Genomic DNA, 115,343 nt, shown 5'->3' with positions numbered 1-115,343 from the left:
GGGAAAGTCGATGCTCGCCTTTGCCTGCATCGCCGAAGCCCAGCGCATGGGTATGTCCGCAATACTCGTTGCCGACGACCAGGTGCTGGTCTCGACACAGGCTGGAGCCGTGATGGCCACCTGCCCTGCACCGATAGCCGGTTTGATCGAGTTGCGCGGCACTGGCATCGTGCAAGTGCCGCACGTCGCAAGCGCCGTCATGCACTATGCCATCCTGCCGGGAAGCGTGTCCGGAGAGAAACGACTGCCGCCCGAGGACGAGCGAATGACTATTGTCGACGATATAGATCTGCCGGTCATTCGGTTGCTGGCTAATACTCCGGTACCGTTGGCGGCATTGCTGGCAAAGGCGCCGGATATCGGACGATAATGCCTGCGAAATCGGCAAATCCCGCCTGAAAAGTCGTATTTTTGTCTTGCACTTCGACTTTTCATCGCCAAGATGTGCCCCCACGGTGGACGCGATTGCTGCATTGCGATATTGGGCCCACCGTTTGCATACGCCACTAGGAGCAGTAATATCATGATCGGACTTGTGCTTGTCACTCATGGCAAGCTGGCTGAAGAGTTTCGTCATGCGGTCGAACACGTCGTCGGTCCTCAGAAATTCATCGAAACGGTCTGTATCGGTCCCGAAGACGACATGGATCAGCGACGGCAAGATATTCTGGAAGCAGTGTCCCGCGCCGACGACGGCCACGGAGTCGTCATCCTGACAGACATGTTCGGCGGTACTCCCTCCAACCTGGCAATATCAGTTATGAGCAGTGGCCACACCGAGGTCATCGCCGGTATGAATCTGCCGATGCTGATCAAGCTTGCAGGCGTGCGTGGCGAGAACAACATGGAAAAGGCGCTCGTCGAGGCCTCTGAAGCTGGACGGAAATACATCAACGTCGCGAGCCGCGTCCTTAGCGGCAAATAGTGAGCACACCGCGCCCCATGACGGCACTGTCCCGAGAAATTCTGATCATCAACAAGCGCGGACTGCACGCACGCGCTTCGGCAAAGTTCGTTCAACTCGTCGAGAATTTCGATGCTGCTATCACCGTTTCGAAAGACGGGATGACGGTCGGTGGGACTTCGATCATGGGATTGATGATGCTGGCGGCGAGTCCTGGTTCAAGCGTCCTTGTTTCGGCAAGCGGCAACCAAGCAGCACAGGCGCTTGATGCGCTTGACGAGCTGATCCAGAACCGGTTCGGTGAGGAAATGTGAGCTCCCTTCGGCTCATATAAACATATAAAGACTTCTTTATATCATTATTGCCTTCGCCATAGAAGCCTGCTAAACGGCCAGCATAGCCGCGCATGCCGCGTGGACGCTATCCGGCGCATACACGTGCGCTTTCGAATTTTGAGCCGCTTTTCAGCCTGGAGAACCCAATGAGCACTGAAAAAGATTATGTCGTCGCCGACATCGGCCTCGCGGACTTCGGCCGCAAGGAAATTACGATCGCAGAAACCGAGATGCCGGGCCTGATGGCCTGCCGCGCAGAATTCGGCGAAGCAAAGCCGCTGAAGGGCGCGCGCATAACCGGCTCGCTGCACATGACGATCCAGACGGCCGTTCTCATCGAAACGCTCGTTGCACTTGGCGCCGAAGTCCGCTGGGCTTCGTGCAACATCTTCTCGACGCAGGATCACGCCGCCGCGGCCATCGCCGCGTCCGGCGTTCCGGTTTTTGCCATCAAGGGCGAGTCGCTGGAAGACTACTGGGTTTACACCGACAAGATCTTCCAGTGGGCTGATGGCGGTCTTTCCAACATGATCCTCGATGACGGCGGCGACGCCACCATGTACATCCTGCTCGGCGCCCGCGCCGAAGCCGGCGAGGACGTGCTCTCCAAGCCGCATTCCGAAGAAGAAGAAATCCTTTTCGCACAGATCAAGAAGCGTCTTGCCGCTTCGCCGGGCTGGTTCACCAAGCAGCGCGACGCGATCAAGGGCGTAACCGAAGAAACCACGACCGGCGTGAGCCGTCTGTACCAGTTGAGCCAGAAGGGCCTCCTTCCCTTCCCGGCGATCAACGTCAACGACTCGGTAACCAAGTCGAAGTTCGACAACAAGTACGGCTGCAAGGAATCACTGGTCGACGGCATCCGCCGTGGCACGGACGTCATGATGGCCGGCAAGGTCGCTGTCGTCTGCGGATATGGTGACGTTGGCAAGGGCTCGGCCGCTTCGCTTCAGGGTGCTGGTGCCCGCGTCAAGGTGACGGAAGTCGATCCGATCTGCGCGCTTCAAGCTGCCATGGACGGTTTCGAAGTCGTCACGCTGGAAGACGTCGTGTCTTCCGCCGACATCTTCATCACCACGACAGGCAACAAGGACGTCATTCGCATCGACCACATGCGTCAGATGAAGGACATGGCGATCGTCGGCAACATCGGCCACTTCGACAACGAAATCGAAGTTGCAGCGCTGCGTAACCTGAAGTGGACCAACATCAAGCCGCAGGTCGACCTGATCGAGTTTCCGAAGGGCAACCGCATCATCCTGCTCTCGGAAGGCCGCCTGCTCAACCTCGGCAACGCGACTGGCCATCCGTCCTTCGTCATGTCGGCTTCGTTCACCAACCAGACGCTGGCGCAGATCGAGCTGTTCACCAAGACCGGTCAGTACCAGAACCAGGTCTACATCCTGCCGAAGCACCTCGACGAGAAGGTTGCACGCCTGCATCTCGACAAGCTCGGCGTGAAGCTGACGCAGCTTTCCGAAGAACAGGCCGCCTATATCGGCGTCACGCCGCAGGGTCCGTTCAAGGCAGACCACTACAGATATTAATCGCCAGATCAATATCCACAACATCTAGAGGGCTCCGCATTGACAAATGCGGCGCCCTTATTTTTTGACACACATCTTCCCGCCGATTCCCTTCCGAAGTATTGTTTTAACACTCGATTCGTGGCCACGGACGTGTCCGTTTGCTTCGAAAATGGGATGTCTTGTCGTGATGCGGCACATTAAAGGACGGAGACATACCGCGCATGTCGGAAATGATGCACAGCCTGGTGGAACAGGCGGAGGATGGCGCTCACGCTGACTCCTGCCCGCTTTATCCAGGTGAACGGAAACCTGTCGGCAACTCAAAGACCATCGCCGAGAAGCCAGGAATACTGGCTCGTGTCGCACGGATTTTTGCTGCGGGCACCGCAATCGCATCGGTTGCGCCGCCGGTTTTCGCACAGGTCGAAGCTGAGGCTGTCGCATCTGCGCATCTTTTCACATCGTCGCAGGTGGTCGGTCTCTCGGTCGTGATCGGTGTGATCTCCGCCGCGCTGCTTTCAACCCTCTGGGTTGTACGTCAGCGCGGCAACCTCGAAAGCGAGAGCCGCGAAATCCGCTCGGCACTCTCGGACGCACAACAACGCATCTCGCAATATCAGGCGCTGATCGCCGACAAGAATCGCCGCATCGTTATCTGGGATGGCAATGAGCGCCCTGAGCTTATTGGTCAGCTGCCGGCGGAAACCGGCGCGCCACAAGACAGCGAATTCCTTGCTTTTGGGCTGTGGCTCAAGTCGCGCTCCGCATCCGAGCTCGAGCGCGCGATCGATCGCCTGCGCGGCTCAGCTCATAGCTTCGACATGGTCGTTGAAACCCATCGCGAGGAAATTCTTGAAGCACAGGGGCGGGTTTCCGGCGGTCGCGCATTTGTCCGGTTCGTGGCGCTGAACAATCTCCGAGCCGAGCTTGCCGAGCTTAAGATCGAGCGGGACAGACTGCTGTCGTCCATCTCGGCGTTTCAGAGCATGCTCGATGCAATCGATCTGCCGGCATGGCAGCGTGATAGCGAAGGCCGGCTGACCTGGGTCAACCATGCCTACGGCGAAGCCGTCGAAGCAACCACGCCGGCGCAAGCGATCGGTGAGGGCCGGGAATTTCTGACGACCGTTGCCCGCGAGCGAATCCGCGCTGCCGCCACCACCGAGTCGCCTTTCCACGACAAGATTTCGACCGTAGTGCGCGGCAACCGCACTTTCTTCGATGTTGTCGATGTCAAAGTCCCAAGCGGCTCAGCCGGCATAGCCGTCGATGTTTCCGGCATCGAAGCCGTTCGCGCGGAGCTCGAGCGAACATTGAAGAGCCACGCCGAGACCCTTGATCATCTCGCGACCCCAGTGGCGATCTTCGGCGGCGACCGGCGGCTGCAGTTCTACAATCAGGCGTTCGTCTCGCTCTGGGAGCTCGATATCACTTTCCTCGAGAGCCGGCCCGACAACGCCGAACTGCTGGAGCGGCTACGAGCTGCGAAAAAGCTGCCGGATCAGCTGAACTGGAAATCCTGGAAGGAAGCCGCGCTTTCGGTCTACCGCGCGCTCGATACCCAATCGGACCTTTGGCACTTGCCGAACGGCCAGACGCTGCGGGTTTTCGCAACAGCGCATCCGCAGGGCGGCGCCACCTGGGTGTTCGAGAACCTGACCGAGCAGGTCGATCTTGAGACACGCTACAACACGCTTCTCAAGGTTCAAGGCGAGACGATCGACCATCTCTCGGAGGGTGTTGCCGTCTTTGGGCCAGACGGACGCATTCGCCTCTCGAATCCCGCCTTCCGTGCGCTCTGGGGAATCACCGAGGCTGAGGCGAAGCCCGGCACGCATATCCGCGCCCTTGGCGATGCATGCTCTCAATCCTATGACCGTCCAGACGGATGGAAGACCTTCGCCGAGTTGATCACCAGCTTTGACGACGAGCGCCGCTCCAGCCAGGGAACGCTCGAGTTGTTCTCGGGTCTCGTGCTTGACTACGCTGTCATTCCGTTGCCGAATGCACAGACGATGTTGACCTTCGTCAACATGACCGACAGCGTTCGCGCCGAGCGCGCGTTGACGGAAAAGAACGAAGCGCTACGCAAGGCGGACGAACTCAAGAACGACTTCGTCCAGCATGTCTCCTACGAACTGCGCTCGCCACTGACCAACATCATCGGCTTCACCGATCTGCTGCGCACGCCCGGACTCGGACCACTGAACGACCGGCAGGCAGAGTATATCGATCACATTTCGACCTCGTCTTCCGTCCTTCTGACGCTGGTCAACGATATCCTCGATCTTGCCACAGTCGACGCCGGGATCATGCACCTGAATTACTCGCCGATCGATCTCGGCGACCTGCTCGACGACGTATCGATGCAGATTGCTGACAGGCTGCAGGAAAGCGGCGTGACGCTTAAGATTACCGCCCCGGCGCATCTGGGCTCGATCATTGCTGACCCGCAAAGACTGAAGCAGATCCTCGTAAAGCTGCTTTCCAACGCCGCCAACTTCTCTCCGGAAGGCTCATCAATCGCGCTGGAATGCCGGCGCGACGGGACAGATTTTGTCTTCTCCGTCAGCGATCGTGGCCCAGGTATTTCGCAGGACATGATCGCCAACGTGTTCGACCGATTCGCCACCGGTGCAAAGAGTGGCAAGAGGGGCGGCGCAGGACTCGGGCTCTCGATCGTCGACAGCTTCGTCAGTCTCCACCACGGGACGGTCACCATCGACAGTCAACCAGGCAAGGGCACGATCGTGACCTGCCGGATTCCTTCGATCGATCTCCCGACGTCCGTCGCAGCCGAATGATGACTCCTGTCATTTCCCTCTTCCTAAAGGATGAGGCGGAAACAACCCGCTTTGGGGAGGATCTTGCGCTGGCACTGAGGCAAGGTGATTGCCTTGCGCTTTCGGGTGACCTCGGCGCCGGAAAATCTTCACTTGCCCGCGCGTTTCTGCGCGCGATGGCTGATGACGACGATCTTGAGGTGCCAAGCCCCACCTTCACCCTGGTGCAAAGCTATAACCTGCGCATACCAGTCGCGCATTTCGATCTCTACCGCCTCGGAGATCCGGCCGAACTGACCGAACTTGGCTTCGACGAGGCTCTCCAGGACGGCATCTGTCTGGTGGAGTGGCCAGAGATGGCGAGCGACGAGCTGCCGGCAGACCGGATTGCACTGAAGCTGGAGCACGAGGGCCAAGGTCGGCAGGTGACCATTGCGGCGCCGGACAAGCAGGCTGCCCGAATCCGTCGCGTCCTCGCGATCCGCGATTTCCTCGATGCCGCGGGATATCCCTTTGCGAAACGTCGTTTCCTTACCGGTGATGCATCTCTCCGCGCCTACGAGGCCGTTTATCCCGGTGATGGAAAGCGCCGCATTCTGATGGATTGGCCGCCGCTGCCGGAAGGGCCCCCGGTTCTGGACGGCAAGCCATATCCGAAGGTCGCGCATCTTGCAGAGAATGCCTATCCCTTTGTCGCCATTGCAAATGCGCTCCGGCAGGAGGGCTTTGCAGCACCGGAGGTCTACCGGGTCGACTACGACCAAGGCATTCTGCTGCTGGAGGACCTTGGCGTCGACGGCGTTCTGGACGTGCAGGGCCTGCCTATGGCCGATCGTTACCGGGCAAGCGTCGCCTGCCTGGCGCATCTCCACTCGCTGGCGATCCCGCAGGACATCCGCGTGACGGATAGCCATGTCCACCACATCCCGGATTTCGACCGAACGGCGATGAAGATGGAAGTGCGCCTCGTTCTCGACTGGCATCTCCCCTGGAAGCGTGGGGGTACTGCTGCCAGTGACGCGGAGCGCGATGAATACCTCGCCATCTGGGATGGTCTGATCGACGAATTGGAGACCTCCGAAAAAGGGCTTCTCCTTCGTGATTTTCACTCACCGAATATCATCTGGCGAGAGAATGAGGCGGGGATTGCACGCGTCGGACTGATCGATTTCCAAGATGCGATGATCGGCCCCACTGCCTACGACCTCGCGTCGATCGCGCAGGACGCGCGCGTCACGATCGCAGCCGATCTCTTCCAGCAATTGATGGACGACTATCTGACGCTACGCAGAGCACAAGGCGGCTTCGACGAGGCTCGCTTCCTGAAGAGTTGGGCCATCATGTCGGCACAACGCAACTGCAAGCTTGCCGGGCTATGGGTTCGCCTGATGCAAAGGGACGGAAAGCCGGGCTATATGAAGCATATGCCGCGCACGCTCGCCTATCTTTCCGTTGCGTTAGAACACGAAGCGCTTGCCCCCTTGCGCGACTGGCTCGTAAGGGCTGGAATAGTGCCAAGCGAATCATAATTTCTCGGATCAAATGAGCATCAAGCAAGCCATGGTCCTTGCTGCAGGTCTTGGAACCCGCATGCGGCCAATCACCGACACCATCCCGAAACCGCTCGTGAAGATCGACGGTAAGGCGATGATTGATTACGCGCTGGATTCGCTTGCGGAGGCCGGCGTGGAACGTGTCGTGGTCAATGTTCATCACCACGCCGACCAGATGCTGGCCCACCTGGCTTCCTACAAAGACCTCGAGATCATTGTTTCCGACGAACGCGAGAAACTGATGAACAACGGCGGCGGGCTTGCAAAGGGGCTGAAGCTGCTTGCGCCCGGCAAGGTGTTCGTTACGAATGCCGACCTTTTCTGGATCGGAGAGCGTCTGGGCGTTCCAAGCAATCTGACACGCTTAGCCGGATTCTTCCAGCCACAAAGTATGGACATGGCCATGCTCTGTGTAAAGTTGGAAGATACCACCGGGCATAACGGCAAGAACGATTTCAATATGGCCGGGGATGGCCGGTTGACGCGCTTTGCCGAATCCGGCCCCGGCCCGGTCGTCTATGCCGGCGCGATCGCCATGGACACATCGTTCCTCGATGACGCTCCGACCGAGCCATTCAACCTCAATCTCTATTTCGACAAGGCGATCTCCCGGGGACGGCTTTACGGCACAGTGCTCGAAGGACACTGGCTTACGGTCGGCACGCCCGAGGCGATCGGTGAAGCGGAGGAAACGATCCGGCGATACCGGACGTTTGCATGACCGATGGTCGAGCAGCACCGGCCGAGGGTTTTGACCATCCCAGCAGGGCTTCCCTTCCTGAAGACCCTTGCCGAAAGCCTCTGTGACGGCAGGCTGACGCGCCGTTTCAGGTATGATCCCGACGACCCTCTGTCGCTTTCAAAGATGACCATCTATCTGCCGACGAGGCGCGCTGCACGCGTGCTCCGCTCCGAGTTCGTCGACCTTCTTGGCGGCCGATCGGCAATTTTGCCGGTCATCCGGCCGCTTGGCGAAACAGACGACGACAGCGGGTATTTCGATGAAGCCCTGCCGGCGACTTTGGATCTCGCGCAGCCGCTATCGAACACCGCCCGTCTGCTCGAGCTCGCACGCCTCATCCTTGCCTGGCGAAACAAACTGCCGGAGATCGTCCGCAGCATCCATTCCGATTCGCCACTCGTCGCGCCCGCGAGCCCTGCCGATGCCATTTGGCTTGCGCGCAATCTTGCGGAATTAATCGACGCCATCGAGACCGAAGATCGGGATTGGAGCGAACTGTCTTGCCTGAACGCGAAAGACTATGCGCTCTGGTGGCAGCTGACCGCCGAATTCCTGCAGATCGCCAGTGCTTTTTGGCCCGAAAGATTGAACGAGCTCGGCAAGTCGTCTCCCGCGAGGCACCGCAACGCTATCCTTCGTGCGGAAGCAAATCGCTTTGCGACAGTCCCCCCGATGGGACCCATCATCATTGCTGGATCGACGGGCTCGGTGCCTGCGACAGCCGACCTGATTGCGGCGGTGGCCAGTCTTCAGGATGGCGTCATCGTGCTGCCGGGTCTCGACCTCGGCATGTCCAAAAGGCATTGGCGATTGGTGGCGCCGGAAGATCGGAAAGATCAGCTGGCGGATCCGGCAAGCCGCAGCCACTCGCAATATGGCCTCGCTCAACTGCTGAAGCGACTGAACCTTACTCGCGACGACGTGATGCCGCTGGCGGAGCCAGCCGAGGACTTGCGGCAGCGCAGTGAAATCCTCTCGCATGCGCTCTCGCCGGCCGAAGCCACCAGTGATTGGGGCACGTGGAAGGCGGGCCTGTCCGATACGGCCATTTCTTCGGCATTCGCGGACGTCTCGCTGATCGAAGCGGGCAATGAACGAGAGGAGGCCACTGCCATCGCCATCGCGCTCCGCCTGGCGCTCGAACGCCCCGGCAAGGACGGCGAGAGCCGCGCGGCATTGATCACACCTGATCGAAATCTGGCGCGCCGCGTAACCACGGAATTGTCACGCTTCGGCATCGTTGCCGACGATTCCGCTGGCACCCCCCTGTCAGCGACACCGCAGGGAACATTGCTGCAACTGCTGCTCGAGGCAACGCTTCGCCCGGGCGATCCTGTCGCCATCGTGGGCTTGCTCAAGCATCCGCTGGCACACTTCGGGCTGGAGCGCAGCGCGCTTGTCCAGGCGGTAACGGCACTTGAGCTTCTGGCGCTGCGCGGTGGCGTCGCCGACGTCGACATCGCCGCACTGGAGCCGCTTCTCGAGCAACAGTTGTTGGAGCAGGCTTTGGATCGCCATGCGCCGCAATGGCGCAAAGCGCTCCCCGCCGATGCCATCGACCGTGCGCGGGAGCTTGCCCGCCGGGTTGCCGCGGCCACCGAACCGCTGGCATCCGCGCTTGTCAGAAGCCTGCCCGAAGAACGTGGCCTGACGACCAGCTTCGCGCTTTCCGACTGGGCAAGACGCACCGGGCGCGCGCTGGAGGCGGTAGCGAGCGACGAGCGTGGCGACCTTGCCGGGCTATGGTCGGGCGAGGCCGGTGACACGCTGGCCTCAATACTCGGCGAAGTCATCGAAACCGAAGGGCAGATCGACGCCAACGGTCCGCAGTGGATCGATATCGTCACGGCACTCTTGGCGGGACAGGCGGCAAAACCACGGGCGCTGAGCCATCCAAGACTGTTCATCTTCGGCACGCTGGAAGCGCGCCTCCAGAGTGTGGACACGCTCATCCTTGGAGGGCTGAACGAAGGATCGTGGCCGGGTCAGACGTCCAACAATCCCTTCGTCTCCCGCACGATGAAGACGGAGATTGGCCTGGAGCCACCGGAGCGGCGAATCGGCCAACTGGCTCACGATTTTGAAATGGCGAATGGGACGCGTCATCTCATCTACTCGCGCGCCCTCAGACAAGGTTCGACGCCGACGGTCGCGTCGCGCTGGCTGCAACGACTGCTTGCCTTGGGCGGTAAGGCGTTCGAAGCCGAACTCAAAAGCCGCGGTGACAGCTTTGTGCACTGGGCAAACCTGGTTGACCAAGGCGACCGACAGGCGCCCGCGCAGCGTCCAAGTCCGACGCCGCCGCGGGAGATGCAGCCGAAGTCGTACTCGTTCAGTGAAGTCGGGCGCTTGCGCCGCGACCCTTATGCGATCTATGCGCGCCGCGTTCTGCGGCTTGATCCCGTCGCGCCGTTCAACCGAGATCCTGGCGCCGCAGAGCGCGGAACGCTCTATCACAAGATCATCGACCGCTTCGTACGCGAAGGCCACGTCGCCGGAACACGCGCAGCGGAAACGGCGATGGAGATTATTCTGACCGAGCTTTTCGATACGGAGCAGCTCCCCGCGCACATTGATGCAGTTTGGCGTCCGCGTTTCCGGGAAGTTGCCCGCTCGTTTCTTGAGTGGGAGGCGGAGCGACAGCCAGGCATTCGAAGAACGCTGACAGAGGTGCGTGGCGGTGTCGAGTTGGAGCCCATCAATATCCGGCTCAGCGGCGTCGCCGACCGGATCGATATCACAGGAACAGGCACTGCGGACATCATCGATTACAAGACTGGGCATAATCCCTCGCCGGCTCAGGCACGTGCACTTCTCGATCCCCAGTTGGCGCTTGAGGCGGCCGCGCTCAACGCCGGCGCCTTCCGGGATGTGGGTAGTCTGGTTCCACAGGATCTTCTCTATGTGCGTTTGCGGCCGGGAAATCGATTCGACGTCGATAAGGTCAACAACGAGACATCGGCCAGGAGCGACAAGGCGAAGTCGGCGATGGATCTGGCCGCGGACTCGATCGACCAATTAGTAAAGTTCGTGTCGCTTCTACAGTCGGGCGAGAAGGGCTTCACCTCGCGGCTCGTGCCGGCACAACAGTTTGACTTCGGTGGCGACTACGATCACCTGGCACGCGTGTCCGAATGGTCAGCTGCCGAAAGCGAAGAGGCAACCGGCGATGAATGACGAACCATCATTGCCCGAGGACGACGATCCCCTCGCCTGGACGAGTTGGACGACGATCCAGCAATCGATTGCATCCGATCCGCAACGCTCCGCCTGGGTTTCGGCGAACGCCGGCTCCGGAAAGACTCACGTTCTGACGCAGCGCGTCATTCGGCTGCTGCTTGCCGGAGCGCGGCCGTCGGCAATCCTCTGCCTCACCTATACAAAGGCAGCGGCCTCGGAAATGTCGAACCGCGTCTTCGAGCGGCTCGCAGAGTGGGCCGTTCTGCCGGACGACGAGCTTGAAGAGCGGATCGCGCGGATCGAGGGCAAGGCGCCGGATGCCCTGAAGCGTGCGGAAGCAAGGCGGCTTTTTGCCAAAGCGCTCGAGACACCAGGCGGCCTGAAGATCCAGACCATTCACGCATTTTGCGAGGCCTTGCTGCATCAGTTTCCACTGGAAGCCAACGTGGCCGGGCACTTTTCGGTGCTCGATGATCGCGCAGCCGCAACGCTCTTGGCGGATGCACGGCGATCCCTCCTCACCGCGACGACACCAGGGGATGATTCGGCGCTCGCCGAGGCCTTTGGCTATGTCCTCAATCTCGGCGATGAATCGGGGCTGGAAAATCTGCTGGAAGAGATCATTGCCAATCGCAACGCGATCCAGACCTTTACGCGAGATGCAGAACGCAAAGGCGGTCTCGATGCCGTGCTGCGCAAGAAGCTTCGCCTTTCCGCCAATGACACGACAACTGGAATCGCCGAGGAATACTGGCCGCTTCCGGGCCTGCGCGGCAGTGTACTCGACCTGTATTTGGATGTTGCCGGCCAGAAGGGTGGCGCCAAGGCGCAGGATATCGCAGCCGGCTTAAGGTCGGCAGCACGCGAGCGCGAACCGACACGCCGCGCTTCGCTGCTGGAGAAGATCTTCCTGACTGGCAAGGGAGAACCGAAGGCGGATTCGCAGTTTGTCGTGAAGGCGATGTTGAACGAAGCGCCCGAACTCGTTGATGCTCTGGCAACGGCGCGAGCGCACGTCGTGTTGTGCCGAGATCGGTTGAAAACGGCGCGTATGTACGAGGCAACGCGCGCGGCGCTGATCCTCGCAGACCGTCTCAACAAGGATTATGACGACCTCAAGAAACAGCGCAGCCAACTCGATTTCGAGGATCTGATAACGCGGACCGCCGAGCTCTTGAACAAGAGCGATGTCGGCCCGTGGATCCACTACAAGCTCGACCAGGGCATCGATCATATTCTCGTCGACGAAGCGCAGGATACGAGCCCGATCCAGTGGAGCGTCATCCAATCGCTGGCCGAAGACTTCTTTTCAGGCGAAAGCGCCCGCAATGCGGTGCGAACCCTGTTTGCCGTTGGCGATGAAAAGCAATCCATCTACTCGTTCCAGGGCGCTCGTCCCGAGCGCTTCTCGGAGGAAAGCCAGCAGACGCGCCGGCGCGTCTCCCAAAGCGGACTCGCCTTCTCGACGGTCCGGCTTCCGCTCTCGTTCCGATCGACCTCGGATGTCCTCGCCGCCGTCGACCATATCTTCACGCCGGCCGAAAATGCTCGTGGGCTGAGCGCGACGGGCGAGCCGGTGGTTCATCGTTCCAACCGCATCGGCCACCCCGGCGCAGTCGACCTCTGGGAGATGGTCGCGCCTGAGGTGGCGATCAAGGAAGAAGACTGGACCGCACCTTTTGATGCGACGCCGGAGAGTGCCCCGCCATCCATTCTCGCGCGTCGCATCGCTCATGCGATTGGCAATCTGGTGGGTAGGGAAACCATTGTCGAGAAGGGCAAAGAGAGGCTGATCGAGGCCGGCGATATCCTCGTCCTCGTGCGCAAGCGCGACGCTTTCGTCAACGCATTGACACGTGCGCTGAAGCGGCGTGGCGACATACCGGTTGCCGGCGCCGATCGCCTGCGCCTGACAAGCCACATCGCAGTTCAGGACCTCGTGGCGCTCGGCCGCTTCCTGCTACTGCCCGAAGATGACCTTTCCCTGGCCGCGCTCATGAAGAGCCCGCTTCTCGATCTGAGCGAAGAGGACGTGTTTGCAGTTGCCGCGCTTCGTTCGGAGGGCGAGAGTGCGTGGGTGCATGTGCAGAAGTTCGCCGCCGACGGCAGTGCGCGCTTCGAGACGGCGGTCTCGCGCCTCAAGCTTTTCCTGGATGAATCCAAGAGCCTGTCGGTCCACGACTTCTATGCGCGCGTTCTCGGATGCCACGGCGGGCGACGACAATTCCTTGCCCGGCTTGGAACCGAGGTGAGCGATATTCTCGATGAATTCTTGACGTTCGCGCTCGATCACGAAAGTTCGGGCCTGCCCGGTCTGCAATCCTTCATATCGACGCTTGAGATCGAAGCGCCAGAGGTAAAACGCGAGCAGGACAAGGGTCGCAACGAGGTCCGGATCATGACCGTGCACGCATCAAAGGGCCTTGAGGCACCGATCGTGTTCCTTGTCGATGGTGGATCCAAAGCCTTCACGCACTCGCACATGCCTAAACTTCGGCTGCTGGAGCAGGAGCAGGGCGAACCGCCCATGCCAGCCTGGGTTCCGCTCGGCGATCTCAGCAACTCCCTCACCCAGGCCGACGCGACGCGCATACAGGCGTTGGCGGAACAGGAATACCGGCGCCTGCTCTACGTTGCGATGACCCGAGCTGCCGACCGGCTCACCGTCTGCGGCTATAGGGGCGTCCGGCCCAACACCGACACCTGGCATGCGATGATTTCCGCCGCGATGACAGACAGCCACCCGCACGTGTCGGCAGCGACATTTTCTGGACCGGACGGTAGCTGGGCTGGTATCGAATGGCGGGTTCCGCGAGTCGAGCGGAGCTTTGAACGGCTGGGACGCATCGAACAGACCGCCAGACAAGAGTCCATCCCGGCGGGCCTCGACAGGCCGCTGCCGTCGCGCAAGCAACTGCCTCGCCCGCTGAGCCCATCCGGTGTGGGAACGATCGTTGATGATGGGGCAGACGATCTCCTAGTCGCCTCCCCGCTTTTTGCTGAAAAAGCCAAGCCCGATCGCTCCCTGCAGAAGGGACGGCTTCTCCACCGTATGCTGCAGATGCTGCCGGACGTGCCGCATAGCGAGCAGGCGGATGCGGCCATGCGCTACGCCAGACGCGCCGCGTCTCGCTGGCCGGAGGCCGAGCGACAGCAACTGGTCGATTCAGTATTGAGACTGTTGCGTGACCCTAGCCTTGAGCCGGTGTTCTCTACCCATGCGCAGGCGGAAGTCTCGGTCATGGGCACGCTGGCGATCGGCGGAGTGGATCACGCCGTCTCGGGCCGCGTCGATCGGATGGCTGTGTTCGACGATCGCGTCGTCGTACTCGACTACAAGACCAATCGCGTCCCGCCGCAGACCGCAGAGACGATCTCTTTTGCCCACAAGGCGCAGCTCGCCATCTATCGAGAGATCCTGGCGCCGCTCTATCCTGGCAAGCGCATCGATTGCGTGCTCGTCTACACCGAAAACGGTTCCGTTCACACGCTGACGCCGGATGCTCTGGCGTCGGCGCTTGCGCAACTCGAGACAAAGTGAAATACCGGACATTGAAATTCCCGCACCGCACGCTCACATGTGCTTCAACAGGAATCCCTAAAGGAGCAGCCTATGGCTACCGTAAAAGTCGATATCAACAACTTCCAGTCGGAAGTTCTGGAATCCGCAGAACCCGTCGTCGTCGATTTCTGGGCTGAATGGTGCGGCCCGTGCAAGATGATCGCCCCCAGCCTCGAGGAACTCGCCGTCGAGTTTCAGGGCAAGGTGAAGGTCGCCAAGCTCAACATCGATGAGAACCCGGAACTTGCCGCTCAGTTTGGCGTCCGTTCCATTCCGACGCTTGCCATGTTCAAGGCCGGCGAAGTTGCTGACATCAAGGTTGGCGCTGCCCCAAAGACCGCTCTTTCGAGCTGGATCTCCAGCGCCGCCTAATTTGTCCATAAACAGAAGAAGAAGCCCGGCATTTGACCGGGCTTTTTTTATTTCGGGGGTGTGCCGTTGTCAGCAAGAACATCGCCGACGAGATAGAGAGAACCGCCGATCAGGATGCGCGGCGGATGGGCCTGTTCGAAAGCGCCTTCTTTGATTGCCTCCAACGCGTCGCTGACGGTCGACATCGGTTCCGCGACGAGGCCGGCATCATAGGCGGCATTCGCGAGGATAACCGGATCGATCATCGCGTCGCTGCCACGAATCGGCACGCAATAGACCTTCTCCGCCAAGCCCTTGAAAGCCTTGAAATAGCCCACCGGATCCTTGGTGTTGATCATGCCGATGATCAGAAAGAGCGGCCGCGGCTGCTTTTCCTCGAAATTCGCCATTGCTTCGGCGATGACTTCGCCGGCGCCGGGATTGTGGCCGCCATCGACCCAGATTTCCGCCTTTGCCGGAGCATTGGCCATCAGGTGTCCGTCGCCCAGACGCTGAAGACGACCAGGCCATTCGACCGACAGCAGCGCCTTTTCCATCATCGTTTCGGTGACCGTGAAGCCGGCAGCCTTGACAGCGCGGATCGCCGCAGCGGCATTGGCATACTGGTGGCGGCCGGGAAGCCGCGGCAGCGGAAGATCCGCGAGACCGAACTCATCCTGGTAGACGAGCCGCCCATACTCCTCGTGCGCCATGTAGTCCTGACCAAAGACGGCCGTCGGGCAGTTTAGCCGTTCGGCGGTCGACATCAGCACGTCGAGCGCGGCATCATATTCCTGCTTGCCGATGACAACGGGATGCCCGCGTTTCATGATGCCGGCCTTCTCCGCCGCGATCAGCTCAACGCGATCACCAAGGTAAGGCTGATGGTCTAGCGAGATCGGCATGATGACCGAAACGGCGGGATCGGAGATGACGTTCGTCGCATCGAACCGGCCGCCGAGGCCAACCTCGATAATGGCGGCATCAGCCGGATGCTCTGAAAACAAAATGAAGGTGACAGCCGTCAGGATCTCGAAAACAGTGATCTTCTGTCCATCATTGGCAGCCGCGACACGTCGCACGGCCTCGGCAAAAACGGCATCATCCACCAACTGCCCGCGACCGCCTGTGACACCGATCCTATAGCGTTCGTGCCAGTTTACGAGATGCGGAGAAGTATGGACATGGGCGCTGTAGCCGCCAGCTTCCAGCAGGGCGCGGCTAAAGGCCGTCACCGAGCCCTTGCCGTTCGTGCCAGCCACATGAATGACGGGCGGCAGCTTCTTCTGCGGATCACCAAGAACGGAAAGCAGGCGGGTAATACGGTCCAGGGACAGATCAAAGCCCTTGGGATGCAATCCCATGAGCTTATCGATTTCCTGCGCTGCTTCGCTCACTACGGCTTGGCCCCTTGGTATCATCGCGCGACCCGCCTAATTGGATCAGGCGCTCGCGGCTATCGCGAGCGTCCCGCTTTCCTTGTTGAGGTTTGCCGCAGGCTTCTTGGTCAGGATTTTCAGGACACGCGCCAGCGTATCCGGAATATCGTGGCGCTTGACCACCATATCGACCATGCCGTGTTCCAGCAGGTATTCCGACGTCTGGAAGCCTTCCGGTAGCTTTTCGCGGATCGTCTGCTCAATGACGCGCTTGCCGGCAAAGCAGATTTCCGCGCCAGGCTCTGCAAGATGCAGATCGCCGAGCATCGCATAAGACGCTGTAACACCACCCGTGGTCGGGTTTGTCAGAACGACGATGTAGGGAAGTCCCGCTTCCTTCAGCATGTCGACGGCAACCGTCGTGCGCGGCAGCTGCATGAGCGACAGGATACCTTCCTGCATGCGAGCCCCGCCCGAAGCAGGGAACATGACCAGCGGGCATTTTTCGGCGATGGCGCGCTCGAATGCCTTCACGATTGCCTCACCGGCCGCAATGCCGAGCGAACCGCCCATGAAGTTGAACTCATGAACAACAGCCACGAGCTTCAGGCCACGAACCTTGCCGACACCGGAAACGATCGTGTCTTCCTGCTCGGTCTTGATGCGGCTGTCCTTCAGGCGATCCGTATATTTCTTGGAATCGCGAAACTTCAGCGGGTCCTGCGCGACCTTCGGCTGGACAAGCGCTTCATAGGCACCGTCATCGAAAAGATCGGCAAGGCGAGCCTTAGCCGGCATCTTCATGTGATAGCCGGAGGCCGGAATGACCCACTTATTGTCTTCCAGATCCTTGTGGAAGACCATCTCACCCGTTTCCGGGCACTTGATCCAGAGGTTCTCCGGCACTTCGCGGCGGCCCAGCATGGAATTGATGCGGGGGCGGACGTAGTTGGTGATCCAGTTCAAGTCGAAAACTCCTGATTGACTCTTGCCAATGTGGGGAAACTATTCGGCAGCAACAAGGCGCGCCGAACGTGTACCCGTTGACAGTCCACGAACAAGCGTGGCGACGGCCTGGACGGTATCGGCGGTCGCCTTCCCATCCTTGGTGAGGCTCGTTGCCACCTGATTGACGATTGCGGTGCCGACAACGACGCCATCGGCCGAGCTGCCGATGACCTTTGCATGGTCGGCGGTCTTGACGCCGAAGCCGACGCAAACCGGCAGATTGGTATGCTGCTTGATGCGCTTGACGGCACCCGATACGAGCGAGGGATCCGGTAGCGCCGACCCGGTGATACCGTTCATCGAGACGTAGTAGACGAAACCGGACGTGTTCCGCAGAACGGTCAGCAAACGCTTCTCGTCGGTCGTCGGTGTTGCCAGACGAATAAAATTGATCCCCTTCTTGAGGGCGGGGATGCAGAGTTCGTCATCCATTTCAGGCGGAAGATCGACGACGATCAGGCCATCGATACCGGCCGCCAGCGCGTCATCCAGGAACTTCTCCACGCCATAGATGTAGATCGGGTTGTAGTATCCCATCATCACGATCGGCGTCGCGTCATCGGTCTTGCGGAAATCGGCGGCGAGCTGCAGCGTCTTCTTCAGCGTCTGGCCACTCTTGAGCGCGCGCTGGCCAGCCATCTGGATCGCCGGGCCGTCGGCCATCGGATCGGAGAAAGGCATTCCGAGCTCGATGACATCGGAACCCGCCTCCGGCAGCGCCTTCATGATGCCGAGCGAGGTTTCGTAGTCCGGATCACCGCCCATGAAATAGGTAACGAGTGCCGGCCGGCCTTCCGCCTTCAGATCGGCGAAGCGTTTGTCCATACGTGCGGTCATGACTTACTCACCCATTCCCAGAATCTTGCCGACAGTGAAGATGTCTTTGTCGCCGCGGCCGGAGAGGTTCATCAGGATGATCTCGTCCTTGCCCATCTTCGGGGCGCGCTTGATGACTTCGGCCAGTGCGTGCGACGGCTCCAGCGCCGGAATAATGCCTTCGAGGCGGGTGAGCGTCTGGAAGGCTTCAAGCGCCTCGTGGTCCATGATCGGGACGTATTCGACGCGACCGATGTCGTTCAGGTAGGAATGCTCAGGGCCGATGCCGGGGTAATCGAGACCAGCGGAAATCGAGTGGCCTTCCTTGATCTGGCCGTCGCCGTCCTGCAGCAGGTAGGTTCGGTTGCCGTGAAGAACACCGGGCGAACCCGCGGTGATCGAGGCGCAATGCTCGTCGCCACTCAGGCCCTTGCCGCCAGCTTCGACGCCGACAATCTTGACGCTTTCGTCATCAAGGAACGGATGGAAGATGCCGATCGCGTTCGAACCGCCGCCGACGGCAGCGATGACGAGATCCGGCAGGCGTCCTTCGGCTTCCAGGATTTGCTGACGAGCTTCCGTGCCGATGACGGCCTGGAAATCGCGGACCATTTCCGGATAGGGATGCGGGCCGGCGGCCGTCCCGATCAGGTAGTAGGTGTCGTCGACGTTGGTGACCCAGTCGCGCAGCGCCTCGTTCATGGCATCCTTCAGCGTGCCGTGGCCGGCAGTCACCGGCTTTACTTCAGCACCGAGGAGCTTCATTCGGAACACGTTCGGCGCCTGACGCTCGACGTCGGTTGCGCCCATGTAAACGACGCAGGGAAGGCCGAAACGGGCAGCGACGGTTGCGGAGGCAACACCATGCTGGCCGGCGCCGGTTTCGGCGATGATCCTCGTCTTGCCCATACGCTTGGCAAGCAGGATCTGGCCAATGCAGTTGTTGATCTTGTGCGAGCCGGTGTGGTTCAGCTCTTCGCGCTTGAAGTAGATCTTCGCGCCGCCGAGCTCAGCCGTCAGACGCTCAGCGAAATAGAGCGGGCTCGGGCGGCCAATATAATGGGTGCCAAGCTGCTTCAGCTCTGCCTGAAATTCCGGATCGTCCTTTGCCTTGTTCCACTCGTCCTGCAGGTCGAGGATCAAAGGCATCAGCGTCTCGGCGACGAAACGGCCGCCGTAAATGCCGAAACGGCCATCTTCGTCAGGGCCGGAACGGAAGGAATTCGGTTTTGGCGTCTGGTTCACTCTCAACTCCCTGAGGCCGTTTCGGGCTGACAGGCCCATTCGACCGCATCGAAAAACTCATCGATCATTGCCACGTCCTTGACGCCCGGCACGCTTTCGACACCGGAGGACGCATCGATCCCGGGCGCCTTTGTTATGGCGAGCGCCTCGGCAATGTTAGCTTTGTTCAAGCCACCGGAAAGCATGTAATCCACTCTGTCGTCAAGCCAAGAGAGCAGGCTCCAATCGAAGGAAACCCCGTTGCCGCCGGGTAAATCCGATCCCTTCGGAGGCTTGGCATCGAAGAGGAAACGATCGGCAATGCCGATATAGGCCTCCACTCGCTTCAGATCATCGGCCGTCCGCACGGAGAAAGCCTTCATGACCGGCAGCCCATACACCGCCTTGATGGTCAAAACGCGCTCCGGGCTCTCGTCGCCATGCAATTGAAGAATATCGGGCTTCAAGAGTGCCACGATCTCATCGAGGTCGTCGTTGCTTGGATTGACGGTGACAGCAACGATCTTGGCTTTGCCGCGCGCCGGCTCCGCCAGCTTGCCCGCGATATCGGGCTCGACATAACGCGGGCTCTTTTCAAAGAAGATGAAGCCGATATGAGTGGCACCCCGCGCCAGGGCGCGATCGATCGTTTCGGCCGTCTTCAGCCCACAGATTTTGATATCCGGTTTCATGGCAGCGGAGTGACACGAAAAGCGCTTGGAGTCGAGCCAAATCGCGACAAAAGCTGAATTTTGCGAGGCTTTGGTCAGTCGAATTCGATGGCGTGAAGCTGGCTGCCATGGCGCTTCAACCAGGCCTTCGCCTCTTCCATGTGCGGACAGAGCTTCGTGCAGAGCGCCCAGAAGCGCGGTCCATGGTTCATCTCCCTGAGATGGGCCACTTCATGGGCCGCCAGATAGTCGACGACGGACGGCGGCGCCATGACGATGCGCCAGGAAAAGCTCAAATTTCCCTCCGACGAACAGGACCCCCAGCGGCTGCGGGTATCCTTCATGGAAATCGACCTGATCGGTGCGCTGATCGAACGGGCATGCAGCGTTGCCAGCCGTTCTAGGTCCGCCCTCGCCTCCTTTTTCAGGAAGGTTGCTATGCGGCGTCCGAGATGCTCGGGCATGCCACTGACCTTCAAGACAGGCTTGCCATCGACCACAATCGCTTCCGTCAGTCCGCGAAGGCTGCCCGTGTGATGAATATGGTGCGACACGCCACGAAAGAGGATGATGCCTCCGTCATGCAAGCCGGAGTCCGCTGAGAACTTGGCAAGCTTGGTGAGCAACCAACCCTGATGACGGTCCAGAAACGCGTTCACCTCACGCTGAGCCAGTCCGCTCGGGATCGTCATCTTCAGAGCACGACCACCGGGTTCGATGCGCAACGTGATACGGGTCGCCCGCTCGTGCTGCTTGATCGTCAACGGCATCAGGCGGCCAGCCACATCGAGCGTCCGGGTCTCGGGCGGAGCGGGCTTCCGGGCACTGCGACGTGGCTTTGCAAGGAGCGGGAACATGGGAATTTTCTATATGATTCGCGGGAATTCTTTGCAAAGAAAAGCCGGCATCATCGATGCCGGTTCAAGTTTCAGTGCTGAACAGTGCTGGAATTAGGGAGTCTGGTATTCTGCTACCGGCCCGTTGTCGTCACGCTTGGCGTTCTTACGATCGCGCATGAAGCGGTCAAACTCTTCCTGGTCCTTGGCGCGGCGCAGCTCGCGTACGTAAGAATCGAATTCCTCACGCATCTCATCAAGCTTGCGGCGTTCCTCTTCCAGCCGGTCGAGCTCGGCCTTGCGCCAATCATCGAAAGCGACATTGCCCGTCGAGAAATGCGGGCGATAGCGGCCATGCGAACGTCGGCAGCCGGCAAAGAATCCATCGGCGGCGCTGTTGGCGTCGCGCTTGAAACCGCGCAGACGCTCCCCGAAGATGATGTAGGCGAGCATGGCGAGACCCAGAGGCCAGAAAACCACGAAGCCGAGGATCATCAGGGCAATGGTAGCCGGAGTCCAATCCGGGCGAAGCAATGCTGACTGGTTCATCGTGCGGTGTCCTCGCATTTTCCGCGTCCGGCGAGATACCGAACGCTGGAATCGATGTGGTTACACCCCTGGCCCGCTTCAAGGCGAGGCGTGTCCAAATCGGACAACGCATTGAAATGAAATCACTAATTCAGGCGACCCTAAATTAACTGGATTTTCCGCCCTTGATAACCCTCTTTACGACAGGCTTTCCTGTCCGCGCGTGTTCCTTCACGAAGTTGACGATGCGCGGCGCGATTTCCCTGCGGAAGCGAGAGCCGTTGAAGACGCCGTAGTGGCCGACATCGGGCTGCAGATAGTGCATGCGCATATTTTCGGGAATGTTGACACAGATCGTCTGCGCGGCCCTTGTCTGGCCGACGCCGGAGATATCGTCGTTCTCCCCTTCTACCGTGAGAAGTGCCACGTTGCGGATCGCAGTAGGATCGACGAGCTTGCCACGGTGGAGGAGTTCGCCCTTCGGCAGGGAGTGCTTGATGAACACCTGGTCGACCGTCTGAAGGTAAAACTCTGCCGTCAAATCCATGACGGCGAGATATTCGTCGTAGAAGTCACGGTGCTTTTCGGCCGGCTCGCCATCGTTCTTCACAAGGTGCATGAAGAATTCCTTGTGCGCTATCACGTGCCGATCGAGGTTCATCGACATGAAGCCGGACAATTGCAGGAAGCCGGGGTAGACCGGGCGCATGAAGCCCGGCTGCGGCCAAGGCACGTTCATGATGACATTATCCGCAAACCACTCCAGCGACCGTTCCTTGGCAAGCTGGTTGACAGCTGTCGGATTGATGCGTGTGTCGATCGGCCCGCCCATCAGGGTCATCGAGGAAGGCGAGAACGGGTCGTTCTCCGCTTCCATCACGGCAGCGGCCGCGAGGACCGGCACGGAAGGCTGACAGACCGCAATCACATGCGTATCCGGACCGAGGAAGCGCAGCATCTCGATGACATAGTCGACGTAGTCGTCAAAATCGAAGGTGCCTTCCGTCATCGGCACCATACGGGCATCTATCCAGTCCGTGATGTAGATGTCGGCGCTTGGCAGCAGCGCTTCGACCGTACCACGCAGCAGCGTCGCATAGTGACCGGACATGGGCGCCACGATAAGTATGCGGGGATCGGGTGCATGACCGCTTGGAACGTTGCGCGCGAAATGGAGCAGATTGCAGAAGGCCCGCGACCATACGATCTCTTCCCGCACCGCAACCTTTCGGTCGCCAATGACGGTATCGGTCAGATCAAACGAAGGCTTGCCGTAGCGACGGGTCGTACGCTCGAACATTTCGAGACTTGCCGCCACCGTACGCCCCCAGGGCGTCTGCGAAATTGGATTGAACGGATTGGCATAGACCATGCGCATGATATCGGCGAAAGCACGATATGGCGCCAATGCAGCATGGTTCAATTCATAAAGCTGATAAAACATGAGATGCGCCACCTTTCTCTAATCTGGAAGACGACGCCGATTGAAAAGGGCACGGGATTCCTTCCAACGACGTGCTGGCACCTTAACGCAGATTAACAGGTTTTTGTTGCGCAGCAACATTGCCATCCGCACCGCAAAAAGAAATGCCGAGGAAATCTCCCCCGGCATGATGGTGCGCTCGAATGTTTAATGATCGCAGAACGGACCTCAGCGATCGGCCAGGAAGGTCTGCTTTTGCGTGCCCAAACCTTCGATACCGAGCTCCACGACATCGCCAGCCTTGAGGAAACGCGGCGGCTTCATGCCCATGCCGACGCCCGGGGGCGTGCCCGTCGAGATCACGTCGCCCGGATGCAGTGACATGAACTGGCTGAGGTAGGACACCACAAAGGCTACGCCATAAACCATCGTTTTCGACGAGCCGTTCTGCATGGTTTCGCCATTAACCTTCAGCCACATGCCGAGGTTTTGCGGGTCGGCGATCTCGTCCTTGGTCACGAGCCAGGGGCCGATCGGACCGAACGTGTCGCAGGACTTTCCCTTGGTCCACTGGCCGGCGCGCTCGGTCTGGAAGGCACGCTCCGAGACGTCGTGGGAAACGCAGTAGCCGGCAACATAATCAAGCGCGTCGGCTTCGCTGACATACTTCGCTGTCTTACCGATGACGACACCGAGTTCCACTTCCCAATCGGTCTTCTCCGAGCCGCGAGGGATAAAGACATTGTCGTTCGGGCCCACGATCGCCGATGTCGCCTTCATGAAGATGACGGGCTCCGGCGGCACGGTAGCTCCGGTTTCGGCAGCGTGATCGGAGAAATTGAGGCCGATGCAGATGAACTTTCCGGTGCCGGCAACACAGGCGCCAATGCGACCCGGTGCAAGTTCGGGCAGGCCCTTCGGATCGACAGCCTTCAGCTTAGCCAGGCCCTCAGGTGAGATCGCATCGCCGCCAATGTCCGAAACGTGCGCCGACAGATCGCGGATCTTGCCATCGGAATCGAGTATCGCCGGCTTTTCGCGACCAACCTCTCCAACACGCATAAGCTTCATGACATTTCCTCCTCAGCAAGATCGACGCTTTATTGATCACCTATGAACGAGATATTCACCGGTGTCATTATGGCTTTTTGCCGAAGCGGTACGCTCCTTCAGAAAATTTCGCCCAGATCGGGTCCTGCCGGTACGATTCTCGTCGGGTTGAGGCTTTCGATCGAATAGTAGCCGCGCTTGATATGGTCGAAATTGACCGTTTCGGCGATACCCGGCCAGTCGAGCATCCGCCGGCAGAAGCGGCGAAGATTGGCGTAGTCGGAAAGACGCCGCAGATTGCATTTGAACAGCCCGTGATAGGCGACATCGAAGCGCGCCAGCGTCACAAATAGGCGAATGTCGCTCTCGGTCGGGTGATCGGCAAACAAGAAGGGCCGAGCGCCGAGCTCTTTCTCCACCCAGTCGAGGCACTCGAATACGCCGGCAAACGCTTCCTCATAGGCAAGCTGTGTGGTGGCAAAGCCTGCACGGTAGACGCCGTTGTTGAGGCTCGAATAGATCCGCTCGTTGAAAGCATCGATCTCAGGACGATGAGCAATGGGATAAAGATCAATCGGATTGCGAGCAAGATCGTCGAAACCGTCATTCATCATCCGCAGGATGTCAGATGACTCGTTGTTGACGATCGTCTGCAACTGTTTGTCCCAGAGCACGGGCACTGTCGCGCGCCCGGTAAAATCCGGCGCTGCGCTGGTATAGATCTCATGCATATAGGTTGCGCCCTGGATATGGTCCTGCGTTGCCCCCTGATAATCGCCGAACCGCCAGCCCTGCTTCGTCAATGCGGGCTCGACGATGGAAACCGAGATGGCCGATTCGAGCCCCTTCAGCTTTCTGCCGATCAGTGTTCGCGACGCCCAAGGGCAGATGTAGGCGACGTAGAGGTGGTAGCGCCCCGTCTCGGCTTTAAAGCCGCCTTCTCCCGTGGGGCCTGCAGCACCGTCCCGCGTTACCCAATTGCGGAAGCTAGACGTCTGGCGAACAAAGCCGCCCTTCTCATCCTTCGCCTGTACCGGCTGCCAATCTTCCGTCCATTTGCCATTTACGAGCAAGACGCTTTCCTCTGATTGCTGATTTTGGGCAAACTTAGCGTGCTTTTACGCGAGCGGGAGGCCACCATTGTTGAAACAGATTGTCCACCGACCGCGGAGCAAAGCTCGCTTGCCAAGTCGATTGGATGGGGCCTAAGACAGGCGAGATGGAGCTTGATATGCCTGTTTCAACATCTACGGTCGCTACCACACACGCCAGCAAATATCTTCAGCAACTCTGCAAGCACTGGGGCCACAAGTTTGCCGTGGAATTCACGGCAGAGCATGGTCGCGTGCCCTTCAGTGACACCGCGGAGGTGACGTTTGTGGCCGATGCGGCTGCGCTTCATGTGACGCTATCGGTCGCCGAGCTGTCACAGCTTGAGCGATATGAGACTGTCGTCGCCGACCATTTGAAGCGATTTGCTTTCCGTGAAGAGCTCCAGATTACTTGGAATGCCTGACAAACCACACTCGGAAGAGCCATGACAAAGAGCAACAATCGCGAATCCCAATACCCAATCAATCCGTTGTTCCTGGAGCGGTGGTCGCCGCGTGCTTTTACCGGCGAAGTGATCGATGAAACAGAGCTTCTGACGATCCTGGACGCCGCGCATTGGGCACCGTCATCCGCCAACCAACAGCCCTGGCGATTCATTTATGCGCTCAATGGCTCCGAGGATTGGGACAAATTCGTCGGGCTCCTCGTCGAATCCAATCAGGAGTGGGCAAAGAATGCTTCGGCCCTGATCTACGTTGTCTCAAGGGGGTTCAACGGCGATTTCTCCGAAGGAAGGACGAGCTACACGCATTCGTTCGACGCCGGTACCGCTTGGGGGTATCTCGCGCTTCAGGCTCGGCTTTCGGGTTTCTACGCCCACGGCATGGGCGGTATCAAGCACGAGGAGATCCAAAAAACCTTTTCGGTTCCCGAGGGCTATCGGGTCGAGGCAGGCATCGCGGTCGGGCGCCTTGCTGACAAGAGCGTGCTTTCGGAGCGGAATCAGGAACGGGAAGTCCCGAGCCAGCGCAAACCTCTTTCGGAGGTGGCGTTTCGAGGCAAGTTCATCGCGAACTAGTCCTTGCGACAAGGCCCACGCGTCGAAGCGTGGGGCCTTGAAGACACGCATCTCGTGTTGCGTAGCTTAAATATCGAGGTTTGCAACGCTCAGTGCGTTGTCCTGGATGAACTCCCGGCGGGGCTCGACTTCGTCACCCATCAGGCGAGCGAACAGGCCATCAGCGTCCGTCGCGTCCGCGACCTTGACCTGCAGCAGGGAGCGAACATTCGGATCGAGCGTCGTTTCCCAGAGCTGTTCGGCATTCATCTCGCCAAGACCCTTATAACGCTGCATCGTCAAGCCCTTGCGGCCGCTTGCAAAAATCACGTCCAACAGCGCCCGTGGGCCGGAAATCTCCACGTCGCCGTCGCGTCGGGAGAGTGACGGAGGTATCTGATAGATCTCCTTCAGGCGAGCCGATAGCTGGTCGAGAAGCCGCGCGTCCTGGGAACCGATCAACGCCATATCGAGCACGACGACTTCCTTCACGCCGCGAACCATGCGCTCAAGCTTGAGGCCGCCTTCGCTGGTCAGGCCACCTTCCCAACCGCGTTCGGTCTCCTCAGCAATCAGGTCGAGGCGTCTGGCAACGTCACCGGCGAGCTGTTCTGCCCTCGAGCGGTCGCTGACGGCTTCCGCATTGAGAGCACCGGCAATCGCTGCCTGTTCGACGGCAGCGCGATTGTAGCGTGAGTGCAGATTGTCGAGGAGCGCGCGAAGGCGCAGTGCATCGCTGATCACCTCGCCAAGGTCCTGGCCGGTTCGCACTTCGCCGCTCCCGAGCTTCAAGGCAGCGTCTTCCAAACCCTGACCGATCAGGTAATCCTCAAGGGCCTTCTCGTTCTTCACGTACTGGATCGATTTGCCGCGCGAGACCTTATAAAGCGGCGGCTGGGCGATATAAAGATGACCGCGCTCGATCAATTCAGGCATCTGACGGAAGAAGAAGGTCAACAGCAGCGTACGAATGTGCGCGCCGTCGACGTCAGCGTCGGTCATGATGATGATCTTGTGGTAGCGCAGCTTTTCGGCATTGAACTCATCCTTGCCGATGCCTGTGCCGAGAGCGGTAATCAGCGTGCCGATTTCCTGGCTGGACAGCATCTTGTCGAAACGAGCGCGTTCGACGTTGAGGATCTTGCCGCGCAGCGGCAGGATCGCCTGGTTCTCGCGCGACCGGCCCTGCTTGGCCGAACCGCCTGCCGAGTCGCCCTCGACGAGGAAGACTTCAGATTTGGCAGGATCGCGCTCCGAGCAATCGGCGAGCTTACCGGGCAGAGAGGCAATGTCGAGAGCGCCCTTGCGGCGGGTCAGTTCGCGCGCCTTGCGGGCAGCTTCGCGCGCCGCTGCAGCTTCAACCACCTTGCCGACCAAAACCTTGGCTTCCGTCGGATGCTCTTCCAGCCACGTGCTTAGTGCTTCGCTGACGAGGTTCTCGACAACGGGGCGAACCTCGGAAGAAACAAGCTTGTCCTTGGTCTGCGACGAAAACTTCGGATCCGGCACCTTGACGGAAAGAACGGCGGTCAAGCCTTCGCGGCAATCGTCACCGGTCAGCGTCACCTTTTCCTTCTTCGTGATGCCAGACGTATCGGCGTAGGAGGTGATCTGACGGGTCAGCGCGGCGCGGAAGCCAGCCATGTGCGTGCCGCCGTCGCGCTGCGGAATGTTGTTCGTGAAGCAAAGGACGTTCTCGTGGTAGCTGTCATTCCACCACATCGCGACTTCGACGGTAATACCGTCCTTCTCGCCGCGGATCGCCACCGGCTTGTCGACGAGCGGCTTCTTGGCACGGTCGAGATAGGAGACGAAGGCTTCCAGGCCACCGTCATAGATCATCTCTTCCTGCCTGACATCCGAATGACGCTTGTCGCTGAGCAGGATGCGAACGCCCGAGTTCAAGAACGCGAGCTCGCGAAGGCGATGCTCCAGCGTGCCGTAATCGAATTCGGTCATCGTGAAGGTTTCGGAACTCGGCATGAAGCTGACTTCCGTGCCGGTTTCATTGCCAGCGTCGCCTATCACCTTCAACGGCGCATCGGCTACGCCGTGCGTGAAGCTCATCTCGTGAATCTTGCCTTGACGGCGGATCTTCAGCCTCAGCCAGACGGACAGCGCATTGACAACGGAAACGCCAACACCGTGCAGACCACCGGAAACCTTGTAGGAGTTCTGGTCGAACTTACCGCCGGCATGCAGCTGCGTCATGATGACTTCTGCCGCCGAAACGCCCTCACCGCTATGGATGTCCGTCGGGATGCCGCGGCCGTTGTCGGTGACGGTGACCGAGCCATCGGGATTGAGCGTTACCGTCACGATATCGGCGTGGCCTGCGAGCGCTTCATCGATCGCGTTGTCGACGACTTCGTAGACCATGTGATGAAGACCCGAGCCGTCGTCGGTGTCACCGATATACATACCCGGGCGTTTGCGCACTGCATCGAGGCCCTTCAGAACCTTGATCGAGTCTGCGCCATATTCGGTGCTAACGCCGTTTTCCGTCGTGGGTATATCGGTCATACTTTTCGAGAATTTCCCTGTTGTCGGGGCAGAGGGGAGACTTGCGAATCACCTGCCTTTTACATGCCAGAATATAGGGTTTTGATCCAAGTTCCCAATGCCAGCACGCTCAAACTGGCTATAAATCAGGGGATTATGACCGTTTTCCGTCCGCTTTTCCGCCGTTTTCGAGAATGCTCCTCAGTTCGCCAAGCGTCGTTTGGTCAAGATCGCGTATACGCCCCGCAAGAAGGTTCGCAAATGCGGTATGTTCGGCCGATAATCCCGACGTATCCACGACCACGCGGGGGTCCGAGGAGCGGGCCAAAAGGAAGAGTTCTTCCGCCTCATCCCAGATAATGTTGAAGTAGCCGGCGATACGCTGCAGCAAATCGAACGTCGGCAAACCGCGTCGTCCGTGTTCGAGTGCCGACAGATAGGCTGGGGACACATTGAGAGCCGCCGCCATCTGTTTTTGCGAGACGCCCTTGCGTTCGCGTAACTTACGGACAGCCTCACCGAACGGCGTCACGATCTCTCTCCGTGGCGGCGTGACAACCGGATGTAGAGGGCGCCCTCGCCGCCGTGATGGTGGGCTGCCGTTTCATAAGACGAGATGAAATACCGAAACTCCGGCTTCGAGAACCACATCGGGACGGCGCGCTTCAGAGCACCTTCGCTGCCGAGTGAACTGCCCTTACCGGTAATCACGAGGACATGTCTCATCCCTCGCTCGTGGGCTCGCATCAGGAATTCGAGAAGCAATATATGAGCTTCGCTTTGGACCAGCCCATGCAGGTCGATTCGAGCTTCCAATGGCAGTCGGCCTTTGGCGATCTTGCGCTTAACCGGCCTTTCAAGCGGGTGGTGGACACCGGACCGTGTTTTAGGAGCTACCGGAGTAGCCGGCTCGGCCTCACCTTCGGAAGGTTGCTTCGGGCTTGCTGCGGTCTGTTTTTCAACCTCTGCCTCTGTCAGAAACGCGTCGAGTTCGGCCAGTTCATCCTTCTTGCCGGGCATTGGGCGTGTGCTCCGCGCGACCTTGCCCCAAAGTATCCTTTCGTCGGTGTTGAGCTTCCGATCTCGTGCCATCAAGCGAACCTCGCTGCGGCTGCATTGGGAAGCAGGACGACGAAGTCGGCATCATGGCGCACCGTTCCAGCGAGCTCTCCTGCCTGATCCCCCGATCCGGTGAAAATATCACCCCTCGCCGGCCCGACGATGGCGGAGCCGGTGTCGAGAGCAAGCATTAATCGCGCGAACGGCTTGCCTCCATCGAGATCGACGAGATCTTCGGAGCGAATGAAAAACGGGAAGCCAAAAGTGTGAATGAGCCGATCGACGGCCAGCGAACGTCCGGCAATCAGCGGTACTTTTGCCGCAGCAACAGGGCCGGCGTCCAGATCTGCTGCCGGGACCTCACGGAAGAAAATGTAGGAGCGATTGTGCCACAGAATCTCGTCCACCTGATGCGGATGGGCGCCGAGCCACCGTCGAATGGTCTGCATTGAAATCTCGGATCGTTCGATTTCTCCGCGCTCGATGAGTAGTTTGCCGATCGCCGAGAAGGGATGTCCCGCCTTCCCGGCATAGGTGATACGTCCGATGCTCCCGTCAGGGTAGCGCAGGCGCGCGGCACCTTGAACATGGACGAAGAAGACATCGACCTTCGACTTCGCCCAAGCAATCTCCAATCCTCTACCCGCCAGGAAGCCCTCATCGATCGCGCGCCGATCCGGATAGGCTTGGATGCTGCCGTCGCTCAACCGCCCGAAGGCGTAGCTTTCGGGCAGACACGCAGGACGATTGCCCGCATCAAGATCGATCAGATCATCAGGGCGGCGATAGAAGGGAAAGCGATATTCATCATCCGGCATAGCCGAGACCATAATCTCGGGCTCGTAGAAGGCGGTGACGAAACCCGAATTGCCATCGGCGCGGAGTATTCTGAACGGTCGACAGTGTGACTGGAAGAAGGCCCGGGCATCGGATGCCGACGAAATGCTCTCGCTCCGCGCTGCTTCGAGCAACGGCAAAAGGTGCTGCGCTGTCAAGCCGAGTGAGCCTGTCCGATACGGCTTGATCTCAATGATCTGCCGCCGGCATGCTTCCATCGCTTCAAAAAGGCCGGAGGGATCATCATCCATCCAGCCTTCCAGATCATCGAAGCGTATTGCTTGAAGGGCAAAGCCCGGAGTGTGTTCACTCATGTTCCGATTCGGTGGCCACGAGTTTCCAGTTGGGATCGCGGGAGCGAGTATCGCGCGCGAACGTCCAGAGATCATTGACCTCAGCAACGTTCTCCGCGTCGCCATCGATGAGCTTGTCGCTCTTGTCGTAGGTGGCCGAGATCAGTTGGCTGACGATACGGACGGTAATCTGGACTTCCGTGCCCTTGATCTCGGCGCTGGCGATCTCCGCCTTATCGATACCAACGAAGGTCGACTTCACCTTCTCACCCTTAGACTCACGATCAGAGATGGCGGCGTCGAAGCCGTCATAGACCTCGCGCGACAGGAGATTCTTCAGTGTCTTACGATCACCATCCGCAAACGCCATCACGATCATCTCGTAGGCCATTCGTGCACCGTTGACGAATTCCTTCGGATCGAAAGAGGCGTCGGCCTTGTTTATTTCGCGGAGAGACGCGTTGAGCGCGGTGCCAGCCGGAGCGATAGCATCGATCGCGGCGAAGCGATCGTCTTCTTCGCCCGATGCGTCGCGCCGCGGCAGTGTCACCACTTTTCCAGCGTCGGGAGACTCCGGCCCCATAGCATCGCGCGGCGTATAGAGATCGCGTGGAGGCTTCTCATTGCCCGTACGGCGGCCGAGAACACTGCGTAGCTGCAGAAAAATCAGCACCGCCGCGACAAGAAAAAACAATGTGATGAAGTCGTTTGAACCCATATCCCGCCGCAGCCGCTGTTAACTTCCCTGATTTGTACTCCCATATAGTCCGCCTATACAGATGATTCAAATAGGGTCGGCAACACGACCCTCCAACGGAGTCCGGCTCAGGCCGGAGTAAGACAATGCCTTTGAAGATCTTGCCTGGTTTTCTGCTGCTGCTTCCGCTCGCCGAGATTGCCGGTTTCGTGCTTGTCGGAAAGGCAATTGGGCTTTGGCCGACGCTAGCGCTTGTCATTTTGAGCTTTATGGTCGGCATGACCTTGCTCAGACGCCAAGGCATCGGGATCCTTCGCCGTATGTCGGCCGAGGGGCAAAACGGCATGGTGCCGGGCCGCGAACTGCTTCGCCCAGCCATGTTCGTGATCGCCTCATTGTTGTTGATGGTCCCCGGTTTCATCACCGACATCATAGCGTTGCTGATCTTCATTCCAGCCGTGCGTGATCTCGCCTGGCAATATGTCAGCCGCCGTTTCGTTGTCGTCGGTTCAACAAGCGGCTTCAAAGCGTCAAGCCGCGCCAAAGACTCCAAGATCGTCGACCTTGACGACGAGGATTATCGACGCGAACCCAACGACAATTCTCCCTGGTCAGGGAAGCATCTCGGCGAGTGACTTAACGCGCGAGCCGCCCGATGTCCCAGGGTTGTAACACCATGCCCGAAATGATAGAGCGGCACCATCCAATGCCCTCGAGGAAAAGCCAATGGCCGACGAAAACAGCAATAACGGTGCAACGAGCCCGAGCCTTACCATCCTTGCCCAGTACACCAAGGATCTCTCCTTCGAAAATCCGGGTGCTCCGCGTTCGCTGCAGGCACGTGACAAGGCTCCGGCCATCAACATCAATGTCAACGTCAACGCCAATCCGCTCTCCGATACGGATTTCGACGTTGTTCTGTCTCTGAACGCCGAAGCCAAGGATGGCGACAAGACGGTCTTCCATACCGAACTCGTCTATGGCGGCGTCTTCCGGATTGCCGGCTTCCCACAGGAGCACATGCTGCCGGTTCTCTTCATCGAGTGCCCGCGTATGCTCTTCCCATTCGCACGTCAGATCATTGCCGACGTCACGCGCAATGGTGGCTTCCCGCCGCTGATGATCGATCCAATCGATTTCTCTCAGATGTTTGCGCAGCGCGTTGCCGAAGAGCAGGCGCGTGCCAAGGTTCAGGCGACCACGAACTGACCGCGCGCACGTCGCACGCTGAACAAAATGAAATGCCCGGGTCACGCCCGGGCATTTTTAGTTTGTGAGATCGTATTTTCCCCAAATACCCTTCGCGCCGAGTTTGGCAATCAGTGCGTCATGGGCTTGCTGCTCGGCTTCGCTGAGACGCGGCGCAAGGGGGCGTGGTCGTTCGAGCGTGGCGATGATCATCTCTTCGACCGCGACTTCCTGACCGGCCGTGCTTACAGCGTTTCCGAGCCCAAGGGCGGCCTGACGACCGCCGATCATTTCGATGTAGACGTCGGCAAGCAGTTCGGAGTCGAGAAGCGCGCCGTGCTTCGTTCGATGTGTATTGTCGATGCCATAGCGACGGCAAAGCGCATCGAGTGAATTGGGGCCCATCGGATGCTTGCGGCGCGCCATCGACAGCGTATCGAGCACGCGGTCGGGCAGGATCGGCGGCAAATCAAGTCGGGCTAGTTCCGCGTTTATGAAGCCCATATCGAATGTGGCGTTATGCGCGATCCACTTCGCGTCGCCAAAGAAATCGATAATTTTTTGCGCGACATCTGCGAACGACGGCTTGTCCTTCAGGAACTCATCGGTGATGCCGTGCACGGCAAGCGCATCCGGGTGCACTTTCTGGTCGCCCGGATTGATGTAGATGTGGATCGTATTGCCGGTCGGGAAATGATTGAAAAGCTCAATGCCGCCGATCTCGATAATGCGGTCCACACGGTTGTCCAGGCCCGTGGTTTCCGTATCGAAGATGATTTCACGCATTCCGGAAGTCCCCGTTGGCGAGCCGCTGCTTCAAGTCCGAGACGATCTCCGCGACCCGCTTTCTGGCCGTTTCGATGCTATGCCCAGTATCGATCACATAGTCGGCCCTTGCTCGCTTTTCCGCATCTGGCGTCTGGCGCGCAAGAATCATGTTGAATTTTTCCACTGTCATACCCGGCCGCGCAAGCACGCGTTCCCGCTGTATCTGTGGATCACAGCTAACGACCACGATCACATCGATCCTGCTCTCGGCTCCCGTTTCAAATAATAGCGGGATATCAAGCAGCACCATCGGCGAGCCGCGTTGCCGTTCGCGTTCAATGAACTCCGCCTCACGCTTTCTGACGAGCGGGTGGACGATAGCTTCAAGGCGCTTGAACCCATCAGCGCTTCCAACCAGCTGGCGAGCCAGTTCCTGCCGATCGACAGCACCGTCTTTCATTGTTCCGGGAAAGGCAGCATCGACGAGGGGCGCCGCCTCCCCCGCATAGAGATCATGGACTACGGCATCGGAATCATTCACAGGCACTCCCGCTTCCGCGAAAAGCTTTGCCATGGTTGATTTGCCCATCCCAATCGAGCCGGTCAGTCCGATCCGCAACATCAATGCTTGTCCATGTCCTCGATAATGAGCGCACGCAGTTTCTCGTCGACCTTGGGACGATGTCCGAACCATTTCTCGAAACCTGGAACGGCTTGATGCAACAGCATGCCAAGACCATCGATAACGGCAAATCCTTGCCGTTCGGCTTGGATAAGGAAAGGCGTCTTCAGAGGCACATAGACGATATCCGTTACAACTGCGTCGGACAGCAGCGGCGAAAAGTCGATCTCTGGCGCATCCTCACCGTCCATGCCCAGCGAAGTCGTGTTCACGAAAAGACCGGCACCGCGCATGACTTCCGACAGAGCCGCCATCGAATGCGCGTTTACACTCGGCCCAAAGCGATCTGCCAATTCCTTGGCACGTTCGACCGTCCTGTTGACCAGATGAATTTCCTTGATGCCTCGATCGCGCAGCGCCTGGATGATCGACCGGCTCGCGCCACCGGCACCGAGGACCACAGCCGACTGGGCCTTGTCCCAGCCTGGATGCCGCTCGTCCAGATTTGCAGTGAAGCCGCGTCCATCCGTGTTCGTCGCCTTGAGCCGGCCCTCCTCCATCCAAAGCGTATTGGATGCACCGAGCTCCTCAGAAAGTGCATCCGGATCGTCGGCGAGCTTGAATGCCATTTCCTTGTGCGGGATGGTGACGTTGCCGCCTACGAAGCCCGAGTCGCCGCTCTTCATCGACGCGATAAAGGCTGGAAAATTGGCCGGTGCTACTTCATGGGCGCGGTATGATCCTGGGAGCTCAAGCGTCTTCAACCAGTAATCATGAATGAGAGGCGACCGGGAATGCTTGATAGGAAAGCCCGTAACGAAGGCCTGTGGCCCAAGTGTTTCACGTGAATCATCCATCAATCGCACCCAATTCTCTCAGCTTCTCCAATAACGGTAACATCGGCAGTCCCAGGATTGTAAAATAGTCGCCCTCGATCCGCGAAAACAATTGAAGCCCCTCTCCTTCGAGTTGGTAAGCACCAACGCTCGCAAGCGCTTTCTCTCCGACGCGCATCAAATGCCGTTGGATGAAGTCGGCATCGAGCGAGCGCATTGTAAGCTCGGCGTGTGAGACATGCTCCCAGACGATGTCGCCGTCGTAGGCGATCGCAATCGCGCTGTTCAGCCGGTGCGTCTTGCCCGACAACACTCCAAGGTGGTTCGCGGCATCGGCCATGTCCTTAGGCTTATGAAAGGTCTGTGGGCCGAGAGACATTGTTTGATCCGAGCCGATCACGAAGGAGGCAGGAAACCGATCGCTGACCTCCTTGGCCTTCGCCTTGGCAAGAACGAGGGCGACGGCATCCGGCGTTGCACCTTGGCGTTCGAGAGGTGCTTCGACAGCGCGCTCGTCGATGTGGGCAGCATGAGCCTCGAACGCGAGACCAGCGTTTTGCATCAGCATACGGCGGAACGGGCTGGAGGATGCGAGAACAAGTTTGGGTGTCATGGAGCCTCGAACGGGTCTGGTGCCGCTGCGCTTAACGCAGCTTCGGACGGAGAGCAACAATTGCAGCAGCCGTCTCCTCGATGGAGCGCCGCGTCACGTCGATGAGTGGCCAATTGTGCCGGGCGCAGAGCGATCGCGCGTATTTCAACTCCTCTGATATAGCGGCTCGGTCAGTATATTCCCCGCGATCAAATCCCGGCGTTGCTCCGAGGATACGGTTCTCACGGACTTGCGAGATGCGATCAGTCGTGGCGATCAGGCAGACGACCAACGGCTTGGTCGCGGCGAACAAGCTTTCTGGGAGCGGTACGCCATAAACGACCGGGATATTGGCGGTCTTGATGCCGCGATTGGCAAGGTAGATGCTCGTCGGCGTTTTAGACGTCCGACTGATGCCGATGATTACAACATCAGCGTCGTTATAGTCGTCCGGCATCTGACCATCGTCATGATCCATCGTGAAGTTAAGCGCTTCAATGCGGGCGAAATAGCCTGCGTTCATCACGTGCTGGGCGCCAACGCGCCGACGCGACGGCGCACCGAGATAGATCTGGAAAGCGTTCATGACCGGTTCCAGCACGTTCACCGACGCAACACCCATCTCTGCGCAGCGTTGGTCAATGAAAGTCGCGAGCTCTCGGTCGACAATCGTGTAGAGAACGATACCCGGCTGGCTGTCGATCGATTGAAGAACCTGCAAAAGCTGCTTGCGGTTGCGGACAAGCGGATAGACGTGCTCGATCGGCTGCGCGGACTTGAATTGGGCCGATGCTGCGCGCCCGGCGGAAATTAGCGTTTCGCCAGTCGAGTCAGAAATCAAATGCAGATGGAAGAAGTTCGTGCGGTTCTCCACGCTATTTTCCGTGGCCTGTTGAAAAGACTGGACAACGGAGAGCTAAGAGACCCGGTGGGTGTTAGGCAAGGGAAAACATGCCACCTTTTCCACAAATCGAATTTCATGGGAGCTGACAGACGCGGCTTGTTGGTTCTGTGGATAGCGCCTGCCAATTCGAACACGATCTATGTTTTTTCCACAGCTTGACCTCGTCTGCGAGGCCTTTTATCCTGTTGGAATAATTCGTATTTTCTGACTTTTCCGCGATCTAACGCAAAGAGGCCGCCACTCAATTGCCGCGGGCTGGGGGAGGCGCGACAAAAGGCTCCGGCAGTGGATGAATTTTAATCCTTGATAGAAACAGACTCTAAGAAATAGAAACCTTTTAAAATATCTTAGATTTTTTATAGGGAAGAAGCGCGTGGGTGAAAGCCGCCGGAAAATCATGAGGGTCTTGGATGGCGAAACGCTCAGCCCTCCCCCAATATGGCTGATGAGGCAGGCAGGACGATACCTTCCTGAGTATAGGGAGACGCGGGCGAAGGCCGGAAGTTTCCTTGATCTCTGTTATTCTCCTGAGCATGCTGTGGAGGTTACTCTCCAGCCCATTCGCCGCTACGGCTTTGATGCGGCCATTCTCTTCTCTGATATCTTGGTGATCCCAGATGCAATGAAGCGCAACGTTCGCTTCACGGAGGGGCATGGACCGGAGATGGATCCAATCGATGAAAGCGGAATCGATAGGATCGAGACAGATCACGTCATCGACTACCTCAAGCCTGTTCTCGAAACGGTGGAGCGCTTGCGGCGCGAGCTGCCTGCCGAGACCACTCTCCTGGGCTTCTGTGGCGCTCCGTGGACGGTTGCGACCTACATGATCGCCGGCCATGGCACACCCGACCAAGCTCCCGCACGGCTCTTTGCCTACAAGCATCCGAAGGCCTTCGAACATCTGCTTGCCGTCCTGGCAGAGGTTTCGGCCGACTATTTGGTCGCGCAGATTGATGCAGGGGCCGATGCCGTACAGATCTTCGATTCCTGGGCCGGTGTTCTCGGGGAGCGGGAGTTTGAGGCGTTCGCGGTGAAACCTGTTGCGCGGATGATCGCCTCCATCAAGGCGCGTCGGCCTAATGCTCGGGTCATCGCCTTCGCCAAGGGTGCCGGCTTCCTGCTGAAGGATTATCGCCGGAAAACGAACGCCGATGCGATCGGACTTGATTGGTCCGTGCCTCTGGATTTCGCAGCTGAGCTGCAAAAGGACGGAGCCGTCCAGGGCAATCTCGATCCGATGCGGGTCGTTGCCGGCGGCTTGGCGCTCCAGGAAGGTATCAATGACATCCTCGAGAAGCTTGGTGACGGCCCGCTGATATTCAATCTCGGGCATGGCATCACGCCCCAGGCCGACCCTCAAAACGTCCAGCTGCTCGTCGAGCATGTCCGCAGCTGGAGGCGATAGCTGATGGAAAAGCAGACTGACGAAAGGTCTGGCGTCTATGCGCGTCGTCGCGCGCATTTCGCGATCCTGTTCTTCGCATTTCTGGCTGTTGGGCTATTTCTCTGGAATCCTGATGATCTCTATCTCTGGATCAAGGCGCTTCACATTATCGCGGTGATTTCGTGGATGGCCGGCCTCTTCTACATGCCGCGGCTTTTCATCTATCATACCGATGCGGAACCGGGTTCGACGCAGTCGGAGACCTTTAAAGTGATGGAACGTCGCCTATTGAAGGTAATCATGAATCCGGCAATGATGCTGACCTGGATCTTCGGCCTTTATCTCGCCTGGTCGGTCTATGGTTTTCATGGCGGCTGGCTGCACGCGAAGCTAGGTCTCGTGGTGCTTCTGACCGGCATTCACATCTTCTTCTCACGTGCGGTCAAGACGTTCGAACGCGATGAAAACCGCCGGTCAGCACGGTACTGGCGTTTCATGAATGAAGCGCCGACCTTATTGATGATCGCGATTGTCATTCTGGTCGTGGTCAAGCCGTTCTGATGAAAGGTCGTTCGGTTAAATTTGCTTGATTTTAAGCAGCCCTCTTGCGGTGGTGAACCTTACTCGCTATTTTCGCTCCACCTCATCCTGGTGGCATGTATGTAAAGTTCGATCGTCTGCGATCCCTTCGCAGGACCGATTACAGCCCTCGACATCGCCTTCCCCCCTAGAATTTAAGAGTAATGGTCACTTCATGGCTGAAATGAAGCTTCAAGAACTTAAGAGTAAGTCCCCGACGGATCTGCTGGCATTCGCCGAATCGCTCGAGGTCGAAAATGCGAGCACGATGCGCAAACAGGAATTGATGTTTGCTATCCTGAAGGTACTTGCCAGCCAGGATGTGGAGATCATCGGCGAAGGCGTTGTTGAAGTTCTGCAGGACGGCTTTGGTTTCCTGCGGTCTGCTAACGCAAACTACCTTCCAGGCCCGGACGATATCTATATCTCGCCCTCGCAGATCCGCCGTTTCTCGTTGAAGACGGGCGACACGGTCGAAGGCCCGATCCGCGGGCCCAAGGAAGGCGAGCGCTACTTCGCGCTGCTGAAGGTCAACACCATTAATTTCGACGATCCCGAGAAGATTCGTCATAAGGTTCATTTCGACAACCTGACGCCGCTCTACCCGAACGAGCGCTTCAGGATGGAATTGGATGTTCCCACCTCAAAGGACCTGTCGCCACGCGTCATCGATCTTGTCGCGCCGCTTGGCAAGGGCCAGCGTGGATTGATCGTCGCGCCGCCACGTACCGGTAAGACTGTTCTCCTTCAGAACATTGCGCACTCGATCACTGCGAATCATCCCGAGTGCTACCTGATTGTTCTCCTCATTGACGAACGCCCGGAAGAAGTCACGGACATGCAGCGCTCTGTCCGCGGTGAAGTCATCTCCTCGACCTTCGACGAACCGGCTGTGCGCCACGTCCAAGTGGCCGAAATGGTCATCGAGAAGGCGAAGCGTCTTGTCGAACACGGGCGCGACGTCGTGATTCTGCTTGATTCGATCACGCGTCTCGGCCGCGCCTACAACACTGTTGTCCCGTCCTCCGGTAAAGTGCTCACCGGCGGTGTCGACGCGAACGCTCTGCAGCGCCCGAAGCGCTTCTTCGGCGCAGCCCGCAACATCGAAGAGGGCGGGTCGCTAACGATTATCGCGACGGCTCTTATCGACACCGGCAGCCGCATGGATGAAGTCATCTTTGAAGAGTTCAAGGGCACCGGTAACTCTGAAATCGTTCTCGACCGCAAGGTTGCCGACAAGCGTATCTTCCCGGCGATGGACATTCTGAAGTCCGGTACGCGCAAGGAAGACCTGCTGGTGCCGCGCCAGGATCTCCAGAAGATCTTCGTCCTGCGCCGCATCCTGGCCCCGATGGGAACAACCGACGCGATTGAGTTCCTGATCGACAAATTGAAGCAGACGAAGAACAATCCGGACTTCTTCGATTCAATGAATACGTAATCCTTAGGCGGATTCGTCAACAAAGCCGGTCACCGATGTGGCCGGCTTTGTCATTTCAACGAACGTTCCCTTCAGCCTTGAACTGGAGAAGGAAGATGCTGCCCCACAAGGAAACGATATTCGCTCTGTCGAGTGGCGCTGTACCGGCTGGTCTAGCCGTCATGCGAATCAGCGGAGCGGACGTTCCGGCTGTTCTTGCCGCTCTGATTGGGAGCCTTCCGCCCCCGCGGCAGGCGACATTACGATCGATTCGGACTCGTAATGGTCTGGTGATTGACACCGGCCTCGTCCTGCTCTTCCCGGCGCCGCATTCCTTTACCGGCGAAAATGTCGCGGAACTGCATCTCCACGGAGGTCGTGCGGTTGTCGACGCCCTACACCGCGAACTCGCTGCGTTTCCGAATTTGCGACCTGCCGCACCGGGAGAATTCTCGCGGCGAGCCTTTGAAAACGGAAAGCTGGATCTGATCGAGGTCGAGGGTCTGGCGGATCTTATCGCTGCCGAAACGGAGATGCAGCGCCGTTTGGCCGTCGAGCAGAGCTCGGGAGGCCTGTCCTCGATCTACTATGGCTGGTCAGAGAGACTGACCCGCGCCCGTGCGCTGATCGAGGCTGAGCTGGACTTTCCCGATGAGGAGGATGTTCCGGGTTCAGTCTCGGATCAAGTTTGGGCGGATGTGTCGCGCCTGACAGAGGAGCTTGCCAGCCATCTCGAGCAGCTGGAGGCCGGCGAAATTATCCGCGATGGCTTCAAGGTCGTTATCGCCGGCAAGCCTAATGCCGGCAAGTCTAGCCTTATGAACGCCCTAGCCAGGCGCGATATTGCGATCGTCACCGAGATCGCTGGTACAACCCGCGATGTGCTGCAGGTTGACCTGAGCATGGACGGGTACCTTGTCAAACTCTACGATACTGCTGGTCTTCGAGACACCGATGAGATCGTCGAACGTGAGGGTATTCGCCGTGCGGAGAAGATCATTACAGAGGCGGACCTGCTGATCTTTATCGAAGACCTATCGATAGACAGCGTGACGGAAGAGCCTCCTGAAGGTGCGGTTTTGGTGGGCACGAAATCCGATCTTCCAAGTCGAAGCGTGAGGCAATATGATCTCGTCATTTCCACCAAGGACGGCGTGGGACTGGAGGCGCTTCGAGGCTTAATCGTACAGCGTCTAAAGGCAAAAGTGCAGCCTCAATCGATGGCCATCCCGAGCCGCGCTCGTCATAGAGAGGCGCTTTCAAGGTCATTAGCGGCTTTACAGGCATCCCTTCTTTCCCCGGGCCGCGGTCTGGATTTGCGGGCCGAGGATCTCCGTGTTGCCGGCGATGCCTTAGGACGCGTAACCGGACGTGTTGATGTCGAAAACCTGCTTGATGTGATCTTCGGTGAATTTTGTATCGGAAAATGATTCACGTGAAACGTCCGATCCCAGGCGTGGCAGTCAGGTTTCACGTGAAACGCCTTGACTCGCCTGACAACATCGCGCATCACCTGACCATCTCAGGAGCTTGAAGAATGGTTACCTCACGGTTCGATGTCATTGTCATCGGCGGCGGGCATGCGGGATGCGAAGCCGCTGCCGCTGCCGCGCGTCTTGGCGCCAAGACAGCGCTGGTGACGCATCGACGCGATACCGTCGGGGTCATGTCTTGCAATCCGGCAATTGGTGGACTTGGAAAAGGTCACCTGGTTCGAGAGATCGACGCAATGGATGGGCTCATGGGTCGCGTCGCTGATGCGGCCGGCATCCAGTTTCGTATGCTGAACCGGAAGAAAGGCCCAGCAGTGCGCGGCCCACGCACGCAAGCAGATCGTAAGCTCTATCGACAAGCGATGCTCGCGGAGATTGAGGGTATTCAAAATCTCACCGTGGTGGAAGGCGACGCGTTTGACCTGTCGATAAGGGATGGTCGAGTTACCGCCGTTGTTATGAAAGATAGCCGGATTCTGGCGTGCGGGTCGGTCGTGCTGACGACCGGCACCTTCCTACGAGGGCTCATTCATATCGGCGATCAAAAGATTCCAGCAGGTCGTGTCGGCGAGGAACCATCCGTTGGCCTCTCTCAAACACTGCTGAACTTTGGGCTGCGTCTTGGACGTCTGAAGACCGGGACGCCGGCGCGACTGGATGGGACGACCATCGACTGGCAGAGTGTCGGCCGCCAGGGCGCTGATGAAGATCCGGTTCCCTTTTCCTTCATGACCGATCGCATCGTGAACCCGCAGATTGATTGCGGCGTTACACGGACAACGGAGGCGACTCATCGCATCATCGTTGAGAATCTAAAGCGCTCTGCCATGTATTCCGGCCAAATCGAGGGCGTCGGCCCCCGCTACTGCCCGTCGATTGAGGATAAGCTTGTTAAATTTGGCGAACGAGACGGGCATCAGGTCTTCCTTGAGCCGGAGGGACTTGATGATGATACGGTCTATCCAAACGGCATCTCGACGTCGCTGCCCGCCGAGATTCAAGACGCCTTCATTCGCACGATTCCCGGCCTCGAACGGGTCGTCATTCTGCAGCCTGGTTATGCGATCGAATACGACCATGTCGATCCGCGGGAGTTGAAACCAACGCTTGAAGTCAAGAAGATGCCGGGCCTCTTTCTGGCCGGGCAGATCAATGGAACCACCGGCTACGAAGAAGCAGCAGCGCAGGGCCTTGTCGCCGGTATTAACGCGGCGCGGCTCTCCGGCGATCAGGACGAGATCCGCTTCAGCAGAACGGATTCCTATATCGGCGTGATGGTCGACGATCTGACCTCGCGTGGTGTTGCCGAACCGTACCGGATGTTCACCTCTCGCGCCGAATACCGCCTATCGCTGCGCGCTGACAATGCGGATATCCGCCTAACGCCTCTGGCGATGCGCATAGGAGCGGCTTCCTCCAAGCGCCGTGATCGCTTTGAGGCATACAGCGATGCTTTGGACGCGGGTCGCGCTAGACTGAAGTCACTCTCAGTGACGCCAAGTGAAGCTGCGGGCTTTCGTTTGAAGCTCAACCAGGACGGCCAGCGCCGATCGGCTTATGATCTTCTTTCCTACCCCGATTTTAGTCTCGCGGATCTTGAGCGGATTTGGCCCGAGCTAGAAGAGATCGGCGGTCGCGTGGCTGAGGCCTTGGAGATTGAGGCGAGCTACGCCGTCTACATGCAGCGGCAATCTGCCGACATCGCGCAGGTCAAGCGGGATGAAGATCGTGTAATACCGGATGACTTCAACTTCAACGCGCTCTCCGGCTTGTCCAATGAACTCAAGCAGAAGCTGCGTGTTGCGCGCCCGTTTAATGTCGCACAGGCGGCGAAGATTGACGGCATGACGCCCGCTGCTATTTCGTTGCTGCTCGTTCACTTGCGTCGCAACGCGATTGACGTCGCGGCGTCGGCCTGAAAATCATCTTATTGCAATCTGCGAGAGTCCTACAATGCAACTGAACGGTCGACGTGTTTCACGTGAAACACAGGAGCGTCTCGAACATTTCGTGGCGCTCTTTCAAAAATGGGCGCGGTCGATCAACTTGAGTGCGCCGTCGACCCTGGATGATGCGTGGAACCGCCACATCGCCGATTCGGCTCAGATTTTCCAGCTCCAATCAACCCCCCTTCGCTGGATCGATCTAGGCAGCGGAGGTGGCTTTCCCGCGATTGTCACGGCTATCATGTTGGCCGAGCTTGGTGCGGGGTGGGTTCATCTCGTTGAGAGCAATCATAAGAAGGCAGCATTCCTGCGCACGGCCCTCCGCGAAACCGGCGGCAGAGGGTCTGTACACCCGGTTCGGATCGAGGATGCTCCATCGATCGTGGAAGATTGTGATTTCGTGTCCGCGCGGGCGCTTGCTGATCTCGAGAAGCTCTTTGGTTATATTGAACCGTGGTCGAAACGGAACGCAAAACTTCGCGCCTATCTTCATAAAGGCCGGGATTACCGGAGCGAGCTCAATAAAGCGCATGGTGGCTGGGGATTCGATCTGTTAGAACATATGAGCGCTGTCGAGCAGGATTCTGTCATTTTGGAAATCTTCAATCTCCAGCGCGTGGCTTAACAGATCGGGCTTTGGCTATGGCTGGCGAACGAAATCGGATAATCACCATTGCAAATCAGAAGGGCGGCGTCGGTAAGACCACGACGGCGATCAATTTAGCGACGGCGCTTGCAGCAATCGGTGAGCGGGTCTTGATCGTAGATCTCGATCCTCAGGGAAACGCCAGTACTGGTCTAGGCATCGACCGAAAGCATCGCCGGCTATCTTCCTATGATCTGTTGCTGGGCGATTATGGAATTGAAGAGGTGTCGCAGGAAACTGCCGTTCCAAATCTCCATATCGTGCCGTCGACGATGGACCTCCTCGGTATTGAGATGGAGATCGCGAGTCAAAGCGATCGTGTTTTCAAGTTGAAGAAGGCGCTGGCGAAGGAAGCGGCTTTTCGCTTTTCTTATATTCTCGTGGACTGCCCTCCCTCCTTCAATCTGCTCACCATGAACGCTATGGCAGCCGCGCATTCCGTGCTTGTGCCGCTGCAGTGCGAGTTTTTTGCGCTGGAGGGCCTGAGTCAGCTGCTAGAAACCGTCGACCAGGTGCGGCGCACGGTCAATCCCCACCTTGATATCCAGGGGATCGTGCTGACGATGTTCGATTCCCGCAACAATCTGGCGCAACAGGTTGTTAACGATGTCCGTACGCATCTTGGCGAGAAAGTCTACCATACGTTGATTCCACGGAACGTTCGCGTGTCGGAAGCACCGTCCTACGGCAAGCCGGCGATTCTCTACGATCTGAAGTGCGCAGGGAGTCAGGCATATCTCCAGCTGGCGTCGGAGGTTATTCAACGCGAACGTCAACGTCTTGCGGCGTGATTTGAAAGAGATAATGGCGAGTTAAGACATGAACGATGACGTCTCGAAAAGAAGACTTGGGCGCGGTCTGGCCGCATTGATCGGTGAGATGGATCAGCCGATGCCTGTTGACGCGCCCAGTCGCGGAGTAAGCGCCGATCAAATGGTGCCGATCGAGTTCGTCAGTCGTAATCCGCGCAACCCTCGGCGGTTCTTCGATGATGGCGAATTGCACGAGCTTGCAAGTTCTATTCGGCAACACGGCATCGTTCAGCCCGTTGTCGTCCGGACTCTGGCGACCAACCAGTACGAGATCATAGCCGGCGAAAGACGGTGGCGTGCGGCGCAGCTTGCCGGCCTCGTCGAGATTCCCGTGATCGTGCGCGATGTCGATGACAAGACCGCTCTCGAAATTGCGATCGTTGAAAACGTTCAGCGCGCCGATCTCAATCCGCTGGAAGAGGCGCTCGGCTATGAGCAACTCATCGCGGAATACGGCTATACCCAGAACGATCTCGGTGAAATCATCGGCAAGAGCCGCAGCCATGTGGCGAACTCGTTGCGGCTTCTGAAGCTGCCGGAGCCTGTCCGAGATCTCTTGGCCGCTGGAAGCCTTTCGGCCGGTCATGCCCGCGCTTTGGTGCCGACCTCTGATCCGGCCGCCCTCGCCCGAACGATCGTATCAAAGGGCATGTCGGTACGTGACGCCGAACGTTTGGCTCAAAATGATATCAAGGCTCAGTCCGAGCCGAGACCCTTGGCGCATCAAAAGGATCAGAAGGATTCAGATACGTTGGCCTTGGAACGCACCCTAACCGATGCACTCGGTCTTGATGTGACGATCAATCACAAAGCAAGCGGCGGTCAGATCAGAATATCCTATAAGTCGTTGGAGCAGCTGGAGGAAATCTGCCGTCTTCTCGAGCGCCGCTGAAGGGAAACGCTACCGGCGCGCCGACTGCAGTGTGGTTGAAAGTAGTGTTTGGAGCGCGATACTGTCTTCGAGGGACGCACGCTTGCGGGTCTGCAAGATGGCGGCCTGCAGACGATTGGCTTCTCGTGCTATGGCCTCTGTAGACCAAGTTCGAAGTGCTTGTTCGATAATTGGCTTTCGTCGAAAATGCAGATGACGGCCGAGCGTCTGCATGACTTGCGCGGACGGCAATCGCTTTTCTTGCATTTCGGTCTTCATGGCATCCAGCAACTGAAATTGCTTCAGACAGGCCTGGATAACGAGAAACACGGCAGTCTTGGACGACATGATCTTCTGCATCGCGTGCAGGAAGCTGGTTGGATTGCCGCTCAGCACCGCATCGACGGCGTCATCCACCGAAATTGCGCTGGCGTCGCCTATAATTTCCGTAACCTGGTGCTCTTCTATCGTCGACTTACCGCGGCAGTAGAGTACGAGCTTTCTAAGTTCGTTGCGAGAGGCAATCCGGTCCCCACCAATAAGCTCCAGCAAGGCCTGGCGCGCAGCTGGCGTGATGCCGAGACCGGCGCTTGAAAGTTCACCGTCTATCAAGCTGTTAAGCGCGCGCGCATCGTCGGAGTAGCAAGGTATCGCCATGACATTGCGGGCGGTCTCGGCGCCTTTGCGCAGGAGCGAGCCCTTCTTGAGGTCCCCAGCCTCGATGATGACAAATGTGCCCTCCGGCGTGCTCGCCGAAAGAGCCTGCAGGGAATCCGCAAGATATTTTTCGTTGGCGGCTCCCCGGATCCAGATAAGCTTATCGCCCCCGAAAAGACCGATCGCCCCAGCCTCGTCCAAGAGCCGGCCCTGGTCTCGCTGCAAGTCGGCGATATCGAGCTTGATCAGTGAAAATGGGTCTTCCAGCGAAACGCCTGTCTTGCCGGCAAGCAAGGCAGCGCGCTCCGATACAAGGCCACGATCCGGTCCATAGATTACGAAGAGGCGGTAGTTGCGGGCGGACCGCTCAAGAAAGCTCTCAAACTCGTGCGATTTGATCTCCGCCATACAATCCGCTCCTTAGCGGCCAAGCGCAGCCGCAATATCGGCACCAACAAATTCGGCAGCCTGCCGTGCGGCGCGGTTCTCGGCGTCGCGGATGGCGCGCTGCTTGGCAAACTCCTGGCCTGGAAAGTCAAGCAGGGCCGTCGCATAGCGATTGCCGGCCTTGATGACGTGGCCATCCTTCGTCGATTTCAGAGTGTAGTCAACGCTGACAGTCGCGCGTCCGGCCAGAGACTCATCTGATGACGCGACAAGCAGAGTGCTGATGACGTTTGATCGAACACTGAGTTCGACCTTATAATCTGGGTTCTCGGGCTCGCCACCACCGCGTGAAGCGATGAAGATCAGTCGATTGCGAACTTCTTGCTCGACGCGGCCCGTCGCTTCCGAGAAGCCGACAGACGCGAGTTTACCCGCGACGCCGGAGCTTTCGGAATAAAGAGGGCGAACCTGGCAGGATGCAAGAAAGGCCGTGGATGCAACGATTGCGGCCATGCCCGAGCCGCGTAGCAGCTTAAAAGCGATATCAAACGACAATGTTCACAATCCTTTGCGGAACCACGATGATCTTCTTAGGCGTCTGACCGTTCAGAGCCTTCTTGACATCATCCAATGCGAGCACACCTTCGGTAACGGCATTCTGATCTGCGTCGCGAGAAATTGTCAATTCGGCGCGCTTCTTGCCGTTGATCTGAACCGGCAAAACCACATCGTTTTCAACGACAAGGCCCTCGTCATAACGTGGCCAATCGGTGTGCGCCAGCAAACCGTCGTTACCCAGCACTGCCCAGCACTCTTCGGCCAGATGTGGCGTCATCGGTGCTACCAGCTGAATAAGGATCTCCGCGGCGTTGCGCACGGCGGCGCGATACGCCATATCGCCCTCACCTGCGGCGACGCGGGTCAAGGGTGAGGCCAATGCGTTGACGAGCTCGTAGATCCGCGCAACAGCCTTGTTGAACCAGAGACGATCGTAGTCGTTCTGGACCGCCTTCAGAGTCTTGTGCGCGATTTGCGAAATAGCCTGAGCTTCCCCATCCTTAGCCGGAGTCGGCACCACTTCTCGCAGATTATCCGATGCCTCGGCAATCAGACGCCACAGTCGCTGCGTGAACCGGTGAGCGCCTTCGACGCCTGCTTCCGACCAGATGACGTCGCGCTCCGGCGGCGAATCCGAAAGCACGAAGAAACGGGCGGTGTCCGCGCCGTAAGAAGCGATGATATCGTCCGGATCGACGACATTCTTCTTCGACTTCGACATCTTCTCGATCGATCCGATCGCGACTTCCTCGCCGTTGGAGAGGTGATAGGCGCGCCGTTTCCCTTCCAGTTCCTCGATGCGAATGTCCGCCGGTGCGACCCACTCGCGGCTCATACCCGTGCCGCGGCTGTATGTCTCGTGCACGACCATACCCTGCGTGAAAAGACCCTTGAATGGCTCCTTGGCGTCGACGTGGCCTGTCTCGCGCATCGCCCGAGTGAAGAAGCGGGAATAGAGGAGGTGCAGGATCGCGTGCTCGATGCCGCCAATGTACTGATCGACCGGCAGCCACCGATTGGCAGCGCTCGGGTCGGTCGGCTTGGTTTCCCAAGGCGCCGTGAAGCGCGTGAAGTACCAGCTCGAGTCGACAAAAGTATCCATCGTATCGGTTTCCCGTCGTGCGTCCTTGCCGCACTGCGGGCAAGCGACATGCCGCCAGGTCGGATGACGATCAAGCGGATTGCCCGGCTGGTCGAAGGTTACATCTTCCGGCAGCTTTACCGGCAGGTCCTTCTTTGGAACGGGAACGACACCACAATCATCACAATGGATCACTGGGATCGGGCAACCCCAATAGCGCTGACGCGAGATGCCCCAATCGCGCAAGCGGAAGTTCACCTTACGCTCGCCTTGTGAAGCATTACCGAGCGTCATCGATGACAGACGGTCAGCGACGATTTCGAACGCCTCGCTGGTGGACTTTCCGTCGAGGAAGCGTGAGTTGATCATGACGCCGTCGCCATCATAGGCGACGTCGCCGACACTGAAGGTCGCAGCATCACCATCTGCCGGCATGACAACTGGAACTACAGGCAAACCGTACTTCCGCGCAAAATCGAGGTCGCGCTGGTCACCGGACGGGCAGCCGAAAATCGCACCGGTGCCGTAGTCCATAAGGACAAAGTTTGCGATGTAAACTGGCAACTCCCACGAAGGGTCGAGAGGATGTCTGACGCGAATGCCGGTATCGATGCCCCTCTTCTCTGCAGTTTCCAGCGCAGCAAGCGAGGTTCCGGCGCGGCGGCATTCTTCGCAAAAGGAATCGATAGTCGGATTCTTCGCGGCGGCATCCTTGGCCAGCGGATGGTCGGCCGCGATCGCCAGGAACGACGCGCCGAAAAGTGTGTCTGGCCGTGTCGTGTAGACCTCGATCTCGGTTTCTCCGGCTGGAGCTGTCTCCTGCACGATCTCCCAGCGCAGCATCATGCCCTCGGAGCGGCCGATCCAGTTCTTCTGCATCAGTCGAACCTTTTCCGGCCACTGATCAAGCGTATCCAACGCCTCGAGCAGATCCTGGCTGAAGTCGGTGATTTTGAAGAACCACTGCGTCAATTCCCGTTGCTCAACCAGTGCGCCGGAACGCCAGCCGCGTCCGTCAATCACCTGTTCGTTGGCGAGCACCGTATTGTCGACCGGATCCCAGTTCACCTTCGACTGCTTGCGATAGACGAGCCCTTTCTCGAGGAAGTCCAGGAAGAGATGCTGTTGGTGCTGATAATAGGCGACATCGCAGGTCGCGAATTCGCGGCTCCAGTCCAGCGAGAGGCCCATCGCCTTCAACTGGGACTTCATTGACGCGATATTCTGGTAGGTCCAGGATGCCGGATGCACGCCGCGCTCCATGGCAGCATTCTCGGCCGGCATGCCAAAGGCGTCCCACCCCATGGGATGCAGCACGTTATAGCCGCGAGCGCGCTTGTAGCGGGCTACGACATCACCCATTGCGTAGTTCCGCACATGGCCCATGTGGATGCGGCCGGATGGATACGGAAACATTTCGAGGACGTAATACTTCTCGCGCGGATCGCTGTTGTCGGTCTCAAAGACCTTCGCTTCGTTCCATTTCTGCTGCCAGCGAGGTTCAGCATCGCGCGGGTTATAACGTTCGGTTGCCATGGTATTCGTATTTCCGAAAAATCAGGGGAAGTTGGTGGTGACCTTCACCATGAAACCACCGTAGCGTCAAGTTTTACGGGTGCGGCAAGCGTCCGATCCCGATCTGTCGGCCAAGATTTCCGGTGTGTGGGCCTTGGCAAGCACAGCCCGGGCGTTTAGTGCATGGCCATCTTCCCATGCGGTCATGTCGAGGGCGAGTGATGGAACTTGAAGAGCGATTGAACGATGTGCGCTCGCGTATCTCTGTGGCTGAACAACGGGGCGGACGGCCCGACGGTTCGGTTCAGCTTGTCGCCGTTTCAAAGACATTCGACGCAGACGCGATCCGCCCCGCGCTTCAGGCCGGGCAGCGGATCTTTGGGGAAAATAGGGTTCAGGAAAGCCAGGGAAAATGGCCTGAACTGAAAGCCGAAACGCCAGGCATCGAACTCCATCTCATCGGCCCATTGCAGTCGAACAAGGCGGCCGAGGCAGTCGCGCTATTTGATGTCATTGAAACCATCGACCGCGAAAAGATCGCCCGTGTCCTGGCGGACGAGATGAAGCGTCAAGCGAGGACCCCTCGGCTCTATGTTCAGGTCAACACCGGGCTTGAACCGCAGAAGGCTGGGATCGCGCCGGACGACGTCGTGATGTTTGTGGCTTTCTGTCGTGACGAACTCGGCCTCACCGTCGAGGGATTGATGTGCATCCCGCCCGCGGATGAAAATCCCGGCCCACATTTCGCGTTGCTTGCGAAGCTTGCAAAGGACTGCGGCGTCGAGAAACTCTCGATGGGAATGTCTGGCGACTATGAAACGGCCGTTGCCTTTGGGGCGACCAGCGTGCGCGTCGGGTCCGCGATCTTCGGCGCCCGTTGATACGCTGCTTTCGTCGGGCTTCCTCTCCCGGCAGACCTCTCCTAGATTGATAGGACAACTTGCATGTCCTGGGGAGGAGCAGATGCAGGGAAGCTATCGCCAGACCTACGCCAGCTGGAGGAGCGATCCGGAGGCCTTCTGGCGCGAGGCAGCCGCGGATATCGACTGGTTCAAACAGCCGACCCGGACTTTCTCGCCGGAGTATGGCCCCTATGGCCGTTGGTTTGCTGGAGGCGAAACCAATACCTGCTTCAATTGTCTTGACCGCCACGTTCGGTCTGGCCGCGGCGACGATACTGCCTTTATCTACGATAGCCCGATTAGTGGTGCGAAGACTGCATTTACTTATGGCGAAGTCCTTGCCGAAGTGAGCGCCATTGCAGTGACGCTGCACGAGCGCGGAATTGCCAAGGGCGACCGCGTCATCATCTATATGCCAATGGTGCCGCAGGCGGTCTTTGCCATGCTCGCCTGCGCCCGCATCGGCGCAGTTCATTCCGTTGTGTTTGGCGGCTTTGCGGCGAATGAACTTGCCGCACGAATCGACGATTCGGGAGCGAAACTAATCCTCACCGCAAGTTGCGGGCTCGAACCGGGGCGAGTGGTGCCCTACAAGCCCCTGGTCGATCTGGCGATCGCCATCGCGAAGTCGAAGCCGGCCCGTTGTCTTGTCCTGCAGAGGCCGCAGCTCGTGGCAGAGCTGGTTGATGGTCGTGACGAGGATTTCGAAGCCGCCGTCGCGAGAAATCGCGGTGTGAACGTCGAATGCACTCCCGTCGAGGCGACGGACGAACTCTACATTCTCTATACATCAGGCACGACCGGCCAGCCCAAGGGCGTTGTGCGTGATAATGGCGGCCACATGGTCGCCCTCGCCTGGTCCATGGCGAATATCTTCGGCATCAAGCCTGGTGAGGTGTTCTGGGCGGCTTCCGATATAGGTTGGGTCGTTGGCCATTCCTACATTGTCTATGCGCCGCTTCTCGTGGGCGCTGCCAGTGTGATTTTTGAGGGAAAGCCGGTTGGCACGCCTGATGCTGGTGTCTTCTGGCGCATCGCGTCGGAGCATGATGTTCGTGTCCTTTTTACCGCGCCCACGGCGTTTCGTGCCATTCGCCGCGAAGATAGCGATGGTATCCATATCAAGGCATACGCAATGCCGAATTTTCGTGCGCTGTTCCTCGCAGGAGAGCGTGCCGATCCGGAGACGCTGAAATGGGCCGAGCGGATGCTTGATGTTCCCGTGATCGATCATTGGTGGCAGACGGAAACCGGATGGCCGATGGTGGCGAACCCGCTCGGCCTTGAGGCTTTGACCGTGAAGCACGGCTCGCCATCTGTGGCCATGCCCGGCTACCGCATCCACGTACTCGACGATGCCGGGCACCCGGTCGGGCCGGGGACGCTTGGAAACATCGTTGTCGAGCTTCCCCTGCCCCCCGGTTGCCTGCCCACGCTGTGGAACGCCGACGAGCGCTTCCGTTCAGCCTATCTGGCGGAATTTCCTGGCTATTACAAAACCGCGGACGCCGGCTACATCGACGAAGATGGTTATCTCTTCATCATGTCGCGGACCGACGACATCATCAACTGCGCTGGCCATCGTCTGTCCACGGGGGCAATGGAGGAGGTTTGTGCGATGCATCCGGATGTCGCCGAATGTGCGGTGGTCGGAATTGCTGACCAACTGAAGGGCCAGGTACCCTGTGGCTTTCTCGTTCTGAAGAAGAATGTTTCACGGGAAACATCGGCGATTGAATCTGAGGTCGTGCAGTTGATCCGTGACTCGATCGGCCCGGTGGCCGCGTTCAAGACCGCGATAACCGTCGATCGCCTTCCCAAGACCCGCTCCGGCAAGATCTTGCGCGGCACAATCCAGAAGATCGCCGATGGCGTGCCGTGGAAAATGCCGGCAACGATCGACGATCCCATTATTCTCGAGGAAATAGCCGAAGCGCTGCGCAAGCGTGGGTTCGGTTCCCTGCCGATGTAGGCGCAAACGAAAAGGCCCCGCTTACGCAGGGCCTTGAGTGTCGATCATCTGAGACAATCAATACTGATCGTCTTCGTCCTCGTCCTTCGGGGAAGACTTCAGAGACTTGAGCTTTGCGAAGACGGCATCGGCGTCGATTTCCTTCTCCTCTTCGCGCTCGTGGCCCGCCAGACGCTCGGTTTCGTGGGCCGACTGCAGGGTTGCGCCAAGCTCGGCGGCGGTCGGCAGCGGACGGCCCTTCGCCGCCTTTTCGACTTCCATGTCGAGATCGATCTGGCTGCAAAGGCCGAGTGTTACCGGGTCCATCGGCGCGAGGTTTGCGGAGTTCCAGTGAGTACGTTCGCGAATTTGCTCGATCGTCGACTTCGTGGTGCCGACGAGGCGGGAAATCTGCGCATCCTTCAGTTCCGGATGATTGCGCACCAGCCAGAGAATGGCATTCGGGCGATCCTGACGCTTGGAAACCGGCGTGTAGCGTGGGCCGCGGCGCTTGGATTCGGGCACGCGAACCTTGGGCTCGGAGAGCTTCAGCTTGTGCGCCGGGTTCTTTTCTGCGCGGGCGATTTCGTCGCGCGAAAGCTGACCGGTGGCAATCGGATCGAGACCCTTGATGCCTTGCGCGGCTTCGCCGTCGGCAATTGCCTTCACTTCGAGCGGATGCAGTCTGCAGAACTGCGCGATCTGGTCGAATGACAGGGCTGTGTTGTCGACGAGCCAGATGGCAGTCGCCTTCGGCATGAGCAATTGTTGAGCCATGGATATAGTCCTTCTGTCGTCCGCGCCGGTGTCGCGGTCCGTGGATTGTCACCACTATGTCCGGGAAATATGGCGCTATATAACCGCAGTGACGCAGAATTGCAATTGATCACGAATGAAATGACCTTTGTCTAATTGCCGGGCAGATGCGACCTGCTATGAATGCCTAAAGCCAGTCAGGGCTGCTTCGCTTTTTGGCCGCCCGGTATCCGAGTGAGGAGGAATTCCATGTCCGAAAAGATCTACCCGGTGCAAAAGCCGGTGAAGAACCATGCGCTTATCGATAAGGCCAAGTACGAGCAATGGTACGAGGAAAGCGTCGAGAACCCCGATAAGTTCTGGGGCAAGCATGGCAAGCGGATCGATTGGTTCAAACCTTACACCAAGGTCAAAAACACGTCCTTCAGAGGTAGGGTCTCGATCAAGTGGTTCGAGGATGGGCAGACGAACGTTTCTTACAACTGCATTGACCGGCACCTGAAGACGAACGGCAACCAGGTGGCTATCATCTTCGAGGGCGACAATCCGTACGTCGACAAGAAGATTACCTACAACGAGCTCTATGAGCACGTGTGCCGCATGGCGAACGTCATGAAGAAACATGGCGTCAAGAAGGGCGATCGCGTTACCATCTACATGCCGATGATCCCAGAGGCGGCCTATGCCATGCTCGCCTGTGCCCGCATCGGTGCGGTTCATTCGGTCGTGTTTGGCGGTTTCTCGCCGGAAGCGCTGGCAGGCCGTATCGTCGATTGCGAATCCACGTTCGTGATCACTTGCGACGAAGGCGTGCGCGGCGGCAGGCCCGTGCCGTTGAAGGACAATACCGACACGGCAATTCATATCGCCGCTCGTCAGCATGTCATCGTCGACAAGGTTGTCGTGGTGCGGCGTACTGGCGGCAAGACAGGATGGGCGCCCGGCCGCGATCTCTGGTACCATCAGGAAATCGCTACGGTTAAGCCGGAGTGCCCGCCCGTGAAGATGAAGGCGGAGGATCCGTTGTTCATCCTTTACACCTCTGGCTCGACTGGAAAGCCCAAGGGTGTGTTGCACACGACGGGCGGCTATCTCGTCTACGCGGCAATGACCCACGAGTATGTCTTCGATTACCACCCGGGCGATATCTACTGGTGCACCGCCGACGTGGGCTGGGTCACCGGGCACTCGTACATTGTTTACGGTCCGCTTGCGAACTGTGCGACGACGCTGATGTTCGAAGGTGTTCCGAATTTTCCGGACCAGGGCCGGTTCTGGGAAGTCATCGACAAGCACAAGGTCAATATCTTCTACACGGCGCCAACGGCGATTCGCTCTCTGATGGGTGCCGGCGACCACTTCGTCACGCGCTCGTCGCGCTCCAGCCTTCGCCTGCTCGGCACGGTTGGCGAGCCGATCAATCCGGAAGCGTGGGAATGGTATTATAACGTCGTTGGCGATAAGCGTTGCCCTGTTATCGATACCTGGTGGCAGACGGAAACCGGGGGTCACATGATCACGCCACTGCCGGGCGCCACTGACCTTAAACCGGGGTCCGCGACGAAGCCGTTCTTCGGCATCAAGCCGCAGTTGGTCGACAACGAAGGCAATGTGCTCGAGGGTGCTGCCGATGGAAACCTCTGCATTACCGACAGTTGGCCGGGACAGATGCGCACAGTCTATGGCGACCACGAGCGCTTCATCCAGACATATTTCTCGACCTACAAGGGCAAGTATTTCACCGGCGATGGCTGCCGACGGGATGAAGACGGCTACTACTGGATTACCGGTCGCGTCGATGACGTGCTGAACGTTTCAGGCCACCGTCTGGGTACCGCCGAGGTCGAATCGGCGCTTGTTTCGCACAACCTCGTCTCGGAAGCCGCCGTCGTTGGCTATCCGCACCCGATCAAGGGTCAGGGCATTTACTGCTATGTCACGCTGATGGCGGGCAATGAAGGCTCGGACGATTTGCGGCAGCAACTGGTCAAGCATGTTCGCAGCGAAATCGGCCCAATCGCAGCACCCGACAAGATCCAGTTTGCACCGGGGCTTCCGAAGACCCGTTCGGGCAAGATCATGCGCCGTATCCTGCGCAAGATTGCCGAGGACGACTTCGGCTCGCTGGGTGATACCTCGACGCTCGCCGATCCGGCTGTTGTCGACGATCTGATCGCCAACCGGCAGAACAAGACGGCCGCCTAAGAAAAAAGCCGCTCCGAGCGATCGGGGCGGCTTCAGTTCTCTGCCGGGCATGTTTCTCGCGGTTTTCGGCCGCCGTCATGGGCTCGCACGATTCCTTCTTCCAAAAGGTCTTGAGCCGGATTCTTGCCATCCGAAAGGGTGACGTTGGCCAGGATACGACCGAAATACTTGTCGCCGGCAATCTGCGTAAGATGGATCTCGGGTGATCCGGATGTCAGGTTTTTCAGAGCGTGGCGAGCGTCGATCCCCGCACACCTTATTTCAGCACAGTTGGAGTGCATCTCAGGGGCGTCGATCCCGCGAATCCGAACGTAGACTTCCATTGTCTGCTGCGGCCAAGGGCGCGCTTCGACCAGCAGAGTGTCACCATCGATCACTCTCAGGATTTCAGCGAATACTGGTCCCTCTATTTCGTCGCGAGCAACGGCCGTTACCGGCGTCGCAGCGAGGGCCAGCGCGACAAAGGAAACAATCTTTCTCATGAAAGGAATAAATTCCGATCTCAAGAGAAAGTCAATAGGAATATTTACTTAGAAATCGATCGCTCTGCCGTTGATTTCCCAGTCTCCAAAGCGGGAAGGATCTGCACCGCCGCGGCCACCTATCTCGGGCGGCATTTCGACTTGCTTCTCGTTTCGCCGACGCTCTTCGGCCTCGGCAAGCGCACGCTTGGCAGCCGGCGACAGCAACTTGCGAGGACCCTCGGCGGCTTCAGTCGCCAGGGTTTCGTTGTTGTCATTGTCCGCTGCTTGCATCACGCGATTCCGCCCGAAAAATATTGAAAATGGCTGGTGAATGACCAAATCATAGAGCGCTGGCGCCGCAATTGAAACCCTATAACCTTGCGCGGTCCGCTTAGGCGTACTTTGGAGATAGCGATGAACCTCGTCCGTACAGCCATGTTGCTCGCCTTCATGACCGCATTGTTCATGGCCGTCGGCTTTCTGATTGGCGGGCGCGGCGGCATGATGATCGCGTTCGTGATTGCCGCTGGGATGAACTTCTTTTCCTATTGGAATTCCGACCGCATGGTGCTGTCGGCCTATCACGCGCAGGAGATCGACGAGCGCAATGCCCCGGAGTTCTTCGCCATCATCAGGGATCTGGCGCGCAATGCCGGCCTGCCCATGCCGAAGGTCTATCTCTACGATAGCCCGCAACCAAATGCTTTCGCAACAGGTCGCAATCCCGAGAACGCCGCCGTTGCCGCGTCCACAGGCCTGTTGAGCGCACTGACGCCGGAAGAAGTGGCTGGCGTCATGGCCCATGAGTTGGCCCACGTGCAAAACCGTGACACCTTGACGATGACGATCACGGCGACCCTAGCCGGCGCGATTTCTATGCTTGGCAATTTTGCGTTCTTCTTCAGTGGCAACCGGGGAAACAACAACAATCCGCTGGGTTTCATAGGGGTATTGCTGGCAATGATTGTCGCGCCGCTTGCCGCGATGATGGTTCAGATGGCCATCAGTCGTACGCGCGAATATTCGGCCGATCGCCGAGGTGCAGAAATTTGCGGCAATCCGCTGTGGCTTGCCTCGGCACTCGGCAAGATTGCACGTAGCGCCTCGCATGTGCCGAACTATGATGCTGAGCGCAACCCGGCGACGGCCCATATGTTCATCATCAATCCGCTGACAGGTGCTGGCATGGACAATCTGTTCTCTACGCACCCGAACACGGAAAACCGGATTGCAGCTCTGCAGGAAATGGCACGTGGCGGCATGAATGTCTCGACGGCGACGGCGCGCGCTGATAATCCGATGCGCAAATCGCGCTCGGTTCCGAATACCGGTCTTGATCGCGGTGGCTCACAACCGCCGAAAGGTCCGTGGTCTTGAATTCAGACGGCAAGAAAAAGCCATTTCGCAAACCAAAGTCATCCAATCAGGGGTCTGTTCCTGGTCCAACAAAACCCGGACTGCAGGTTCGCGCTGCGGCTGCCAAGATCCTGGCGGCCGTCGTCGACCGGAAGCTTTCACTTGACGGCGCCTTGGACAATGAACATGGCAATCCGGTGTACAAGGCTCTCAACGAGGGAGACCGCGCCCTGGTGCGCGCCATTCTCAATACGACGTTGCGGCATTTGCCACGGATCGATGCCGCGATCTCCCGCCTGCTTGAATCGCCGCTTCCCGAAGGTGCAAGGGCGCTGCACCATGTGCTTGCGATCGCTGCCGCGCAGATTCTCTACCTCGATGTGCCGGATCATGCGGCGGTCGACCTCGCGGTCGAGCAGTCAAATCAGGACCCGCGGAATCGTCGTTTTGCGAAGTTGGTGAATGCCGTTCTGCGGCGTCTTGGACGCGAGAAGGACCATATCCTTGCCGAGATCAGCTCGACCCCGGTGATGCCGGAATGGTTTCTCGACAGGCTCGAGAGGGCCTATGGCAAGGAAAGGGCACAATCGATCTCTGAATCGCAACTTGAGCCGGCCGCAATCGATCTTACGGTCAAAGACGACGCGCAGGGATGGGCGGGACGTCTGGGCGGCTTTGTGCTGCCGACCGGTGGTGTTCGGCTTGCCGCCTTCGAGGGTAGCGTTCCCTCATTGGAAGGATTTGCGGAAGGCGCGTGGTGGGTTCAGGACGCAGCCGCCAGTATCCCTGCTCAGCTGTTTGGCGACCTGGCGGGCAAACGCGTTGCCGATCTGTGCGCAGCTCCCGGCGGAAAAACGGCCCAGCTGATCCTTGCTGGAGGCAAGGTTACCGCCGTCGAGCAGTCCGAAAACCGCATCAAGCGACTGCGAGCGAACCTTGATCGGCTTGGATTGAATGCCGAGACGGTTGCCAGCGACCTCACCAAATACGAGCCGGTGGAGCTTTTCGACGCCATATTGCTGGATGCGCCCTGCTCATCGACGGGGACGACGCGCCGGCATCCGGATGTACTTTGGGCCAAGGGGCCGGAGGACATCGCGAAACTTGCTGCGCTTCAGGAGCGATTGCTGCGCCACGCTATAACCCTGTTGAAGCCCGGGGGCACGATCGTCTTTTCCAATTGCTCGCTTGATCCGGCCGAAGGAGAGGATGTGGCCGCTCGCGTTCTTTCGGACGCACCGATGCTCGAGCGCGTCGCCATTGAGGCCGAGCACTGGCCAGGCCTGGAGTCTGCCATCAGCCCTCTTGGAGAGTTCCGGACGACACCCGACATGCTCGAGGTTCCCTCCGGTTTTGCGGGTGGTCTTGACGGCTTCTACGCCGTCGTGATGCGCCGTGTTGCCTGATCGAATGGCAACTGGCATAGTTAAGCACCTGTCATAATTTGATACGTAAGTGTCACTGATTCCGGGCTTATTCACTTATTCTTAACGACGCGGGTCAATAGACAATAAACATGTGGTCCGGGTTCTCGACTCTTTACGTGGGAGAGGCTTGGCGGCGCGCGCTGTGCCGCGGAGCAATTCTGCGGCTGCGTCTCTTCCGCCATACGGTTCACGCCCCGGAACGCTTAATCGTCGCTCCGACCGACCTGCGTGCAGTTGATCCGCATGTGGCCGAAGAGATTTTGAACGGCCGCTTCCCGCTCGCCGGTCGGCTCCTCGAGACCGGCGGCAAGTCGCCCTTCAATTTCAGCCTCCCGTCTCGAGCTTTCGCGCTGCGGCTTCATAACTTCGGCTGGCTCCGCCACATGCGAACCAAGAAGAGCGACCTTCATTCAAGCGTTGCCCGCTCCATCGTCAACAACTGGCTGTCGCTGCATGGTGGCCGCATCGAGGGCATTGCCTGGGAGATCGATGTTACTGCGCAACGCGTGATTTCCTGGCTCTCGCATTCGCCTGTTGTTCTCCACAATGCCGATCGCGGCTTCTATCGCCGCTTCTTGCGCTCGCTCGCCTTTCAAGTGCGATTTCTGCGTCGAATGGCAAAATACGCGCCTCCCGGTGAGGTTCGCTTTCGATTGCGGATTGCTCTCGCGATGGCCTCCATTGCGATGCCAACGCGCGCAGGCGCCCTTCGACGCGCTGCCGAGGCATTGGACCAGGAGTTCGATAGCCAGATTCTGCCTGACGGAGGTCATATCTCGCGCAATCCACGCGTCGGGTTGGAATTGCTCCTTGATCTCCTTCCGCTACGGCAAACCTACGTCAATCTCGGTCATGACCTGCCGCAGAAGCTGATCTCGGGTATTGATCGCATGTATCCGGCCCTGCGCTTTTTCAGGCATCAGGATGGTGATCTCGCGCTTTTCAATGGCGCGACGTCGACTCTCGCGACGGAATTGATGTCGTTGCTTCGGTATGACGAGACCGCGGGCGATCCCTTCAAGGCAATGCCCCATTCGCGCTATCAGCGGCTGGCGGCGGGAAGAACCGTAATTATTGCCGATACCGGACTGCCGCCTGCCGGGAGCCTGTCCCGCACAGCGCATGCCGGGTGTCTGTCGTTCGAGATGTCCTCCGGACGTCACCGTTTTATCGTTAATTCTGGGTCGCCGAAATTCGCCGGGCGGCGCTACGTACAGATTGCTCGAACGACCGCTGCGCATAGCACCGTCACTGTCAACGACACCTCATCAAGCCGTTTTGCACCGTCCGAGTTCGTTGCGAATGTGATTACTGATGGCGTGAAAGCCGTGAATGTTGATCGCGCGCTCACCGATGACGGCCGCGACGTGATCAAGGCAAGCCATGATGGCTACCTCAACGCCTTCGGTATCCTGCACGAGCGCGAACTGACCCTGAACGCCACGGGATTGATCGCCACGGGCTGTGATCGACTGGTTGCGCCGGAAGGCAAGGTCGATGAGGCCGTGCGCGCAGTGGCACGCTTCCATGCCCACCCTTCTATCAACCTAAAGCAAATCGACAAAGAGTCGATCATGATGACGGCACCCGATGGAGAAACATGGCTGTTCTCCACGCCCGGCAACGAAATGCTGATTGGCGAGGACGTCTTCTTTGCCGACGCGTCGGGCATTTGCGGATCCGACCAGATCGAGATCGCCTTCTCCTATCCCGACAGGCCGGAAATACGCTGGTTTTTATCGCGCAAGAGCTAGCGACTGTTTCCGCGGGCGCAAAGCTGTGCTAACGCGGCGCCATCATCCGCTTATCCCTCGCCGGATATCTCCTGAAAACCAAATGGAGAAGCCTCATGGCCGTTGTTTCCAAGAAAATTCCCGCACCCGACAAGGTCGCCGTCAAGACCGCGTTGCTTTCGGTATCGGACAAAACTGGTATCGTCGAACTCGCGCGTGCGCTTGTCGACAAAGGCGTTCGCCTCCTATCAACGGGCGGCACTCATAAGGCAATTGCGGCGGCCGGACTTGCCGTGACCGATGTTTCCGACGTTACAGGTTTTCCTGAGATCATGGATGGTCGAGTGAAGACCCTGCACCCGAAAGTGCATGGCGGCCTACTTGCCATCCGCGATGATGCGGAACACCAGGCGGCGATGAAGGCGCACGGTATCGAGGGTATCGACCTTGCTGTCATCAATCTCTATCCATTCGAGGACGTCCGTGCTGCGGGCGGTGACTATCCGACAACCGTCGAGAATATCGATATCGGCGGTCCGGCGATGATCCGCGCATCGGCCAAGAACCACGCCTACGTAACGATCCTGACCGATCCAGCGGACTATTCCGAACTGCTCGAGCAGATCGCTTCGAATGCCGGCCAGACCGCTTACGCATTCCGCCAGCGGATGGCAGCCAAGGCCTTCGCTCGCACGGCAGCTTACGACGCCATGATCTCCAACTGGTTTGCCGAGGCTCTTTCGATCGACACCCCGCGTCATCGCGTCATTGGCGGTGTGCTCAAGGAGGAGATGCGCTACGGCGAGAATCCGCATCAGAAGGCGGCATTCTATGTGACAGGCGACCGTCGTCCCGGCGTTGCCACCGCGTCACTGCTTCAGGGCAAGCAACTCTCCTACAACAACATCAACGACACCGATGCGGCCTATGAGCTCGTTGCCGAGTTCCTACCGGAGAAGTCGGCGGCCTGCGCGATCATCAAGCACGCAAATCCCTGTGGCGTGGCGACGGGTTCCAGCCTGCTCGACGCTTACAAGCGCGCGCTTGCCTGCGATTCCGTCTCCGCCTTCGGGGGCATCATTGCGCTCAACCAGACGCTTGATGCGCAAACCGCTGAAGAGATCATCAAGCTCTTTACCGAAGTCATCATCGCGCCCGACGTCACCGAGGAGGCGAAAGCCATTGTTGCACGCAAGGCAAACCTTCGGTTACTGACTGCAGGCGGCCTGCCGGATCCGCGCTCTGCTGGTCTGACGGCGAAAACCGTCTCCGGTGGCCTGCTCGTGCAGAGCCGCGACAACGGCATGGTCGAGGATCTTGAACTGAAGGTGGTTACCAAGCGTGCGCCGACCCAGCAGGAACTCGAAGACATGAAATTTGCCTTCAAGGTTGCCAAGCATGTCAAGTCGAACGCCGTGGTCTATGCCAAGGATGGACAGACAGCCGGCATTGGCGCAGGCCAGATGAGTCGTGTGGATTCTGCCCGTATCGCCGGCCTGAAGGCCGAGGAAGCGGCCAGAGCTCTCGGGCTCGTAGAACCGTTGACGCGCGGCTCGGCCGTGGCCTCGGAAGCCTTCCTGCCCTTTGCCGACGGCTTGTTGTCGATGATTGCAGCCGGTGCGACGGCGGTTATCCAGCCGGGTGGATCGATGCGCGACCAGGAAGTGATCGACGCCGCCAACGAGCACAATGTCGCGATGGTCTTTACGGGTATGCGGCACTTCCGCCACTAACCGGTGGCCTCTTCCGTTACGCCCTGTCCGCGGGATAGGGCGTACGGACAAGTAGGATCAGTCCTGCAGCGAGGAAAAGTACGAGTGTTGCCATTCCAAGCCGTGACGAGCCGGTCACATAGGTCACGACGGAAAAGAACAGCGTCGCCATGAAGCTCGTAGCGCGCCCTGAAAGCGCATAGATGCCAAAATAACGGCCTGCCTCGTGCAGGCTTACGCTGCGTGCGAGGTAGGAGCGGGACGAGGCCTGCACGGGGCCGAAGGCGAGTCCGATCAACAGGCCATAGGCAATATAGGCTTTCTCGGCTGCCGTCCCGAAAAGGCCGCCGGAATCGGCGGTTGGCAGCTCAAGCAGGCCAAAGAGTGTGTATCCAGGCCCAGTCGACACTATGCCGATGGTGGCGAGCAGCAACATCGTCAGGCTGATGACGATCGTTGATTTGGAGCCTATGCGCCGATCAACGCGACCGGCAATGATGCAGCCGAAGATCGCAACGACGTTGAGTATAATTCCGTAGATCCCTATCTCGATCGTCGCCCATCCAAACATTCCGGCGGCAAAAGCGCCGCCGAGGATCAGTAGTCCGTTGACGCCATCCTGATAGATCATCCGCGCGATCAGGAAGCGAAGAATGCCATGGCGTTGCTTGAGCTCGCCAAGCGTGCTTTTCAACTCGGTAAAGCCGGTCCGCACCGCGGCACCGAACGGGAGCCCCTTGCTGATGTCGGGCGTAAAAAAGAACATCGGGAGAATAAAGATCAGGTACCAGACGGCCGAAATCGGCCCCGTGATGCGGGCATCCTCTCCCTGGTGCGCATCGAGACCGAACAGAGGCTCAAGACCGAGAATTGTTTTGCCGGATTCGAGATTGCCGGCGAGCAAGACCACTACCGCGATCAGGACAATCATCCCGCCGAGATAGCCGAGGCCCCAAGCCGTATTGGATAATTTTCCGACCTCGTCCTTGCTGACGAGCCGCGGCATCATGGAATCGTTGAAGACGATAGAGAACTCGGCCGCGATCGAAGCCAGGATCATGAAGATCATGGGATAGATCAGCGGCGAACCAGGGGCCGCAAACCAGAGGCCGAAGAGGCTCGCAATCTTGATGATCGCAAAGAAAGCGATCCAGGGCTTTCGGGCGCCGGACTGATCGGCGATCGAACCGAGGACGGGCGACAAGATGGCGATGATCACCGAGGAGATCGTCGCCATGTTGCTCCACATTGCCTGGGCGGAGACCGGATCGGCCGTCAGACGCGACACGAAGTACGGGCCGAAGATGAAGGTCGTCACAACAGTGAAGAATGGCTGGGCTGCCCAGTCGAAGAGCATCCAGCCCCAGATGCCCTTCTCCGATGCCCTAGCCGGCTGCGTTCCCGTCCAGTCGATGCGATTCACAATCCGCTCCTGATTCCGAGCGGAACTGTCTCACCTCGCCCCGTCGCGCGCAAGATCGCTCAACAGGCCAGCAGCCACGGTGATGCGGGCAAGGTTCGGGTCGCCGCTGTCGCTCAGCCCGGACAGTTCTTCTGCTATCCGGTTGATCCTGATGCGATCGCCGGCATGCCAAGCTTGGACTGGAAGCTTATCCTTCCCGTGGTTGGCAAGTGCCGAAATGACGATGTCGCGTCGCGCGCTGGCGATCTGGTCGATACTGCGGGCCAGCGCCAGGTTCTCGTAATGGTCAGCTGTGATGATCCGTGAGCCGGCGGCAAGCAAGCGCCCGATCCGGAAGGTCTGGGAGACGGCAAAATAGCTTTCCGCCGCGCGCGCCAGCGGTTCGCCTGTGCGCTCGGCGATCTGCATGATCTCAGGCACGAGCGCAAAGCCGAGCAGCCCAGAAATCTCGGCGGCCAGCTTATCGGGCACACCGGCCTCGCGATACTCCTGCTGGCGTGCCTCGAGCTCGGGCACTGTATGGCTGGCGAAGATCGGCTTGAGCTTCTTCAAGGCTGTCTGGAGCCCCTCGATCGTAGCCGCCATATCGCCCTTGGCCATCTGTGTCTTCAGAAGCAGACGCGTCAACACCGTGAAGGTGTGGCTGATCTCCTCGTAGATGCGGTTCTGCATCTGGCCGCCGATCTTGCCATCCAAGGCATCCGTTTCGGTCCAGAGCCGCCCGAGATCGAAACCGTCACGGGCTATGATCGCAGCTCGAACAACTTCCGGCGCGGATGCCGCGGTGGCATCCATCATGCTGACGGCGAAGCCGGGGCCGCCACGATTGATCGCTTCGTTGGCGAGTACGGTCGCAATGATCTCGCGTTTCAGACGATGGGAATCGATGTCGGACGCGTTCGTCTTGCGCATTTTTGCAGGGAAGTAGTTCGAAAGCGTTGTATTGAAATATGGATCATCGGGCAAATCGCTGGCGGCCAGGGCATCGAACAGCACGATCTTGGCATAGGAAAGCAGAACGCCGATCTCGGGTCGGGTCAGTGGCCTGCCTGCCGCATAGCGCTCAGCAAGGACAGTATCGTCAGGAAGCGTTTCAACCTTGCGGTTCAGTTGCTTGGCACCTTCCAGTACCGTCATAAGGCGCGCAAGTTCCAGCCCGTTGGCCGTGCCTTTGTGCTCCGTCAGCGAAATCGCCAGGGATTGCAAATAGTTGTTCCTGAGCACAAGCTTCGCGACCTCGTCCGTCATCGATGCGAGGAGCTGGTCGCGCTTTGCCCGCGTGAGGCGATTGTCATGCATTGCAGCGGCAAGCGCGATCTTGATGTTGACCTCGACGTCCGACGTGTTGACGCCGGCCGAATTGTCGATCGCGTCGGAATTGCAGCGTCCGCCTCTCAGGCCGTAGGCGATGCGGCCCTTCTGCGTGACGCCAAGATTTGCGCCCTCGCCGATCACCTTGGCACGCACATCTTCCGCCGCAACACGAATGGGGTCGTTGGCACGGTCGCCGACCTCGGCGTCGGTTTCCGACGGCGCTTTGACGTAGGTGCCGATCCCGCCGAACCACAGCAGATCAACCGGGCTCTTCAGAATAGCCGTCATGATCTCAAATGGTGTTGCTACCGTCTTGTCGATACCGATCGCAGCCACCGCTTCCGGCGTTAATGTGACGGACTTTGCCGATCGGGAAATGATCATGGCGCCCTTCGAAAGAACGCTCTTGTCGAAATCCTGCCAGCTCGACCGCGCCAGGTTGAAGAGTCGCTGCCGTTCTGCGAGCGTCTTCGCCATATCCGGATCCGGATCGATGAAAATGTCGCGGTGGTCGAACGCGGCGATCAGCCGGATCTTTGGCGACAACAACATGCCGTTGCCGAATACATCGCCGGACATGTCGCCAACGCCGGCAACGGTGAAGGGCGTCGTCTGGATGTCGATGTCCATTTCACGGAAGTGGCGCTTTACCGTTTCCCAGGCGCCGCGGGCGGTGATGCCCATCTTCTTGTGATCGTAGCCGGCCGAGCCGCCCGAAGCGAACGCATCGTCCAGCCAGAAGCCAGCCTCCTGAGCTAGCGCGTTGGCGGTGTCCGAGAAGGTAGCGGTGCCCTTGTCGGCGGCCACGACGAAATAGGGGTCGTCGCCGTCAAGCCTGACCGTGTCCTTCGGCGGCAAGATATCGGCGCCACTGATGTTGTCGGTAATGGACAGCAGCGTACGGATATACGTCTTGTAAGCTTCACGGCCGGCGTTGAAGATCTCGTCGCGGCTGCCGCCGACCGGGAGTTTCTTTGGATAAAAGCCGCCCTTCGCGCCAACCGGCACGATCACCGCGTTCTTGACCTGTTGTGCTTTCACAAGCCCCAGCACTTCGGTTCGATAGTCTTCCGCACGGTCCGACCACCGCAGACCGCCACGCGCCACCTTGCCGAAGCGCAGGTGCACGCCTTCGACTTCGACGCCATAGACGAACATCTCGCGGAAGGGTCGCGGTTCGGGCAATCCGTCCACCTGATGCGGATCGAGCTTGAAGGCCAGCATAGCCCTCGGCGAGCCGTCTTGATTGCGCTGGAAGTAGTTGGTTCGCAGTGTCGCATCGACGACGTTGACGTAGCGGCGCAGAATTCGATCGTCGTCGAGACTTGGCACATCGGAGAGAGCCTTCTCGATCCTTTGGTGATGTTCGGTCGCCTTCTTGATCCGCGCCTTCTCAGAAAATTTCGGATCGAGCGCGTCGTAGAACAGCCGGAAGATCATCGCCGCGATGACCGGATACTTGTCGAGCGTCGTAGCGATATAGTCCAGTGAGTATGGAATGCCGGCCTGCCGTAGATAGCGTGCATAGGCACGAAGGACGCTGGTTTCACGCGCAGTCAGACCCGCCGAGATGATCAAGCGGTTGAAGTTGTCATTGTCGATCACGCCGCTGAACGCTGCGAGGAACGCTTCTTCCAACATCTCTCCATGACGATGGAGGTCAATTTGAATGCCTCCGCGAGGCTCGAGTTCCATATCATGCAGCACCACCAGTGTTTCGGGGCCACCGTGGAGGGTTACATCGATGTCGAATGTTCCCTCGCTGATGACGTTAAAGCCGAGGTTCTCGAGCAATGGCACGCGGCGAGACAAAGCGAGCTGGCCGCCGGAATGGAAAATCTTCAGGCAAAGCAGCTCAACGCCGTCTTTTTCTCGCGTGTAGAACGCAATGCGGATTGGTTCTCCGGCTGCGCAAGCGGCGATATCCTCGAGATCGTAAAAGGTTTCTTCCGGCGGGAAGAGATCCTGGAAGGCGTGGCTCACGCGCAACTGGGGAGCCTTGGGTCCAGCCAGAGCCTCGAAGCGGTCATCCCAGCGCGCGGTGATGGCACGAATTGCCTCTTCCAGCTTTGCCTGTGGCACACGCGGGGTTTTGCCACCGGACCGGCCGATGATGAAATGGACGCGGGCAACGCCGCCTTCAGGAAAGGCCGGGTAATAAGCCGAGACGCGGCCGTCATAGACCGTTTTCAGATGAGTTCCGATCTTTTCTCGCACGATCGAGTCGTATTCTTCGCGCGGCACATAAACGATCACTGAAACGAAGCGGTCAAAGTGATCGATGCGTGGCAGCGCGCGCACACGCGGCCGGTCGGCCAGATCATTGATCTGCTCGGCAAAGCTCGCCAGAAGCGTCGTGTCGATCTGGAAAAGGTCGTCGCGCGGGTAGGATTCCAGCGTGTTGTCGAGCATACGGCCCGAGTGACTCATCGGGTCGAAGCCGAAATGTTCCTTCACCCGCTCGATCTTGGAGCGAAGTAGAGGGATATCGCTGGCGAGAGACGTATAGGCGGTTGAAGTGAAGAGACCGACAATGCGCAGTTCGCCGGTAACATTCCCGTCGGCATCAAAGCGCTTCACGCCGACATAGTCCATATAGGCGCGGCGATGGACGATCGATTTCACGTTCGCTTTGGTGACAATCAGAAAATCCGGTCCATCGAGGAATGCCAGAATTTCAGGTGTCGTCGTTACGGCATCCTTGCCGGTGCGCAAAACGAGCACGTCGGGGTTTGAAAGGATGCCGAGACCGGTGCCCTTGTCACGCTCTACCTTCGCGTTCGCGCCTCTGCCCGAGTAGACGTACTCGCGCATCCCGAGGAAAGTAAAGTTTGCATCGCGCAGCCACGTCAGGAAGGCGAGCGCTTCATCCCGTTCCGCTTTCCTGCGGCTGGCATTGTAGGCGGAAAGCTCGTCAATGACCGTTCCGAGCTTATCGAGCATCGGCTTCCAGTCGGAAACCGTCACGCGCACCTGTTCGACCACGGTCTTCACCCGTTTGACGAGGTCGGCTGCCTGGGCCGTCGTCAGCGGTGCAAGGTGCAGCTGAATATGGCTGACGCGATTGGCCGGCTCACTCGGGAGGTCGGCAGAATAAAGTTCCGGCGCTTTGCCGTCCTCCATCACAAGGATCGGATGCACGGCCATATAGAGGTCGCGATAGCTGCTGGTGACCTCTCCCATCACCGATTCATACAAGAACGGCATGTTGTGGTCGGTGACCGAAAGAATGGACACGGCAACGCCGTCAGGCTCCACGTCAGGGATGGTGTCGATGGTGATGCGCGCCGAATTGCCTGCCCAGGCTGCAAGTTCTTTCGCTGAATGCGCGGCGGAAAGCGCCAGCATCTCCGGTGTGTAGCGTTCCAGGTCGTCGCCGCTGGCGCGCCCGAACAGGAACTCGGGATCGAGGAAGGTCTCCCCGGTTGCGGCCGCGATTTTGGTTGCGCTCTCGAGCTGTTTTTCTCGCTTCGGATTGTTTCGACCGGCCATCTCAGATACTCCCTCATCTCCTCGATTTGGCGCAAGTTAGCAGAAGATTTGACGAAAGAATCTCTAAAAGAGCGCTTTGCGAGGCAGCTTTCATGCGTTTTTGGCCATCGGGACGCAAATTTTCGAAAGATTTTGCTTCGTCGTACAGATTTCTGAATTTCTTGCAGCCGACGCTTTCATGTCTGCGTGAAGAGCAGTTGACAGTGGAGATGCAAAAAGGAGATCAACGGGCATCGAAGGCCGAGTAGAGCATCATGTCAGATAATGCCGCAGGAACCGTCATTGTTATCTCCAGCCACGTTGTGCGCGGGTCCGTCGGAAACCGTGCGGCGGTCTTTGCGCTAGAGACCCTCGGTCATCAGGTTTGGGCGCTGCCGACGATCGTGCTGCCGTGGCACCCCGGCCATGGCCGGTCTACACGGCTCGCGTTTGCCGAAGCCGATTTCGACGCGGCGATCGACGATCTCATTCGCGCGCCTTGGATTGGCGAGGTGAAGGCTGTTCTATCGGGGTATTTCGGCAATGCCGCGCAAGCGCGCTCGGTTGCCCGCCTCGTGACGGCTTTGCGCGAGCAGAAGCCAGAGCTGCTTTACGTTTGCGATCCGGTTATGGGGGATCTGGGTGGCCTTTACGTCCCGCAGGCAACGGCCGAGGCAATCAGGGATCATCTGATACCCCTCGCTTCGCTTGCGACGCCTAATCGATATGAGCTCGCCTGGCTCGCTGGCGCGCCCCTTGAAGACAATACCTCGATAATGGAAGCGGCCCTATCGCTGGGGCCGTCACGTATGCTGGTGACCTCAGCCGTACCGATGATGGCAGGAGGCACGGGGAATCTTTACCTCACAGGGCGACATGCGCTGCTGGCGGAACACCGCCTTATCGATAAACCGCCAAATGGCCTCGGTGATCTTCTCGCCGCGCTGTTTCTGTCGCGGCTTCTTTCCGGCATGGAGGACGAGAAGGCGCTTCAGCTTGCAACGGCAAGTGTCTACGAGGTGCTTGCCCGCGCCGTGAAGCGAGGGAGTGACGAATTGACGCTGGCAAGCGACGCGTCAAGCCTCGCAACGCCCATGGCGATGGTGCAGATGCGGCGCCTGATGCATCCCGTGCAAAGGCGCAAGGGCTGACACCACGACTACGCTCGCGATCTTGCAGTGCGATATTGATCTTGTTTGGCGCAGGCTGTAATCGAAGATCATGCAGCGTTTTCCAAACATCCTTCTTGACGGTTATCGCAACTTTATGAATGGGCGTTATGTGGACGCCCGTGATCGCTATAAAGCGCTGGCTGAACACGGCCAGAACCCAAGCACGCTGGTGATCGCCTGTTCGGACTCACGTGCTGCGCCCGAGTTGATCTTTGATGCGGGTCCCGGCGAACTATTCGTTATCCGCAATGTCGCCAACATGGTGCCGCCTTACGAGCCGGATGGCCATTTCCATGCGACCTCAGCCGCGCTGGAATTCGCGGTTCAGGCTCTGAAGGTTACGGATATCGTTGTCATGGGCCATGGGCGCTGTGGTGGCATCAGGGCAGCGCTCGATCCGAGCGCCGAGCCGCTATCGCCTGGCGACTTTATCGGGCGCTGGATGTCGCTCGTCAGGCCGGCGGCGGAGCAGATCGGCGCCAATGACGTGATGACTCCCGCCGAGCGCCAAACCGCCCTCGAGCGTGTCTCGATCCGCAATTCGATCGAGAACCTCCGGACGTTTCCGGACATCAAGGCCCTGGAAGACGCCGGCAAGATTGCACTTCACGGTGCCTGGTTCGATATTTCGACGGGAGAACTGTGGGTCATGGACGCCGAGACCCGCGACTTCATTCGTCCAGAAATCTAAATTAACCAAACAAAAAGCGCGCCGAACCTCGGTTCGGCGCTCGTGGTTTGCGCTGACTTATTCTTAGTTTCCGTCGATCTGCTGGCCGATGTAAGCGATGGCCTGCTGATAGACCGTCGCCGCGTTCCAGCCGGCGATCGCTGCGAAGTTGGGTTCGCCGGGCTGATAGCCGGCATCGGCCTGCCAGCCATGGCCTTTCAGGAAATTGGCAGTCGAGGCGAGCGCGTCAGCGCGCGAGCCGACCATATCGACGCGGCCGTCGCCATCGCCATCGGCGCCGAAGCGCACGACATTGCGCGGCAGGAACTGCGTCTGTCCGATCTCACCATGGGCCGCACCGCGCGCCTGCGGATTGAGGTAACCCTCCGAGACAAGCTGCAATGCCGCATAAAGCTGATCGGTAAAGTAGTCGGAACGTCGGCAGTCGTAGGCGAGGGTCGACACCGCCGACAGCGTATGCTGATTGCCCATATAGCTGCCGAATCCGGTCTCCATGCCCCAAATCGCGATCAGCGGACCAGCCGGTACGCCGAAACGGCGTTCAATCGACGCAAAGAGAGCAGCATTGGCACGCTTCATATTCTTGCCGCGCGAAATGATCGCCGCACCACCGCGCTTCTGCATGAAGGCATCAAAGGAAAGCTTGAAGCTCTTCTGGCCGCGGTCGGCAGCAATCGTCGGTCTGTTGTAAGAGACGTTTGCAAATGCGCGATCGAGAACGGAGGGGCTGACACCGTTTGCGGCCGCCTCTTGCTTGAATTCGCCAACCCAGGCCTCGAAACCAGCGCCGTTGTTGCCGCACTGGGCTGCCTTGGCTGCTGCAGGAACTGCGTGGAGAATGCAGGCGGCAGCAGCTGCCAGCAAAAATTTCGTCATGCGCATGGAGATATCCCGATCTGACTGGCCTTCAAACCGGGCCATCGGCCCGCTTTCGGCAATATTGTCACCGTCTTTGATTTGGCAAGCGCGGGAAGCCGTAAACGGCGAACCCGCGCCAAGAAAAGCCCTTACCTTATTAAGCCGGGCTTAACAAACCATAGTTAACAATTGGTTCAGGCTGCCTGCTTGCGCGGCTTCACAAGTCCGCGATTAATAAGCAGCTCGGCGATCTGGATCGCGTTGAGAGCAGCACCCTTGCGAAGGTTGTCGGAAACCACCCACATGTTCAGGCCGTTCTCGACCGTCGCGTCCTCGCGGATGCGCGAGATGTAGGTCGCATCTTCACCGGCAGACTCATAGGGCGTGATGTAACCGCCGTTCTCGTGCTTGTCGATGACGAGGCAGCCGGGAGCTTCCCGCAGGATGTCGCGTGCCTGGTCGGCCGTGATCTCGCTTTCGAACTCGATGTTGACCGATTCAGAATGGCCAATGAAGACCGGAACGCGAACTGCCGTGCAGGTCACCTTGATCTTCGGGTCGAGCATCTTCTTGGTCTCGGCGAGAACCTTCCACTCTTCCTTCGTGTAGCCGTCTTCCATGAAGCTGTCGATGTGCGGAATGACATTGAAGGCTATGCGCTTCGTGAACTTCTTGTTCTCGATCGGATCCGCGACGAAGACGGCTCGCGTCTGGTTGAACAGCTCGTCCATGCCATCCTTGCCGGCGCCGGAAACGGACTGATAGGTCGAAACGACGACGCGCTTGATCTTGGCGAAGTCGTGAAGCGGCTTGAGCGCCACCACGAGCTGCGCAGTCGAGCAGTTCGGGTTGGCGATGATGTTGCGCTTGCTGAACTGGGTAACGGCGTCCGGGTTCACTTCAGGAACGATCAGCGGCACGTCCGCGTCGTAGCGCCACGCCGACGAGTTGTCGATGACGACGCAGCCCTGGGCACCGATCTTGGGCGACCACTTCTTGGAGACCTCGCCGCCAGCCGACATCAGGCAGATATCGGTGTCGGAGAAATCGTAATTCTCGAGGTTTGCGACCTTCAGCGTCTTATCGCCGTAAGAAACCTCGGTACCCTGCGAGCGCGCGGATGCAAGCGCGACGACTTCATCGGCGGGAAAACCGCGCTCGGAGAGGATATTGAGCATTTCCCGGCCAACATTTCCGGTCGCTCCCGCAACTGCAACTTTAAAACCCATTTCTCAAGCTCTCTTTCTCTTCTCTCCTCTTATCCGGTGAGGGGGAAAGCGCGAAAATATCGCGGCTTCCGTGTCCCCAGCCGAGCCGGGGAGAGAGCGGCAGGCCAGAGACGTCAGACGGTTTTCGTCGTCGTTTTGGCCTTGGTTTTGGAAGAAACCGGAACGGCAATATCCATCCCGGCACCTTGTGCCCGGTCATTGCATGCAGCAATGGCGTGTTCGTCGCGAACCATGGATATTCCTTTTCCGCCGTTGCTCTTAAAAGGTTTTCCACAGGAGTCAAGGTTTTTGCGATCAGATACGAAGGGGTGACGATGGGCGGACAATCGCAGCAGACTGATGCCGCTGGCGTCTAGCGCCGATCCCGCGATCGATCAACGCGTACAGGAACCGGCACCATCCCTCGGCTGGGCAACCTGTTTCGGTCGCCTGCCTCGAGCTTGCGCTTGCGTTCAAGATGGTAGGCGTAGGCGAACTGGATGGCGATGCCGATAACCACAAGGACTGGCCCGATGATCCGGTCGTGGTTGTTGATGTAGAGCACCACCTGACCGACCATCGCCAGGATAGTACCGGCGACAAAGATGTTCAGCGAGTGGCGGCCGAGAACGGTCAGCGGATGGTCCGCTGACCGGCGCAGCAGGCGTGAGATTGCCGGAATATTGATGACGAGATACGTCAGCGCCAGAACGTGCAGCAGCCTCGGCAGAGACAGAAATGTTTTGTCGAAACCTGTCAGTACCGGCGGCAGGCCGAGCGCTGCCAACGCAATTCCGAAGCTCCAGAGTTGGCCGACCACCCAGGCAAAGGACAATACGACGTAAGCCGCTGCAGCGGCAAAGAGGATCGGGTGCTGAGGCAGTTTGCCTCCACGGCGCACATGCATCATGCCAACGATGCCGATCGTGAAGAGGAATTGCCAGGACAGTGGATTGAGGAACCAATAGCCCTCAATCAGCATGTTATGAGGCGCAATCTCATATACGCCCGCAAACAGCCAAACCGTGCCGGAGACGGCCAGCGCGAGAAGAGGGCTTGCCGCGTTGAGCAGAAGGATGACCGGCACCATCAGCATCAAGGCCCCGTACATCGGCAGGATGTTGTTGTAGCCAATCTGGTGTCCCAGCAGCACCAGCGAGGGAATGCCAGCCTTCAGATTGGTCAAGACGGCGAGGATGTTGATCTCGCACAGCAGGCCAGGTCGGTGGAAGATCCATGCGCCGGTAAGGAACAGGGCGAGCGTCATGAACGTCGTTATCATGTGAGCCAGATAAAGCGTAAACGCCCGCTTCGTGGCCTTGGCCGTCGTCAGCAGCCATGCGCTCGGCTCAAAGCGCGTACCATAGGCCAAGCCGACCGCAATGCCCGAGATCAGAACGAAGGCTTCGGCCGCATCTGAGAAGCCGAAATTCTTGGTTGTAAGATTCTCGAAAATCTGACCGGGAACATGATTGATGAAAATCGTGATGAGCGCCAGTCCGCGTAGAACGTCCAATCTCGTATCACGTTTCGGCGTCGCTACCGTCACAGAACGTTGCTTGGCGCCAATCGTCCCCTCGAGCGCTATTGCCATGGACTTCTCCTGCTTTTCCGATTTGCAAACGCAGTTGCGGCCAAAAGGTTTCCCTTTTGGCCGCAACGAAACGCCGGATGATTAGCTAGGAAAAATGCTGTTATCCGACCGGATATCCCTCGTCGGGATCGGTGACTTCGCGTCCGTTGATGGTCACATCGTAACCTCTCGGATGGGACGATTTTGAGACCGAAATGAGGTATTTAGCACCTGCGTGCTCAATCTCGGCGGAGAAGCCGTCCCAGGCACTCGCCAGCGCTGGACGCACGTACAAGCGGCCATCCCTCACCCTGATGCCGAGGATGCCCTCGATGACCGCGCGATAGAGCCAGCCTGCGGAGCCTGTATACCAAGTCCAACCACCGCGACCGCTCAGCGCGCCCTCACCGTAGACGTCAGCTGCGATGATATAGGGTTCGACGCGATAGCGTTCCGCCGAAACCGGGTCGCGGGCATGACTGATTGGATTCAGCAATTCAAAGCAACGCAGGGCATCGTCGCCGCGGCCAAGTTCAGCCAGCGCCAGGACAACCCAAGTCGCGGCATGGGTGTATTGGCCACCATTTTCTCGAACGCCTGGCGGGTAGGCCTTGATGTAGCCAGGATCCTTAGCCGAGTTCGCAAAGGGCGGTGTGAAGAGCCGAATGATCCGTGCCTCTGGATCGACCAGCTTATCCAGCACGGAGTTCATCGCCTTCGCCGAATGCGCCGGATCCCCCTCCCCGGACAGCACGCTCCAGGACTGGGCGATCGAATCGATCTGGCATTCGAGGCTTTCCTTGGAGCCAAGCAAGCTGCCATCATCGAACGTGCCGCGCCGGTAGTGGGCGCCATCCCAGGCGACGGTTTCGAGCGCTGCCTTGAGCGCGGCCAGGTGCTGGGTCCACCGCTCAACGCGTGCCTTGTCGCCACGGTCCTCCGCATATGCCGAGAACGAACGCAGCGCGCCCGCCAGGAACCAGCCGAGCCAGACGCTCGTTCCCTGTCCGCCAATTCCGACACGATTCATGCCGTCGTTCCAATCGCCTCCGAGGAAGAGCGGCAGGCCGTTCTTGCCTGTTCGGGCGATCGCGAGATCCAGCGCGATGGCAGCGTGTTCGTAGACGCTCGCCTTATCTTCGGAGACTTCGGGCAGATAGAAGGAGTCGTGCTGCCCCTCGAGGAGTGCCGGCCCTTCCAGGAAGGCGAGTTGTTCGTCGAGGACGCTCTTGTCTCCCGTAACGCTGCAATAGTGATGGATCGCATAGGCGAGCCAAACCACGTCGTCCGAAATCATCGTCCGGACGCCAGCGCCGGTGCCCGGCAACCACCAATGCTGAACGTCGCCCTCGCGGAACTGGCGCGAGGCGGCATTCAGGATTTGCTTGCGGGCAATCGACGGCTCATGGATGACGAATGCCAACGTATCCTGCAACTGATCGCGGAAGCCGAAGGCACCGCTTGCCTGGTAGAAGGCCGTACGCGCCATGATGCGGCAGCCCAGGCTCTGGTACGGCAGCCAGGTATTGATCAGGTTGTTCATGCTCTGATCGGGCGTGGAAATCTGCAGCTTCCCGGTGAAACTCTGCCAGAACGCACGGTTTGCCTGGACAACGTCCTCGAAGGCAACCTTGCGGATATCATTGATTAACGCCCGCGCCTCGGCCTTCGTCTTGGTATCACCGAGGAAGAAGCAGACATCGCGCTCCTCGTCCGGTCCGATCTCGATATCGATCGCGAGAACCGCTGCCGGGTCGCCGTCGAGCTCCGTCGCGCCGGAAAGGCCGGCTCCCGAATTCAGGGCGTGCGGCGCCTGAATCGTACCTGTCTTGCCGATAAATTCGCGGCGGCTGGCCGTAAAGCTGGACGGCTTCTCACCGGCAACAAAGAAAGCGACCCGACCGGAATAATCGATGCTGTAGTTGTTGCTTGCAAACAGTGCGCCAGTCTCCTCGTCGTGCTCCGAGAGGATGAACGGTGCAGACTTCTGCGCATTGTTGCCCAGAACCCACTCGACGTACCCGTAGATCCGCAGCTTCCTTGGCTTGGAGCTGGCATTGCGTAGCCGGATTCGCTGCAGCTTGATCGGCTTTTCGCGATCAACCGTCTGCGTCACCTCAAGCGCGATTTCGTTCTGTACGCTGGAGAATACCGAATAGCCCAGACAATGTCGTGCTTCGAAGCGGATATCTTGCCGCGTCGAGAGGTTTGCGAACGGAGTCAGTACCGCGCCACTATCCCGATCGACGACGTAGATCGCTTCACCAGGGCGGTTGATGACTGCGTCATTCGACCACGACGTCAGCTGATAGTCGCGGGAGTTTGTGCTCCAGGTGAACCCCGCTCCTTCTGCCGACACATGGAAGCCGAATTTTTCATTCGAGATGACATTGATCCACGGGTGCGGCGTCGCGTGACCTCCGGGAAGGCGGACGACATATTCGCGCCCATCGCCGGCGAAGCCGCCGATACCGTTCCAGTAATTGAGATCGCCTTCTTCCTCGACCACGACCTTGGATGGTCGTGAGGCTGGCGTCGGGGCGATCCGCTTGACCGGTGACTTCGCGCGGTCGGCACGCTCCAGCTCCTGCTGCTCTTCTTTGCTTGGGGAAAACAGCGCGACGGCACGATTGATCTGATCGATAATCTTGCCGTTCTTGGCATGGAGCGTGACGCGGGAGGCCGAGATCAGTGCATGGTACGTTGATTCTTCCATCAGATCCTTGCGGACCGTGAAAATGTGCTGGCGCAAGCCATCGGCCTGTCCCATGCGGCGAACATTCTCCGCCATCTGATCGACTGCGTGCTGCATGTCCTGCGCATAGGATGACGCGCGCTCGTTCATGATGACCAGATCGGCGGTGACGCCTCGCGAGCGCAGGTATTCCTGCGCAAGCAGCGCTTCCCTGACGATGTCGAGATCCATGTCGTCGTTTACGCGCAACGTGAAGATCGGGAAATCGCCGGAGATCGCCAGCGGCCAAAGTGATGACTGCGACTGCATGCCTGCGGCGACTGCGGCCGCATCGGCGCGCAGATACATATCCGGATAAACCAGATGGCGACCCAGATGCTGGAAGGCTGCCGCCTGCTGGGACGTCACGCCGACATGGCGCATCTGAATCTGCGTGCGGGTCCAGGCCTGGACGAGCTCGTGGTTGAAAGCGTCCGCGTGGCGATACCGGTCAACGGCCTGATCCGCCTCGTTGCGGCTCGGCGCAGCGATAGTCCAGAAGATGACGCTGACTTTCTTGCCGGGCGGTACACGCACGGTGCGGCGAAGTGAGACAACCGGATCGAGGGTGAAGCCGTCAGTGCCGGAAAGGGTTGAGCCGGGATCAAAGGCGGCAGCGTTCGCGAGGCTGCGCCCACGGCCGAGGAACTTGCGGCGGTCCGTTTCGAACTCGGTGTGGCGCGAAGAGCCGGAGTTGTCGACGATGAGGTGGGCAACGGCCATGTTCGGCTCGTTCGGATCACGCTTGTTGCGCTCGACGCGGATGACGTCCCCACGCTTGCCGATCTCCGTCTTGACGAACATGCGAGCGAATGCCGGATGGGCGTTGTCGACGTCGTCTGTCGCAAGGACAGGCTCGAGATAGGAGGTTACCTCGATAAATCGATCCTCCGTCCCCGAGTTGATAAGCGTCAGTCGGCGTGCTTCGGCGTCATGCTCGGTGGCGACAATGCATTCGACCTCGCTCGTGAGGTCGCCCACCGTCTTGGTGAACTCCGCCTTTTCGTCGGCGAAGAGAACCTTGACCTGCTCGCCCTCGACACTCTTCGGCTCCGTGGTTGCCGACCACCATTCGTTGGTCGCCGTATCGCGGAGGAAGATGAAGGTGCCCCAGCGATCCTCGGTCGGATCGGCTTTCCAGCGGGCAACCGATTGGCCGTTCCACCGTGAATAGCCGGCGCCCGTTGCGGTCAGCATCAGCGAGTAGTGGCCGTTCGAGAGGAAAACCAGCTCGCGATCGCGCGAGGCCGGATCATAGATCTTGCGCAGTTCAGGACGCAATAGATCGTCCTGAATGCTGGCTGGCGTATCGGACTCGTGTTTACCGCTCATGACCGGAATATCCCGCGGTGCCTTCTCTTGCAGAAGGAGTTCGGCAGCCTCGATCACCGGATCCGAGTGGAAGAGTTCGCGCAAGTGGCCATTGAAGGCGACGTTCGCGACGGCCGCGATCGACATGCCATGGTGGTGAGCATAGTAGTTATAGACGACCGCGCAAGTCTTGCCTTCAGGCAGGCGGGTCGGCGTAAAGTCGACGGCGTCGTGGAAACCGAACTTGCCGAGTGCGCCGAGTTTGCGCAGGCGCTGGAGATTTTCAAGCGCCGCGTCGGGATTATACTGGCTGGCAAGGATGGAAGCGTAGGGCGCGATAACCGCATTGTGGCCGAGGCCCCGCTTCAGGCCGAGCGACGGTACGCCGAAGTTCGTGTACTGGTAGTTGAGGTTATGGTCGCGCGCATTGAACGCCGCTTCCGAAATACCCCACGGAATCCCCAGCTTGCGGGCATGGTTCATCTGCTCGACCACGACCAGGTTGTTGGTCTGGTTGAGGATACCTCCACCGCGTTCCTGCATGACAAGCGGCGGCATCAGGTACTCGAACATCGAGCCGGACCACGAGACAAGCGCACCACGCGAGCCGACTGGAACGACCTGGCGGCCGAGACGGTACCAATGTTCCGTCGGCAGATCGCCCTTGGCGATGCCGAACAGGCTGGTGAGGCGGCATTCCGAGGCCAGCAGGTCGTAGCAGGCCTGATCGAGCTCGCCGCTTTCCACGCGGTAGCCGATCGAGAGCAGGCGCCTTTCGGGCCGGAACAGGAAGCCGAAGTCCATCGAGAAGGCGAGGTCGCGGGCCTTGTCGCGCAAGGCGATCAGGCGCGGACGCAGCGCATCGATGTTGGACAGATCGAAGGTGCTGTCCGAGATGTGGGCTTCGCAAACCTTGACAAGAGACTCGGCCCAGCGCGTGACCTCGACGCTCAAGGCGGACTTCACCTCATGATCGAGGTTGGCAGCGAGCTTTTGAATGTCGCGCGCGAGAACGGCGAGGTTGATGATGCGGATCGATGCGAACTCGTGCTCGCGCTTGACCGCTGCCAGCGCGTTCTGGAAGCCGATGATACGCTCTTCCAGACGACGACGCAGCGGGCGAACCGTCTTGCGGTCGTCCGGCAGTTCCGACAGCACTTCCGCGAGGATGCCTGCGGTGTCGCCGACACCATCGAGATTGCCTTGCATATGGGCGGAGGGCGCTTCCGCCCAGTTGCGGCAGGCCGATGAGATCGCGATCAGGTGGCCGGCGAGGTTACCACTGTCGACCGCCGAAACATAGCGCGGCCCGAGCGTTTCAAGACTATCCGTGTGGTACCAGTTAAAGAGGTGCCCGCGGAATTTCTCCATCTTGTCGATTGTCGCGATCGTCTGTTCCAGCCGATCGATGGTTTCCTCGAAGGAGAACCATCCGAAATGCCGGCCAGACACGACGGACAGCAGATAGACGCCGATATTGGTCGGGGAGGTGCGCGTCGCGACGATTACGTGCGGCGTCTCCTGTATGTTGTCCGGTGGCAGATAGTTCTGTTCGGCGGTGGTGAACGTCTCGAAATAGCGCCACGTGCGGCGGGCGATCTTGCGAAGCTCGCTGGAAACGGAATCGGCGACTTCAAGCCGGTCTTCCGTCTCTGCCGACTGGCTGACATAGTAGGCGACCAGCGGTGAGAGGATCCAGAGAAGCGCGAAGGGAACGCCGACGAGATAGGCCTTGTCGCCGGAGAGCGCCGCAAAAGCCAGTGCAAACAAGGCCAGCACCGGCGCATGCCACATCGCCCTATAATAAGAGAGGATCGTTCCCTGCTTGCCGGCCTGGACGCTGGCAGCCGTTCGCCATTGCAGCATCAGCTTGTGGCTGACAAAGAGGCGATAGAGCGAGCGGCCGATAGCATCGGCCATCATGCATGCGGAATCGGCGATGAAGATAATCCGAAGAGCGACCTGCGCGTTGGCGGCACGGATATCGGACCAGACGGTGTAGAGATGGGCGCGGGCGACGATATCGCTGGTCCGCGGGATGATGCCGTTGATGAGGGAGAGCGTCGGGGCGACGAACAGGCAGAAAATCAATAGGATCTGCCACACGAGCGCGCCAAGCGGGGCCATGAAATACCAGCCAAGCACCGAGGCGAAGAACCATGCGATTGGCGTCAGCGATCGGCGGAGGTTGTCGAACATCTTCCAGCGCCCGAGCCCGGTGACGCCGTGCTTCGGATTGAACATGTATGGCAGTAGCTGCCAGTCGCCACGCGCCCATCGATGCTGGCGCGAGGTTTCGACCTCATAGCGGGTCGGGAAATCCTCGACGAGTTCCAGATCGGTGACGAGCGCGCAGCGGGCCATCGAACCCTCTAGCAGGTCGTGGCTGAGTACCGAGTTTTCATCGATACGGCCCTTCAGCGATGCTTCGAAGGCATCGACATGATAGAGGCCCTTGCCGGTAAAGGTGCCCTCACCCGCCAGATCCTGATAGACGTCGGAGACGGTAAAGACGTAGGGGTCGAGACCACGGTTGATCGAGAAGACTCGCTGGAAGACCGAGGCATCCTTGCCTGTCGTCAGCGACGGCGTGACGCGCGGTTGCAGCACGCCATAGCCGCTTTCGACGCGACCGCTGGCCGGATTGATCACCGGACGGTTGATGGGATGATAGAGCTTACCGGCGAGCTTGGTGACCGCATCGCGCATGAGGCGCGTGTCGGCATCGAGCGTCATCACGTACTGAACGTTTGCCGGTACGATATTTGCGCCCGGGAGATAGGTGGTATCGCGGTCGCCGCGGAGCAGCAGATTCAATTCATGCAGCTTGCCGCGCTTGCGCTCCCATCCCATCCAGGCGCCTTCGGCTGGATTGTAGAGTCGACGACGATGCAGGAGGTAGAAGCGCGTCTTGCCATCGAAGGCATAGCGCGCAGAGAGGTTCGCAACTTCGCGGCGGGCATAGTCCAGCACCTCGAGATCGGCGGATGTTTCCTCGACCTGGCTGTCCGGCCAGTCGCTGAGAAGCGCGAAGTAGATTTCACCACGTGGGTTGGCGAGGTAGTGAACTTCGAGATTGCGGACGAGTTCATCGACGCTGTCGCGGTTGGAGATGAGGCAGGGGACGACCAGTAGTGTCCGGGCTTCCTCGGGAATGCCCTCCTTGAACTCGTAGCCGACCAACCGGGCCGGTGTCACGAAGAACGACAGCACCGTATTGAAGAGACCAGTTGCTCCTTCCGAGGCAGGGAGGGAGAACATGACCAGTAGGATCGCGATCTCAAGCGGCTCCATGCCGGCATTGGCCATGAACTTGCCGACGATTGCCATGGCAATGATGGTGAGCAGGATGACCGGTGCGGCAATCGAAAGCCAGTTGAAACGGCGGACGGTTCGGACGAAGTGCTGCGTTGCGGTCGGGCTATAGTTCGCGCGCGCTTCGAGCTTTGGCCTCTGAGCGCCCGTCAGGAAGCCGCCGACATTCGGTTCGTGCGGCTGCGTCTCGCCGGAGGTCTTCGCCTCCTCAGTCATGTCGAGCGCCAACTGGGCGATCTCCATTTCCGACAGGGGCGAGCGCTTCGCAAGCTTTTCAATCTGCTTGCGGTACTTGTTGCGCGAACCGGAATCGAGATCGCCGTAGTCGGAATGATCCCACAGCAGCTTGTCGACATGGCTGACTTGTTCGACCCAGACCGACCATTCCGTGTCGTCGATCTCGCGCAGACCGCGGATGATGTTACCCATCGTGACGTTACCGGAGGACAAGCGGCTGTGCTCCGCCATCGTCGTCTCTTCGGTGTCGCGACCGAGGGCTTCAAGGCGTTCATCGAGCCAAGCGATCGCCACGCTCGATGCCTGCGACCCATCGCGCATGCGGTAGAGGAATTGTGTTGCGAAGGTATTGTCTTCGGCAAGAGACTCGAGCGACCTGAGATACTCGGCCGCCTTTGCCGGGTCCGTCAGCCGCACAAGCTCATCTGCAGCCTCGTTGGCACGCCGGCGTAACCGGCGGCTGCGCTCGACGCGGATCGAAATGCGACGCAGATTTTCCACGAGCACATAGCGAACAAGCGACGGCAATGCCCAGAGTTCACCGATCCTTAGTGTTTCGCTCTGCTGGAAGCCATCGACCAGGGCCGTCAGGCTTTCCTGCGAGATCGAGCTGTGGGTGTGGGCGACATAAAGCCATGCGAGTGCCAGAGTGCGTGGGATCCGTACACCGCCGACGTCGATCGTCGGCAGTTCTCGGTAGAAGCGCCGCGGGAAATCACGACGGATTTCCTGGATCGCTTCCTCGACGATATAATGGTTGTCGAGCAGCCATTCAGCTGCGGGAGTGATCGTTTCACCCGATTCCACGTCCGTTGCCGTCGTGCGGTAAACCCGCAGGATTTCCTTCTCGTTTTCCTTGTGCCGCGCGAAGAAATCGAACGGTGCAAAAGCGGGCAGCGAGTCGACGCCGTGGGCGGCGACGGAGGCGCCTATTCCCCTGATATCCTCGATGGAAAGATAGGTTGAGCGGATCGAGTCATTGTGATCGATCTGCTTCGTTTCGGACTCGCGGGACGGGCTCGGAGACGTGGCGGAAATGGACATGGGTTCGGTTCTGGATCCAAGCAAAGTTATGATGATTTGCGTAGCCTTTTGCACTGCCAAATATGACTACCACATGAACAGCGCCGAGGTTTCGTGATCTCGGACAGCAAGATCGAAACGGCAATCAATCGACGATGCGAAACGGTTTAAACGCGACGTGTGCAGGCTACGCGCGAAGACGGCTCCGTTGCGCCCTCCACCCTTTTGGAGCCATTTTCGAGAAAGTTGGACACCATTGCGATAATTCAAGTCAAGATGTTTCAAAGGATGCAATCCGGCGGCGTGCGGATATCACCTGCGGTCGAAAGGAAACCGGCGCTCAGGCAAGCGCCGGTTTGCGATTTCACATCAGCGTTTTTTCGTCAGGCGCGCCGCATGAGGCGCATGACCAGCGAGACAACGAACAGGATTATGAAGATGAAGAAAAGCACCTGAGCGATGGATGCCGAAGCACCTGCAATGCCGCCAAAGCCCAGTACGCCGGCAATCAGCGCTACAACGAGAAATACAAGTGCATAATAAAGCATGGCGATCTCCTTTGTCTTTGCTGATCAAATAACGGGAGGTCGCCCTATTGGTTCCGTTGGAGGTCCAAGGTCTGGTTCAGCCAAATAGAAAAGGCGCGTCCAAATCGACGCGCCTTTGAAAATACCGGCAGCCAAACGTGGTCTGGGGCAGCATCCTTCGTCTGCCGCAACTCTACGTACTCTTTGGCTTAACTTACGATGCCAAAGACGAGGGCTGCGACGAAAACAAATGCCGCCGTGACAAGGGTTGCGTGAACTGCAAGCTGGATCTTGCTACGGGTCGTGCCAGGCTTCTTGGTCTGGACGGAACCATACTGATTCACATGAGCGTGCGAGATACCCAAGTCTGCCATGTGCTACCTCCGTTTCTCCGCGCTTCTTTTTTCGTTAGAGCGTTTTCTTATTTTCTCTATCTGATAGGTAGAGATAAAATTCTGTCCTGCCAGGGGGACGTTAAAAAATCCGTCCCTTCAGCGATCAGACGAGAGTTCTCCACGCCCAGAGCAAGGAACGATCCTCTCCGCTACCCCGACGGATCTTGGCCGGCGCTTCGGGTGTTTCGAGGAGCCGCCGGTCTTTCTCTGCGGGAATGGAAGTCGAGACCGGAGCTTCTCTATCGGTTTTGGCCGGTGGATGCAGATATCCCATGGTCATGCCGCCGAGAAAAAACATGCCTGATCTCCATGATCACGAAAATTAACGGGCGTTAACCGGATCATGACAGAAGTAAGGCAAGTGTCAATAGTCTAGTTGAATGGTCGTGTTTTAGTCGATCGTTAAGGCTGAGGCCCGGAGAGTCCCAGCGAAATCAATTCGTTGAAAGGATTGCCCTTCAAGCTTTGACAAAACCCTTGCTGGCGACCATCAAATTTCGCGTGTAATCCTCGGTTACGGCTGCCTGCGCCAGTTGGGCCGAGGTTAAGCGCTCGACGACGGCCCCGTTTCGCATCACCGCCAGTTGATCGCACATGTGGGTGACGACGCCGAGATCATGACTGACCATGACGAAGGTAAGGCTGCGATCTCGCCGCACCTGCTCGAGCAGGTTCAGAACCTCCGCTTGTACGGAAGCGTCAAGAGCCGAGGTCGGCTCATCAAGCAAGAGGATGGACGGTTCGACGATCAGTGCGCGGGCAATCGCAACGCGTTGGCGCTGGCCACCGGAAAGCTGATGCGGGTAACGGAAGCGGAAACCGTTTCCAAGCCCGACCTCATCGAGGGCGCGGGCAATCCGCGTGTCGCTATCGCCGATGCCGTGTATCGCCAGCGGCTCGAGCAGCAGGCGATCTATGGTCTGGCGAGGGTGCAGGGATCCATAAGGATCCTGGAAAACCATCTGCACCTGTCTGTAGAAGGCCTTTGATCGCTTCGAGCCGGCGAGCGGCTCGCCCTGAATTTTGATGGAGCCGCTTGCCACCGGTGCCAAGCCGGCAACGGCACGAAGCAGCGTCGATTTTCCCGATCCGGATTCACCGACCAGGCCGAATGACTCGCCGGTTTCGATATCGACACTGACATCCTTCAGCGCGTGGAAGTGATCATAGATCACACTCAGCTTGTCGACTGAAAGTGCAACGCTCATGCGGCCCACTCCGGCTTGCGATCGAGGACCGGCAACGGATGCCTGCTTTCGCCAATTTGGGGCATGCAGTTCAACAGGCCCTGCGTATAGGGATGGCGCGCATTCTTAAGCTCGGATGCCTTGAGTTCTTCGACGACCTTGCCGGCATACATAACGATGACGCGGTCGCAGAAGGATGAGACGAGGCGCAGGTCGTGGGATACGAAGATCAGCCCCATGCCGCGTTCCGACACGAGCCGATCCATGATCCTGAGAACGTCCAGCTGGACCGTGACATCGAGCGCGGAGGTTGGTTCGTCGGCGATTAACAACTCCGGATCGGCAATCAACATCATCGCGATCATGGCGCGCTGGCCCATGCCGCCCGAGACCTCGTGAGGATAGAGGTCGAATACTCGTTTCGGATCGCGGATCTGCACGGCCTCCAACATGGCAAGAGCCCGGTCGCGCGCCTCTGCCTTGCCGACGTTTTCGTGAGTCCTCAGCGTCTCGCAGATCTGCCGACCAATCGACATAACGGGGTCCAGTGAATATTTCGGATCCTGCAGAACCATCGCGATGCGTTTGCCACGCAACCGGCGGCGTTGCTTGGCGGATGCGGCGAGAAGATCAATGCCGTTGAAATCGAGCTTGTCGGCCGAAACGATGCCGTGCTTCGGGGTCAGACCCATGATGGCGCGCCCCGTCTGGGATTTGCCGGAGCCGGACTCGCCGACGATGCCGAGGCGTTCCTTGCCAAGTGTAAACGAGACACCGCGGACGGCTTCGATCACGCCGGTGCGCGTCGGATAACTGACCTTCAGGTTTTGGACGGTGAGGAGATCCGTCATTGGCCGCTCTCCTTGGGGTCGAGCGCATCGCGCAAGCCGTCGCCGAGCAGGTTGAAGCCGAGGCTCACGATCAGGATGGCGAAACCCGGCATGGCTGCCACCCACCACTGATCCAGGATGAAGCGCCGCCCAGACGCAATCATCGCGCCCCATTCGGGAAGCGGCGGCTGCGCGCCGAGACCGAGGAAGCCGAGGCCGGCAGCCGTCAGGATGATGCCGGCCATATCGAGCGTCACGCGAACGATGAGCGAGGAAAGGCAAAGCGGCATCACGTGCCGGACCACAATCCGCAAGGGTGATGCGCCCATCAGCTTGACCGCAGAAATGTAGTCGGATCGCCGCACGGTTAGCGTCTCCGCACGTGCGATGCGCGCGTAGGGCGGCCAGGAGGTGATCGCAATCGCGATGATTGCGTTCTGTATGCCAGGTCCAAGAGCCGCGACGAAAGCGAGGGCAAGCACCAGCTTGGGGAAGGCGAGGAAGATATCGGTAACGCGCATCAGCGTCGCATCAACCCACCCGCCGGCATAACCCGACACCGTTCCAACGATCAGGCCGATCGGCGCCGAGATGGCCGCGACGAGAACGACGACGAGTAGTGTCAAGCGGGAGCCGTAAATGAGACGCGAATAGATATCGCGGCCCTGATCGTCCGTGCCCAGCATGTAACCCTCGGTGCCGGGCGGCAGCAGACGAGCGTTCTTCAGGTCGCCCACGATCGGCGAATGGGTTGCGAGCAAGTTCGCAAAGGCAGCCACAAACAGGAGGGCGATGATGATCACGAGACCTACGACGGCCAGGCGGTTTGCGGTGAATTGCCGCCAGGTCACGTAGGCTCGGCCCAAGCGAGCCTGCGTGCGTGACTGCGGCCGATCGGAAAGCAACCACTCACGGCGGCTCAGCGGTGCTGATTGATTTGCGGGAACCGTCATCGGCTTCGCGTCCTAGGGTCAAGCGTCCGGTAGAGAAGGTCGGACAGAAGATTGATGCCGATGAAGACCGTGCCAATGACGATGGTACCACCGAGGACAGCGTTCATATCCGCGTTCTGAAGGGAATTGGTGATGTAGAGTCCGATACCTGGCCAGGAGAAAACCGTCTCCGTGAGCACCGAACCCTCAAGCAAGCTGGCATACGAGAGTGCGATGACGGTGACGAGGGGTACGGCGGCGTTGCGTAGCGCATGACCCCAGATCACCCTGGTTTCCGAGAGCCCCTTGGCGCGCGCCGCAACCACATATTCCTGGCTCAGTTCGTTGAGCATGAAGCTGCGGGTCATGCGGCTGATGTAGGCAAGCGAGAAGTAGCCGAGCAGCGAGGCGGGCAGAATGATATGGCGGAAGACGTCGTAGAAGACGTCCCATTGGCCCTGCATGGCGCTGTCGAGCAGATAGAAGCCGGTTATCGGCGTGAAGCTGTATTCGAAGACGATATCGATGCGGCCGGGGAAGGCAACCCATCGCAATTGCGCGTAGAAGATCACAAGCGAGATGAGCGCTAGCCAGAATATCGGCACGGAATAGCCGATCAGGCCGATCACACGGACGATCTGGTCGGCCATGCTGCCTCGGCGAACGGCGGCCAGCACACCGAGCGGCACGCCGATAACCGAGCCGATGATCGTCCCGAGCGTTGCGAGCTCGATCGTTGCGGGAAAAACGCGCCTAATGTCGACCATCACGGGGTTGGTGGTCAGAACGGAGGTTCCGAAGTCACCCGAAAGAATGCTCTTCAGATAAATGTAGAACTGCTGGTAGAGCGGCAGGTCGAAGCCGAGCTCGCGACGGACACGTTCAACGACATGCGCGGGCGCGCGGTCGCCGAGAATCGCAAGGACTGGATCAATCGGCACGACGCGGCCAATGAAGAAGGTCACGGCCAAAAGGCCAAGATAAGTCGTGACAGCGGCGACAAGAAATCGCCCGACCGCTTTGGCAATGGGAACGGCACGGCCCTGTTTGGGCCGTGCCTCCATCTTTGTTTCAACGATGCTCAACGGATCAATCCTGCCGGATTATTCCTTGCCGATCGGGCCGACATAGTTGGTGTCGAAACTCGGGCCGAGTTTGAAGTCCGTCAGGCTTTTGCGGGCGCCTGCCACTTCGATCTGCTGGAAAATGATCACGAAGGGGCTGTTGGCGAGGAACTTCTTCTGAATGTCCTCATACATGGCAGCGCGCTTTGCGCCGTCACGTTCGAGCAAGGCAGCCTTCGTTTCCTTCTCGAGCTCGGGCGCTTCCCAGGTATTGCGCCATGCGAGCGTCTTGACTGTACCGGCGTCCGAGTTGTCCGGGTTGGTGGTGAAGGTATCGGCATTCGAGTTCGGGTCGAAGTAGTCCGAACCCCACTGGCCGATGTACATGTCGTGCGTACGCGCACGGAACTTCGTCAGGGTCTGCTTGCCGTCGCCGGGGATGATTTCCATCTTGACGCCGGCCTGGGCGAGCGACTGCTGCATGGATTCCGCAATACCAGTTACCGGCTGCGTGTTGCGGACGTCCATCGTCACCGAGAAGCCGTCCTTCAGGCCGGCTTTCGCAAGCAGTTCCTTGGCCTTGGCCACATCGAGCTTGTACGGATTTTCATCAAGCGCACCGAGCTGGCCCTTCGGCAGGAAGGTCTGGTGGATTTCGCCGATGCCCTTGATGAGGGTCGAGCCAATCGCATCGTAGTCGACGAGGTATTTGAAGGCTTCCTGAACTTCCGGCTTCTTCAGGTTCTCGTTCTTGGAGTTGAGGCTGACGTAGTAGACGGTGCCCTTCGGCGCGCTGACGGTCGTCAGGTCGGCATTCTTGGAGACTGCATCCAGATCACCGGGTTCCAGGTTGCGGGCGACGTCGATATCGCCAGCTTCCAACGCAAGGCGCTGCGCCGAGCTTTCCTTCATAAAGCGATAGATGACGCGGTTCAGCTTCGCCTTATCGCCATAGTAATTGTCGTTGCGTTCCATCACGACAACTTCGTTGGCACGCCACTCGCGCAGCTTGAAGGCACCGGAGCCGGCGTAACCGGTCTTCAGCCATTCGTTGCCGAAATCGTTGTCATACTTGTAGTCGGCGCTCGGCGTCACGGACTTGACGTGATCCATGACCAGCTTCTTGTCGACAACCGAGGCAACGGTTGCCGTCAAGCAGTTTAAAACGAAGCTCGGCGCATAGGGCTTGTCGACGGTGAAGACGAAAGTGCTTTCATCCGTCGCCTTTGCCTTCTCGGTGACGTTGTCGCCATTGATGCCGAACTGGGTGATGATGAATGCCGGGCTCTTGTCGAGCTTGACGGCTCGCTCGAAGGACCATGCGACGTCTTCGGCGGTGATCGGATTGCCGGACGCGAACTTCATCCCGGGCTTCAGCTTGAACGTATAGGTCAGGCCATCGTCGGAAACCGTCCAGCTGTCGGCGAGGTCGCCCTTGACCTTCGACGTGTCGCTCATGTCGAGACGGACGAGCAGGCTATAGGTGTTGCTCGTGACTTCGGCCGTCGACAGCTCGAACGCCTCGCCGGGGTCCATGGTGATAATGTCGTCGATGGCGAAGCCTTCGACCAGCGTGTCCTTCGGCGTTTCCGCGAAGGCAGCGGGTGCGGCGGCCATCATGATCGACAGAGCGGCGCCTGCCGAAAGCAGACGGAAAGTGCGGTTAAATTTGCTGACTATCATGGTTTTTGTTCCCCTGTTTTCCATTTCAATGCAAAGCGATAGGCAAGCTTAGGCGGCCTCTTCTCCCCACGCCGAAGCCAGAATTCTCAGCCAGTTCCCGCTGGCCAATTTTTCGAGATCTCGTGCACAATAGCCAACACGCTGGAGGGCGACAATCAGCTTCTGGTTACCTGCGGCATCCCCGATTTCTTCGGGAATGGTCGCGCCGTCAAAGTCCGAGCCGAGCGCGACGCAGTCGATGCCGACGCGCTCGACGAGATAGTCGATGTGTCGCACCATGTCGCTGAGCGGTGTGTCACCATCGGAACGACCGTCGCTACGCAGCATTGCAGTCGCGTAGTTCACGCCAACAAGGCCGCGCCTTTCTCTGATGGCGTCGAGCTGCTTGTCGGTGAGGTTGCGGGCAACCGGCGTCAGCGCGTGAGCGTTGGAGTGGCTGGCGACGAGCGGCTGATCGGTCGTCTTTGCGACATCCCAGAAGCCCTTCTCCGTGATGTGCGCCAGATCGATCAGAATGCCGAGCCGGTCGCATTCGCGTACCAAGGCAAAGCCGGCCTCCGTCAGGCCGGGCGCGGTGTCCGGCGACATGGGGAAGGCGAAGGGCACGCCGTGGCCGAAGATATTGTGACGGCTCCACACAGGTCCCAGCGACCGCAAGCCGGCGGCATGGAATACTTCGAGTGCCGCCAGGTCCGCCCCGATGGCCTCGCAACCTTCCATGTGCATGACGGCCGCAAAGACGCCATCGGCCATTGCCTGGCGGATCTCCTTGACAGTGCAGCATAGGCGCCAGGCGCCAGCGCGGTCCAGGCGAAGCGCGATCGCGGCCATTTCCGTGGCGATCCTCAGCGAGGAAAGCGGCTCCAGCGGAGCGGCAAGTGGCGTGACGTAGTGGCCATTCTTGTCGGGATCGGCAAAAACGAGATCACCGGAGGGCACGTAAATTGCGCAGAGCCCACCTGCCAGTCCGCCAGCCTTGGCGCGCGGGGCATCGATATGGCCCAGATCGATGCCGTCTGAGAATTCAGCGACCGGATCGCCGCCATCCCGTTCATGTGTCCAAAGCCGGAGGAGGACGTCGTTGTGGCCGTCGAATACCAATTGCATCTGCGTTCCTGTGTGCCCGGGCGGGCGATATGAAGAGCGCAGAATAGAAAAGCTAGCGGAATACGCTACCCTTTTTTTCAGAAATCTTCCTGTTCCGTATCGATGGTTAGCGGAAACGAAAAACGGGGGCCGAGGCCCCCGTTCCGAATTGCTTTCGTCAATGCTTCGCGCGTTTCTTTTGTCGATAAACGTCGATCACGACGGCGGCCACAATGATCAGTCCTTTGACGATCTCCTGGTAATAGGCATCAACCCTAAGGAAGGTGAAGCCCGAGGTCATCACGCCGAGAATGATCGTGCCGATAACTGTGCCGGTGATACGGCCGACGCCGCCTGTCAGAGACGTGCCGCCGATAACGGTCGCGGCAATGGCGTCCAGTTCGTACATGACGCCCATGCCAGCCTGCGCGGTCTGGGCGCGGGCCGCCGTGACCACGCCGGCAAGACCCGCCAGCAGACCGGCGATCGCGTAAACCTTGATCAGGTGGGCTTCGATATTGATACCGGATACGCGTGCGGCCTGCAGATTAGCGCCGATTGCGTAGGTGAACTTGCCGTAGCGGGTATAGCGCAGAGCAATATGGAAGATCAGCGCAACGACGAGGAACACAATCACGGGCCAAATGCCTGTCCCGATGAAGTTGAACTGGTCGGTGAGACCGGAGACAGGTTGACCCTTGGTATACCACTTGGAAATGCCGCGTGCCGAGACCATCATGCCAAGCGTGGCGATAAACGGTGGGATCTTGGTCCTTGCGATCAGCTGCCCGTTGATAAAGCCCGCTGCGAGGCCGATGAGGAGACCGACGCCGATCGGGATGAAGAATGGCAGGTCCGTCAGCGAAGGATAGAGCGCCCGCGGCCAGGTCGATGCCTGCGCAAAGCTTGCCGCAATCATCGCCGTCATGCCAACGACAGAGCCGGATGACAAGTCGATGCCGCCGGTGATGATGACTTGTGTCACACCCACCGCGATGATGCCGATGACGGAGACCTGAAGGATCATGATCGTCAGGCGCTGCGAATTGAACAGGAAACTCTGGCCGATAAAGATCCAGCCGAGAATTTCATAGATAAGCGCAATGCCGATCAGGACGAGAAAAATACTGAGCTCGGGCGGAACGCGCCGTCTACGAGCGCGCGTTGCGAGTGGGGCTGTGGCCTCAGCTGCGTTTGTATTCATGATTATCCTCCCTTCGGTTCCCGAGCCCGCGCGTCACTGCGCTGCAAGCTCCATCACCTTGATCTGCGTTGCTTCGTCGCGATTGAGAAAACCGGTTACGCGTCCTTCATGCATCACCATGATGCGGTCGCTCATGCCCAGCACTTCCGGCATTTCCGACGAGATCATGATCACGGCTACTCCGCTTCTCGCCATTTCCGTCACCAAACGATGGATTTCGGCCTTGGCGCCGACATCGATGCCGCGTGTCGGCTCGTCGAGAATGAGGATCTTCGGATTGGTAAGCAGCCAGCGACCAATCAGGACCTTCTGCTGGTTGCCACCGGAAAGGTTTTCCACGCGCTCGTCGAGATTGGGCGTCTTGACCCGGAGTTTCTTCGCCATGTCTTCGCAGGTTGCTTCGATCGAGCTTTCCTGCACAAAGCCACCCTTGACGAACCTATCCTGGAGAACGGCGATCTGCATATTCTCGAGAACGCTCAGAATCAGCAGGCAGCCCGTGTCCTTGCGGTCTTCGGTCAGGAACGCCATGCGGTTCTGGATCGCAACGGTAGGCGAGACGATGTCCGTCTTCTTGCCGAAGAGTTCGATCGTGCCTGAGGTCGCCGGCGTTACGCCGAACAAGGTCTCCGCGACATTCGATCGGCCTGATCCCACAAGTCCGGCGACGCCAAGGATCTCGCCCGATCGGACATCAAAGGAAACGTCATGGAAAACGTTGTTCAGTGAGAGGTTCTTGACCGAGAGCACGACGTCGCCGATCGGGACCTCCTCTTTCGGAAACATCTGGGTAATCTCTCGGCCAACCATCATGCGGATGATGTCGTCGCGCGTGACATCTGTTGACGCATGGGTGCCGATATAACGGCCGTCGCGGAACACAGAGAACTCGTCGGCGATCTCGAACAGCTCGTTCATCTTGTGTGTGATGTAGACGATCCCAATGCCTTGAGCCCTGAGGTCGCGAATGATCCGGAAGAGATGCTCAACCTCGCGCTCGGTCAGCGCCGATGTCGGTTCATCCATGATCAGGACGTCGGAATTGTAGGAGACCGCCTTGGCGATCTCGACCATCTGCCGATTGGCGACGGAAAGTTCGCGAACCTGAATCTCCGGGTCGATGTCGATATTCAGTCGTTGAAACAGCTCGTCCGTCTGGCGGAACATTGCCGCGTGATCGACGAAGCCGAACCTGTTCTTCGGCTCGCGCCGGATCCAGATGTTCTCGGCAACGGTCATATAGGGCATCAGGTTCAGCTCCTGATGGATCATCGCGATACCATTTTCCAACGCATCGAGCGGTGATTTTAGCTGAATCTCGACGCCCTTGAGGCGCACCTCACCCTTGTCCGGGATATAGATGCCTGCGAGGATTTTCATCAGCGTGGACTTGCCGGCGCCGTTTTCGCCCATCAAGGCGTGCACGGTGCCGCGTTTCAGCTGGAACTGGACATCGTCGAGTGCAACAACGCCTGGAAACTCCTTGCGCACGCCTTCGGCGCTCAGCAGGTATTCCGCATTCGGAACAGCGCCGCTGTGACGCACTGCGGCCATTGTAGACGGGCTGACAACCATCTCATCTCCTCCCGAACACGGATTGAAGCTTGGGATGCGGAACCGTATGTCCCGCACCCCATTTTTCCGACGTTAGTTCTTCGCGACGAAGTCCTTGACGTTTTCAGGCGTGACGAGTTGGAAAGGAATATAAACCTTCTTGTCCACCTTTTCGCCCTTCGCGAGCTTCAGAGCCGCGTCGAGCGCACCCTTGCCCTGCCCGGCTGCATCCTGGAAGACCGTCACGTCGAGGTCGCCAGCCTGCATCGCGGCAAGTGCGTCCTGCGTGGCATCAACGCCGCCGATCACGATCTTGCTGAGATCCTTGCCGGCTGCCTTGAGAGCCTGAATAGCGCCGATGGCCATTTCGTCATTGTTCGAAATGACGGCGTCGAACTCGATGCCGCTGGAGAGCCAGTTCGTCATCAAATCCGAACCTTCTGTGCGCGACCAGTTTGCTGTCTGCTCCTCAAGGATCTCTATACCCTTGCAGTTGTCGGTGGCGACAACATCATGGACATCCTTGGTGCGCATGCGAGCGGCTTGATTGGAGAGTTCGCCCATCAGGATGACGGCCTTGCCCTTGCCGCCAAGAAGACGGCAAACTTCCTTCGTTTCAAGCGTACCGGATTCCTGCTCGTTGGAAGCGACGAAAGCCTGCTTGTCCGGAAGGCTATCAACGTTGACCGGCTCGCGGTTGACGTAAACCAGCGGAATGCCGGCTTCGGCTGCGATTTTCGACATGGCCGCCGTGGCGTCCGTGTCAACCGGATTGACGATAATCGCGTCGACCTTGGATGCGATGAAGTTCTGTATCTGACTTTGCTGCTTGGCGACGTCGTTCTGGGCGTCTTCGACCTGCAGTGTCACGCCGTTCAGAGTCTTGGAGTAGTTCTGCATTCCGTTGCGCAGAACGGTCAGGAAGTTGTCGTCGAATTTCGACATCGAGACGCCGACGGTTTCGGCATGAGCGGCCGTCGACAGGACGAGCGCCATGGCAGTACCCATGATAAATTTCTTCATTCTTCTTTCCTCCAAAGCGGTGTCCGGCTGCACCCTCCTCACGCCGGAGCTTCGGGCCGAGCCCAAAAGCCAGTTTTTTAGTTCGCCTGGGCCGTCTCCTACTGGCCGTCCGTCAAGAAACGGAACAAACGAACCGTAAAATCTGTATCGCGGAATATTCATTCCATTTTCTACTGAGGGCGTCAAGTCCATTTCATTGGCGAGGTCGCGAGCGCTCCGTGAAAATCTCGCGAAGATGCTTGCGCTGGCGCTGAAAAGCGCGATGCCGCGAACTATATGAACGGTCTAGCGGCGGCGGTTTCGCCGTCTTTAAGGGAGAAACTGATGCCTATTTCGATGTACCGACTAACAGTTCCCGTCTTTCAGCACGGTCTTGAAACGTTGAAGACCTACCTCGATAAAGCCGAGGCCTTCGCGAAGGAGAAAGGCATCGATAGCGCGGATCTCGTCGCCGCGCGGCTGGCTTCGGACATGTTGCCGTTCTCGGGCCAGTTTCAGCGCGCGACCGACACCGCCAAACTGGCGATTGCGCGGCTGACCGCCAGCGAAGCACCGAAATTCGAGGACAATGAAGCGACCATCGCCGAATTGCGCGAGCGTGTTGCCAAGACGGAAACCTACCTCCGCACAGTCGCACCGGCTGCACTTGAAGGGACGGAAACGCAGGAAATTACCCTTTCGCCGGGGGGTAACAAAATCACGTTCCGCGGCGACGAATATGTCGTGACCTTCGCGCTACCGAACTTCTTCTTCCACCTTGCGACGGCACACGCGATCCTGCGCAATCAGGGCGTTCCTGTTGGCAAGCTGGACTATCTCGGGCGCCTCGCCTGATAAGCTTAGGGCCGACGCCTGATCGGCCCTTTTTCCGTAAGTTCGGTGAAGGCTAGCGTTTGATCCAGATGACGGGCACGCATCGAGAGAAGCTTCTCGGCATAGGAAAGCCTGGTCGACACACAGGCTGGGTCCGACGCGAGGTTGTTCAATTCCATCGGATCGGCCTGCAGGTCGAATAAGAGTGGTGGCAGTGCTGCGAAATGCACGTATTTGAAGCGTTCATCTCTGATGACGGCAAGGTTGCATTCGTTTGACTGCAATCCGAAATGAGCTTCTGGTTCCTGGTTGACAATATCGCGGAAGTCGAATTCCCAGAAGGCAGCATCGCGCCAGGTTCTCGGCGCCTCCCGCTCCATGAACGGTAGCAGGGACTGGCCATCCAGGGCGTTCCTGGGTTCGATATGCAGGCGATCGCAGAGCGTCGCAAAGATGTCTGCCGCAGACGTGAACCGGTCGACCACCCTGCCCCGCATGACGGCTTGCGGGTCGCGGATGACAAGCGGGATGTGATAACTGCCATCGAAGAAACCGCCCTTGCCGAGCGTCCAGTGATCGCCTGCCATCTCGGCGTGGTCGGAGGTGAAGATGATAAGAGTGTCGTCCCACACCCCTGCTTCCTTCAGCGCGCGCCAAATGCGCCCAAGCTGCGCATCCACCTCCGCGATCATGCCATAGTAGATGGCTCGGATCGCGGCGAAGTCGCTGGCTTGCCACTCGCTAAGCGAGCCGGTCGCACCATAGATGAAGCCGCCCTTTCCTGCCCTCGGCATGGCATAGGACAGATAAGGGTGCGATCTCTGTTCCGTTTCGTGGTTTTCCGCCCGGGCGAAATGCGAACCGTCCTCCGGGCTGAACAGATCGTTGTATGGAGACGGCGCCGAAAATGGCGGATGCGGACGAAGGAACGAAACATGTGCGAACCAGGGCGCATCCTGCTCTCCCAGCCAGCGGATGAACTCTCCCGCGAGAAACGCCGTCTGCGTTTCGTCCTTCGAATAGGTCGTTGCCGCGTTCGAGATCTCACCGCGCCGCGCGCCGACGGGGATGTGAATGTCGCGACTATCCGCATCCTGGTGTCCACGCTCGCGCAACCAGGACAGCCATTGCCTTTCATGCTCGGGAAGCAGTTGTCGGGCCGTAAAGCCGGGTAGCAATCCTTCATAAGTTGTCAGGTGCGGGTCGTTCGCGTTCATGCCGCGCGGGTCGGGTGCGGTATCAGTATAGCCGAACAGCGTCGGATCATAACCCGCCCGCCGGGCCGCCAGCGCCAGATTATCAAATCGCGCATCGAGGGGTGAGCCGTTGCGGCAAACCCGGTGGTTCATCTGATAGAGGCCGGTATAGAGCGTGGCGCGCGCCGGTGAGCATGGCGCGGCGCCAGCGTAGTGGCGGGCAAACAAGACGCCTTCCGCCGCCAGCGCATCCACATTCGGCGTCCTGACGCAGGCATGTCCGGTCGCCGACAGGCAATCACCGCGCCACTGGTCCGCGGTGATCAATAGAATGTTCGGTCGACCGGTCATGGATGTATTTCAGTGCTGGTTTGATTTTGCGTGCCAGTTCCACGCCGATCGAATGATCTGAGACAAATCATACTGCGGCGCCCAGCCTAGAATCTCCCGCGCCTTGTCATTGTTGGCAACCAGCGTGTGCGAGTCGCCTTCGCGGCGGCCGACATATTCCACAGGAAACGGTCGCTCCGACACGCGCTCGATGGCGCCGAGCAACTCCTTCACCGTTGTTCCCGTGCCGGTGCCGAGATTGAGCGCAACAGATTCCCCGCCCCGCAGCAGATGCTCTACGGCGCGGACATGCGCATCGGCGAGATCAAGCACATGGATGTAGTCGCGGACACAGGTGCCGTCCCTCGTCTCGTAGTCGGTACCAAACACCTTGAAGCCTTCACGACGGCCAAGAGCGGCATCAATCGCGAGCGGTATGGCGTGCGTTTCAGGCTGATGCCACTCGCCGACCCGTCCCTCGAAGTCGGCGCCGGCTGCGTTGAAGTAGCGAAGCACGACCGATCGAAAGCCGGTGTATTTGTCGTAGTCGGCAAGCGCCTGCTCGACGATGTATTTTGTACGGCCATAGGGATTGATCGGCACCTGACGATGCGTCTCATCGAGAGGTACGCTTTGCGGCAGGCCGTAGGTCGCGCAGGTGGACGAGAAGACGAATGCCTTGACGCCCGCCGCCTGAGCGGCAGCCAAAAGTGTCAGCGTGCCGATGACGTTGTTCTCGTAGAAGGCAACCGGATCCTTGACCGATTCGCCGACCTCGATGAGGGCGGCAAAATGCAGGATGGCAGCTGGCTTGTGCTTGGCCAGAACCTCGTCAAGGCGAGCCCGGTCCCGGATATCCCCTTCCTCGGCAGGCCCCCACTTCACGAATTCGCGATGACCGTTGGAGAAATTGTCGAAAACGACCGGTTGGAACCCCTTGTTCGCAAGATCGAGACACGTATGGGAGCCGATATAACCAGCGCCGCCCACGACCAGAATCGTTTCACCTGCCATGCACCACCTTTAATTCTCGTTTCGGATGTAGAAGACTTAGAGCAGGTCGATGGCGAGAAAAAGAACGAAACGAAGGTGGCGCGGATGTCGCTCTCTTTTTGTTGATGACGGCATTAGCAAATTGATTTGCCGAAGATTTTCCATGGAATTGACTGTCCACCAGGACCCGACAAACGCAGCGCTCGAAATAACATCGCAATCTTTATTCAACAATGATTGCCACAACCAGTCGTACCTTTAAATACTGCCGGTACGTCATTTTAAATGGAATTGACTTTTGTTCTTATTCTCTGCGAAGAATTGTTCCCTTCGGTAGTTCTCATCGTGAAACTGAAGGCCGAAACCAGATGGATTCGTCGATCAGAAAGTTCATATTCCATGATCTTCAGGCGATCGAAGGATACATTGATCCGCCCGACGCTCTGGTATTTCTTGCGGTTTTGCTATCCCAGCAATCAGCCTCCTTGCGAGGCAGCCTCGCCGAGATCGGCGTTTACTATGGTCGTTCCTACTTTCTGTTGCGGAAGATCTGCGGAGACACGGAGAAGATTGTGGCCATCGATCCGTTTGATATCGTGAATCCGGATCACGGCGCGACGCAGTACGAACGTTTCGCGGCGGGCGGCCGTCAACTTGGCCTTTCCGTGGACGCCGAATGCGTCATCAAGAGCGACAGTACGCTGCTCCGGCCGGAGAACATTACCGAAAGAGCAGGGATGGTCCGGTTCTTCAGTATCGACGGTGGCCACATGTTGCACCACGTCGCGGCCGATAGTCGTCTTGCTGCCGCGTCGCTTGCGGAGCACGGAATCATCGTTTTCGACGATACGTTCAATCCGGCTTGGCCCGAGGTAACCGCCGGCGTGACCGACTTCCTGCGTGAAGAAGCTGGTCGCTTTTCCGTTTTCTGCCTAACGAAATACAAGACTTATGTTTGCCGACAAGCGTTTCACGAGTTTTACGCGCGTGCGATCAGGACTTCGCCTGAACTCAAGGCGTTCGATCACATCGAAACCGAGTTTCTCGGTTCGACCGCCATTCGATTGCACAATCCTATTCGCCGGCGCATCGCTTACGAAGTGATGGTCGGGCTCGGTATGCGCGCACTGTCGGAGCGCGTCTATCGATAACTAGCCTGTTGGCGGATCCGCTTCTTTCAGTCTGTACCCGACACCGGTTTCGGTGGTGATATATTGCGGCTGGTCCGGGCTCTGTTCGATCTTCTGGCGCAACTGTCGAACATAGACCCTTAAGTACTGCACGTCGGCGGCCGGTCCCCAGATCTGCTTCAGCAGGAACTGGTGAGTCAGAACCTTGCCGGCATGCTGGGCAAGAACCCTGAGGATATCGTATTCCTTCGGCGAGAGCTTGATTTCCCTGCCATCGATCTTGACGATGCGTTTGACCAGATCAATCGACAGGCCGCCGGCCTGAAAGATCGCCCGCTCCCCCTGCTGCTGCAAGCGATGGCGTAAGGCAACCCGCAGCCGAGCGCCGAGTTCGTTCATGCCGAACGGCTTCGTTAGATAGTCGTCGGCCCCCGCTTCAAGAGCGTTGACGATGCCAGTTTCATCTGTGCGGCTGGAAAGGATCACGATAGGCAGGGTTAGACCCGCGTCTCTCCATTCCCGCAACAGTTCGTGGCCCGATTTGTCCGGCAGGCCAAGGTCGAGCACGATCAGATCAGGCGGTTCGTCCTTTGCCGACTGCAGGGCTGAGGCGCCGTTTGGCGCCTCATGTACCTCGTAGCCTTGCGCGGTGAGGCCCACGCGAAGGAGCTTGCGAATTGGAGGCTCGTCGTCCACGACGAGAATTTTTACGGCTGAACCTGTCATTTTAGCTCATCCAATTTCGGAATTTCATTTGGTCTTGGAAGACGGATAGTGAAGACGGCACCGGAATGATCGGAGCGATTTCCGGCTGTGATCGCGCCACCCATCGCTTCGACAAAACCTCGGCAGATGGAAAGGCCGAGGCCCGTGCCGGCGCGCACCTGATCTCCTTTGCGCACGCGATAGAAAGTATCGAAAACGCGGTCCAGGTCGGCCGGCTGAATGCCAGGGCCTTCGTCCGAAACCTGGATCATCACGTTGTATTCATCCGCCCGTCCATCGATACGGATCGACGATCCTTGCGGAGCATATTTGGCAGCATTGTCCAGCAGATTGAAAAGCACCTGCTCGAACAGCACCGGATCGACACGGACCATCGGCAGATCTGCCGGAATGGTCATGATGGTCTTGTGATGCGCGAGAATTTTCTCAGCGCGGCGCAGCGCGCTTCCCGCAATGTCGCCGGGATAGTGGAGCGCATAGTTCGGCTCCATCGCCCCGGACTCGATTTTCGTCATGTCGAGCAGGTTGGCGATAAAGCGGTTGAGCCGTTCCGATTCGTCGACAACGGTCGACAGAAGATCCATGCGGTCTTCCTGTGCCATGGAATCGAGGTAGTCACGCAAGGTGCCGGCGGCGCCAAGAATGGCTGCGAGCGGCGTCTTGAGGTCATGCGAGATGGAGGTCAGGAGGGCAGAGCGCAAACGGTCGGCTTCCGCTGCGAGCCTTGCACGATCGACATCTGCCACGAGTTGAATGCGCTCGATCGCAAGGGCCGCCTGGTCCGCCAACGCATCGAGAAGGCGTTGCTGCTCGGGTGTCAGGAGAGGGCCGTCGCGTCGGTCATTGTCGAGGCCGATCACGCCGACGGCTGCGCGCCCGGTTCGCAGCGGCACATAGAGGCGTTTGGCGCCGGGCAGGGTATCGGCGCCGCGGCCGGCGGCGTGATTGTGCTCCCATGCCCACCGGGCAGCGGCAATATCAGCCTCGTCGAGCGTGTCGTCCGGCGGATAGCCGGCCTTGACGGAGATCGTGCCTTGCTCCGGCAGCAGAAGCACGACGCGGACCTTGAGCATCGATGCCAGCTGAAAGGCGGTGGCCCAGAGGACGTCGTCGAGCGTGCCGGTGCCAGCCAATTTCTTGGAGAACAGGTAGAGGTCTTCGGTCGTCCTGGCACGCTGCCGGGCCGCCGCCGCCTGGCGTTGGACCGTTGCCGTGAGATTGCTGGCAATGACGGCCACGCCCAGGAAAAAGAACAATGCAAGCACGCTCTCCGGATCGCTGATCGTCAGCGTGTAGCGAGGCGGCAGGAAGAAGAAGTTGAAAGCCAGCGCGCTGAGGATGCAGGTGTAGAGCGCTGGACGAAGCCCGTGGATCACCGCTGACGTGAGTACTGCCATCAGGAACACAAGGGCAAGGTTGCGGACATCCAGCACCTGATCAAGTACGACGCCAGCGACGAGCGCGATTGCCACATAGGCCGTTGCGGAGAGATATGCTTGGATTTTGAACGCGGGCGAGGACGGGGCAGCTTTCATGCTGCGCGCGGATGCCTCATCTTTCTCGTTGCCGGAGATCACATGGACGCTGATGTTGCCTGACGTTCTGATCAGATCGTCGGCGATGGAGCGGTGAAACCAGTCACGCCATGTCGGCCTGCTGGGCGCTCCGATGACGATATGGGTGACGTTATTGGCCGCAGCGTGTCGGACCAGCTCTTCCGAGACCTCGCGGCCGGGAATAGTGATTGCCTCGCCGCCGAGTTGTTCAGCCAGCCGGAGCGTCGCTGCAATCGTGTCGCGGTCAGATTCCGTCAAGCTGATCGAACGATTGGTCTCGACGTAGACGGCTGCCCACGGTGCTCGCAGTCGCGAGGCCATTCGAGACGCGTAGCGCACGAGCGAAGCTGATCGTGGATGCTGATCGACAGATACAAGGACCCTTTCACCTGCAGCCCAAGGACCAGCGATGGCGTGTGCCTGCATGTGGTTCAGCAGCTGGTCATCGACACGCTGCGCGGTCTTGCGCAATGCGAGTTCGCGCAGGGCGGTCAGGTTGCCGGGGGTAAAATAATTGGTCAGCGCACGTTCGGCGGTCTTGGGAATGTAGACCTTCCCGTCATGCAGCCGTTTGATCAGATCGTCCGGCGTCAGATCAATGATCTCAACGTCATCTGCCATGTCGATGATCGAGTCAGGCACAGTCTCGCGGACGCGGACGCGAGTGATTTGAGAGACGACGTCGTTCAGACTCTCAACATGCTGGATGTTCAGGGTCGAATAGACGTCCATGCCGCGGTCGAGCAATTCCTTCACATCGAGGTAGCGCTTGGGGTGACGGCTTCCTTCGGCGTTCGTATGGGCAAGTTCGTCGACTAGGACAAGGTCGGGTCGGCGCGCAAGGATGGCATCGATATCCATCTCCTCGAGAGGACGGCCCTTGTAGTCGATCTTGACGCGCGGGATGACTTCAAAGCCCTCGACGAGGGCCTGTGTTTCCTTGCGGCCATGGGTCTCGACGATGCCGATCACCACGTCAACGCCATCGGACAGTTTGGCGCGGCCCGACTCCAACATCTCGTAGGTCTTGCCCACGCCGGGCGCGGCGCCAAGGAATATCTTCAACCGGCCGCGCGTCTCCTGTCGTGCCTTCTCAAGCAGTGCATCGGGCGAGGGCCTGCCAACCTTATCGCGGTTGTCTTCCGGCATGCTTTTCATCTTTCCCTGACGAGGAAGCCCCGGTCGCATCCAAGCGGCCGGGGCTTTCCACCCTACTCAGACATAGAAGTATCAAGAGACTGGTTCAATGCCAGAACATTGACCGTGCGCTCGCCGAGAAACCCGAGTTCGGGGTGATCGACGGCGGCGTCGACAATCGCCTTCAGCTTGGTTTCATCCATGCCGCGCGCCTTGGCAACGCGAGGTATCTGGAAGTAGGCCGCCTCGGGCGAGATGTGCGGATCGAGGCCGCTGCCAGAGGCCGTCACGAGATCGATCGGCACCTGGGCATTCGGGTTGGCGGCCTTGGCTGCCTCATAGTCAGTCTTTACGCGATCGAGCAGCTTCTGACTCGTGGGGCCAAGGTTGGAGCCGGAAGACGAGGCAGCGTTGTATCCATCGCCTGCCACCGAAGGGCGGCCATGGAAGTACTTGTCGCTGGTGAATGCCTGACCGATCAGTGTCGAGCCGATCACTTTGCCGTCCTTCTGGATCAGGCTGCCGTTCGCTTGCGCCGGGAAGAGCGCTTGCGCGGCTCCCGTCATGGCGAGTGGATAAAGCAGACCAGTGATGGCGGTGGTGGCAACGATCATGACGACTGCCGGACGAAGTTCTTTCAGCATGATGTCAACTCCTTAGGCGAGACCGATGGCCGTGATGACCATGTCGATCGCCTTGATGCCAATAAACGGGACAATGATGCCTCCGACGCCATAGATGAGCAGGTTGCGGGAGAGCAGCGCGCCGGCGCCGATCGCACGGTATTTCACGCCCTTCAGCGACAGCGGGATTAGCGCCACGATGATCAGCGCGTTAAAGATGATCGCCGACAGGATGGCGCTCTGCGGGGTGGCGAGCCCCATGACGTTCAGGACGCCGAGTTGCGGATAGAAGGCCAGGAACATCGCCGGGATAATGGCAAAGTACTTGGCGATGTCGTTGGCGATCGAGAAGGTGGTCAACGCGCCACGGGTCATCAGCAGCTGTTTGCCGATCTCGACGATCTCGATGAGCTTCGTCGGATCGCTGTCGAGGTCGACCATGTTGCCGGCTTCGCGGGCGGCGACCGTGCCGGTGTTCATGGCAACGCCGACATCGGCCTGGGCGAGGGCGGGTGCGTCGTTCGTGCCGTCGCCGCACATGGCAACGAGCTTGCCCTTGGCCTGTTCCTCACGGATCAGGGACAGCTTGTTCTCGGGTGTCGCCTGGGCGAGGAAGTCGTCGACGCCGGCCTCGGCCGCGATAGCGGCTGCCGTCATCGGGTTGTCGCCTGTTATCATGACGGTCCGGATGCCCATCCGGCGCAGTTCAGCGAAGCGCTCGCGAATACCGCCTTTGACGATATCCTTGAGCTGGATGATGCCGAGAAGTTTGCCGTCGCGGGCGACTGCCAGCGGCGTGCCGCCTGCCTTGGAAATTTCATCGGCAATCGCCTGCAGTTCCCGAACGGTCTCGGTGTTGGTGCGGAGGGCGACGGTCGTATTGCCCGAAGCCGGTGCCGACGCGGCCCCGACATAAGCGAGCACGGCATCGACGGCGCCCTTGCGAATCGACGAGCCTTCGACATCGACGCCGCTCATGCGGGTCTGGGCGGTGAACGGCACGAAGGTGGCGTGCAGGCTTCCCATCTCGCGGCCGCGGATCGCGTATTTTTCCTTGGCGAGCACGACGATGGAGCGGCCTTCCGGTGTTTCGTCGGCGAGCGACGCCAACTGCGCGGCGTCGGCTAGTTCCTGTTCGGTGACGCCGCGAACCGGGCGCAAGGCGGTTGCCTGACGATTGCCGAGCGTGATCGTGCCGGTCTTGTCGAGGAGCAGCGTGTCGACGTCACCGGCTGCTTCGACGGCGCGGCCCGACATCGCAAGCACGTTAAAGCGCACGAGACGGTCCATGCCGGCGATGCCGATTGCCGAGAGGAGCGCGCCGATTGTGGTCGGGATTAGCGTCACGAAGAGCGCGACGAGGATGATAATCGGGATGGAGCCGCCGGCATAGCTTGCGAAGCTCGGGATCGTCGCCGTGGCCAGAACGAAAATCAGCGTCATGCCTGCAAGCAGGATGTTAAGAGCGATTTCGTTCGGGGTCTTCTGCCGCTCCGCACCTTCGACGAGCGAGATCATGCGGTCGAGAAAGGTGTGTCCCGCGGCGGCAGTGATGCGGACGCGAATCCAATCGGACAGGACCTGCGTACCGCCAGTCACGGCCGAGCGATCGCCGCCGGACTCACGGATGACTGGGGCGGATTCACCTGTTATCGCGGCCTCGTTGACCGAGGCCACACCCTCGACGACCTCGCCGTCCGAGGGAATGATATCGCCGGCCTCGACGAGGACGAGATCGCCGACCTTTAAGCTCGTGCCCGGAACGAGGCGATAGCCGCTGCCGTTGTTGGCCGTCAGCAGCTTTGCCTGGGCTTCGGTACGGGCCTTGCGCAGCGAGTCCGCCTGTGCCTTTCCGCGCCCCTCGGCAACTGCTTCGGCGAAGTTGGCGAAAAGCACGGTGAACCAGAGCCAGAGGTTGATCTGGAAGGAGAAGCCGAGATTTCCGCCGCCGGTAACGAGGTCGCGGACGAACAGGATCGTGGTCAGCGCCGAAACCGTTGCAACGACGAACATGACGGGGTTCTTGGCAAGGGTGCGCGGGTTCAGCTTCTTGAAGGCGGCACCCACGGCCGGAATGAGAATGCGAGGATCCATGATGCTCGCTGATTTTGCCTGGCTCATAAGAGACTCCAGCTTGAAAAGAGTAAGGCGACCGTGATGCGATCAGCCGTGTAGAATCCGAAATACCGCGACGATGACGAGGAGGCCGGCCAGCATCACCAGGATGATGTCGGAGGCGCGGGTCATCCGCTGGCTCTCACGTCCCGGCAAACCGGGACGCGCATTGAAGGATTTGCGAAGCCTATGGCGAAGGATCATTGCTTCACCTCAGAAAGTCTGGCCGGCGATCATGACCAAATGCTCGATGACTGGACCAAGCGCCAGCGCCGGGAAGAAGGTCAGGCCGCCAACGATCAGGATCGTGCCTGCCAGGAGACCCACGAAGAGCGGTCCATCCGTCGGGAAGGTGCCGGCGGAGGCCGGAACGGTCTTCTTGGCGACGAGCGATCCAGCGATCGCGAGCGCCGGGACGATGACCAGGAAGCGACCCATCAGCATGCCCACACCGAGGGTGATGTTGTACCAAGGCGTGTTGCCGGTGAGGCCGCCGAAGGCTGAGCCGTTGTTGGCCGCAGCGGAAGTATAGGCATACAGGATCTCCGAGAAGCCGTGCGGGCCGGCCGTGCCGATAGAGGCAACGGCGGACGGCAGGACGCTGGCAATCGCCGTGAAGAGGAGCATCGCGAGCGGCAGGCAAAGAATGGCCAGCACCGCCATCTTCATCTCCTTGGCTTCGATCTTCTTGCCAAGATATTCCGGTGTGCGACCGACCATTAGCCCCGCGACGAAGATCGCGATGATCACGAAAAGCAGGATGCCGTAAAAACCTGCGCCAACGCCGCCGACGATGACTTCACCAAGCTGCATGTTGATAAGCGGGATGAGACCGCCGAGTGCCGTGAAGCTGCCGTGCATCGCATTGACCGCGCCGCAGGAGGCAGCGGTTGTGATGACGGCAAAGAGCGAGGACATGGCGACGCCAAAACGTACCTCCTTGCCCTCCATGTTGCCGCCCTCGAGGCCGAAGGCATGCATCAGCGGATTGCCTGCTGCTTCCGCCCAATAGGTGACACCGACGCCGACGATGAAGAGAAGGCCCATCGTCGCGAGAATCGCCCAGCCTTGACGCTGGTTGCCTACCATCCGGCCAAAGACGTTGGTGAGGGCCGCGCCGATCGCGAAGATCGATACCATCTGGATCATGTTCGAGATGTTGTCAGGGTTCTCGAAGGGATGCGCGGAGTTGGCGTTGAAGAAGCCGCCGCCGTTAGTGCCAAGCATCTTGATGGCAAGTTGCGAGGCAACTGGGCCGAGCGCGATCGTCTGCTTGGTGCCTTCGAGCGTCGTTGCGTCGACATAGGGGCCGAGGGTTTGCGGCACGCCAAGATAGACATAGACCAGCGTCAGCACGATGCAGATCGGCAGCAGGACGTAGAAGGTCGCGCGGATCATATCGACCCAGAAATTGCCGATCGCCTTGCCCGAGGCGCGCGCAAAGGCACGAATCAGGCCGACAGCAATGGCGATACCGGTTGCTGCCGAAACGAAATTCTGCACGGAGAGTCCTGCCATCTGCGTCAGATAGGACATGGTGCTTTCGCCACCGTAGTTCTGCCAGTTTGTGTTTGTTACGAAGCTGACGGCGGTGTTGAAGGAGAGTTCAGCTGGAACGGCGGGCATGCCGGCCGGGTTATAAGGCAAAACCGCTTGCAGGCGCATCAGCGCGTAAAGAACGAGAACGCCGAATAGATTAAAGAGCAGCATGGCAAAGGCGTACGAGGTCCAATGCTGTTCGTTGCGTTCGCTGGTACCGGCAATGGCATAAAGTCCCCGTTCGATCGGAACGAGGACCGGTGAGAGAAATGTGCGTTCGCCATTGAAGACGCGTGTCATGTAACCGCCGAGCGGTTTGACGAGCACGATGATAATCCCGCAGTAAAGCAGGATCTGAAGCCATCCGTTGAGGGTCATGGGAGGTAACTTTCAATACCCGGTTGGTTCCGCCTGTCGCGCAATCCCGGTGAGGGCGCGATGCTAGAAGCGCTCGGGGCGAATGAGAGCGTAGGTGAGGTAAACCGTTAGAAACACGGTGACGGCACCACTGAGAATATAGTCGAGGGTCATGGCGTTTCCTCCGGCTAGAGCCGGTCGCAGGCTTTGGTGTAGGCAAAGCACAGGGCGAAAAATACGATTGTTATGGCGAGTAGACCTATGTCCATCATCGATCGTGACTCCTGTTGTTCTTCTAGAGTCAGACAAGACAAAGGGCGCCATCCCATCGGGTGGCACCTATGCTTTCTGGCGTGGAGATGATCCTTGGATCTCTCGGACATCAATATGCGGCCGAAGCGCATAAGCGTTCGAGATCGGCGGCAGGGCGCGGATATAAAAATCTTATAAATAGGAGAAAAGAAAAATGCCTCGCCGAAGCGAGGCTAGTCCTAGGCCGCTTCGGGGAAAAGAAGAAGCGGCGTCGTTGTTCTATTGCCCGGCCGCGCGGCTGCAAAGCGCACTTTCCGGCTTTTCGGTACGCCTGAGGCGGATTGAGCGACGTGCATCAATTGCCCGCGCGGTCAGCCTTCAGATTTCGAACGACGTTTTTGCCTCGGCGCAGCGCCGTGAAGGCAGCGCCGACGGCGATCAGCCAGAGTGCCGCGAGCAGGACCTGGTTATGCCCGTCCCACAGCGGCTCGAGGATCGATAGAAGTGCCGCGGCCGTAATTGTCGCCATCCGGTGCTGCTTTGCCATCGGGCCTGAGAAGTCGCTCGGGGTTCCCGTCGCTCGTCCGAGCTCGCGAACATAGGCTGTCAGCACGGCAAAAGATGCCGCTGCCCAACCAAGCCCAGGCGATCCGATGCCATATCCCACGCCAGCCAGGATTAGTATATCGGCGATACGGTCGGGGAATTCGTTCCAGAATGGTCCATCGGCTGTGCCCTTGCCACCTTCGACGGCGACCATGCCGTCAAAGAGATTGCAGAGCAGCCGCAATTGGCAGAAGGCGGCCGCAAGGACTAGGAGGACTCCTCTGCTCAACCCGTCATCTCGTCCGGCGAGGAAAAACATGCCGCCCGCCAGGGCTGCGGCGATCATGCTCACTTGCGAGATCTGGTTCGGCGTAATCGACCGCGCTGCCAGCGATTGTGCAATGCGCTTTGCCCATTGTGTGTCTCTGCTGGCTAGCGGCCGCCGATCGCCCGTCTCTGTCATGCCTCGATCCTCTGTTGATAGAGAAAGTAATTGTAGACCGCTGCGTAGCTCGTCGAGACAGCCAGCGGTACCGCTATGGTTTTCAGGATTTCCGGCGTGCCGCTCAGTGCGTGGATCGAGATCAGTGCGGCAGTGGAAGCAAGACATGCGATCAGCGGTGGCGCCCACAGACCGGCGCGCCCTTTGAACTGTCTCGAGAGCCGTTCAATGACCGTCTTGAGAAAAAAGGTGAGGCAGGCCGAGAGTCCGCCCTGCACAACGCCAGCCAGCAAGGCTCGCGGCAGCGGGTGGTTGCTATTGACGAGAAGCGCCCAACCACCCATGGCGACAAACGCGAAGAGAACGTGCGTCACACTGCTCTGACCCAGGCGACGTATCAGCGCCATCATGTGACCGACCACCAGTAGCGGACAATGTGGAAGAAGATCGGTGCGGAAAAGACCACGGAATCAAGCCGGTCGATCAATCCGCCGTGTCCTTCGATCAGGTTGCCCCAATCCTTGACGCCGCGATCTCGCTTGATTGCTGACATGACGAGGCCGCCGAAGAAGCCCATCATTGTGATGACAAGGGCCAAGACGCCGGCCTGAAACGGCGTGAAAGGCGTGATCCACCATAGGGCAGCACCGATCAATGTTGCGCTCACTACGCCGCCGACAAAGCCTTCCACAGTCTTCGAAGGGGACAGGCTTGGCGCGATCTTCGTTCGACCGAACAGCTTGCCCCAGACATATTGGAGGACATCGCTGAGTTGCACGATGATCACCAGGAAGGCGATCAGGAGAACGTTGCGGCCTTCATAGCCCGGAATCGTCAACGTCAGCAGCGCGGGGACATGTGAGGCGCAGAAGACGCAGATCATCAGAGCCCACTGCACTTCGGCAATGCGTATCAGGAAACGCTCGGTATCGCCGCGCAGTACCGAAATGATTGGCATCAGCAGGAACGCGTAGATGGGAATGAAGATCGAGAAGATGCCGTATTGTCGCTCCCACAGCAGCCAATATTGCAGCGGCAGCACGACGAAGAAGGCGGCTGCGAGGGCCCAATGGTCGGCACGTTTGGTGTCGGTCAGGGTGATGAACTCGCGTAGCGCCGCGAAAGAGCAGAAGCCGAAGAGCAGCAGCACACCAACGCGACCGGCAAGAAAGGCGAGCCCGATCAGGATGACCATGATCCACCATGCCTTGATGCGCGCATTCAGATTCTCGATCGCGGCATTCGACTGACCGGCAGGCAGGCGCCGCTGCAGCAGGTAGCCGATGGTCGAGGAAACGACGAGGATCGTGAAAATGCCGAGGACGAGCATCCACAGGTCGGAGTTTGCGTTCATTGGTCACCGCCCGGGTGCTTTGGTGACAGATCGAGCAACGCTCTGCGCGCCCTGTCAAGGAAGGTTTCCTTGTTCTCACCGGCTTCGATTTGCATGGCGTCGCCAAAGGTCACGGTGCATATGAGGGGGATCGGAACAATCTCGCCCTTTGGCATGACGCGATTGAGATTGTTGATCCAGACCGGCACGAGTTGAACGTCCGGCCGGATCGAGGCGAGATGAAAAAGCCCGCTTTTGAACGGCAATAGCTGGGCATCCGTCTGGTTGCGGGTGCCTTCAGGAAAGAGGATCAGTGACGCTCCGGAATCGATGACCTCGGCCATGACTTCAATCGGATCGCGGGTGCGCTTATCGCGATCCCGCTCGATAAGCACGGCGTCGAAGACATCGCGGCCGATAAAACGGTTGATCGACGACTTTAGCCAATATTCCGCGCCGGCGACGGGGCGTGTCCGGCGCCGCAAGCTCGGTGGCAGGACCGCCCAGACCAGAATGAAATCGCCATGGCTGGAATGATTGGCAAAATAAACGCACTGGCCCTTGGGAATGCCCTCATTCGGCCAGATGGCGCGCACGGCAGTAATTGCGCGCGCGAATACCACGATGGCCGCCGCGACAGGCTTCGCAATTACCCTTCTCACCGATTTCAGCCCCCTCGCTGCATCGACAAAGCAGCACAGAAACCTAGCTGCATTTTTGATGGTTCGGAAGTCCTGCTTGCGATGGAAGGCCACCCCTCAAAATTGCCCGCCCCGACGCATCGCCGAGATTCGCGAGAGATCGAACTGGCACGTTTATCTGAGGTGAAGAGGAAAGCGTTAACCATGGTCGGCTAGGAATGAGTCGGACGCAACGGAATGAGTCGATGCCAGTACAGTCAAACAAAACTCTGCAAGCAATGACGACGAGCGAAATCGTGCTTTTCCCGGTCGCTTCGCGCGCCGGTGACATTGAACGGTGCGCGGCCGAACTGGATCGCCGCCACGGCGAGGATGCAGTCGCCTTCTGGAAGACGGAGTGCCGCCGACTGGCTGCTGAGCTGACGTCGCTTGGCTGCTCCGACGATGAGGTCCGCAACCAGGTCATGACATTCCAAGCCGAGGTCCAGGCCGAGCTGGTTCGCCGCCATCAAGTCCGGGCAATCGCCGAAAGCCGCAGCGGCCGCGCCATCAAGCGTTAATCACATCACGATCGGTTCCTGCCGCCATTTGGGCTGCCGCTTTGTCGGACAGCCCTCGAGCGGTTGAACGCGTCGTCCCGCCGACGAAATCTTTCCATATTTTGCGCCAGACGAACCGTCTTGGTTCAGAAATTCCGCGCGCCCAGTGCTAGCATCCCTTCGTTCTCGCACGGATCTGCAGAGATCCGTGCGTATTCAGGTCGTTGCCTATCTCGGGAGGAAGGGCAGATGCTGGCGGAAGATCTATCCAATATTCGCCGGAGCAAACTGGCGGTCAGAAATGTCTGGCCGACCGGAAAAGCTTGCCATTTTCGTGTTCTTCAACGAAATTTATCGGGCCAACCGGCAGTGGAGGAGCTGCCGACAAGATAAGCGCGTGAAGAACAATGACGGGAGAATCACGACACACGCATACCGGATGCTGCGCTAGTCGCGCGCCGGACTTGGGAGGGAAGGCATGTATTCCGGTGGTTTGAGATTTGGCCTGGCGGACGAGATCGAGGCGCTCCGCGACAGCGTTCGACGATTCGCGACGGAGCGCATCGCGCCGCTGGCCGCAGAGACGGACAGCAACAACAGTTTCCCAACGCCGCTCTGGCGCGAGATGGGTGATATGGGGTTGCTTGGGATCACGGCCGAGGAGGCCTATGGCGGCGCCGGCTTGGGATATCTGGCCCATTGCGTCGCGATGGAGGAGATCAGCCGTGCTTCGGCCTCTGTTGGGCTCAGCTACGGCGCCCATTCCAACCTTTGCGTCAACCAGATCAGCCGCAACGGAACGGAAACGCAGAAGTCTCGGTATTTGCCGAAGCTCATTTCGGGCGAACACATCGGCGCACTCGCCATGTCTGAGCCGGGCGCTGGGTCTGATGTCGTTTCGATGAAGCTTCGGGCGGAGAAACGAGGCGACAGTTACGTTCTCAACGGCAACAAGATGTGGATCACCAACGGTCCGGATGCAGACGTTCTGGTGGTCTACGCCAAGACCGACCCGGAAGCGGGACCGCGGGGCATCACGGCGTTCCTCATCGAGAAGACCTTCAAAGGCTTTTCAACCGGCCCGAAGCTCGACAAACTCGGCATGCGCGGCTCCAATACCTGCGAGCTGATCTTCGAGGACTGCGAGGTACCCGCGGCAAATGTGCTTGGCACTCTCGGTGGCGGTGCGCGCGTTCTGATGTCTGGGCTCGACTATGAACGTGTCGTCCTTTCCGCAGGACCGATCGGCATCATGGCGGCCTGCATGGATGTCGTCGTGCCCTATCTCCACGAGAGAAAGCAGTTCGGTCAGGCGATCGGCGAATTCCAGCTGATGCAGGGTAAACTCGCCGACATGTACGTGACCATGAACACGGCACGTGCCTATGTCTACGCGGTGGCGGCCGCCTGCGATCGCGGCGAGACGACACGCAAGGATGCTGCCGGCTGCATTCTCTATGCCGCCGAGAAGGCGACGCTTCTTGCCCTTGAGACGATCCAGGCACTCGGAGGCAACGGCTACACGAACGATTATCCCGCTGGCCGGCTACTGCGTGACGCGAAGCTCTACGAGATCGGTGCCGGAACCTCTGAAATCAGACGCATGCTGATCGGCCGCGAACTCTTTGCGGAAACGGCCTGATCCGAACGTTCATCCGACAACCATCCTGGTGACCAATGACGGTTTTGAAGTCGCAGATTTCGACGAATTCGGAGAACTTCAGGACAAATCGCGCGGCGATGGCCGAAGCGATCCATGTCATTGAGGAGGCGGCTATGAGTGCCGCAAACGGTGGCGGGCCTGCAGCGCGTGAACGTCATGTTGCCCGCGGCAAGATGCTGCCACGCGACCGTATCGCCGGTCTGCTCGATCCGGCCACACCGTTTCTGGAAATCGGATTGACCGCAGCCCACGGCATGTACGGCAACGAGGCTCCCGGCGCTGGCCTGATTACCGGTATCGGCCGCGTTTCGGGGCGCGATTGCATGATCGTCTGCAACGATGCAACCGTCAAAGGTGGCACCTATTTTCCGATGACGGTGAAGAAGCATCTGCGCGCGCAGGAAGTTGCTGCCCAGAACAATTTGCCCTGCATCTACCTGGTGGACTCGGGCGGTGCGAATTTGCCGAATCAGGACGAGGTGTTCCCGGATCGCGATCATTTCGGCCGGATATTTTATAATCAGGCCAATATGTCGGCAGCGGGAATTCCGCAGATTGCCGTGGTGATGGGTTCGTGCACGGCGGGCGGTGCCTATGTGCCTGCCATGTCCGATGAGGCGATCATCGTCGAAGGCCAGGGGACGATCTTTCTTGCCGGTCCTCCACTGGTCAAGGCCGCGACCGGCGAAGTCGTCTCCGCGGAAGATCTCGGCGGTGGCGATGTGCATACAAGGCTCTCCGGCGTCGCCGACCATCTCGCTCGTGACGATGCACACGCTCTCGCGCTGGCGAGGCGCGCTATCGCCAATCTCAATCGCTCAAAGGTCGGCGGCGTCGCGCGTCAGCCGGTTGAGGCGCCGCTGTTCGATCCCTCGGAAATAGCAGGTATCGTTCCGGCCGACCTGCGCGTGCCCTACGACGTGCGCGAAGTCATTGCCCGCATTGTCGATGGCTCGCGTTTCGATGAATTCAAGGCACGCTATGGGACGACCTTGGTCTGCGGCTTCGCCCATGTCCATGGTATACCGGTGGGCATTGTCGCCAACAACGGCGTGCTGTTTTCGGAATCGGCCCTGAAGGGCGCCCATTTCGTGGAACTCTGCTCGCAGCGCAGGATACCGCTCGTCTTCCTGCAGAACATCACTGGTTTCATGGTTGGCCGCAAATACGAAACCGAAGGCATCGCGAAGAACGGCGCCAAACTCGTGACCGCGGTCGCGACGACCGGCGTGCCGAAGGTAACGATGCTGGTTGGCGGCTCTTTCGGTGCGGGCAATTACGGCATGGCAGGGCGTGCCTTCTCGCCGCGCTTTCTCTGGACATGGCCGAACAGCCGCATCTCGGTCATGGGTGGAGAGCAGGCGGCGGGTGTCCTTGCGACCGTGCGGGGAGAAGCGCTCTCTCGCGCCGGCACCCCTTGGACGCCGGAGGAGGAGAGCAGTTTCAAGCAGCCGGTGCTTGATCTCTTCGAACGGCAGAGCCATCCGCTCTATGCCTCAGCACGTCTGTGGGACGATGGGGTGATCGACCCGGCTAAGAGCCGTGATGTGCTCGGTCTCTCTTTGTCTGCGGCGCTGAATGCTCCGATTGAAGATACGCGCTTCGGCCTGTTCCGGATGTGAGGTAGCGATGTTCCAGAAAATTCTCATCGCAAACCGTGGCGAGATAGCCTGCCGGGTAATCCGAACCGCCAGGCGCATGGGGATCGCGACGGTGGCGGTCTATTCGGATGCCGATGTCGGGGCACTGCACGTCGAGATGGCGGACGAGGCGGTTCGCCTTGGGCCGGCCAGTGCGCAGGAAAGCTATCTCTCGATCGAACGGATCCTTTCTGCGGCGGAGCGGACTGGTGCCGAAGCCATTCACCCCGGCTACGGGTTCCTCTCGGAGAATGCCGATTTTGCTGCAGCTGTAGAGGCCGCCGGCATTGTCTTCATCGGACCGCAAGCCTCCTCCATTCGTGCCATGGGACTGAAGGACTCGGCAAAGGCGTTGATGGACCAGTCGGGCGTGCCCGTTGTCCCCGGCTATCATGGCGAAGAACAAAATGACGGTTTTCTGGCTGATCAAGCGACCCTGATCGGTTACCCCGTGCTCATCAAGGCCCGCGCTGGCGGCGGCGGCAAGGGCATGCGCCGTGTCGATAGTGAAGAGGATTTTCCCGAAGCCCTCGCTGCCGCACGGCGCGAGGCGAAAGCCGCCTTCGGCGACGACGCCGTGTTGATAGAGCGCTATCTCATTCGCCCGCGCCACATCGAGGTTCAAATCTTCGGGGATCGACATGGCAACGTCGTGCATCTTTTCGAACGCGATTGTTCGCTTCAGCGCCGCCATCAGAAGGTGATCGAGGAGGCGCCGGCTCCGGGGATGACGCCGGAGATGCGCCGCGCGATGGGCGATGCCGCGGTGCGTGCGGCGCGTGCAATCTCCTATCGTGGCGCCGGCACTGTGGAGTTCATCGCGGATGTATCGAATGGCCTTTGGCCGGATCGTTTCTACTTCATGGAGATGAATACCCGCCTTCAGGTCGAGCATGCGGTCACCGAGGCGATCACCGGGGTCGATCTCGTCGAATGGCAATTGCGTATTGCCGCCGGCGAGCCGCTGCCGAAGAAACAGTCGGAGCTCGAAATCTACGGTTGGGCATTCGAAGCGCGAATTTATGCCGAGGATGCGGCCAAAGGCTTTCTGCCTGCGATAGGAACGATCAGGCATCTGGATTTTCCTGACGTTACGGCGCGGATCGATGCCGGCATTCGTCCCGGCGACACGGTCTCCGCCCATTACGATCCTCTGATCGCAAAGATGGTTGTACACGGGCCTAGCCGGAGCGTCGCTCTGTTGCGACTGACCCGGGCTTTGCAGAACTCACATGTTGTCGGCGTCACCACCAATCTCGACTTCCTCGGCAGACTGAGCGTGCAGGAGGAATTTACTGCTGGCCATCCGGATACCGGGCTGATCGATCGTAATCTTCAATCGCTGACCGCCATCGAGCCGCCAGCGGACACCGTCGTTGCTCTCGCTGCCGTCCTGTCGTTGGGCGCGCTTGCGCCATCATCGGATGGCGATCCATGGCTGACGCTGGGGCACTGGCAGCTGTGGAGTGAAATGCAGCGTATCGTCGCCCTGACCTATGAAGGCGGGCACTCAACCCTGCGGGTTGCCGCCAAAGGGTTCGATTTTTTTGCCGTGCATGACGGCAGGAGGGTCATTCCGGTGAAGATCGTCAGCCGGCAGGATGACGGATGCAGGGCGGAGGTCGATGGCCGACAGGTCCAGGTCAAGGCAAGTGCGGCAGCACATCACTTGGTGGTCAGCGTCGACCACAGGACGCATGTGTTTCACCTTGGCAACCCGCTCGATTTCAGCGCGGCTGACGTGGCGGATGGCAACAGGCTGATCGCCCCGATGCCGGGTTTCGTGAAGATCGTGCGCACGAGGTCGGGGGCGGAAG

Annotated in this window: 95 protein-coding genes (2 of these 95 only partly in view); 37 read left to right on the top strand and 58 right to left on the bottom strand. The window is 59.0% G+C overall.

The window, feature by feature from the left end:
* From ATY80_RS15255 to trxA, 10 genes are all read left to right on the top strand, one after another.
* Positions 1-370: the 3' portion of a serine/threonine protein kinase gene (locus tag ATY80_RS15255; RefSeq protein ID WP_088693207.1), read on the top strand. Its footprint begins 83 nt before the window's first position; the window shows 370 of its 453 coding nt (coding positions 84-453); its start codon lies off the left edge, out of view; it ends in the stop codon at positions 368-370.
* Positions 371-523: 153 nt separating this feature from the next.
* Complete coding sequence (locus ATY80_RS15250) at positions 524-925, top strand: PTS sugar transporter subunit IIA (RefSeq protein WP_007528763.1); 402 nt, start codon at positions 524-526, stop codon at positions 923-925.
* A gap of 17 nt (positions 926-942) precedes the next feature.
* On the top strand, positions 943-1,218 hold the full coding sequence (locus ATY80_RS15245; protein WP_007798031.1) for an HPr family phosphocarrier protein: 276 nt from the start codon (positions 943-945) through the stop codon (positions 1,216-1,218).
* Positions 1,219-1,385: 167 nt separating this feature from the next.
* Positions 1,386-2,786, top strand: a complete 1,401-nt coding sequence (gene ahcY / locus ATY80_RS15240; protein ID WP_088693206.1) for an adenosylhomocysteinase — start codon at positions 1,386-1,388, stop codon at positions 2,784-2,786.
* A gap of 203 nt (positions 2,787-2,989) precedes the next feature.
* The gene (locus ATY80_RS15235) at positions 2,990-5,572 is read left to right on the top strand and encodes a PAS domain-containing sensor histidine kinase (protein WP_088693205.1); all 2,583 of its coding nucleotides are present in this window, start codon (positions 2,990-2,992) and stop codon (positions 5,570-5,572) included.
* A complete protein-coding gene (gene tsaE / locus ATY80_RS15230; RefSeq protein WP_189637163.1) occupies positions 5,572-7,080 on the top strand; it encodes a tRNA (adenosine(37)-N6)-threonylcarbamoyltransferase complex ATPase subunit type 1 TsaE in 1,509 nt (502 codons plus the stop codon). The genes ATY80_RS15235 and tsaE overlap by 1 nt, the downstream gene beginning before the upstream one ends.
* A gap of 13 nt (positions 7,081-7,093) precedes the next feature.
* Positions 7,094-7,825, top strand: a complete 732-nt coding sequence (locus tag ATY80_RS15225; RefSeq protein WP_088693203.1) for a nucleotidyltransferase family protein — start codon at positions 7,094-7,096, stop codon at positions 7,823-7,825.
* 3 nt (positions 7,826-7,828) lie between these two features.
* Positions 7,829-11,023, top strand: a complete 3,195-nt coding sequence (gene addB / locus ATY80_RS15220; RefSeq protein ID WP_088693202.1) for a double-strand break repair protein AddB — start codon at positions 7,829-7,831, stop codon at positions 11,021-11,023.
* Positions 11,016-14,567, top strand: coding sequence for a double-strand break repair helicase AddA (gene addA / locus ATY80_RS15215; RefSeq protein ID WP_088693201.1), 3,552 nt, complete (start codon positions 11,016-11,018; stop codon positions 14,565-14,567). Before addB ends, addA begins: the two co-directional genes overlap by 8 nt.
* A 72-nt stretch (positions 14,568-14,639) precedes the next feature.
* Positions 14,640-14,960, top strand: a complete 321-nt coding sequence (gene trxA, locus ATY80_RS15210) for a thioredoxin (RefSeq protein WP_007528746.1) — start codon at positions 14,640-14,642, stop codon at positions 14,958-14,960.
* A gap of 47 nt (positions 14,961-15,007) precedes the next feature.
* On the opposite strand, the gene ATY80_RS15205 is transcribed toward trxA, so the two are convergent.
* The 10 genes from ATY80_RS15205 to ATY80_RS15160 all read right to left on the bottom strand — a co-directional run bounded on the left by ATY80_RS15205 (position 15,008) and on the right by ATY80_RS15160 (position 24,947).
* Positions 15,008-16,360, bottom strand: coding sequence for a folylpolyglutamate synthase/dihydrofolate synthase family protein (locus tag ATY80_RS15205; RefSeq protein WP_088693200.1), 1,353 nt, complete (start codon positions 16,358-16,360; stop codon positions 15,008-15,010).
* Positions 16,361-16,381: 21 nt separating this feature from the next.
* A complete protein-coding gene (accD, locus tag ATY80_RS15200; RefSeq protein ID WP_088693199.1) occupies positions 16,382-17,284 on the bottom strand; it encodes an acetyl-CoA carboxylase, carboxyltransferase subunit beta in 903 nt (300 codons plus the stop codon).
* A gap of 39 nt (positions 17,285-17,323) precedes the next feature.
* Positions 17,324-18,163, bottom strand: a complete 840-nt coding sequence (trpA, locus tag ATY80_RS15195; RefSeq protein WP_088693198.1) for a tryptophan synthase subunit alpha — start codon at positions 18,161-18,163, stop codon at positions 17,324-17,326.
* 3 nt (positions 18,164-18,166) lie between these two features.
* Positions 18,167-19,387 carry a tryptophan synthase subunit beta gene (gene trpB, locus ATY80_RS15190; protein WP_088693197.1) on the bottom strand — a complete coding sequence of 407 codons (1,221 nt, stop codon included), beginning with the start codon at positions 19,385-19,387 and terminating at the stop codon, positions 18,167-18,169.
* A gap of 2 nt (positions 19,388-19,389) precedes the next feature.
* Positions 19,390-20,058 (bottom strand): phosphoribosylanthranilate isomerase, encoded by a 669-nt coding sequence (locus ATY80_RS15185; RefSeq protein ID WP_088693196.1) that lies wholly within the window; start codon positions 20,056-20,058, stop codon positions 19,390-19,392.
* Between the two features lie 74 nt (positions 20,059-20,132).
* On the bottom strand, positions 20,133-20,894 hold the full coding sequence (locus ATY80_RS15180) for a SprT family zinc-dependent metalloprotease (protein ID WP_088693195.1): 762 nt from the start codon (positions 20,892-20,894) through the stop codon (positions 20,133-20,135).
* 93 nt (positions 20,895-20,987) lie between these two features.
* Positions 20,988-21,422: a DUF2852 domain-containing protein gene (locus tag ATY80_RS15175; RefSeq protein WP_088693194.1), complete on the bottom strand. Its 435-nt coding sequence runs from the start codon at positions 21,420-21,422 to the stop codon at positions 20,988-20,990.
* Between the two features lie 145 nt (positions 21,423-21,567).
* Positions 21,568-22,845: a polyhydroxyalkanoate depolymerase gene (locus ATY80_RS15170; RefSeq protein WP_088693193.1), complete on the bottom strand. Its 1,278-nt coding sequence runs from the start codon at positions 22,843-22,845 to the stop codon at positions 21,568-21,570.
* Between the two features lie 207 nt (positions 22,846-23,052).
* On the bottom strand, positions 23,053-23,895 hold the full coding sequence (locus ATY80_RS15165) for a fumarylacetoacetate hydrolase family protein (RefSeq protein WP_088693192.1): 843 nt from the start codon (positions 23,893-23,895) through the stop codon (positions 23,053-23,055).
* Positions 23,896-23,993: 98 nt separating this feature from the next.
* Complete coding sequence (locus ATY80_RS15160) at positions 23,994-24,947, bottom strand: glutathione S-transferase family protein (protein ID WP_088693191.1); 954 nt, start codon at positions 24,945-24,947, stop codon at positions 23,994-23,996.
* Between the two features lie 146 nt (positions 24,948-25,093).
* Between ATY80_RS15160 and ATY80_RS15155 the strand changes: the two genes are divergently transcribed.
* Entirely contained in the window at positions 25,094-25,390 is a 297-nt protein-coding gene (locus ATY80_RS15155; protein ID WP_088693254.1) for a DUF2218 domain-containing protein, read from the top strand.
* A gap of 21 nt (positions 25,391-25,411) precedes the next feature.
* Positions 25,412-26,005, top strand: coding sequence for a nitroreductase family protein (locus ATY80_RS15150; RefSeq protein ID WP_088693190.1), 594 nt, complete (start codon positions 25,412-25,414; stop codon positions 26,003-26,005).
* Between the two features lie 66 nt (positions 26,006-26,071).
* Here the strand turns inward: ATY80_RS15150 and gyrB are convergent, their stop codons facing one another.
* The 5 genes from gyrB to ATY80_RS15125 all read right to left on the bottom strand — a co-directional run bounded on the left by gyrB (position 26,072) and on the right by ATY80_RS15125 (position 31,393).
* Positions 26,072-28,507, bottom strand: a complete 2,436-nt coding sequence (gyrB, locus tag ATY80_RS15145; RefSeq protein WP_088693189.1) for a DNA topoisomerase (ATP-hydrolyzing) subunit B — start codon at positions 28,505-28,507, stop codon at positions 26,072-26,074.
* Positions 28,508-28,640: 133 nt separating this feature from the next.
* Entirely contained in the window at positions 28,641-29,018 is a 378-nt protein-coding gene (locus tag ATY80_RS15140; protein ID WP_088693188.1) for a helix-turn-helix domain-containing protein, read from the bottom strand.
* Positions 29,015-29,578, bottom strand: a complete 564-nt coding sequence (locus ATY80_RS15135; RefSeq protein WP_088693187.1) for a Smr/MutS family protein — start codon at positions 29,576-29,578, stop codon at positions 29,015-29,017. The genes ATY80_RS15140 and ATY80_RS15135 overlap by 4 nt, the downstream gene beginning before the upstream one ends.
* On the bottom strand, positions 29,578-30,696 hold the full coding sequence (locus ATY80_RS15130) for a murein transglycosylase A (protein ID WP_088693186.1): 1,119 nt from the start codon (positions 30,694-30,696) through the stop codon (positions 29,578-29,580). Before ATY80_RS15130 ends, ATY80_RS15135 begins: the two co-directional genes overlap by 1 nt.
* A complete protein-coding gene (locus ATY80_RS15125) occupies positions 30,689-31,393 on the bottom strand; it encodes a Tim44/TimA family putative adaptor protein (RefSeq protein WP_088693185.1) in 705 nt (234 codons plus the stop codon). Before ATY80_RS15125 ends, ATY80_RS15130 begins: the two co-directional genes overlap by 8 nt.
* Before the next feature lie 125 nt (positions 31,394-31,518).
* On the opposite strand from ATY80_RS15125, the gene ATY80_RS15120 reads away from it, so the two are divergent.
* Positions 31,519-32,007, top strand: a complete 489-nt coding sequence (locus ATY80_RS15120; protein WP_088693184.1) for an FxsA family protein — start codon at positions 31,519-31,521, stop codon at positions 32,005-32,007.
* Between the two features lie 91 nt (positions 32,008-32,098).
* Positions 32,099-32,581, top strand: coding sequence for a protein-export chaperone SecB (gene secB / locus ATY80_RS15115; protein WP_016556856.1), 483 nt, complete (start codon positions 32,099-32,101; stop codon positions 32,579-32,581).
* 57 nt (positions 32,582-32,638) lie between these two features.
* Here the strand turns inward: secB and dnaQ are convergent, their stop codons facing one another.
* From dnaQ to ATY80_RS15090, 5 genes are read right to left on the bottom strand one after another with little or no spacing between them, the layout of a single operon-like run.
* Complete coding sequence (gene dnaQ / locus ATY80_RS15110; RefSeq protein WP_088693183.1) at positions 32,639-33,346, bottom strand: DNA polymerase III subunit epsilon; 708 nt, start codon at positions 33,344-33,346, stop codon at positions 32,639-32,641.
* Positions 33,339-33,950 (bottom strand): dephospho-CoA kinase, encoded by a 612-nt coding sequence (gene coaE, locus ATY80_RS15105; protein ID WP_088693182.1) that lies wholly within the window; start codon positions 33,948-33,950, stop codon positions 33,339-33,341. The genes dnaQ and coaE overlap by 8 nt, the downstream gene beginning before the upstream one ends.
* The gene (locus ATY80_RS15100) at positions 33,950-34,807 is read right to left on the bottom strand and encodes a shikimate dehydrogenase (RefSeq protein WP_088693181.1); all 858 of its coding nucleotides are present in this window, start codon (positions 34,805-34,807) and stop codon (positions 33,950-33,952) included. Before ATY80_RS15100 ends, coaE begins: the two co-directional genes overlap by 1 nt.
* Positions 34,800-35,399: a Maf-like protein gene (locus ATY80_RS15095; RefSeq protein WP_088693180.1), complete on the bottom strand. Its 600-nt coding sequence runs from the start codon at positions 35,397-35,399 to the stop codon at positions 34,800-34,802. Before ATY80_RS15095 ends, ATY80_RS15100 begins: the two co-directional genes overlap by 8 nt.
* A gap of 31 nt (positions 35,400-35,430) precedes the next feature.
* Positions 35,431-36,252 carry a pyruvate, water dikinase regulatory protein gene (locus tag ATY80_RS15090; RefSeq protein ID WP_088693179.1) on the bottom strand — a complete coding sequence of 274 codons (822 nt, stop codon included), beginning with the start codon at positions 36,250-36,252 and terminating at the stop codon, positions 35,431-35,433.
* A gap of 403 nt (positions 36,253-36,655) precedes the next feature.
* On the opposite strand from ATY80_RS15090, the gene hemE reads away from it, so the two are divergent.
* The 8 genes from hemE (at position 36,656) to ATY80_RS15050 (ending at position 45,457) form a co-directional block, all read left to right on the top strand.
* Entirely contained in the window at positions 36,656-37,690 is a 1,035-nt protein-coding gene (gene hemE, locus ATY80_RS15085) for a uroporphyrinogen decarboxylase (RefSeq protein WP_189637162.1), read from the top strand.
* Positions 37,691-37,693: 3 nt separating this feature from the next.
* A complete protein-coding gene (hemJ, locus tag ATY80_RS15080; protein ID WP_088693177.1) occupies positions 37,694-38,230 on the top strand; it encodes a protoporphyrinogen oxidase HemJ in 537 nt (178 codons plus the stop codon).
* A gap of 193 nt (positions 38,231-38,423) precedes the next feature.
* Positions 38,424-39,689, top strand: a complete 1,266-nt coding sequence (gene rho / locus ATY80_RS15075) for a transcription termination factor Rho (protein WP_007528691.1) — start codon at positions 38,424-38,426, stop codon at positions 39,687-39,689.
* A gap of 95 nt (positions 39,690-39,784) precedes the next feature.
* Positions 39,785-41,098: a tRNA uridine-5-carboxymethylaminomethyl(34) synthesis GTPase MnmE gene (gene mnmE, locus ATY80_RS15070; RefSeq protein ID WP_088693176.1), complete on the top strand. Its 1,314-nt coding sequence runs from the start codon at positions 39,785-39,787 to the stop codon at positions 41,096-41,098.
* Positions 41,099-41,205: 107 nt separating this feature from the next.
* Positions 41,206-43,080 (top strand): tRNA uridine-5-carboxymethylaminomethyl(34) synthesis enzyme MnmG, encoded by a 1,875-nt coding sequence (gene mnmG, locus ATY80_RS15065; protein ID WP_088693175.1) that lies wholly within the window; start codon positions 41,206-41,208, stop codon positions 43,078-43,080.
* Between the two features lie 34 nt (positions 43,081-43,114).
* Positions 43,115-43,732 carry a 16S rRNA (guanine(527)-N(7))-methyltransferase RsmG gene (gene rsmG / locus ATY80_RS15060; protein ID WP_088693174.1) on the top strand — a complete coding sequence of 206 codons (618 nt, stop codon included), beginning with the start codon at positions 43,115-43,117 and terminating at the stop codon, positions 43,730-43,732.
* Positions 43,733-43,749: 17 nt separating this feature from the next.
* Positions 43,750-44,544, top strand: coding sequence for a ParA family protein (locus tag ATY80_RS15055; RefSeq protein WP_088693173.1), 795 nt, complete (start codon positions 43,750-43,752; stop codon positions 44,542-44,544).
* Between the two features lie 28 nt (positions 44,545-44,572).
* Positions 44,573-45,457: a ParB/RepB/Spo0J family partition protein gene (locus ATY80_RS15050; protein WP_088693172.1), complete on the top strand. Its 885-nt coding sequence runs from the start codon at positions 44,573-44,575 to the stop codon at positions 45,455-45,457.
* A gap of 9 nt (positions 45,458-45,466) precedes the next feature.
* On the opposite strand, the gene holA is transcribed toward ATY80_RS15050, so the two are convergent.
* The 3 genes from holA to leuS are packed head-to-tail and all read right to left on the bottom strand — an operon-like array spanning position 45,467 to position 49,655.
* Positions 45,467-46,501, bottom strand: a complete 1,035-nt coding sequence (gene holA / locus ATY80_RS15045; protein WP_088693171.1) for a DNA polymerase III subunit delta — start codon at positions 46,499-46,501, stop codon at positions 45,467-45,469.
* A 12-nt stretch (positions 46,502-46,513) separates the two neighbouring features.
* The gene (gene lptE / locus ATY80_RS15040; protein ID WP_088693170.1) at positions 46,514-47,035 is read right to left on the bottom strand and encodes an LPS assembly lipoprotein LptE; all 522 of its coding nucleotides are present in this window, start codon (positions 47,033-47,035) and stop codon (positions 46,514-46,516) included.
* On the bottom strand, positions 47,025-49,655 hold the full coding sequence (leuS, locus tag ATY80_RS15035) for a leucine--tRNA ligase (RefSeq protein WP_088693169.1): 2,631 nt from the start codon (positions 49,653-49,655) through the stop codon (positions 47,025-47,027). The genes lptE and leuS overlap by 11 nt, the downstream gene beginning before the upstream one ends.
* A gap of 200 nt (positions 49,656-49,855) precedes the next feature.
* Here leuS and ATY80_RS15030 point away from each other — a divergent pair, with 200 nt between their 5' ends.
* Both ATY80_RS15030 and ATY80_RS15025 read left to right on the top strand, forming a co-directional pair.
* Entirely contained in the window at positions 49,856-50,515 is a 660-nt protein-coding gene (locus tag ATY80_RS15030; RefSeq protein ID WP_088693168.1) for a YggS family pyridoxal phosphate-dependent enzyme, read from the top strand.
* Between the two features lie 82 nt (positions 50,516-50,597).
* The gene (locus tag ATY80_RS15025) at positions 50,598-52,508 is read left to right on the top strand and encodes a propionyl-CoA synthetase (protein ID WP_088693167.1); all 1,911 of its coding nucleotides are present in this window, start codon (positions 50,598-50,600) and stop codon (positions 52,506-52,508) included.
* Between the two features lie 57 nt (positions 52,509-52,565).
* Here the strand turns inward: ATY80_RS15025 and ATY80_RS15020 are convergent, their stop codons facing one another.
* Positions 52,566-53,264 (bottom strand): DUF1013 domain-containing protein, encoded by a 699-nt coding sequence (locus ATY80_RS15020; RefSeq protein ID WP_088693166.1) that lies wholly within the window; start codon positions 53,262-53,264, stop codon positions 52,566-52,568.
* 228 nt (positions 53,265-53,492) lie between these two features.
* Between ATY80_RS15020 and acs the strand changes: the two genes are divergently transcribed.
* Positions 53,493-55,448, top strand: a complete 1,956-nt coding sequence (acs, locus tag ATY80_RS15015) for an acetate--CoA ligase (RefSeq protein ID WP_088693165.1) — start codon at positions 53,493-53,495, stop codon at positions 55,446-55,448.
* A gap of 32 nt (positions 55,449-55,480) precedes the next feature.
* Here acs and ATY80_RS15010 read toward each other — a convergent pair whose 3' ends face one another.
* Together ATY80_RS15010 and ATY80_RS15005 are read right to left on the bottom strand one after the other, a co-directional pair.
* Positions 55,481-55,930, bottom strand: coding sequence for a thermonuclease family protein (locus ATY80_RS15010; RefSeq protein ID WP_088693164.1), 450 nt, complete (start codon positions 55,928-55,930; stop codon positions 55,481-55,483).
* Between the two features lie 48 nt (positions 55,931-55,978).
* Complete coding sequence (locus tag ATY80_RS15005; protein WP_088693163.1) at positions 55,979-56,203, bottom strand: DUF1674 domain-containing protein; 225 nt, start codon at positions 56,201-56,203, stop codon at positions 55,979-55,981.
* 123 nt (positions 56,204-56,326) lie between these two features.
* Here ATY80_RS15005 and htpX point away from each other — a divergent pair, with 123 nt between their 5' ends.
* The 4 genes from htpX to purH all read left to right on the top strand — a co-directional run bounded on the left by htpX (position 56,327) and on the right by purH (position 62,161).
* A complete protein-coding gene (gene htpX, locus ATY80_RS15000) occupies positions 56,327-57,289 on the top strand; it encodes a zinc metalloprotease HtpX (RefSeq protein ID WP_088693162.1) in 963 nt (320 codons plus the stop codon).
* Positions 57,280-58,674: an RsmB/NOP family class I SAM-dependent RNA methyltransferase gene (locus ATY80_RS14995; RefSeq protein ID WP_189637161.1), complete on the top strand. Its 1,395-nt coding sequence runs from the start codon at positions 57,280-57,282 to the stop codon at positions 58,672-58,674. Before htpX ends, ATY80_RS14995 begins: the two co-directional genes overlap by 10 nt.
* 110 nt (positions 58,675-58,784) lie before the next feature.
* Positions 58,785-60,449 (top strand): heparinase II/III family protein, encoded by a 1,665-nt coding sequence (locus ATY80_RS14990; RefSeq protein WP_088693161.1) that lies wholly within the window; start codon positions 58,785-58,787, stop codon positions 60,447-60,449.
* Positions 60,450-60,544: 95 nt separating this feature from the next.
* Complete coding sequence (gene purH, locus ATY80_RS14985) at positions 60,545-62,161, top strand: bifunctional phosphoribosylaminoimidazolecarboxamide formyltransferase/IMP cyclohydrolase (RefSeq protein ID WP_088693160.1); 1,617 nt, start codon at positions 60,545-60,547, stop codon at positions 62,159-62,161.
* A gap of 16 nt (positions 62,162-62,177) precedes the next feature.
* Here the strand turns inward: purH and ATY80_RS14980 are convergent, their stop codons facing one another.
* Complete coding sequence (locus tag ATY80_RS14980) at positions 62,178-63,566, bottom strand: MFS transporter (RefSeq protein ID WP_189637166.1); 1,389 nt, start codon at positions 63,564-63,566, stop codon at positions 62,178-62,180.
* Positions 63,567-63,593: 27 nt separating this feature from the next.
* A complete protein-coding gene (locus ATY80_RS14975; RefSeq protein WP_088693158.1) occupies positions 63,594-68,369 on the bottom strand; it encodes an NAD-glutamate dehydrogenase in 4,776 nt (1,591 codons plus the stop codon).
* 254 nt (positions 68,370-68,623) lie between these two features.
* On the opposite strand from ATY80_RS14975, the gene pdxY reads away from it, so the two are divergent.
* On the top strand, positions 68,624-69,499 hold the full coding sequence (gene pdxY / locus ATY80_RS14970; RefSeq protein ID WP_088693157.1) for a pyridoxal kinase PdxY: 876 nt from the start codon (positions 68,624-68,626) through the stop codon (positions 69,497-69,499).
* 70 nt (positions 69,500-69,569) lie between these two features.
* On the top strand, positions 69,570-70,211 hold the full coding sequence (locus tag ATY80_RS14965) for a carbonic anhydrase (RefSeq protein WP_088693156.1): 642 nt from the start codon (positions 69,570-69,572) through the stop codon (positions 70,209-70,211).
* 63 nt (positions 70,212-70,274) lie between these two features.
* Here the strand turns inward: ATY80_RS14965 and ATY80_RS14960 are convergent, their stop codons facing one another.
* The 17 genes from ATY80_RS14960 to ATY80_RS14885 all read right to left on the bottom strand — a co-directional run bounded on the left by ATY80_RS14960 (position 70,275) and on the right by ATY80_RS14885 (position 93,955).
* Positions 70,275-71,093 carry a lytic murein transglycosylase gene (locus ATY80_RS14960; RefSeq protein ID WP_088693252.1) on the bottom strand — a complete coding sequence of 273 codons (819 nt, stop codon included), beginning with the start codon at positions 71,091-71,093 and terminating at the stop codon, positions 70,275-70,277.
* Positions 71,094-71,263: 170 nt separating this feature from the next.
* Positions 71,264-72,298, bottom strand: a complete 1,035-nt coding sequence (locus ATY80_RS14955) for an aspartate-semialdehyde dehydrogenase (RefSeq protein ID WP_028747250.1) — start codon at positions 72,296-72,298, stop codon at positions 71,264-71,266.
* Positions 72,299-72,411: 113 nt separating this feature from the next.
* Positions 72,412-72,624, bottom strand: coding sequence for a hypothetical protein (locus ATY80_RS14950; RefSeq protein ID WP_088693155.1), 213 nt, complete (start codon positions 72,622-72,624; stop codon positions 72,412-72,414).
* A gap of 26 nt (positions 72,625-72,650) precedes the next feature.
* The gene (gene opgC / locus ATY80_RS14945; protein WP_088693154.1) at positions 72,651-73,871 is read right to left on the bottom strand and encodes an OpgC domain-containing protein; all 1,221 of its coding nucleotides are present in this window, start codon (positions 73,869-73,871) and stop codon (positions 72,651-72,653) included.
* Between the two features lie 100 nt (positions 73,872-73,971).
* Complete coding sequence (locus ATY80_RS14940; protein ID WP_088693153.1) at positions 73,972-82,491, bottom strand: glucoamylase family protein; 8,520 nt, start codon at positions 82,489-82,491, stop codon at positions 73,972-73,974.
* A gap of 362 nt (positions 82,492-82,853) precedes the next feature.
* Positions 82,854-83,018, bottom strand: a complete 165-nt coding sequence (locus tag ATY80_RS14935; RefSeq protein ID WP_088693152.1) for a DUF1328 domain-containing protein — start codon at positions 83,016-83,018, stop codon at positions 82,854-82,856.
* Between the two features lie 188 nt (positions 83,019-83,206).
* Positions 83,207-83,371 carry a hypothetical protein gene (locus ATY80_RS28965; protein WP_189637160.1) on the bottom strand — a complete coding sequence of 55 codons (165 nt, stop codon included), beginning with the start codon at positions 83,369-83,371 and terminating at the stop codon, positions 83,207-83,209.
* A 124-nt stretch (positions 83,372-83,495) separates the two neighbouring features.
* Positions 83,496-83,690 carry a hypothetical protein gene (locus ATY80_RS29615; protein ID WP_088693151.1) on the bottom strand — a complete coding sequence of 65 codons (195 nt, stop codon included), beginning with the start codon at positions 83,688-83,690 and terminating at the stop codon, positions 83,496-83,498.
* Positions 83,691-83,850: 160 nt separating this feature from the next.
* Positions 83,851-84,600: an ABC transporter ATP-binding protein gene (locus tag ATY80_RS14925; protein WP_088693150.1), complete on the bottom strand. Its 750-nt coding sequence runs from the start codon at positions 84,598-84,600 to the stop codon at positions 83,851-83,853.
* Positions 84,597-85,430, bottom strand: a complete 834-nt coding sequence (locus tag ATY80_RS14920; RefSeq protein WP_088693149.1) for an ABC transporter ATP-binding protein — start codon at positions 85,428-85,430, stop codon at positions 84,597-84,599. The genes ATY80_RS14925 and ATY80_RS14920 overlap by 4 nt, the downstream gene beginning before the upstream one ends.
* Positions 85,427-86,362 (bottom strand): ABC transporter permease, encoded by a 936-nt coding sequence (locus ATY80_RS14915; protein WP_088693148.1) that lies wholly within the window; start codon positions 86,360-86,362, stop codon positions 85,427-85,429. Before ATY80_RS14915 ends, ATY80_RS14920 begins: the two co-directional genes overlap by 4 nt.
* Positions 86,359-87,426, bottom strand: a complete 1,068-nt coding sequence (locus tag ATY80_RS14910) for an ABC transporter permease (protein WP_189637159.1) — start codon at positions 87,424-87,426, stop codon at positions 86,359-86,361. Before ATY80_RS14910 ends, ATY80_RS14915 begins: the two co-directional genes overlap by 4 nt.
* Positions 87,427-87,444: 18 nt before the next feature.
* The gene (locus tag ATY80_RS14905; protein ID WP_088693146.1) at positions 87,445-89,088 is read right to left on the bottom strand and encodes an ABC transporter substrate-binding protein; all 1,644 of its coding nucleotides are present in this window, start codon (positions 89,086-89,088) and stop codon (positions 87,445-87,447) included.
* A gap of 48 nt (positions 89,089-89,136) precedes the next feature.
* Positions 89,137-90,195, bottom strand: a complete 1,059-nt coding sequence (locus ATY80_RS14900; RefSeq protein ID WP_088693145.1) for a dipeptidase — start codon at positions 90,193-90,195, stop codon at positions 89,137-89,139.
* 157 nt (positions 90,196-90,352) lie between these two features.
* Positions 90,353-91,378 carry an ABC transporter permease gene (locus ATY80_RS14895; protein ID WP_088693144.1) on the bottom strand — a complete coding sequence of 342 codons (1,026 nt, stop codon included), beginning with the start codon at positions 91,376-91,378 and terminating at the stop codon, positions 90,353-90,355.
* Between the two features lie 33 nt (positions 91,379-91,411).
* Positions 91,412-92,953: a sugar ABC transporter ATP-binding protein gene (locus tag ATY80_RS14890; protein WP_088693143.1), complete on the bottom strand. Its 1,542-nt coding sequence runs from the start codon at positions 92,951-92,953 to the stop codon at positions 91,412-91,414.
* A 72-nt stretch (positions 92,954-93,025) separates the two neighbouring features.
* Positions 93,026-93,955, bottom strand: a complete 930-nt coding sequence (locus ATY80_RS14885) for a sugar ABC transporter substrate-binding protein (RefSeq protein ID WP_088693142.1) — start codon at positions 93,953-93,955, stop codon at positions 93,026-93,028.
* A 324-nt stretch (positions 93,956-94,279) separates the two neighbouring features.
* On the opposite strand from ATY80_RS14885, the gene ATY80_RS14880 reads away from it, so the two are divergent.
* Complete coding sequence (locus ATY80_RS14880) at positions 94,280-94,789, top strand: DUF1993 domain-containing protein (protein WP_088693141.1); 510 nt, start codon at positions 94,280-94,282, stop codon at positions 94,787-94,789.
* A gap of 5 nt (positions 94,790-94,794) precedes the next feature.
* Here ATY80_RS14880 and ATY80_RS14875 read toward each other — a convergent pair whose 3' ends face one another.
* Complete coding sequence (locus ATY80_RS14875) at positions 94,795-96,315, bottom strand: alkaline phosphatase family protein (RefSeq protein ID WP_088693140.1); 1,521 nt, start codon at positions 96,313-96,315, stop codon at positions 94,795-94,797.
* Between the two features lie 9 nt (positions 96,316-96,324).
* On the bottom strand, positions 96,325-97,308 hold the full coding sequence (gene galE / locus ATY80_RS14870) for a UDP-glucose 4-epimerase GalE (RefSeq protein WP_088693139.1): 984 nt from the start codon (positions 97,306-97,308) through the stop codon (positions 96,325-96,327).
* A 347-nt stretch (positions 97,309-97,655) separates the two neighbouring features.
* On the opposite strand from galE, the gene ATY80_RS14865 reads away from it, so the two are divergent.
* On the top strand, positions 97,656-98,438 hold the full coding sequence (locus ATY80_RS14865; protein WP_088693138.1) for a class I SAM-dependent methyltransferase: 783 nt from the start codon (positions 97,656-97,658) through the stop codon (positions 98,436-98,438).
* Here ATY80_RS14865 and ATY80_RS14860 read toward each other — a convergent pair whose 3' ends face one another.
* From ATY80_RS14860 to ATY80_RS14815, 11 genes are all read right to left on the bottom strand, one after another.
* Positions 98,439-99,143: a response regulator transcription factor gene (locus ATY80_RS14860; RefSeq protein ID WP_088693137.1), complete on the bottom strand. Its 705-nt coding sequence runs from the start codon at positions 99,141-99,143 to the stop codon at positions 98,439-98,441.
* Positions 99,140-101,848, bottom strand: a complete 2,709-nt coding sequence (locus ATY80_RS14855; RefSeq protein ID WP_088693251.1) for a sensor histidine kinase KdpD — start codon at positions 101,846-101,848, stop codon at positions 99,140-99,142. The genes ATY80_RS14860 and ATY80_RS14855 overlap by 4 nt, the downstream gene beginning before the upstream one ends.
* Positions 101,849-101,910: 62 nt before the next feature.
* On the bottom strand, positions 101,911-102,480 hold the full coding sequence (gene kdpC, locus ATY80_RS14850; protein ID WP_088693136.1) for a potassium-transporting ATPase subunit KdpC: 570 nt from the start codon (positions 102,478-102,480) through the stop codon (positions 101,911-101,913).
* A gap of 12 nt (positions 102,481-102,492) precedes the next feature.
* Complete coding sequence (kdpB, locus tag ATY80_RS14845; RefSeq protein ID WP_088693135.1) at positions 102,493-104,580, bottom strand: potassium-transporting ATPase subunit KdpB; 2,088 nt, start codon at positions 104,578-104,580, stop codon at positions 102,493-102,495.
* Positions 104,581-104,622: 42 nt separating this feature from the next.
* Positions 104,623-104,778: a hypothetical protein gene (locus ATY80_RS28960; protein ID WP_189637158.1), complete on the bottom strand. Its 156-nt coding sequence runs from the start codon at positions 104,776-104,778 to the stop codon at positions 104,623-104,625.
* Between the two features lie 9 nt (positions 104,779-104,787).
* The gene (kdpA, locus tag ATY80_RS14840; RefSeq protein ID WP_088693134.1) at positions 104,788-106,491 is read right to left on the bottom strand and encodes a potassium-transporting ATPase subunit KdpA; all 1,704 of its coding nucleotides are present in this window, start codon (positions 106,489-106,491) and stop codon (positions 104,788-104,790) included.
* Positions 106,492-106,554: 63 nt separating this feature from the next.
* Positions 106,555-106,644, bottom strand: coding sequence for a K(+)-transporting ATPase subunit F (locus tag ATY80_RS14835; protein WP_016556800.1), 90 nt, complete (start codon positions 106,642-106,644; stop codon positions 106,555-106,557).
* 433 nt (positions 106,645-107,077) lie between these two features.
* Complete coding sequence (locus tag ATY80_RS14830; RefSeq protein ID WP_088693133.1) at positions 107,078-107,731, bottom strand: CDP-alcohol phosphatidyltransferase family protein; 654 nt, start codon at positions 107,729-107,731, stop codon at positions 107,078-107,080.
* The gene (locus ATY80_RS14825) at positions 107,728-108,120 is read right to left on the bottom strand and encodes a hypothetical protein (RefSeq protein WP_088693132.1); all 393 of its coding nucleotides are present in this window, start codon (positions 108,118-108,120) and stop codon (positions 107,728-107,730) included. Before ATY80_RS14825 ends, ATY80_RS14830 begins: the two co-directional genes overlap by 4 nt.
* A complete protein-coding gene (locus tag ATY80_RS14820) occupies positions 108,117-109,064 on the bottom strand; it encodes a phosphatidate cytidylyltransferase (protein WP_088693131.1) in 948 nt (315 codons plus the stop codon). The genes ATY80_RS14825 and ATY80_RS14820 overlap by 4 nt, the downstream gene beginning before the upstream one ends.
* Positions 109,061-109,705 (bottom strand): lysophospholipid acyltransferase family protein, encoded by a 645-nt coding sequence (locus ATY80_RS14815; protein ID WP_088693250.1) that lies wholly within the window; start codon positions 109,703-109,705, stop codon positions 109,061-109,063. Before ATY80_RS14815 ends, ATY80_RS14820 begins: the two co-directional genes overlap by 4 nt.
* A gap of 224 nt (positions 109,706-109,929) precedes the next feature.
* On the opposite strand from ATY80_RS14815, the gene ATY80_RS14810 reads away from it, so the two are divergent.
* The 4 genes from ATY80_RS14810 to ATY80_RS14795 form a co-directional block, all read left to right on the top strand.
* Positions 109,930-110,244 carry a DUF6074 family protein gene (locus ATY80_RS14810; RefSeq protein WP_088693130.1) on the top strand — a complete coding sequence of 105 codons (315 nt, stop codon included), beginning with the start codon at positions 109,930-109,932 and terminating at the stop codon, positions 110,242-110,244.
* A gap of 457 nt (positions 110,245-110,701) precedes the next feature.
* A complete protein-coding gene (locus ATY80_RS14805; protein ID WP_088693129.1) occupies positions 110,702-111,865 on the top strand; it encodes an isovaleryl-CoA dehydrogenase in 1,164 nt (387 codons plus the stop codon).
* 35 nt (positions 111,866-111,900) lie between these two features.
* Entirely contained in the window at positions 111,901-113,508 is a 1,608-nt protein-coding gene (locus tag ATY80_RS14800; protein WP_088693128.1) for a carboxyl transferase domain-containing protein, read from the top strand.
* Positions 113,509-113,515: 7 nt separating this feature from the next.
* Positions 113,516-115,343: the 5' portion of an acetyl/propionyl/methylcrotonyl-CoA carboxylase subunit alpha gene (locus ATY80_RS14795; RefSeq protein WP_088693127.1), read on the top strand. 158 nt of this gene lie beyond the right edge of the window; 1,828 of the gene's 1,986 nt are visible here — the first part of the coding sequence; the start codon lies at positions 113,516-113,518; its stop codon lies beyond the right edge, outside the window.

Source organism: Rhizobium sp. R711 (genome assembly GCF_002211365.1).
Lineage (GTDB): Bacteria > Pseudomonadota > Alphaproteobacteria > Rhizobiales > Rhizobiaceae > Rhizobium.
This window is presented reverse-complemented; position numbering and strand designations above follow the sequence as displayed.

Coding starts and splice junctions, on each gene's coding strand:
- ATY80_RS14885 (WP_088693142.1), bottom strand. CDS start 93,955: ATGAAGAAATTTATCATGGGTACTGCCATGGCGCTCGTCCTGTCGACG.
- rho (WP_007528691.1), top strand. CDS start 38,424: ATGGCTGAAATGAAGCTTCAAGAACTTAAGAGTAAGTCCCCGACGGAT.
- dnaQ (WP_088693183.1), bottom strand. CDS start 33,346: ATGCGTGAAATCATCTTCGATACGGAAACCACGGGCCTGGACAACCGT.
- ATY80_RS14820 (WP_088693131.1), bottom strand. CDS start 109,064: ATGAACGCAAACTCCGACCTGTGGATGCTCGTCCTCGGCATTTTCACG.
- coaE (WP_088693182.1), bottom strand. CDS start 33,950: ATGTTGCGGATCGGACTGACCGGCTCGATTGGGATGGGCAAATCAACC.
- ATY80_RS15130 (WP_088693186.1), bottom strand. CDS start 30,696: ATGAGTGAACACACTCCGGGCTTTGCCCTTCAAGCAATACGCTTCGAT.
- rsmG (WP_088693174.1), top strand. CDS start 43,115: ATGCAACTGAACGGTCGACGTGTTTCACGTGAAACACAGGAGCGTCTC.
- ATY80_RS15185 (WP_088693196.1), bottom strand. CDS start 20,058: ATGAAACCGGATATCAAAATCTGTGGGCTGAAGACGGCCGAAACGATC.
- ATY80_RS15150 (WP_088693190.1), top strand. CDS start 25,412: ATGACAAAGAGCAACAATCGCGAATCCCAATACCCAATCAATCCGTTG.
- ATY80_RS15095 (WP_088693180.1), bottom strand. CDS start 35,399: ATGACACCCAAACTTGTTCTCGCATCCTCCAGCCCGTTCCGCCGTATG.
- leuS (WP_088693169.1), bottom strand. CDS start 49,655: ATGGCAACCGAACGTTATAACCCGCGCGATGCTGAACCTCGCTGGCAG.
- ahcY (WP_088693206.1), top strand. CDS start 1,386: ATGAGCACTGAAAAAGATTATGTCGTCGCCGACATCGGCCTCGCGGAC.
- ATY80_RS14925 (WP_088693150.1), bottom strand. CDS start 84,600: ATGAGCGTTGCACTTTCAGTCGACAAGCTGAGTGTGATCTATGATCAC.
- ATY80_RS14875 (WP_088693140.1), bottom strand. CDS start 96,315: ATGACCGGTCGACCGAACATTCTATTGATCACCGCGGACCAGTGGCGC.
- tsaE (WP_189637163.1), top strand. CDS start 5,572: ATGACTCCTGTCATTTCCCTCTTCCTAAAGGATGAGGCGGAAACAACC.
- kdpA (WP_088693134.1), bottom strand. CDS start 106,491: ATGACCCTCAACGGATGGCTTCAGATCCTGCTTTACTGCGGGATTATC.
- mnmE (WP_088693176.1), top strand. CDS start 39,785: ATGCTGCCCCACAAGGAAACGATATTCGCTCTGTCGAGTGGCGCTGTA.
- ATY80_RS14880 (WP_088693141.1), top strand. CDS start 94,280: ATGCCTATTTCGATGTACCGACTAACAGTTCCCGTCTTTCAGCACGGT.
- ATY80_RS14915 (WP_088693148.1), bottom strand. CDS start 86,362: ATGACGGTTCCCGCAAATCAATCAGCACCGCTGAGCCGCCGTGAGTGG.
- ATY80_RS28960 (WP_189637158.1), bottom strand. CDS start 104,778: ATGATCCTTCGCCATAGGCTTCGCAAATCCTTCAATGCGCGTCCCGGT.
- ATY80_RS15025 (WP_088693167.1), top strand. CDS start 50,598: ATGCAGGGAAGCTATCGCCAGACCTACGCCAGCTGGAGGAGCGATCCG.
- ATY80_RS14800 (WP_088693128.1), top strand. CDS start 111,901: ATGACGGTTTTGAAGTCGCAGATTTCGACGAATTCGGAGAACTTCAGG.
- kdpB (WP_088693135.1), bottom strand. CDS start 104,580: ATGAGCCAGGCAAAATCAGCGAGCATCATGGATCCTCGCATTCTCATT.
- ATY80_RS15125 (WP_088693185.1), bottom strand. CDS start 31,393: ATGGGTTCAAACGACTTCATCACATTGTTTTTTCTTGTCGCGGCGGTG.
- ATY80_RS28965 (WP_189637160.1), bottom strand. CDS start 83,371: ATGGCAGACTTGGGTATCTCGCACGCTCATGTGAATCAGTATGGTTCC.
- holA (WP_088693171.1), bottom strand. CDS start 46,501: ATGGCGGAGATCAAATCGCACGAGTTTGAGAGCTTTCTTGAGCGGTCC.
- ATY80_RS15010 (WP_088693164.1), bottom strand. CDS start 55,930: ATGAGAAAGATTGTTTCCTTTGTCGCGCTGGCCCTCGCTGCGACGCCG.
- ATY80_RS14830 (WP_088693133.1), bottom strand. CDS start 107,731: ATGACAGAGACGGGCGATCGGCGGCCGCTAGCCAGCAGAGACACACAA.
- opgC (WP_088693154.1), bottom strand. CDS start 73,871: ATGGCAATAGCGCTCGAGGGGACGATTGGCGCCAAGCAACGTTCTGTG.
- ATY80_RS14865 (WP_088693138.1), top strand. CDS start 97,656: ATGGATTCGTCGATCAGAAAGTTCATATTCCATGATCTTCAGGCGATC.
- pdxY (WP_088693157.1), top strand. CDS start 68,624: ATGTCAGATAATGCCGCAGGAACCGTCATTGTTATCTCCAGCCACGTT.
- ATY80_RS29615 (WP_088693151.1), bottom strand. CDS start 83,690: ATGTTTTTTCTCGGCGGCATGACCATGGGATATCTGCATCCACCGGCC.
- galE (WP_088693139.1), bottom strand. CDS start 97,308: ATGGCAGGTGAAACGATTCTGGTCGTGGGCGGCGCTGGTTATATCGGC.
- ATY80_RS14835 (WP_016556800.1), bottom strand. CDS start 106,644: ATGACCCTCGACTATATTCTCAGTGGTGCCGTCACCGTGTTTCTAACG.
- ATY80_RS14935 (WP_088693152.1), bottom strand. CDS start 83,018: ATGCTTTATTATGCACTTGTATTTCTCGTTGTAGCGCTGATTGCCGGC.
- trxA (WP_007528746.1), top strand. CDS start 14,640: ATGGCTACCGTAAAAGTCGATATCAACAACTTCCAGTCGGAAGTTCTG.
- ATY80_RS14810 (WP_088693130.1), top strand. CDS start 109,930: ATGCCAGTACAGTCAAACAAAACTCTGCAAGCAATGACGACGAGCGAA.
- hemJ (WP_088693177.1), top strand. CDS start 37,694: ATGGAAAAGCAGACTGACGAAAGGTCTGGCGTCTATGCGCGTCGTCGC.
- secB (WP_016556856.1), top strand. CDS start 32,099: ATGGCCGACGAAAACAGCAATAACGGTGCAACGAGCCCGAGCCTTACC.
- ATY80_RS14920 (WP_088693149.1), bottom strand. CDS start 85,430: ATGACGGATCTCCTCACCGTCCAAAACCTGAAGGTCAGTTATCCGACG.
- purH (WP_088693160.1), top strand. CDS start 60,545: ATGGCCGTTGTTTCCAAGAAAATTCCCGCACCCGACAAGGTCGCCGTC.
- ATY80_RS14960 (WP_088693252.1), bottom strand. CDS start 71,093: ATGCGCATGACGAAATTTTTGCTGGCAGCTGCTGCCGCCTGCATTCTC.
- mnmG (WP_088693175.1), top strand. CDS start 41,206: ATGGTTACCTCACGGTTCGATGTCATTGTCATCGGCGGCGGGCATGCG.
- acs (WP_088693165.1), top strand. CDS start 53,493: ATGTCCGAAAAGATCTACCCGGTGCAAAAGCCGGTGAAGAACCATGCG.
- ATY80_RS14990 (WP_088693161.1), top strand. CDS start 58,785: ATGTGGTCCGGGTTCTCGACTCTTTACGTGGGAGAGGCTTGGCGGCGC.
- ATY80_RS15170 (WP_088693193.1), bottom strand. CDS start 22,845: ATGTTTTATCAGCTTTATGAATTGAACCATGCTGCATTGGCGCCATAT.
- ATY80_RS15020 (WP_088693166.1), bottom strand. CDS start 53,264: ATGGCTCAACAATTGCTCATGCCGAAGGCGACTGCCATCTGGCTCGTC.
- ATY80_RS15250 (WP_007528763.1), top strand. CDS start 524: ATGATCGGACTTGTGCTTGTCACTCATGGCAAGCTGGCTGAAGAGTTT.
- ATY80_RS15100 (WP_088693181.1), bottom strand. CDS start 34,807: ATGGATGATTCACGTGAAACACTTGGGCCACAGGCCTTCGTTACGGGC.
- addA (WP_088693201.1), top strand. CDS start 11,016: ATGAATGACGAACCATCATTGCCCGAGGACGACGATCCCCTCGCCTGG.
- ATY80_RS15135 (WP_088693187.1), bottom strand. CDS start 29,578: ATGGCACGAGATCGGAAGCTCAACACCGACGAAAGGATACTTTGGGGC.
- gyrB (WP_088693189.1), bottom strand. CDS start 28,507: ATGACCGATATACCCACGACGGAAAACGGCGTTAGCACCGAATATGGC.
- ATY80_RS15225 (WP_088693203.1), top strand. CDS start 7,094: ATGAGCATCAAGCAAGCCATGGTCCTTGCTGCAGGTCTTGGAACCCGC.
- ATY80_RS15175 (WP_088693194.1), bottom strand. CDS start 21,422: ATGAACCAGTCAGCATTGCTTCGCCCGGATTGGACTCCGGCTACCATT.
- ATY80_RS15055 (WP_088693173.1), top strand. CDS start 43,750: ATGGCTGGCGAACGAAATCGGATAATCACCATTGCAAATCAGAAGGGC.
- ATY80_RS15205 (WP_088693200.1), bottom strand. CDS start 16,360: ATGATACCAAGGGGCCAAGCCGTAGTGAGCGAAGCAGCGCAGGAAATC.
- trpA (WP_088693198.1), bottom strand. CDS start 18,163: ATGACCGCACGTATGGACAAACGCTTCGCCGATCTGAAGGCGGAAGGC.
- ATY80_RS15155 (WP_088693254.1), top strand. CDS start 25,094: ATGGAGCTTGATATGCCTGTTTCAACATCTACGGTCGCTACCACACAC.
- ATY80_RS14805 (WP_088693129.1), top strand. CDS start 110,702: ATGTATTCCGGTGGTTTGAGATTTGGCCTGGCGGACGAGATCGAGGCG.
- ATY80_RS14890 (WP_088693143.1), bottom strand. CDS start 92,953: ATGGTTGTCAGCCCGTCTACAATGGCCGCAGTGCGTCACAGCGGCGCT.
- ATY80_RS15030 (WP_088693168.1), top strand. CDS start 49,856: ATGGAACTTGAAGAGCGATTGAACGATGTGCGCTCGCGTATCTCTGTG.
- ATY80_RS14965 (WP_088693156.1), top strand. CDS start 69,570: ATGCAGCGTTTTCCAAACATCCTTCTTGACGGTTATCGCAACTTTATG.
- addB (WP_088693202.1), top strand. CDS start 7,829: ATGGTCGAGCAGCACCGGCCGAGGGTTTTGACCATCCCAGCAGGGCTT.
- htpX (WP_088693162.1), top strand. CDS start 56,327: ATGAACCTCGTCCGTACAGCCATGTTGCTCGCCTTCATGACCGCATTG.
- ATY80_RS14940 (WP_088693153.1), bottom strand. CDS start 82,491: ATGTCCATTTCCGCCACGTCTCCGAGCCCGTCCCGCGAGTCCGAAACG.
- ATY80_RS15180 (WP_088693195.1), bottom strand. CDS start 20,894: ATGTTCCCGCTCCTTGCAAAGCCACGTCGCAGTGCCCGGAAGCCCGCT.
- ATY80_RS15165 (WP_088693192.1), bottom strand. CDS start 23,895: ATGAAGCTTATGCGTGTTGGAGAGGTTGGTCGCGAAAAGCCGGCGATA.
- ATY80_RS14900 (WP_088693145.1), bottom strand. CDS start 90,195: ATGCAATTGGTATTCGACGGCCACAACGACGTCCTCCTCCGGCTTTGG.
- ATY80_RS14905 (WP_088693146.1), bottom strand. CDS start 89,088: ATGATAGTCAGCAAATTTAACCGCACTTTCCGTCTGCTTTCGGCAGGC.
- ATY80_RS14825 (WP_088693132.1), bottom strand. CDS start 108,120: ATGATGGCGCTGATACGTCGCCTGGGTCAGAGCAGTGTGACGCACGTT.
- ATY80_RS15235 (WP_088693205.1), top strand. CDS start 2,990: ATGTCGGAAATGATGCACAGCCTGGTGGAACAGGCGGAGGATGGCGCT.
- ATY80_RS15245 (WP_007798031.1), top strand. CDS start 943: ATGACGGCACTGTCCCGAGAAATTCTGATCATCAACAAGCGCGGACTG.
- ATY80_RS15050 (WP_088693172.1), top strand. CDS start 44,573: ATGAACGATGACGTCTCGAAAAGAAGACTTGGGCGCGGTCTGGCCGCA.
- ATY80_RS14955 (WP_028747250.1), bottom strand. CDS start 72,298: ATGGGTTTTAAAGTTGCAGTTGCGGGAGCGACCGGAAATGTTGGCCGG.
- kdpC (WP_088693136.1), bottom strand. CDS start 102,480: ATGCTGAAAGAACTTCGTCCGGCAGTCGTCATGATCGTTGCCACCACC.
- ATY80_RS14975 (WP_088693158.1), bottom strand. CDS start 68,369: ATGGCCGGTCGAAACAATCCGAAGCGAGAAAAACAGCTCGAGAGCGCA.
- ATY80_RS15120 (WP_088693184.1), top strand. CDS start 31,519: ATGCCTTTGAAGATCTTGCCTGGTTTTCTGCTGCTGCTTCCGCTCGCC.
- ATY80_RS14855 (WP_088693251.1), bottom strand. CDS start 101,848: ATGCCGGAAGACAACCGCGATAAGGTTGGCAGGCCCTCGCCCGATGCA.
- ATY80_RS14860 (WP_088693137.1), bottom strand. CDS start 99,143: ATGACAGGTTCAGCCGTAAAAATTCTCGTCGTGGACGACGAGCCTCCA.
- ATY80_RS14895 (WP_088693144.1), bottom strand. CDS start 91,378: ATGAATACAAACGCAGCTGAGGCCACAGCCCCACTCGCAACGCGCGCT.
- ATY80_RS15005 (WP_088693163.1), bottom strand. CDS start 56,203: ATGCAAGCAGCGGACAATGACAACAACGAAACCCTGGCGACTGAAGCC.